Source organism: Streptomyces sp. NPDC029151 (assembly GCF_055564315.1).
On the sequence record NZ_JBVHWQ010000007.1, the window covers coordinates 1 to 95866 of the forward strand.

Consider the following 95866-nt stretch of genomic DNA (forward strand, 5'->3'; position numbering starts at 1 on the left):
CTGGCGTTGACTTTTGGCACGCTGTTGAGTTCTCAAGGAACGGTCGCTTCCTTTGTACTCACCCTCTCGGGCTTTCCTCCGGGCGCTTCCCTTCGATGTTTCAAACTCTATCAGGGTTTTTCCGCCTCCCTGACCACTCCCCTGCGAGCATGCAGAAGGAGATCCAGAGATAGGATCTGATGAGTTTGGGTGCTGCCAGAGCAAGGACGCTTTCGCACACCTCACTGCCCCCGGCAGGACTACGACTGTACAGCCAGCCGTGAAGGCGGTGCAAATCTGTCGAGCTGGTGGTCTAGACCACTACCTGGTAGCTTCCATCCGGAACCGCCACTTCACATGACATACGCTGCTGCTCAGTGCGTCGTCCGGGACAGCCAGTGACGGCCCCTGAACAGCTCCACTCCTTGGGAGGCTTCCCATGACCACCGTGACGTCCCCTGTTGCCGGGCGTGCCATCGGACTGGCCGCCGTGCCGGATCCGGTCTTCTCCGGGGCCATGGTCGGCCCGGGTACCGCCATCGACCCCGTGCGTGAGCCCTCCCAGGCCGTGGCGCCCGTGGACGGCGTCATCGTCTCCCTTCACCCGCACGCGTTCGTCGTCGTCGACGACAGTGGTCACGGTGTACTCACCCACCTCGGCATCGACACCGTTCAGCTCAACGGCGAGGGCTTCGAGCTGCTCGTCAACAAGGGCGACACCGTGACCCGGGGCCAGGCGGTCGTGCGCTGGGACCCCGCCGCCGTCGAGGCCGCCGGCAAGTCCCCGGTGTGCCCGATCGTCGCGCTGGAAGCCACGGCCGAGTCCCTCTCCGATCTCCGTGACAGCGGTGACGTGAAGACCGGCGACAGCCTCTTCTCCTGGAACTGACAGCAGGGCCGCCGTAGAGCGGCGGACAGGACAACCATCGCGGCGGCGGGACCCGCCGCACTATCGGAGACGGGTGAGATGGAGACAACGCTGCGAGGCGTCGGCGTGAGCCATGGTGTGGCGATCGGCGAGGTTCGGCACATGGGCACGGCGGTGCTGGAGCCGCCGGCGAAGCAGATCCCCGCGGAGGACGCGGAGCGGGAGCAGGGGCGCGCCCGCCAGGCGGTGGATGCGGTGGCCGCCGACCTGATGGCGCGCGGCAACCTGGCCGGGGGCGAGGCCCAGGCGGTGCTCGAGGCGCAGGCCATGATGGCCCAGGACCCCGAGCTGATGGCGGACGTGGACCGGCGGATCGCCGTCGGCAGCACGGCCGAGCGTGCCGTGTACGACGCCTTCGCGGCGTACCGGGAGCTGCTGGCCGGTGCCGGGGAGTACCTCGCCGGGCGCGTGGCCGACCTCGATGACGTGCGGAATCGTATCGTCGCCCGGCTGCTGGGCGTCCCGATGCCGGGTGTCCCGGACAGCGACGAGCCCTATGTACTGGTGGCCCGGGATCTGGCTCCCGCCGACACGGCTCTGCTGGACCCGTCTCTGGTGCTCGGTTTCGTGACCGAGGAAGGCGGCCCCACCAGCCACAGCGCCATCCTGGCGCGGGCGCTGGGGGTGCCGGCCGTGGTGGCTCTGCCGGGTGCCGGTGAGCTGGCCGAGGGCACGGTGATCGCTGTCGACGGCAGCACCGGTGATGTCTTCGTGAATCCCAGCGAGGAGAAGAAGGCGGAGCTGGAGGCCGCGGCCGCCGAGCGCAAGGCCGCGCTGGCCGCTTCGACGGGTCCCGGTGCGACCGCGGACGGGCACAAGGTGCCGCTGCTGGCCAACGTGGGCGGGCCCGCGGACGTCCCGGCGGCCGTGGAGGCCGGGGCCGAGGGCGTCGGTCTGTTCCGTACCGAGTTCCTGTTCCTGGACGACAGCAAGAACGCTCCTTCCGAGGAGAAGCAGGTGGAGGCCTACCGGCAGGTGCTGGAGGCGTTCCCCGAGGGTCGTGTGGTCGTGCGTGTGCTGGACGCGGGCGCGGACAAGCCGCTGGACTTCCTGACGCCGGCGGACGAGCCGAACCCGGCGCTGGGCGTGCGGGGGCTGCGGACGCTGCTCGACCACCCCGAGGTTCTGCGCACGCAGCTGACGGCGCTGGCGAGGGCTGCCGAGGGCCTGCCCGTCTACCTTGAGGTCATGGCGCCGATGGTGGCGGACCGCAGGGATGCGAAGGCCTTCGCCGATGCCTGCCGTGAGGCGGGTCTGCAGGCCAAGTTCGGCGCGATGGTGGAGATCCCCTCGGCCGCGCTGCGGGCGCGTTCGATCCTGCAGGAGGTGGAGTTCCTGTCGCTGGGGACCAACGACCTCGCGCAGTACACGTTCGCGGCGGACCGGCAGGTGGGTGCGGTGTCGCGCCTGCAGGACCCGTGGCAGCCGGCGCTGCTCGACCTGGTGGCGCTGTCCGCCGAGGCGGCCAAGGCCGAGGGCAAGAGCTGCGGGGTGTGCGGTGAGGCCGCGTCCGATCCGCTGCTGGCCTGTGTGCTGACCGGTCTGGGTGTCACCTCCTTGTCCATGGGTTCGGCGTCGATTCCGTACGTCCGTGCCACGCTGGCGAAGTACACGCTGGCGCAGTGCGAGCGGGCCGCGGCCGCGGCGCGTGCGGCGGACAGCGCCGAGGAGGCGCGCAGCGCGGCGCAGGCGGTGCTGTCCGGCGAGTAGGCCGTACCGGCGCCCGCGGAGCGCCGGGTTCCAGGGGCGTCCCGCCTTCGCGCGGGGCGCCCCTGCTGCTTTCCTGCCGTGCTCCTGCCGCTCAGTGGCGGTGGTGCGGTGCCGTGCTGTCCTCTCCCAGGGCGGGGGGTTCGCGGTAGTCGACGCCGGATTCCGGAGGGATGAGGTCGCCGGACTCGACATCGGTGCAGTAGGCGTCGAAGACCTCGGATGCCGTCAGTGGTTCCAGGGCGCCGCCGCGCAGCCGCCAGCCGTAGACGCGGTCGGCCGTGTCGGGGGCGCTGGTGCGCATGACGAGTCCGCCGGGGCTGCGGGTCGCGAGGCCCAGGGCGAGGACGCTGGTGAATTCCAGGACCTCGGCCTCGTCCAGGCGGGTCGCGCCCTGAGGGTCCTGGTCCGCGTGCAGGACGGAGACCAGGGTGTCCGGTGGTCCGGAGACGCTGCAGACGAGGTGCCGGTCGCCGGGTGGGGCGGTGTCGAGGATGCGCACCAGGATCTCGGAGGCGCGGGTGAAGGCCGCCCTGCCGATGTCCTCGCCGCAGGTCGGGCAGGGGCCGAGGCGGGTGAGGAGGGTGGTGGAGTACTCCCAGGTGGCCTGGCGGACGGCTTCGTCGACGAGCGCGGGCAGGAGGTCGGCGAGCGGGCGGCCGTCGTAGGGGACGGTGGGGCCGGTGGCCGCGAGTTCCGCGGTGTACCGCGTCCGGCTGGCCGGGGCTTCCGGGTCGAGGCCGGTGTCCGCGCAGTAGGCGGCGTAGTCCTCCGGGTCGAACAGGGCGAGTGTGGTGTGGGTGCCCTGTGCGGCGCGGGCCCTGAGGACGGCCTCCAGCTGCCGGAGGTAGGTGGTGTGGTCGTCGAAGGTGAAGCTCCGGTAGCGCCGCATGGCGCGGAAGTCGTGGTCGTCGGTGAGTACGCCGATGGTGCCGGCGATCTCGCGGCGCAGGATGCGTCGCATGGTCTGGTGGTCGGTGTGCGCCATGATTTCCCCCAATGCGCAGTCGATCAATGCTCACTCACCGTAACCGGCGGCACTGACAATGGCAGTGCCGCCGGCGCACGGGGGGTGGGTCGACGGGGAATCCACGCAGGTCACACAGGTGGTGACGGGAAAGTAAGGCGGATACGGAAGGTAGTGCTCCGGTGCGATCAGGCGCGCTTGCGGGCGAGTTCCTCGTAGAAGCCGAGCAGGGCCAGGTTGTCGATGGAGCCGGGGTTGACCGCCTTGTCCAGGGGGGTGCCCTGGAGCAGGCGTTTGACGGGGACCTCGATGCGCTTGCCGGTGAGGGTGTGCGGGATGCCGGGCACCTCGATGATCTCGTCGGGGACGTGGCGGGGTGAGAGCTGTTCCCTGATGGCCCGCTTGACGCGGTCGAGGAGTGCCTCGTCCAGTACGGCACCCGGTGCGAGGTGTACGAACAGGGGCATCCAGTAGCCGCCGTCGGGCTGTTCGATGCCGATGACGAGGGATTCCCTGATCTCGGGCAGGCGCTCGACGACCTCGTAGATGTCGGCCGAGCCCATACGCACCCCCTGCCGGTTGAGGGTGGAGTCGGAGCGGCCGTGGATGATCACGCTTCCGCGGGAGGTGACGGTGATCCAGTCGCCGTGGCGCCAGGCCCCGGGGTAGGTGTCGAAGTAGCTGTCGTGGTAGCGGCTGCCGTCGGGGTCGTTCCAGAAGTGGATCGGCATGGAGGGCATGGGCTGGGTGACGACGAGCTCGCCGACCTCGTCCACGAGGGGTTTGCCGCTCGGGTCCCAGGACTGGAGGTCGGTGCCGAGGCCGGGGGCCTGGAGCTCGCCGGTGTGGACCGGAAGGGTGGGTACGGCGCCGGCGAAGCAGGAGCAGACGTCCGTACCGCCGCTGACGGAGGCGATCCACAGGTCGGCCCCGGCCTCGGCGAACTCGTCGTGCAGCCAGCGGAAGCCGTCGGGCGGCAGCGGGGAGCCGGTGGTGGCGACGCACTTCACCAGGGACAGGTCGTGGTCGCGGGCGGGGTGGACGCCGGCCTTGCGGCAGGCCATGACGTAGGCGGCGGAGGTCCCGTAGAGGGTGGCTCCGGTCCGCTCGGCGACCCGCCACTGGGCTCCGGTGTCCGGGTAGCCGGGGCTGCCGTCGTAGAGGACGATCGTGGTGCCCGTGAGCAGGCCGGAGACGAGGAAGTTCCACATCATCCAGCCGGTCGAGGTGTACCAGAAGAAACGGTCCTCGGGGCCCAGGTCGCAGTGCAGGCCGAGTTGTTTGAGGTGCTCGACCAGGATGCCGCCCTGGGACTGGACGATGGCCTTGGGCAGGCCGGTCGTGCCGGAGGAGTACAGCACCCACAGCGGGTGGTCGAACGGGACCTGTTCGAAGACCGGCTCGGTGTCCCCCGCTGTCAGCGCCGACCACTCCAGGGCGCCCTCGGGGGCCTCGGTGCCCAGCAGGGGGACGTGGACGACGGCACGCAGGGTGGGCAGCTCGCGGCGCAGCTCGGCGACGGTCTCGCGTCGGTCGTGCTGTTTGCCGCCGTAGCGGTAGCCGTCGACGGTGAACAGGACGACGGGTTCCACCTGCTGGAAGCGGTCGAGGACGCTGCGGGCGCCGAAGTCGGGGGCGCACGAGGTCCAGACCGCGCCCACGGCGGCCGTGGCCAGGAGGGCGACGACGGCCTGGGGGATGTTGGGGAGGTAGCCGCTGACGCGGTCGCCGGGGCGTACACCGAGGTCGCGTAGTCCGGCGGCGAGGGAGGCCACCTGGCGGCGCAGCTCGGACCAGGTCACCGGGCGTGGTTGGTGCGTCTCGTCCACGGAGAGGAGGGCGGGTTCGTCGGCTCGGTCGGCCGCGGCGCGCAGGGCGTGTTCGGCGTAGTTGAGGGTGGCTCCCCGGAACCACTCGGCGCCGGGCATGGCGCGGTCGCCGAGCACGCGCGTGTAGGGGGTCGAGAACCGTACGTCGAACCACTCCGTGACGGCTTTCCAGAAGGTGTCCAGCTCGTCGATGGACCACTGGTGCAGGGCCGGGTACCCGCCCTCGGCCGGGGCGCCGTGGTGTTCGGCGGCCCATGCCTGGAACCGGGTGATGCGGGCCTGGGCGATCCGCTGGGGATCGGGCTGCCAGAGCGGCTGGGGGTTCGCGGTCGACATTGAAGCGGCTCCCGGGCTGTGCGCGTCGTGTGCGTCGGTCCGCGCACGGGCTGGGGTGTGCGCGTGACGCGGCTGACAGGGACGATGCCATGTGATCGACTTCTACACCAGGGTGTGCCCCACATAGTCCTCGCCGTGAAGATGTGGCCTGGGCACGGGTGAACGGCAGTTGAACGACACGCGCGCGTGGGGCGCTCAGTGGCAGGGTGAGCAGCATGGACGGTCGTGACCTGGTGCGTTCGGTGAGTGTGGTCGGTTCGGGGCGGGCGGCTCTGGGGTTGCGTACCGTGCGTGCCTCGTGGCGCAGGAGGCGTCTCGACGCCGCCGGGCTGCCGAGGCGGGGGCCCGAGCGGGCTCGGGTACCGGGGCAGGTGCAGGGGGTGGAGCCGGGTCCGGGAGGTGGTGTGATCCGGTTCAGCCGCTCGGAGCTGCGGATCGTCGTGGCGGTGAACGGGGCGGTCTTCTGGGGGTGGGACGGGGCGGGGGCGCAGCCGTCGTACGCGCTGGCGGGAAGTGGTCCCGAGCCGGATCCGCGGGCGGTGCTGGAACCGGACAAGGACGGCGGCTGGCGGGTGGTGGCCGAGCGGATGACGGTCGCCGTGTCGCGGCACGGCGCGGTGCAGGTGTGCACGCCGGGCGGGGTGGTGCTGCGGCGGGACCTGCCGCCGCGCTGGTGGGAGCCGGTCGACGGGGGCGCGGGCCGGTGGATGCAGCGGTCGGAGGTGGCGGCGGACGCCCGGTTCTTCGGTCTGGGCGGGCGCGCATCGGGGCCCCGGTTGCGCGACGGCAGGTACCGGTTGTGGAACACCGATCCCGGCCGTGCGTTCGGGCCGGGTGACGATCCGCTGTATCTGACGATGCCGGTGCAGCTGGTGGTGGCGGACGCCGGTACGCATGTGGTGTTCCATGACACCACCTGGGACGGCACGGTGGTCCTGCGGGAGGGCGAGGAAGGTGCCGGGTCCGGGCACGACCGGCCGGGTCACTGCGAGGTGCGGATGGACGGCGGTCCGCTGCGCTGCTGGGTGGCGGTGGGGACCCCCGCGCGCGTGTTGCACACGTGGGCCGCGCTGACCGGGGCGCCGGCGCTGCCGCCCGCGTGGGCGCTGGGCCATCACCACGCGCGCCGGGGCTTCGGCAGCGAGCAGGAGGTGCGCCGGATCGTGGCGGGCTACCAGGAACGCGGGCTGCCGCTCGACGCCGTGCACCTCGGCGTCGACCACTACGACGAGCACCGGGTGTTCACGGTCGACCAGGAGCGTTTCCCGAAGCTGCCGGTGCTGGCCGACGAGCTGCGCCGGGACGGTGTCCGGCTGGTGTCGGTCGTCGGTCCGGCGGTACGGGCGGAGTCGGGCAACGCCGTGTACGAGAGCGGTTCTGCGGTGGACGCGTTCGTGCGGGACGGGCAGGGCCGGGCGGTGCGGGGTGTCGGGTGGGCGGGCGAGTCGGTGTTCCCTGATTTCACGCACGCGCGCGTGCGTGCGTGGTGGGGCGGTCTCTACGAGGAGCGGCTGGGGCAGGGCTTCGCGGGGTTCTGGCACGACCTGAACGAACCGACGTCGTTCAGCGCCTTCGGCGAGCCGACCCTGCCGCGTTCGGCGCGGCACGCCCTGGAAGGGCGCGGCGGCGACCACCGGGAAGCGCACAACGTGTACGCGCTGTGCATGGCCCGGGCCGCCTACGAGGGGCTGCGCGAGATGGTGCCCGGGGAGCGGCCCTTCCTGTTCTCCCGTTCGGGATGGGCGGGGCTGCAGCGGTACGGCGGTACGTGGTCGGGGGACGTGGCGACGGGCTGGCCGGGGCTGCGGGCCTCGCTGTCGCTCGTGCTGGGACTGGGGCTGTGCGGGGTGCCGTACTCGGGTCCGGACGTGGGCGGTTTCGACGGCAGTCCGTCGCCGGAGCTGTATCTGCGGTGGTTCCAGCTGGGCGCCTACCTGCCGCTGTTCCGTACCCACGCGAGCCTGCGGGCCGGGCGCAGGGAGCCGTGGGAGTTCGGCGCCGAGGTGCTGGAGCACGCGCGCGCGGCGCTGCTGGAGCGCCGGAGGCTGCTGCCGTACTTCGTCACGCTCGCGCATCTGGCCCGGCGGACGGGCGCGCCCTACGTCCGGCCGCTGTGGTGGGGGGCGCCGGAGGACCGGGCGCTGCGCGACTGCGAGGACGCGTTCCTGCTGGGCGACGGCCTCCTGGTGGCTCCGGTGCTGGAACGCGGTGTCGGCCGGCGCGCGGTGCGGCTGCCGCGGGGCCGTTGGTACGACACGGTGACGGAGGAGGTCTACGAGGGCCCGGGGCAGGTCATGGTGGAGGCACCGCTGTCCCGGATACCGGTGCTCGCGCGCGCGGGGGCGGTCCTGCCCGTGCGCGGCGCCGACGGCGCGCTGGAGCTGGAGGTGTGGGCGCCCGCGCGGGGACGTACCGGGTCCGGGCTGGTGGTGGCGGACGCGGGCGACGGCTGGGACGAACCGGAGATCGAGCGTTACGTAGCCCGCCGGCAGGGCGGACGGGTGGTGGTCACCCGGGACCGGGAGGACGGCGTGGCCGGACCGCCCTACCCGGTGCGCCTGCGGGGGCTCGGCTGAACGGCCCGGCTCACACGTAACGGCCCTCGAACCACGCCCTGACGGCCACCGTGTGCAGCGGGAAGGCGAGTTCCTCGGGCCTGCGCAGCAGGTGCCAGCCCTCGGTCTCGTCCGTGGGTGCGGAGGGCGGCAGCCCGTCGGCCGGGCGTTCCGGCAGCAGTCCGAACAGCAGCAGGTGGCCGTCGGGTGAGCTCATGGCGTCCACGAGCCGCACGTCGCGGGCGGCCGCGTCGATGCCGGTCTCTTCCTTGAGTTCGCGTACGACGGCCTGTTTCCAGTCCTCGCGGTCGTCGACGTAACCACCGGGCAGGGCCGTGCCCCCGCGCGCGGGGGCGACGGTGCGGGTGATGACGACCAGGGCCGTTCCCCTGGTGTCGTACACGGGCTGAAGTGCGACCGCGACCGGCAGCGGGTTGCGGTAGGCGACGGTTCCGCAGGACGGGCAGGTGCGGGGCCAGCCGGAGACGCCTTCTCCAAAGGGCGCACCGCAGCTCGAACAGTGGGAGTCCGGCGCGGAATTGGCGGTTGGGTGCTGAGTTTCGGACACGCGCGGACTGTATCCGATCAGGGGAGGGACGTGTTCCGGCAGCGACGCGTCAGGAACGGGCGCAACGGGAAGGGGCGGCCGGAATCACCCCCGTCGGTCCCGGCCGCCCCTCGTGTACCACGACGCCGTGGGGTGCCGTTCGGTTCACAGAAACGGCCTGCCCATTTCCGGTCGCCCGTGACACACTCCTGACGCTCCGTCAGATAACGTCACCGGGAGGAACGTTGCCGCACACACACAAGCCCGCGGTCGTCGGCTGGTTCACCGGCGAGGGTGACGCCTTCCGGCTCCTGGGCACCCGCTGCACGGCCTGCACCTCGGTCTTCTTCCCGCGCGAGGACGTCCACTGCCGCAACCCGCACTGCGCGGGCGGCCGGCTGGAAGAGGTGCCGCTGTCACGGAAGGGACGCATCTGGTCGTACACCGACAGCCGGTACCGCCCGCCGTCACCCTATGTGAGCAATCCGGAACTTCCGTGGGAGCCGTACTCGTTGATCGCGGTGGAGCTGGACGCCGAGCGGATCGTGGTGCTGGGGCAGGCGGCTCCCGGCGTCACCGTCGCCGGTCTGACGGTGGGCATGGAGGTGGAGGTCGTCCCCGGTGTGCTCCGACAGGACGCGGAGACGACCTGGACGATCTGGCACTGGCGGCCGACGGGGGTGGCGGCATGACGGACGACGTGGCGGTGCTCGGTGCGGGTATGCACCCGTGGGGCAAGTGGGGCCGAGGCTTCGTGGAGTACGGGACGGCGGCGGCCCGCGCGGCACTCGTGGACGCCGGTCTGGACTGGCGGGACATCGGCTCCGTGGTGGGCGCGGACACGGTGCGCGGCGGATATCCGGGGTATGTCGCGGGGGCCACGTTCGCCCGGGCCCTCGGCTGGCAGGGCGCGAGGGTGACCAGCGTGTACGCGGCGTGCGCGTCCGGGGCCCAGGCCATCGCCGCCGCGCGGTCCCAGATCCTCGCCGGCCTCGCGGACGTCGTCCTCGTGGTGGGCGCGGACGCGGCGCCGAAGGGATTCTTCCGGCCCGCGGACGGGGACCGCCCCGACGACCCGGACTGGCTGCGCTTCCGTCTGCTGGGCGCGACGAACCCGGTGTACTTCGGGCTGTACGCGCGGCGGCGAATGGCGGTGCACGGGGACACCCCGGAGGACTTCGCCCTGGTCAAGGTGAAGAACGCCGCGCTCGGAGCGCTCAACCCGTACGCCCGGTACCGCAAGCGGGTCACCGCCGAGGAGGTGGCCGCCTCCGCGGTGGTCGCGGATCCGCTGCGGCTGCTGGACATCTGCGCCACGTCCGACGGCGGGGCCGCCCTGGTGCTCTCCAGCCTGGACTTCGCACAGCGGCACGGTGCCGTCCGGCCGGTGCGGATCCGGGCGGTGTCGACGGTGACGCCCCGCTACCCGAACACGGTGCTGGACCTGCCGGACATCGCCACGGACTCCGCTGTCGCGGTGGCACCCCCGGCGGAGGCGTTCCGCGCGTCCATCGCCGCGGCCGCCTACGAGGAGGCGGGCATCGGTCCGGAGGACCTGTCCCTGGCGGAGGTGTACGACCTGTCCACCGCGCTGGAGTTGCAGTGGTACGAGGACCTGGGCCTCTGCGGCGAGGGCGAGGGTGCGAAGCTGATCCGGGAGGGCGTGACCGCCCCGGGCGGTCCGATACCCGTGAACACCAGCGGCGGGCTGGCCTCCTTCGGCGAGGCGGTGCCGGCACAGGCCATCGCCCAGGTGTGCGAGCTGACCTGGCAGTTGAGGGGCACGGCGGGGGGCCGCCAGGTCGCCGGGGCACGGGTGGGCATCACCGCCAACCAGGGGTTGTTCGGGCACGGCTCCTCGGTGGTCGCCGTGCGGTGAGCGGGCCGGGCGGCGTCCCGTGCGCCGCTCGGGAGGACGGGAGGGAACGTCCACGCTCTGTGATCAGCCCGGAATCCTGCGTGAACGTCTCATGAACTGCGCCTGGGCGCGCGCGGGCAGCGCCATCATGCTCCCGTGCACTCCTGGACGGATAATCTCCGCTTCGCCTTCCAGCCGGTCGTGAACCTGAGGACGGGCGCGGTCGCCGCACTGGAGACACTCGCCCGCCCGGAGACCGGCGACGTCCTGGCCGAGGCCCGCCGGAATCCGGAACTGGACGGCAGGCTGACCGTGCTGGCCCTCCGCGCGGCGGCCCGCAAAGAGACGCTGCTGCCGCTGCACCTGAACGTCTTCGCGGCCACGCTCGCCGACCTCGGCGGCCTGACACCACTGCGCGACGCCGTGCGCGCGGCGGGGCGCATGACCTGGGAGGTGACGCTCGACATCGTCCCGCCCTACACGCACGTGCCTCAGCGGGCCCTGCTGGAGGCGGTGGCGGCGCTGCGCGAGCAGGGTTTCCGGATCAGCGCGGACGGCATCGGCGACGGCGACGTACCGCTCAGACTGCTCACCGACCTCTCCCCCGACCTGGTCAAACTCGACGCCTCGCTGCTCACCCGGCCGGCCGCGGTCCGGGCGATGCGGACGCTGTGCGAGGAACTGGGGGCTCTGGTGGCGGTGGAGGGCGTGGAGACCGAGCTCCAGTGCGCGGCTGCCCTGTCGTCCGGTGCCCAGTTGGCCCAGGGCGAGTTGTTCGCACCGCCGGCCCGGATCCCCGCGGCGGACGTATACGTCCCGCCGCTGCCCCCCGGCGCCGTGGACGCGCCCCGCTCCGGGCCGTCGGTGCGGGAGTTCGTGCGGCCCGCCGCCGTACTGCCGCTGACGGCCTCGGCGGGGCAGGTGCGGGCGCTTCTGACCGGCTCCCCGGACGTCTCGGGGGTGCTGCTGGTGGACCCGGCCGGCCGGCCCGTCCGCTCGGTCCACCGTTCACGCTTCCTGCTGTCGATGTCCGGCCGCTACGGACACGCCCTGTACGCCGACCGGCCGGCCTTCAAGCTGGGTGACGCGCCCCGCACCGTCGGCGTCGACGCGACGGCGTGGCAGGTGCTGGACGTGGTGGCGGTCGGCGGGCGGGACCGGACGTCCGACGACGTGGCGGTCGTCGACGCAGGGGGCCGGTGCGTGGGGGTCGTACGGCTTGCGGACCTGGTGCGGGCGCTGGCCGAGAGCCGGGTCGAGGAGGCCGCCGGGCTCAACCCGCTGACCCGGCTGCCCGGTTCGGACGCGATCGTCGGCGAGGTGGACCGGCGGATCTCCGACGGGCGGGCGTTCGCGCTCAGCTGGCTGGACATCGACGACTTCAAGCAGGTCAACGACGGTGCCGGGTTCGCCGCGGGCGACGAGCTGATCCGCGCGGTGGGCCGCGCCCTCCAGCAGGCGGTCACGGGGCACGCGCGCGTGGGGCACATCGGCGGAGACGACTTCCTGGTGCTGGCCGACGAGGAGGCGCTCGACCCGCTGGTGACGGCCGTGCTGGACGCCCCCTGGGCGGCGGGCGGACGGCCGGTCACCCTCTCCCTGGCGACCGTCGTCTGCGGCCCCGGCAGCGTCGGTGACCATCACCAGGCCGCCGCTCGTCTCGCCCCCCTGAAGAAGGCCGCCAAGGCGCTGGACGGCGCCAGCTGGGTGCTCGGGCGCGCCGGGCTGCCCGGCCACGAGGTCCGGCGCGGCGGCCCGGGGCCCGCCCCGACGCCGGCCGGATACGCGGCCGCCGAGCCGGGCTGGTGAGACGGCCTTCCGTACGTGTCCGCTGCCGTGAAGCGCTACGGCCGCCCCCTGGAGAAGGCCGGTGCCACCGCAGCTGCCGGCGACCTTGACGCCCTGATCCGGCCTCGCGTGTCGGAGACGAGCTGTCCGGGTGGCGCGTACGCGGAGTGGAGACCGGCGCAGGACGGGAGGCAGGCAGGCGCGCGGCAGCCTGCGCACGCGCGCGTGGGCGCTTGGCACAGGGCCACGGCCCGTCCCCCGGACGGCGGGTGCGGGCCGTGCCTGCCGGTCAGCCGGGTACGGCCTGGCGGTGGCCGGCCGCGTACTCCATCGCGTGCCGGACGAGTCCGATGAGCACCTCCTTGACCGACTCCCGGTCGCGCGCGTCGCACAGCAGGACGGGCACGTCGTCGTCCAGGTCGAGCGCCTGGCGCACGGACTCGGCGGGGTACCGGGCGGCTCCCTCGAAGCAGTTGACGGCGACGAGGAAGGGGATGGACCGGCGCTCGAAGTAGTCGACGGCGGCGAAGCAGTCCTCCAGGCGCCGCGTGTCGGCGAGGACGACGGCACCGAGCGCTCCCTCGGACAGTTCGTCCCACATGAACCAGAACCGCTCCTGCCCGGGCGTCCCGAAGAGGTAGAGCACCAGGTCCTCGCGGACGGTGATGCGGCCGAAGTCCATGGCCACCGTGGTGGTGTGCTTGCCCTCCACACCGCTGGTGTCGTCGACGGGCCGCCCGGCCTCGGTGAGCAGTTCCTCGGTGCGCAGCGGCCTGATCTCGCTGACCGCGCCGACGAGGGTGGTCTTGCCCACGCCGAAACCACCGGCCACGAGGATCTTGAGCGTGACGGGCTCGACCGGGGGCTTGCCGCGTTCAGAGCGCCCGAGGATCATCGGATTCTTCTCCTGCTTGACGGGGGTCGGGCGACGGTCGGCCGTAGCCGCCGCCACCAGGGGTTTCGATGACGAGTACGTCGCCGGGGCCGACGTCGGCCGAGCCGCTGCCGCCGAGGTCGGTGACCGTGCCGTCGGCCCGCTCCACCCGGTTGGCGCCGAGCGCTCCGGGGGCGCCGCCGGCCATGCCGTACGGGGGCACGCGGCGGTGCTGGGAGAGCGTGGAGACGGTCATCGGTTCGAGGAACCGGATGCGGCGGACGGCACCGTCGCCGCCGCGCCACCGTCCGGCACCGCCGCTGCCGCGGCGGACGGCGAACTCCTCCAGGCGGACCGGCAACCGCCACTCCAGGACCTCCGGGTCGGTGAGCCGGGAGTTGGTCATGTGGGTCTGGACCACGTCGGCGCCGGGGAAACCGTCTCCGGCGCCGGACCCGGAGGCGACGGTTTCGTAGTACTGGTGCCGGTCGTTGCCGAAGGTGACGTTGTTCATGGTGCCGGAGCCTTCGGCCTGGACGCCCAGGGCGGCGTAGAGGGCGCCGGTGATGGCCTGCGAGGTCTCCACGTTGCCCGCCACGACGGCGGCGGGCGGTTCGGGAGCGAGCAGGGAGCCGGGCGGCACGGTGATGTCCAGGGGGCGCAGGCATCCGTCGTTGAGCGGGATGTCGTCGGCGACCAGGGTGCGGAAGACGTACAGGACGGCCGCGTCGACGACCGCGAGGGGCGCGTTGAAGTTGGTGGCGAGCTGCGCGGAGGTGCCGGTGAAGTCGATGGTCGCCCGGCGTTCTGCGCGGTCGACGCGGACCCGGACCCGGATGACGGCACCGGAGTCGGTCTCGTAGGCGTACTCGCCGTCGTCGAGGGCGTCGATGACGCGGCGTACGGCCTCCTCGGCGTTGTCCTGGACGTGCCGCATGTAGGCCTGGACGACGTCGAGGCCGAACTCCCCGATCATGCGGCGGACCTCGTCCACGCCCTTCTGGTTGGCGGCGATCTGGGCGCGCAGGTCGGCCAGGTTGGTGCGCGGGTTGCGGGACGGGTACGGCGCCTCGGTGAGCAGGCGGTGGGTCTCCTCCTCACGGAAGCGGCCGTTCTCGGCGAGGAGCCAGTTGTCGAAGAGGACGCCCTCCTCCTCGATGGTGCGGCTGTGGGCCGGCATGGAGCCCGGGGCGATACCGCCGATCTCCGCGTGGTGGCCGCGTGAGGCGACGTGGAAGAGGATCCGCGGCTCACTCCGCGTGTCCGTGACCCGGTCGGTGTCGAAGACGGGGGTGATGACGGTGACGTCCGGCAGATGCGTGCCGCCGTGGTACGGGTCGTTGACGGCGTAGGTGTCGCCGGGGCGCATGGCGGAGCCGCGGCGACGGACGATCTCTTTGACGCTCGTGCCCATGGAGCCCAGGTGGACGGGGATGTGGGGGGCGTTGGCCACCAGGTTCCCGTCCGGGTCGAAGAGGGCGCAGGAGAAGTCCAGCCGCTCCTTGATGTTGACGGACTGGGCCGTGGACTCCAGCCGGGCGCCCATCTGCTCGGCGATCGACATGAAGAGGTTGTTGAAGACCTCAAGGAGAACCGGATCGGATTTTGTGTCCAGATCGGAACTCTCCGTGATCGCCGTGCGTTCCACGAGCAGATGCCCGGCCTCCGTCGCGGCGGCCCGCCAGCCGTCGTCGACGACGGTCGTGGCGCCGGCCTCCGCGATGATCGCGGGTCCGGTGACGGTCTCGCCGGGAGGGAGGGCCTCCCGGCGGTGGAGGGGTACGTCGCGCCAGGCGCCGCCGGTGTGGAGACGGACGGTGCCGGGCGCTCGGGAACGGCCCTCGTACGGGGCGAGGGCGGAGAGATCGGGGGGTGCGGTGAGGCCGGTGGTTTCGACGGAGAGGGCTTCCACGACGACCGGGCGGTCGAGGGAGAAGGAGTACGTGGCGCGATGACGTTCCTCGAAGGCGTGCCTCATGGCGTCGGGCCCGGCCAGCTCGACGGTGAGGGTGGTGTCGGTGCCGTCGTAGCGGAGCTGGGCGCGGCGGGTGACCCGGATGCGGTCCTCCGGGACGTCCTCGGTGACGAGTTCGGCGCGTGCGGCGGCCTCCAGGGCGTCGGCCGTCCGGCGGATGCCGGGCATGGCGGCGGCTTCCAGGCGCGCTTCGACGGACTGTTCGCGCATGGCCGTGGTGTCGGCGAGGCCGATACCGAGTGCGGAGAGCAGACCGGCCATGGGGGGTACGAGAACGGTGCGGATGCCGAGCGACTCGGCGACCCGGCACGCGTGCTGGCCGCCCGCGCCGCCGAACGTGGTGAGGGCGTAGCGGGTGACGTCGTGGCCCTTCTGGACGGAGATCCGCTTCACGGCGTTGGCGATGTTGGCGACGGCGATCCGCAGGTAGCCCTCGGCCACCTGCTCAGGGGTACGGTCGTCGCCGGTGCTTTCGTGGATCCGGCGCGCGAGGGCGGTGAACCGGTCACGGACGAGGGCGGCGTCCAGTGGCTGGTCGCCGTCGGGTCCGAACACGGCGGGGAAGTGGGCGGCCTGGATGCGGCCGAGCATCACGTTGGCGTCGGTGACGGTGAGCGGGCCGCCGGCGCGGTAGCAGGCGGGGCCGGGGTCGGCGCCGGCCGAGTCGGGGCCGACCCGGTAGCGGGAGCCGTCGAAGTGCAGGACGGAGCCTCCGCCCGCGGCGACGGTGTGGATGTCGAGCATGGGGGCGCGCAGCCGGACGCCCGCGATCTGTGTGGTGAAGACCCGCTCGTACTCGCCGGCGAAGTGGGAGACGTCGGTGGAGGTGCCGCCCATGTCGAAGCCGATGACGCGGTCGAAACCGGCCCGCTGCGACATGCGGGCCATGCCGACGATGCCGCCGGCCGGTCCGGAGAGGACAGCGTCCTTGCCGCGGAACTGCCCGGCCTCCGTCAGCCCGCCGTTGGACTGCATGAACATCAGCCGTACGCCCTGCAGTTCGTCGGCGATGTGCCGCACGTAGCGGCGCAGCACGGGCGAGAGGTAGGCGTCCACGACGGCGGTGTCCCCGCGCGGGACCAGCTTCATCAGCGGGCTGACCTCGCTGGACAGCGAGATCTGCGGGAAGCCGACGCGGGCGGCGAGTTCGCCGATGGCGCGTTCGTGGCCGGGGTGGAGGTGGCTGTGCAGGCAGACGACGGCGATGGCGCGGATCCCGTCGGCGTAGGCCTCGCCGAGCGGGCCGGCCAGTGCGTCCAGGTCGGGGGCGCGCAGGACGGTGCCGTCGGCGGCGACGCGCTCGTCCACCTCCACGACCCGTTCGTGGAGCAGCTCGGGCAGCTCGATGCGGCGGGCGAAGATGCGGGGGCGGTTCTGGTAGGCGATGCGCAGGGCGTCGCGGAAGCCTCGGGTGACGACGAGGAGGGTGCGTTCGCCCGTGCGTTCCAGCAGGGCGTTGGTGGCGACCGTGGTGCCCATGCGGACGGTTTCGACCGGCTCCGGGGAGTCGCCGAGGAGCGCCCGCACGCCGGCCACGGCCGCGTCGGCGTACCGGGCCGGGTTGTCGGACAGCAGTTTGTGCGTGAGCAGGCGGCCGTCCGGGCGACGCGCGACGATGTCGGTGAAGGTGCCGCCCCGGTCGACCCAGAACTGCCAGCCAGTCACGTCGCTACCCCGCTTCCGCGCTGGTCACAGCGCCCGGAGGCCGTTGATCACGTCGCGCAGAATACTCTCGTCCGGCAGCTCGGCCGGGGGGACCGGGCGGTTCACATGGACGAGTTCCGCGTGCACCAGGTCGCCGACGAGGACGCGGACGACACCGATGGGCAGATCGAGTCCCGCGGCGAGTTCGGCGACCGACTGCGGTGTCTCCCGGCAGAGTCCGACGATCTCCACGTGTTCGGGGGACAGCGTGGGGTCCGACTCCGGGTCGCCGGTGTCGGGCTCCGCGACCACCACCGCTATCAGGTCGAGGCGGTGCTGGGCCGCACTGGTGGTGCGGCCGCGCGTCATGGCGTACGGACGGACGACCGGCCCGGCCTCGTCGTCGAACCAGTGGCTTCTTCCCTGACCGTCTGCGCTCATGCCATCCCACTACCCGTCTGCGGGCAGATCGGTGCGCGGGGCCGTGCCCAGATGCACGCCGACCCGCTTGACCAGGAGCGTCATCTCGTAGGCGACCTGTCCGATGTCCGAGTCCGCGTCCGACAGGACGGCGAGGCAGCTGCCGTCGCCGGCAGCGGTGACGAAGAGAAAGGCGTCGTCCAGCTCGACCACCGTCTGCCGGACGCTGCCCGCGTCGAAGTGGCGGCCCACGCCCTTGGCGAGGCTGTGGAAGCCGGACGCCACAGCGGCCAGATGCTCGCTGTCCTCCCTGGTCAGGTCCCTGGAGACCCCGGTCGGCAGTCCGTCGCCGGACAGAATTACGGCCTTGCGGATGCTGGCGACCCGGTCGACCAGATCGTCCAGGAGCCAGTTCAGCTCCCCCTTGCCGGTTGCCGTGTGGCCGGTCGCCTTCGGTGCGGTCATCGACCGTCCCCCTTAGTCGTTCCTCGTGCTGTGCCGTTCCGGGCCCCGTCGCCCGTGGCGTTCTCCTCCCGGCCACGCTGCCAGCCCCGCTGGAGCGAGGCCATCCGGCTGCGGACCTCGTCGGCGTCGCGGTCGGCGGGCGGCGCCGCGTTCTCGGCGCGCCGCTCGGTGTCGTGCTTGAGCTGGGGGGCCAGGCTCGCCTGGCGTACGCGGCGGGGCAGTGCTCCCGCGCCGGGTTCGACGCCCGGTCCGGGGCCCGTGTCGCCGGCGGGTGCGGCCGAGCCGCCGCGGGGCGGTGCCGTGTCCACCGGGCCGCCGGTGCCGGGCGTCCCGGTCCGGGTGCGCCGGGGCAGTGCCGGGGCCTCGGACGTCGTACCCGTGCCCTCGGCCGGGGTCGCGGAGCTGTCCTCCGCCCGGTCGGCGGGTCTGGCGGGGCGCCGGGAGGCGGTACCGCGGCGGCGGGCGGGCAGTGGGGCCAGTCCGCCGGTGTCGGAGCGGCGCGGACCGGCGGAGGGCCCGGGGTCCGGTTCACCACGGCGGGGCCGCTGGTCGCCGACGGGCTTGCCGTGCGAGCTGACGAGCTTGGGGGTCTGCCGTCGGGGCAGGGGTACGGGCCCGGGGTCGCCGGTCCCGTCGTGGGAGGGCCGGTCGGTCTGCGGGGCGGCCTGCTGCTCGTCGCCGCCCGGGCGGGACCGCCGGGGGCGGAACAGGCCGCCGCGCTCGCTGTCCTCGTCCGGGAGGGCGCCGGGGAAGTCGTCCAGCGCGTCGAGATCGACGGGCGCCTCCAGCTCGACCGGTCCGTCCAGCAGGGAGGTCGGCAGGCCGGGCAGTGGCAACGGTGCCGGGGGCCGCCCGGCGGTACGGCCCAGCGCCTGCTCGGCACCCTTCGCCGGGCGGTCCCGGTCGAGCCGGAAGCCGATGCCGTTGGTGTCCGGGACGTCGTCGCTCAGCAGGGCGTCGGGGATGAACACCACCGCGGTGGTGCCGCCGTACGGCGACGGCTGGAGGGAGACCCGGACGTTCTGGCGCTGGGCGAGGCGGCTGACCACGAACAGGCCGAGCCGGTCGGTGTCGGAGAGTTCGAACTCGGGGGTCTCGGCGAGGCGCAGATTGGCGTCCAGGAGGGCCTCGGCCGTCATACCGAGGCCCCGGTCGTGGATCTCCAGGGTGAAGCCGTTGGCGACCCGCTCGCCGACGACCTGGACGGCGGTGTGCGGGGGTGAGAAGACGGTGGCGTTCTCCAGCAGTTCGGCCACGAGGTGGGTGAGGTCGGCGACGGCGGGGCCGGTGACGGCGACCCTCGGCAGGCGCCGGACCTCGATGCGCTCGTAGTCCTCGACCTCGGCGACCGCGGCGCGGACGACGTCCATCAGCTGCACGGGCCGGCGCCACTGACGGGAGGGCGCCGCACCGGAGAGGATCACCAGACCCTCGGCGTGCCGGCGCATCCGGGTGGTCAGGTGGTCCAGGCGGAAGAGATCGGCGAGTTCGTCGGTGTCCTCGGTGCGGCGCTCCATGCTGTCGAGGAGGGTCAGCTGCTTGTGCAGCAGCACCTGGCTGCGGCGGGCGAGATTGACGAAGACCTCCGAGACACCGGCCCGCAGCTCGGCCTGTTTCACGGCGGCCTCGACCGCCGCGCGCTGCAGGGTGTTGAGGGCCTGCCCGACCTCGCCGATCTCGGTCTTGTCGTACTCCAGGCGGGGCACCTCGGTCTCGACGTCGACCTGTTCCCCCACGGACAGCCGGCGCATGACGCCGGGCAGCCGGACACCGGACGCCTCGTGCGCCTCCAGGCGCAGTTGGCGCAGGTCGCGGACGAGGGTGCGGCCGACCCGTATCGACAGGAAGACGGAGAACAGGAGCGCGACGAGTCCGAGGACGCCCGCGATGGCCGCCTCCACGATGACCTTCACGGCGACGGGGCGCATACGCTCCTGGAAACGGTCGCCCACCCCGTCGTCCAGGGCGCCCAGTTCCTTCAGGACGGTTGCCGCGGTGGAGTCCCAGCTCTTCGCCGTGACACCGCCGGGGGGGCCGGAGTCCGTACCGACGACGGCCCGTTCGGCCACGCGCAGCGGGGCTGTGGTGGCGTTGCTCCAGAAGCGTTCGTAGCGTTCGCGCTCGGCGGCGGGCAGCAGCGGCAGGCTGATGTCGTACAGGAGGGTGCGCTGGGCGACGAGGTCGGAGATCTCACGGGACTCGTCGTGGGTGAGCCGGCCGACGACCAGGGAGGAGCCGAGCAGGGCGTCCTCGCGGGAGAGCAGCTCGCGGGCGCGGGTGATGTTGACCAGGGCGCGGGCCTGCTTGTCGACCTCGACGTCGTCGATGCCGTCGAGGGACGCGAGGAGCGCGTAGCAGGGATCGACGAGGCGGTTGTAGAGCGTGAGCGCCTGGGCGCGGGTGACGGTTCCGTCCTCGACGCCGCGGCGCAGCGAGCCGAGACCTTTGAGAGCGTCCAGGAGGGCGGTGAGCTGCTCGCCGTCGTCCGTGTCCAGGCCGTCCCTCAGCTCATGGTCCTTGGCGTTCTCGCGCAAGATGCCGATCGTCCGGTCGGTGGCCGCGCGGGTGCGGCGCAGTCCCGACAGCGCGTCGGAGGCACGGGGGTCGGCGAGGTAGACGAGGGTCTGACGACGCTCCTGCTGCAGGACGCGGGCGGTGTCCTCGGCGGGGTAGCCGATCTGCTCGACGACGTCGGTCACATGGAACAGCCGGGCGACTTCGCGCCCCGTGAGCACCGTGGCGAAGCCCCAGATGGCGGTCAGGGACACCAGCGGCACGAGAAGCAGCGCCACGATCTTCCGGCGGATCGACTTCCCGCGAAAGCGCATGGCCTCCCCCAGCTCGACCCCCGCCGGCCGGGGGTGCTCATGTCTGTCTACAAACGGCGCGAGCCTACTACCGCCTCACAGTTAACTCGAAGACATGTCCGGAGGACGAAGTTCCGTAACCGGTGCGGGAGATGACGAGTTGTCCGGGCATTGGGGGAGATTGTCACCGCGATCCCACACCCCTGTTCGGCCCGACGGCGGGCTCACGGACAGGTGGTTGGCCGGAATTCTTCGCCGATCGGGAATCTTCGCGGCGTCTTGTTCGTCCATCTCTATGGGAGATGGGGGCGGAATGGGTCACAGGAGGCGTATCCCGCACCCCGGCGGCGTAGAACAGCGCAAGCCGGGCAGCCACTGGAGAGTCGGGGTCTTCGGATGCCGGGGGCGAGCGGTCTGCTGGCGGTGGGGAGTGACACGGTGATGGGCACGGCGGAGCGGCGCAAGGCGCCCGAAGAGAGCGTGGCGGAGCGCTCGCAGGCGGGGCGGGGCCAGGGGGCTCCGGATCGCGGGACACCGGCGCGAGTGCGTGCCGCGGACTCCGTCGGCGGCGAACGATCTCAGGGGGACCGGACGTTGTGGGTGGAGGAGCCCGCACGCCGGCACCCGATGCCCGATCCGGTGCGCACGGCGGCGGTGCGGGCGGTCCTTGTCATAGCGGTGACGCTGGTCCAGGCGATGGTGGCGTTCCTGTGCACGCTGGCGGGATCCTGGCTGGCGTTCCCCATGGTGATCAGCAGCGTGGCGAGCACGGTGGCGGCCACCTGGGCCGTGGTCGACGTGTGGGTGACCCGCCAGGTGTGGAGCCAGCGGTACGGCGTCGTCTCCGAGCCGAGCAGCACGGCCAGGTCCCTCCGGCGTGAGCGCCGGGCCCACCGGCGCCAGGAGCGGGTGAGCCTGCGGGAGCAGGAGCGGATACGTCGCAGGGGCGGCGCCGGACAGCTGTCGCACCCCTGATCCTCTCGGCAGGGGCTCGTGTCCCCGACGGCCGGTACTCACATCACCGTGGGGCGGCGCTCGTGTCCCGCACAGCCGGCGCTGGTGCTCCCGACGGTCGCTGCTCGAATCACCGTCGGCCGGGCCCAGGGCGCGGCACAGCGCAGTCGGCGCGATCGGATCCGTGGACGCGCCGAAAACCGGCGACGCCACCGGATCCGCCGACACCACCGGATCCCCGACGAGACGAGGTCCGCCTGCACCACTGGGCCCTCCTGCGTCACCGCATCCCTCGGCACCGCTGTCCGCCCGTCGTCCCGCTGTCCGTCCGCCCGCGGGAGCTCACCAGGAGTACGGCACCGTGCGGGCGATGGCGCGGACAGGCCGATGCCGCACCGGGTGGGCGGTCGGTGCCGGCAGGGGCGGGACGGCTGTGCCCGGTGGTGGTCATGCGGCCGTGCCCTCCCCGGCGCCGAGGTGGACGTGCACGACACCGTCCTCCACGGTGACGCGGTGGGTGCGCACGGGGCGCCGGGCCGGCAGGCAGACCGGTTCGCCGGTGCGCAGGTCGAAGGAGGCCGCGTGCAGCGGGCACTCGACCAGGCAGCCCTCCAGCCAGCCCTCGGAGAGGGAGGCGTCCTGGTGGGTGCAGGTGTCGTCGATGGCGTAGAACTCGCCGTCCTCGATGTGGAACACGGCGATCGGCGGCGTGGTCGCGACGCGGACGGACTCGCCCTCGGGGAGGTCTTCGAGGCGGCAGACGGGAATCACAAGCCCCCCTCTCGGTCCGGGACACGCGGTCCGGGACCTGCTCGGTGCAGGCGTCAGGGATGCCGCCGGGAGCCCGGCCCACGTCGGGCCGGCGCGGGGAAGCGGCAAGGTGAGTGACGGACCGTCACTGGTCCGGGTGGTCCGGCACCCTTCCGGGATCAGGACCCTTCGATAACATGATGTTTCGCATGGCGCACGATCCAGCGCTATGCGCAACAGAATCCGTGCGGGACGACCGTCGCGTCAAGGGCTTCCCGCGGATGCGGCCCGAACCGGGCCGACAGGTGGTGGGAGTTGAGCCATGACCCGCACGCACAAGCAGGCTGACCGCGGCGAGGGGACCACGGCGGACCCGGCGGCCCCGGAGAGACAGGGCGGTCGCGGAACGGCCAGTGCGGTGCAGTCGGTGGACCGCGCCGTGAGCGTGCTGGAGATCCTCGCCCGGCACGGCGAGGCGGGCGTCACCGAGATCGCCGAGGAGCTGGACGTACACAAGTCCACGGCTTTCCGGCTCCTCGGCGTCCTGGAGAACCGCGGCCTGGTGGCACAGGCCAAGGACCGCGGGAAGTACTACCTGGGGGCCGGCGTGTTGCGCCTGGCGGGGGCGGCGGCAGTGCGTCTGGACATCTCCCAGGAGGGCGTCCCGGTCTGCCGGGAGGTCGCCGACGAGCTGGGTGAGACGGTCAACATCGCCGTGCTCGACGACGACGCGGCGGTCAACATCATGCAGGCCCGCGGCACCGCGTCCGTGACCGCGCAGAACTGGCTGGGCAGACGCACCCCGCTGCACGCCACCTCCAGCGGAAAGGTGCTCCTCGCGCACATGCCGCCGACCCTGCGCGAGGGTCTGCTGGCGCGGCCGTTGCCGCGGTTCACCGACCGTACGATCACCGGCGCGGCGATGCTGCGCGCCGAACTGGAGGCCGTGGTCGGGCAGGGTTACGGCGTCACGATGGAGGAACTGGAGCTGGGGCTCGCGGCCGTCGCCGCGCCGGTGCGCGCGCACGACGGCAAGGTGATCGCGGCGATCAGCGTCTCCGGACCGGTGTACCGGCTCAACGCGGACCGGCTTCCGGAGGTGGCCAAGCGCACGGTCGCGGCGGGCGCCGAGCTGTCCCGGCGGATGGGGTACGGCTTCTGACCGAGGCTCCGGCCGGAAGGATCAGGCCAGTCACGCGCGCCACCGCCGCCCACAGGAGATGCGAGCGCCCGAACGGCGCGGAACACGGCACGCAACGCCGTGCGCAACAGCGGTGGCACGCCGGGGAGTTCACGGTCTTGTATCGCCATGTGTCCGACACGTTTCGCCCCGCGGGTTCCTTTTGCCGAGGGTTGGCGCGCACCCCTTGACGGGCCCGTGACGCCGTTCTCAGTATGTTCCTCATCGCGCAACCGATCGTGCAATGCGCAACAGCAGAGGAGCCTGTGGTGCCACACGAGGTCCGTGCCGTAGTCGCTGCGAAGAAGGGCGCACCCGTGGAGGTGCGGACGATCGTCGTCCCCGACCCGGGCCCCGGTGAGGTGCTCGTCCAGGTGCAGGCCTGCGGGGTGTGCCACACGGATCTCCACTACCGCGAGGGCGCGATCACCGACGACTTCCCGTTCCTGCTGGGCCACGAGGCGGCCGGCACGGTGGAGGCGGTCGGTCCGGGAGTCACCGGTCTGAAGGCCGGCGACTACGTCGTACTGGCCTGGCGGGCGCCGTGCGGCAGCTGCCGTTCCTGCCGACGCGGCCGCCCCTGGTACTGCTTCGACTCCCGCAACGCCGCGCAGCCCATGACACTGCTGGACGGCACCCCGCTCACCAACGCCCTCGGCATCGGCGCCTTCGCCGAGAAGACGCTGGTCGCGGCCGGTCAGGCGGTGAAGGTCGACCCGGCCGCGCGACCCGAGGCGGCCGGTCTCATCGGCTGCGGGGTGATGGCCGGTTACGGAGCGGCGGTCAACACCGGCAACGTCGGCCGCGGCGACTCGGTCGCCGTGATCGGCTGCGGCGGCGTCGGCAGCGCGGCCATCGCGGGCGCCTGTCTGAACGGCGCCATGACGGTGATCGCCGTCGACATCGACGACAGGAAGCTGGACCAGGCGGAGAGGTTCGGCGCCACGCACACCGTCAACTCCCGGGGCACCGACCCCGTCGAGGCGGTCCGCGCGCTCACCGACGGTCACGGCGTGGACATCGCGATCGACGCGGTCGGCCGCCCAGAAACGTTCCTGCAAGCCTTCTACATGCGCGACCACGCCGGTCTGCTGGTCCAGGTGGGTGTCCCCGCGCCCGAGATGAAGGTGGAACTCCCGCTGATCGACGTCTTCTCGCGCGGCGGTGCCGTCAAGTCCTCCTGGTACGGCGACTGCCTGCCGAGCCGGGACTTCCCGTTCCTCATCGACCAGTACCTCTACGGCCTGCTCGACCTCAACGCGTTCGTGTCCGAGACCATCGCCCTGGACCGCGTGGAAGAGGCGTTCGCCAGGATGCACCGAGGTGAGGTACTGCGCTCGGTGGTGGTCATGTGAGCGTGAGCGGGGCCGTACGCGTGGGGCGGGTGGTCACCTCGGGCACGTTCAGCCTGGACGGTGAGACGTGCGACGTGGACGGCAACGTCTGGCCGGCCGACGACGAGGAGGTGCTGGTGGTCGGCGCCGCCCACGACGCCGAGGCGCTCCGCCGCGCCACCGACGGCCGCCGGCTCCCCGCCCTCCTCCGCGCCCACGCCCACGACGACCACATCGACGCGGCGCCCGTGCACCCCGCCCTGACCGGCGCCCCCGGACTCCTGCACCCCGACGACACCGAGCCGTGGTCGCTCACGCACCCCCGGCCGCGAACCGGACGGCGAGCTGATTGGCGGCCGTGTCCTCAGGGTGGCCGGCATCGAACTCCACGCGATCCACACCCCGGGGCGCACAGGGGGCAGCTACTCGCTCCGCGCGCCCCTCCTGAACACCGTCTTCACCGGCGCCACCGCCTCCACACCGAGCCCGCCGCAACCGGCCGCGACTCCTCCACCCCCCGGCCAACGCCGTCTCCACCCGGCGCCACCCTCCCCCACGACGGACCCACCGCCACCGGACGCCTTTCCTCCACCCCCGGCCAACGCCGCCTTCACCGGCACCACCTCCCTCCCCGCCGGACCCACCGCCACCAGCCACTCCTCCTCCACCCCCCTCCCCCCGTCCACCGGGCCCTTGCCCCACGCCCGGCCGCCGGCCCCGCAGGGTGTCACCGACGTCCACACCGGTCACGGTCCCCGCACGACGATCGACGCCGGGCGGCCGAACGTCCCCGCCTGAGCGCGCCGGGTCTCCCGCCCGACGCGGCTACCCCGCACCCGCTCTCCCCGCCACCACAAGCGCGCCCGCCGTTCCCCGCTTCCACAAGCGCACCCGGCCTCCGAGCCCCCACAAGCGCACCCGCCGTCCCCACCTCCACAAGCGCACCCGGCCTCCGAGCCACCACAAGCGCACCCGCCGTCCCCACCTCCACAAGCGCACCCGGCCTCCGAGCCTCCGCAAGCGCACCCGCCACCCCCGCCACCACAAGGAGGGGCATGTCCAGCACACCCGAAGGGCCGTCCCAGGGACCCCGTGTCGTCATCGTCGGCGCCGGCATCGTCGGCTGCTCCCTCGCCGACGAGCTGACCGCCCGGGGCTGGACGGACGTCACCGTCCTGGAGCAGGGCCCCCTGCCCGCCCCGGGCGGCTCCACCTCGCACGCTCCCGGGCTCGTCTTCCAGACCAACCCGTCCAGGACGCTCACCGTGTTCGCCCGGTACACCGTCGAGAAGTTCCGCGCCCTGGAGGTCGACGGCGTCTCCTGCTTCCTCCAGGTGGGCGGCCTCGAACTGGCCACGACCCCCGAACGGCTGGCGGACCTGCACCGCCGGGCCGGTTACGCCGCCTCCTGGGGCGTCCGCGGCGAGGTCGTGAGCACGGCCCGGTGCAAGGAGCTGTGGCCCCTGCTGGACGAGTCGGTGGTCCTCGGCGGCTTCCACACCCCGGACGACGGGCTGGCCCGGGCCCTCCTCGCGGCCCGCGCCCAGACGGACCGCGCCACCGCGCGCGGGGCCCGTTTCCTCGACCGGCACACGGTCACCGGTATCGAGCAGCGTGGCGGCCGGGTCACCGCTGTCGTCACCGACCGGGGTGCCTTCCCGGCCGACCACGTGGTCTCGGCGGCCGGTTTCTGGGGTCCGGTGATCGGCCGCATGGCGGGCGTCGACGTACCGCTGCAGCCCCTCGCGCACCAGTACGCGAAGACCGGGCCGCTGCCCGAGCTGAGCGGTGCCACGGCCGAGGCCACGCGGCCCGTCCTCCGTTTCCAGGACCGCGACCTGTACTTCCGCGAGCACGCCGACCGCATCGGGATCGGCTCGTACGCGCACCGGCCGATGCCGGTGGACCCGTTCGCGGTGCCGGCGTACGACGAGGCACGCGCCCGGGACATGGAGATGCCGTCCTCGTACCCCTTCACCGCCGAGGACTGGGGCCCGAGCTGGGAGGACTGCCGGCGGCTGCTGCCCGCGCTGCGGGCGTCCGGGATCGAGAGCGGGTTCAACGGGGTCTTCTCCTTCACGCCGGACGGTATGCCGGTGCTCGGGGAGGCACGGCGGCTGCGGGGGTTCTGGCTGGCGGAGGCGGTCTGGGTGACCCATTCCGCGGGTGTCGCCAGGGCGGTGGCCGAATGGATGGTGCACGGGCGGCCGTCCGTCGACGTGCACGAGTGCGACGTCACGCGGTTCGAGGAAGCACAGCGTTCACCGTCGTACGTCCGTGAACGGGGTGCACAGCAGTTCGTGGAGGTGTACGACGTCCTCCACCCGCTGCAGCCGATGGAGCGGCCCCGCCCGCTCCGCGTGAGCCCGTTCCATGCCCGCCAGCAGCAGCTCGGCGCCTTCTTCCTGGAGGGCGCCGGCTGGGAGCGCCCGCACTGGTACGAGGCGAACGCCCCGCTCGTGGACGCCCTCGGTGACCTCCCCGGACGCGACGCCTGGTCGGCCCGTTACTGGTCCCCCGTCGCCGCAGCCGAGGCCAGCGCCACCCGCGAGAAGGTCGCCCTGTACGACATGACCCCGCTGCGCCGCCTGGAGGTGACCGGCCCCGGCGCCCTCGCCTTCCTCGACCGCATGACCAGCAACAACCTCCGCAAGAAGCCCGGCGCGGTCACCTACACGCTGCTGCTGGACGAGACCGGAGGCATTCGTTCCGATCTCACCGTCGCCCGTCTCGCCCCCGACCGCTTCCAGGTCGGCGCCAACTCCCCCGCCGACCTCGATTGGCTCCTCCGCCACGCGCCCGGGGGCGTCCAGATCCGCGACACCACCTCCGGCACCTGCTGCATCGGCGTCTGGGGCCCCCTCGCCCGTGCCCTCGTCCAGCCCCTGACCGGCGACGACTTCTCCCACGAGGGCTTCGGCTACTTCCGGGCCAGGCAGACGTACCTCGGCCATGTGCCCGTGACGGCGCTGCGTCTGAGCTACGTCGGCGAACTGGGCTGGGAGCTGTACACCACGGCCGACCTGGGCCTCAGGCTCTGGGACACGCTGTGGGAGGCCGGGCGGGAACTGGGCGTGGTCGCCGCGGGCCGGTCCGCCTTCGACTCCCTGCGGCTGGAGAAGGGCTACCGGGCCTGGGGCACGGACATGACCGACGAGCACACCCCGTTCGAGGCGGGCCTCGGCTTCGCCGTCCGCATGGACAAGGAGGACTTCGTCGGCAAGGAGGCGCTCCGGCGGGCCGGGCAGCCCACGCGCCGGCTCACCCCGCTGCTCCTGGACGACCCCGCCGCCGTGGTCCTCGGCAAGGAGCCCGTGTACGTCGACGGCACGCCGGCCGGTTACGTGACCAGCGCGTCGTACGGCTACACGCTGGGCCGCTGTGTCGCCTACGCCTGGCTGCCGGCCGGCCTCGCCACCGGTACCGGCGTGCACATCGAGTACCTCGGCGAGAAGGTTCCGGCGACCGTCGCCGACGAGCCGCTGTTCGACCCGGAGATGACCCGTATCCGCCGCTAGGAGGCCCCCGTGTCACCGTCTTACGACGTCGTCGTCATCGGACTCGGCGGCATGGGCAGCGCCGCCGCCCACCACCTTTCCGCGCGCGGCGCCCGCGTCCTCGGCCTGGAGAGGTTCGGCCCGGTCCACAGCCGCGGCTCCAGCCACGGCGGTTCACGCGTCACCCGGCAGTCGTACTTCGAGGATCCGGCGTACGTACCGCTGCTGCTGCGCGCCTACGAACTGTACGAGGACCTGGAACGGGCCACCGGCCGGGACATCGCGATCCTGTCGGGCGGTGTGATGGTCGGCCCCCCGGAGTCGCGGACCGTCTCCGGCGCGCTGCGCTCGGCCACCGAGTGGGACCTGCCGCACGAGATGCTGGACGCGAAGGAGATCCGCCGCCGTTTCCCGACCCTCGACCCCCACGACGACGAGGTCGCCCTGTACGAGGCGAAGGCAGGCCTGGTCCGGCCCGAGAACATGGTCGCCGCGCACCTCCAGCTGGCCACCCGGCAGGGCGCCGACCTGCATTTCGAGGAGCCGATGCTGCGCTGGGAGCCGTACCGGGACGGGGTGCGCGTCCATACGGCGGAGAACACCTACACGGCCGGCCGGCTGGTGGTCTGCCCGGGCGCCTGGGCACCGCGGCTGCTCACCGACCTGGGGGTGCCGTTCACCATCGAGCGGCAGGTCATGTACTGGTTCCAGCCGAAGGGCGGCACCGGGCCGTTCCGGCCGGAGAACCATCCGGTCTACGTCTGGGAGGACGCGGCCGGCGTCCAGGTCTACGGTTTCCCGGCCATCGACGGGCCGGAGCGGGGCGCCAAGGTCGCCTTCTTCCGCAAGGGGCAGGTGACGACTCCGGAGACCATCGACCGGACGGTGCACGCCGACGAGATCCGGGCCATGGCCGACCACGTGTCCCGCTGTGTACCGGACCTGCCCGGCACCTTCCTCAAGGCCGCGACCTGCATGTACTCCAACACCCCGGACGAGCACTTCGTGATCGCCCGGCACCCCGCGCATCCCGAGTCGGTGACCGTGGCCTGCGGTTTCTCCGGGCACGGGTTCAAGTTCGTGCCGGTCGTCGGCGAGATCCTGGCCGACCTGGCGCTGACCGGTTCCACACCGCACCCGATCGGCCTGTTCGACCCCGCCCGCCTCACCGCCTCGCCCGCCCGAGGAGTCCGCCCGTGACGACGACCCCGGCCTCCCGGGCCCCTGGCTCCCGGACCCCGATCTCCCCGAGCCTCGTCGCGACCCTTCCGGGCCGCTACTACACCGACCCGGAGGTGTTCCGGCGGGAGCAGGAGAGGATCTTCGAGTCCTTGTGGTTCTGCGCCGTGCGCAGCGCCGACCTGGACGGGCCGGGTGCCTTCCGCACGGTCCAGGTGGGCCGCGAGAGCGTCGTCGTCACCCGGAACCGCGCCGGCGAGCCGCGCGCCTTCCTCAACGTGTGCCGGCACCGGGGAGCGCGGCTGTGCACCGAGCAGGCCGGCGAGGTGCGCCGCACGCTCCAGTGCCCGTACCACGCGTGGACGTACGACCTGGACGGCACATTGATCGCCGCGCCCAACTTGATCAAGATGCCCGACGTCGACCGCGTCCAGTACGGGTTGATCAAGGTGGCTCTGCGCGAGTGGCTCGGCTACGTCTGGGTGTGCCTCGCCGACGAACCGCCCTCCTTCGAGGACACGGTGGTGCACGCGGCCGTGGAACGGCTCGGGGACGCCGCCGCCATCGGGCACTACGGCACCGAGCGGCTGGCGCTCGGCAAGCGGGTCACCTACGAGGTGCGGGCCAACTGGAAGCTGATCGTCGAGAACTTCATGGAGTGCTACCACTGCGCGACGATCCACCCCGAGCTCACCGAGGTGCTCCCGGAGTTCGCGGACGGTTACGCGGCCCAGTACTACGTCGGCCACGGTGCGGAGTTCGGCGCGGACATCGAGGGCTTCACGGTGGACGGCAGCGCGGGCTTCGGCAGGCTCCCGGAGGTGACGGCCGACCAGGACCGCCGTTACTACGCCATCACGGTCAAGCCGACCGTGTTCGTCAGCCTCGTTCCCGATCACGTGATCCTGCACCGCATGTTCCCGCTGGCCGAGGACCGCACGGTGGTGGAGTGCGACTGGCTGTACGCGCCGGAGGTGGTGGCCTCGGGCGCGGACGTGTCGAAGTCGGTGGAGTTGTTCCACCGGGTCAACGTCCAGGACTTCGAGGCCTGCGAGCGCACCCAGCCGGCGATGTCCTCGCGCGCGTACCGCCGCGGCGGGGTACTGGTGCCGAACGAGCACCACATCGGCGTCTTCCACGACTGGCTGCTGGACCGGCTGGGGGACGCCCGTGCCTGACCTGTTCATCGACGGTGAGTGGCGGGGCGCCCTGGACGGGCGCACCCGGGAGATCCGCTGTCCCGCCGACGGCTCACTGGTCGGGATCGTGGACGAGGCCGGTGGGAAGGACACCGTGGAGGCCGTCGCGGCGGCCCGGCGCGCCTTCGACACCGGCCCCTGGCCGGGCGCGCCGGCCGCCGAGCGCGGTGACCTGCTGCTGCGGGTCGCCGTCCTCCTCGCCCGTGACAAGGACGCCCTGGCCCGCGCGGAGTCATTGGACACGGGCAAGCGGCTGGTGGAGAGCGCGTACGACATCGATGACGTCGTCAGCTGCTTCCGCTACTTCGGGCGGCTGGCCGCGAGCGAGTCCGGCCGGGTGATCGACACCGGGCGGGCGGACGTCGACAGCCGGGTGGTGTACGAGCCGGTCGGCGTCTGCGCGCTGATCACGCCCTGGAACTACCCGCTGCTGCAGGCCGCGTGGAAGGTCGCCCCGGCGCTCGCGGCCGGCAACACCTTCGTCCTGAAACCCAGCGAGCTGACCCCGCACACCGCGATCCACCTGGTCCGGCTGCTGGCCGAGGCGGGGCTGCCGCCGGGCGTGGCCAACCTGGTGCCGGGTGCCGGGCCGGAGGCGGGCGCCCCGCTCGCCGACCACCCGGACGTCGACCTGGTCTCCTTCACCGGCGGTCTGCGGACCGGCCGCCGGCTGATGGCCGCGGCGGCCGGCACGGTGAAGAGGGTCGCGCTGGAACTGGGCGGCAAGAATCCCAACATCGTCTTCGCGGACGCCGGCTTCGAGGCGGCCGTCGACATGGCGCTGACCGCCGTCTTCCTGCACTCCGGGCAGGTCTGCTCGGCCGGGGCCCGGCTGCTGGTCGAGGACGCGCTGCACGACCGGTTCGTGGACGAGGTCGTCCGGCGGGCCCGGCGGATCCGGCTCGGCGGGCCGTTCGACGAGCGGGCGCAGGCCGGGCCGCTGATCTCGGCGGCCCACCGGGCCGAGGTCGAGGCGTACGTGGCTCGGGGGCTCGCCGAGGGAGCGGTGCTGCGCTGCGGCGGCGCCCGGCCCTCGGGGCCCGGCCACGACGCGGGCTTCTACTACCTGCCGACCGTCCTGGACGAGTGTACGAACGGCATGTCCGTCGTCCGGGAGGAGTCCTTCGGGCCGGTGCTGACCGTCGAGCGGTTCACCACCGAGGAGGAGGCCGTCCGGCTCGCCAACGACACGGTCTACGGTCTCGCGGGCGCCGTCTGGACCGGCGACGAGGCGAGGGCCGCGCGGGTCGCCGCGGGACTGCGGCTCGGCACGGTCTGGATCAACGACTACCACCCGTACGTGCCGCAGGCCGAGTGGGGTGGTTACAAGCAGTCCGGTTCCGGGCGCGAACTCGGCCCGGCGGGGCTCGCCGAGTACCGCGAGACCAAGCACGTCTGGCGCAACACCGCGCCGGCACCGCAGGGCTGGTTCGACTGACCGCCAGAGGAGTCCGCTCATGACGTCCACCGAGCAACCGCCAGGCCCCCACCACGACGACGCCGAACTCGCCGAGTTCGGCTACCGGCCCGAACTCAGGCGCACCCTGGGCAACTTCCACACCTTCGCGGCCGGGATCAGCTACATCTCCATCCTGACCGGCACCTTCCAGCTCTTCTACTTCGGCTACGGCAGCGGCGGCCCTGCCTACTGGTGGTCGTGGCCGATGGTGTTCGCCGGCCAGTTCACGGTGGCCCTGTGCTTCGCCGAACTGGCCGCCCGCTACCCGGTGGCCGGCTCGGTCTACAACTGGTCGAAGAAGGTCGGCAATCCGCATGTCGGCTGGCTCACCGGGTGGCTGATGCTGATCGCGTCCGTCGTGTCCATCTCGGCTGTCGCGCTGGCCTACCAGCTGACGCTGCCGCAGATCTCGTCGGTGTTCCAGTTCGTGGGGGACGGCACGGGCACGTACGACGTGGCGAGCAACGCGGTCCTCCTGGCGACCGTGTTGATCCTCTTCACCACGTTGATCAATGCGTTCGGCGTCAAGGTGATAGCCATGATCAACACGGCGGGCGTCTTCATCGAGTTGATCGCGACCGTTGTATTGATCACCCTCTTCGCCGTCCACATCACCCGGGGCCCTCACGTCGTCATGCAGACGAACCACACGGGATCGGGGTACTCAACGGGTTATCTCGGCGCCTTCCTGGTGGCCTCGCTGGCGTCGGCGTACGTCATGTACGGCTTCGACACCGCCTCCTCCCTGGGCGAGGAGTGCCTGGACCCGTCCCGGAACGCCCCGCGGGCGATCATCCGCGCGATCGTCGCCTCGTTCGTCCTGGGCGGCCTGGTGCTGTTGCTGGCGCTCATGAGCGTCTCCACTCTCCAGGGCGACAGGCTGTCCACCGACGGCCTGCAGTACGTCGTGCTCGACGTGCTCGGTCCGACGGCCGGCAAGGCGATGCTGTGGTGCGTGCTGATCGCGGTCACGGTGTGCGCGCTCGCCGTGCACACGGCGGCGATCCGACTGGCTTTCGCGATGGCCCGGGACAACAACCTGCCCGCGTCCTCGCTGCTGGCCCGGGTCAGCCCCCGGTTCCGGACCCCGGTGCTGCCGGCCGTGATCATCGGCGTGCTGGCGCTGGCGATCCTCGTGGTCAACATCCGCCAGCCGCAGATCTTCACGGTCGTCACCAGCATCGGCGTCATCATGATCTACCTCGCCTACCTGGGTGTCACCGTGCCGATGCTGGTGGCCCGGCTGCGCGGGAGGTGGCGGTCCGCCGGCGAGGGCAGGTTCTCGCTGGGCCGCTTGGGGCTGCCCGTCAACCTCGTCGCGGTGGTGTGGGGCGCGGCGATGACGGTCAACCTGATCTGGCCGCGCCCCTCGGTCTACAACGCGTCCGCGCCGTACCACTGGTACCTGCGCTGGGGCGCGGTCCTCTTCGTCGCGGTCATCGCGGGCGGCGGCTTCGCGTACTACTGGTGCGTCCAGCGGCACCGCACCGGCGTGCTCGCCGAACACCGTCTGGACACCGCGGCCGCACCGGCCGCTCCCCTCGCCGCCCCGGCGGCGGAGTGACTCCGCAACCGGCCACGACCGCACCCGTCGAACCCGCCCGAAACCGACCGGACACGGCCGGCCCGCCCTGCTCATCTCGATGCATACCGATGGATCCGACCGGCCAGGAGGTCGCATGAGCTTCGATGAGTTCGACTACGTCGTGGTCGGCGGCGGCACCGCGGGCAACGTCGTGGCCGCACGGCTCTCCGAGGACCCCTCGGTGACGGTGTGCGTGCTGGAGGCGGGCCCCAGCGACGTCGGCGACGACGACGTCCTGAGACTGGAGCGCTGGATGGGGCTCCTGGAGTCCGGCTACGACTGGGACTACCCGGTCGAGCCGCAGGCGAGCGGCAACAGTTTCATGCGGCACGCGCGCGCGAAGGTGCTGGGCGGCTGTTCGTCGCACAACTCCTGTATCGCCTTCTGGGCGCCCGCGGAGGACCTGGACGACTGGGCGGCCCAGGGCTGCACGGGCTGGAGCGCGGCCGACCTGTTCCCGCTCTTCCGGCGGCTGGAGAACAACGACGCGCCCGGCGACCACCACGGCCGCACCGGCCCGGTGAGGCTGCGCACGCTGAAGGGCGGGGACCCGTGCGGCGCCGCCCTGCTGGAGGCGTGTGCGCAGGCCGGCATACCGACGGTCCCGTTCAACACCGGGAGGACGGTGGTGCGCGGGGCCAACTGGTTCCAGATCAACTCCGACGAGAACAACATCCGCCAGTCCTCCTCCGTGGCCTATCTCCACCCGGTCCTGGGCAGACGCCCGAATCTCGACGTCCGGACCGGGGTGCGGGCCAAGAAGCTGGTGCTGGAGGGGCGGCGGTGCGTGGGGGCCCGGTACCTGGACCCCGACCTGGTGCACACGCGCACGGTACGGGCCCGCCGCGAGGTGATCGTCTCGTGCGGCTCGATCGACTCCCCGAAGCTGCTGATGCTCTCCGGCATCGGCCCGGCCGGGCACCTGCGCGAGGTCGGCGTCGAGGTGGTCGTGGACTCGCCCGGCGTCGGCGAGAACCTCCAGGACCACCCCGAGGGCCTGATCATGTGGGAGGCCCGGCAGCCGATGACCACCACGTCCAGCCAGTGGTGGGAGGCGGGCGTCTTCTACGACACCGAGCCCGGACTGGACCGGCCCGACCTGATGTTCCACTACGGCTCGGTGCCGTTCGACATGAACACCGCGCGCTGGGGCTACCCGACCTCGGAGAACGCCTTCTGCCTGACCCCCAACGTGACGAAGGCGAAGTCGCGCGGCACGGTACGGCTGCGGACGCGGGACTACCGCGACAAGCCGAGGGTGGATCCGCGGTACTTCACGCACGAGCACGACGTGCGGGTGATGACGTACGGGCTGAGGCTGGCCCGGCGGATCGCCGCCCAGCCGGCGCTGAGCGGCTGGGCCGGGGCCGAGCTGGCGCCGGGCCCGGGCGTGCGGACGGACGACGAGTTGCTGGACTACGTCCACAAGACGCACAACACCGTCTACCACCCGTCCTGCACCGTGAAGATGGGCGCCGACGGCGACCGCTCGGCCCCGCTCGACGCGCGGCTGCGGGTCAAGGGGGTCGAGGGGCTGCGGGTCGCCGACGGGTCGGTGATGCCGGAGCTGATCGCGGTCAATCCGTGCATCACGACGATGGTGATCGGAGAGAAGTGCGCGGACCTCCTGAAGGAGGACGCCTAGACCGGCCCGGCGGCGCGGGGAACCGCGCGGCCGTCACGGACGGCCCGCACGTCCCCACGGTCCCGGCCCTACGAGGCGCTCGGCGCCGGCTTCCTGAACATCCGCGTCGCCGTGATCTCGCTGTGCACCGCCTCCCCGGCCTGGGGAGGCTGGGGCAGCCCCGGCCGGAGGTGCTCCTCCACGCTGATGTACTTCAGGCCCGCCCTGAGGTCGGCGTCGTTGCGCAGACGGATGACCAGCGGGAACTCGGCGAGGGCGGTGGTGTCGAACAGGCCGGTGGTGTACAGCAGCTGGACGCCCAGCGCGTCGGAGACGGCCCGCTGGAGCTCCAGCAGGTAGGTGGCGTTGGCGCGGCCGATCGGGTTGTCCAGGAACAGCGTGCCGGCGTGCCGGTGCTTGTCCCGCCCCCGGTCGTTGGAGCGCAGCGCGGCCATCGTGCAGTACAGGGCGATGGCCGCGGTGAGCAGCTGGCCGCCCGAGAACACGTCGCCCATCTGGCCGACCGGGACGCGCTCGGCGCGCAGGACAGCGTCGGGCTTGAGGATCTCGACGGCCACGCCCTTCGGCTGGAGGGCCGCCGCGACGCCCCGCAGCAGCAGCGACATGCCGTCGCGGCGCAGGTCGGAGTTCTTCTTGACGGCCGCGCGCGTGGCCTCGTCGACGACCTCGCCCAGGCGTTCGGTGAGCGTGGCCTGGTCGGGCTCCTCGAAGCGGATGCGCAGGAACTCCTGCCCGGACCACTCGCCGAGCCCCTCGGGCAGCCGGGACAGCCGCTGGGCGGACCGCAGGGTCGCGAGGGCCGACTCCACGAGACCGCGCAGCCGGTCCACGATCGAGTCGCGGTTGCGTTCCAGCTGGGCCAGCTCGTCGGTCAGGACGCGCAGCCGGGGCGCGAACGCGTCCGCCCACTTCTGGGCGTGCTCGGGCAGCGCGGAGGCGGGCAGTTCGCGGATCTGCTGCCGGGCCGGGGTGCGCACCTGCTCGTAGCGCGTGGAGTTGGCGTGCCGGACCAGGACGTCACTCGCCTCGCGGACGGCCGTCTCGGCGGCGGACAGGTCGGCGGCGCAGCCCCGCAGCGAGCGGCGGGCCTCGGCGGCGGAGTGCCGGGCCTCCTCCAGGGTGCCCGGGTACGGCTCCGGCTCCTCCTGCTCCTCCTCCACGGTGTGTTCGCGCAGCAGGTCGCGGAGCATCGCCGCGATCTCGTCGAAGCCGCCTGCCGCGTCCTCGGCGGCGCGGTGGGCGTCCAGCAGCTCCGCGTGCGCCTCGCGGGCCTCGGCCAGTGCCTCGGTGCGGGCGGCGAGTTCGGCCGTGGCGGTGCGCAGCAGCGACTGGGCGTGCTCGGCGTCGCGCGGGACGAGTTCCCCGGGCAGCTCGGTGTGCGCCTCGCCGTCCTCCGGCGCGAGCCGTTCGGCCTCGCCGCGCAGCCGGCCGAGCTGCTCGCTCGCCGTCGACATACGGGTCTCCAGCAGCTGTACCAGCTCCTCCGCGCGCGCGGCGGCGGCCTGGCGGGAGGGCCCGTCGGAGCCGTCGGGCGACTGGAGCAGCTGCTCGGCGCGGGTGCGGACCTTGTTGCTGAGCCGGTCCAGTTCGGCGCGGGCGGCGCTCTCGTCGCTCTCCGCGCGGGCCTGCTCGGCGCGCAGGTCGGCGCCGACGCCGACCTTCTCGTACACCTGGGAGGCGGCACGGTAGGCCTCGCGGAGCGCGGGCAGGGACGCCTTCGGTGCGTCCTCGTCGGCGACGGGTACGTCGTCGGGGGCGCCGGCGATCTCGGAGCGCTCGGCGCGCAGGGCGCGCGCGGTGCGGCGGGCGTCGTCGGCGGCGCGCTGGGCGGCACGGCGGTCCTCGTCGGCGGCGCGGGCGCGCTCCAGGCAGGTCTGGGCGCGGGCCTCGGACTCGGCGGCCTCGTCGGCGAGTTCGCGGAGTTTCGCCTGCCAGCCGGCGCGCTCGCGGAGCCGGAAGGCCAGTCCGGCGAGGGCGTCGGCGGCGCGCCGGGCCTTCTGCGCGGCCTCCTGCCGTTCGTCGCGCATCTGTACGGCCTCGGCGGCGGTCTCCTCGGCCTCCGCGCGCGCGGTGCGTGCCTCGGCGAGTTCGGCCTCGGCCTCCTCGGCGAAGGTGCGGGCCTCCTCGGCGGCCCGGGCCAGCTCGGTGAGGCGCCCGGCGGGGCAGCCGGTGCGCCAGGAGGCGAGCCGTGCGGCCAGTTCGCGGTCCTTGCCGAGGCGAGCGGCGAGGGCGCGGATCTCGTCGTCGCGCTCGGTGGCCCGGGCGCGCAGCGCCTGGCGTTCCTCGTCGGCCGCGTGCTCGTCGTGCATGGCCGGGTTCGGCGGCACGAGGAAGACGTCGCCCGGGGCGGCGTCGTCGGCGGGGGCCGGGGCGAGCAGGGCGGCCGCCGTACCGACGGCGACGGCGGAACGGGGCAGCAGGGCGGCGTCGCCGAGCACCTCGCGGGCACGCGCGTGCGTGTCGGGGTCGGTGATGATCACACCATCGACCAGTTCGGGGCGGGCGGCGAGCACGCGCGCGTGGTCGGCGGGGTCGACGGCCTGCGCCAGGTAGCGCCAGCCGGGCAGTGCCGGGATGCCCTGCTCGCCGAGGAACTCGACGGTGGCCAGCACGTCGGGGCCGGGCGGCAGCAGTCCGCCGTCGCCGAGGGCGCCGAGGATGCGGGCGTCGTCGGCGGCGGCCGTGCGCAGGTCGAACAGGTGCCGTTCGGCGGTCGAGACGGCGTCGTCGAGGAGTTCGCGCAACTCGTCGGCGAAGCGGTCGAGTTCCTCCGGGCTGAGCGTCCCCTCGCCGACGGCGCGGGAGGCCGGGACGGCGTCGTCCGCTCCGCTGCGGGGGGCGGGTACGGCCGCGCGTGCCGCCGTCGGCGCGCCCGGCAGGCTCAGCAGCTCCGCGAGCCGCTCCTCGGCGGCCAGCGACTCGGCGAGGCGGCGCTCGGCCTCGTGGGCCCGCGCGGCGGCGGTCGCAGCGTCCGAGGCACGGGCCGCGGTCAGTTCCGCGCGGGACTCGGCGGAGGCCGCCTCGCGCGCGTGCTCGGTGGCCTTGCGGGCGGCCTCGCGGGCCGCGTCCCAGGCTGCGACGGCCGTCTTCTCGGCGTCGCTGGCGGCGAGCGCGGCCCGCGCCGGGTCGGCGTCCGGGGCGCTGTCGTCCAGCCAGCCCGCGCGGACGGCCTCGGCGGTCTCCTGCTCGACCTCGGTGAGCCGCTGGCGCAGGTGCCCGGCCTCGCTGCGGGCGCGCTGGGCCTCGGTGGCGGCGGCGGTGGAGTCGCGGTAGGCGGAGTCGCCGGCCTCCTGGAGGGCGGCGGACCGCTCCTCCTCCTCGTTGGCCAGGGACTCGGCGCTCTCGGCGGCGGCGTGCAGGGCCCGTACGAGGTCGACGGCGGCCCTGGCGCGGGCGGCGAGGGCGGGGGCCGCGTCCCGTTCGGCCTCCTGGATGGCGGCGGACACGCGCGCGACGCGGTCGGCGGCGGCTCGGTGGCGCAGCACGGCCTCGGCGGCCTGCCAGGCGGAGTGCAGGGTGCGGGCGTCGGCCAGTTCGCGCTTCTGCGCGGCGGCGGACTTCTCGGCGGCGGCCAGCGCCAGGGAGGCGTGCCGGTAGGCGAGTTCGGCGGCGATCAGGGCGCTGCGTTCGCGGGCGCCCTCGGAGTGCGTGACGGCGTACGCGGCGGCGGTGACCCGCTGGGCGAGGTCGGCGGCCCGGACCCGCTCCCGCACGGCCCGCGCGGACAGCCGCCGGGCCAGCGTGCGGGTGCGGCGCTCGGCTCCCGTGTGGATGTCACGCGCGCGTGAGCGCGCCTCGGAGGCCTCCACGATGCGGCCGAGCAGGTCGACGGAGCCGGCGGTGAAGTCCCGTTCGGCGATCAGCTCGGAGCGCCGGCCGAGCTTGTTGCCGAAGCCGCTGACGAGGTCGGCGAGGCCGTCGGTGTCGCGGGTGTCGGTGACCGCGCGCAGCAGCAGGTCGGTGAAGTCGGAGTCCTTCTTGACCGCGAAGAGGCCGGCTGCCTCGCCTTCGTCGGCGTTCATCTCGCGCTGGTAGCGGAAGAGTTCGGGGTCGAGGCCGAGCTCGCCCAGGTGCTCGATCCAGCGGTCGTGGATCTCCTCCCAGTGCACCTCCAGGTGCGGGTAGGCCTTGCCGGCCTCCATGAGGGCGTCGCGGAAACCCTTCATGGTACGGCGCCGGCCCTGGGCTCCGGACGTGCCCTCGGCGGACGGCCGTACGGCGGTGGACTCGGCGACGGGCAGGTTGTCCAGGCTGAGGCCGGGGCCGGGCCGGAAGGAGTACCAGGCCTCGGCGAACTTGCGCGGGTCGTTGGAGACCTGCCGCCCGCGCCACTCGCTGACCTTGCCGACGACCACGCACTCGCCGGTCAGCACGTGCTGCCACTCCAGGGCCACGTGACCGCAGTCGTCGGCGAGCAGGAACTTGCGGAGCACGCCGGAGCTGGCGCCGCCCAGGGTGTTGCGGTGGCCCGGCAGCATCACCGAGAAGATCAGCTTGAGCAGGACGGACTTGCCGCCGCCGTTCTCCAGGAAGAGCACGCCCGCGGGCGCGGGCCGGCGCGGCGGGCCGGACGGCTCGTCCGCGAAGAACTCCGCCTGCGTGGGCGCCGGGTCGGGCACGGGCTCGCCGACGCCCCGCAGGTCCAGCACGGTGTCGGCGTAGCGCGCACCGGCGGGACCGATGGAGTAGAGGCGGACCCGGGACAGCTCGTACATGGCGGACTCTCGTAAGTCTGGTGACAGGTGCGGTGGTTCGGGGTTCCTGGAGCTGCGGGAGCTTCAGGGCGTCAGGAGTGGAACGGCAGTCCGGCGTCGGCCACCAGGTCCAGGTCGTCGCTGTCCTCGGCGGGCAGCAGCGTGGCCGTGCCGTCGGTGACCGGGACGACGCCCAGCTCCAGCAGTTCGCCCAGGGCGGCGGTGCCGGCCATGTCGCGGACCTGGAGCTGGTAGCGGGCGGTGGTGCGGTAGGTGCCGCCGTTGTCGTCGCCGGTGCGCTGCAGGAAACCCGAGTCGGTGAGGAAGGCCAGGGCCTTGGCCACGATGCCGGTGGTGGAGGCGGCCGGCCGGCGGGCGTCCTTGGTGGCGCCGGTGGCGCTTCGTCTGGCCCAGATCCGCCAGGCGGCCTCCAGGCCGGGTGCGCCGGTGGCCGGGTCGGTGTTCTCGCCCCGTTCCTCGGCGCGCTCCTCCAGGCGGCGGCAGGCCTGCCGTACGAAGGCGTCGACACCGTTGACGGTGACCCGGCCGATGTAGGAATCGTCGGACAGGTCCTCGGGCCGTGGGAACGCCAGTGCGGCGACCGCGAGATGGGCGAGTCCGTGCAGGAAGCGGTCGCCGGAGTCGGCGGCGGTGCGACGCGCGTAGTCGCCCATGCGGACGGCGAAGACGGAGTCCTCGGCGGCGGTCACGGCCATGCCCGCGCGCGGGGACACCTCCAGCACGACGAGGCCCAGGCCGGCGGCGACGGCGTCCGCGAGCCGGGCGAACGCCGGGTCCTCGCGGTAGCGGCGCAGCAGTTCGGTGTACTCCTGGTCGCGCGCGGGCGCCAGCTTGGGCTGGAGGCCGAAGGCGACGAGCCGCGCCGCGTCGGCGGCGTCGGCGGGGGTGACGGCGGAGCCCGCCGGCGCGGCGGCAGGCTCGGGTTCACTCCGGTCGACGTGCTCGGTCACGGGTTCGACTCCTTGTCGTGCTCTTGTTCACTCATGCCGCTCATGCCGCTTCCGTCCGGTCCGCGGCCATCCCGGCCGCGTCCAGCAGGGCGGTTCCCACGATCAGGTCCGCCCCGCCGAACTCGGGATCGTCCAGTTCCGTCCCGTCGTCCACGGCGAACAGCAGCTTCTCCTCGCCCTGCCGGTAGGCGGTGCCGACGGCCGGGCTGGCCGCGTGGACCGCCAGCAGCGCCACCAGGTACGCCAGGTCCGGGTCGCCGGTCCGGCGGGCCTCGGCGAGCAGTCCGGAGAGCCGGCGCGGCGCGTCGGCCGGCAGGTCCAGCAGCTCCGTCGCGGCGGCCAGCTGCTCCTCGCTGAACCGGCTGTCGTCCGGCGTCGCGATCAGGTCGGGTTCGGGCATCTCCGCGCCCAGGTGCTCCCGTTCCACCGGCGGGGTCAGCAGGATGTCGACGAGGTCGGCGACCCGGACGGACACCGGCGTGCGCAGTCCGGTGCCGCGGGCGAAGAACGCGTCCGTGACCCGGATCGCCCGCTCCAGGGGCAACGGCAGCACGGGGGCGACGAGATGGCCGTAGAGGTCTATCCCGGACGTGGTCGCCGGCGCGGCGAAGGCCTGCCGGTCCTGTTCGGCGCGGAACAGCGGCCCGGCCTCCAGCAGGCGCGACTGGAGCTGGGTGTGGCGCCGGATGCAGTCCTTGACGATGTCGACGAGTTCGGCGGCGCGGCGCTTCTGCTCGGGCTCCTCGGTCTCGTCGCGGGCCTTGCGGATGTTGGTGAGGATGGCGTTCTCGTGGCGGTAGCGCTCGGCCACGTGGTCCAGGGCCTCGGCGATCATGTCGGGCACGGTGTTGAGCCAGTCGACCGCGCGGACGTTGCGGCGGGTGGCCTCCAGGGCGCGGCGGAGCGACTCGGAGTACTGCACCGTGCGGTAGCGGGCCTGCTCGGCGGCGAGCTGGGCGTCGGCGAGGCGGCCGCGGTTGATCAGCACCTCCAGCTTGACCTCGGCGGCGATCTGGGCGCTGGTGACGTCGGTGTCGAGGGCGCCGACCAGGACGTTGACCGCCTCGTCCGTGGTGCGCAGGTAGACCGTGCCGCCGGGGCCCGGGACCTCCTCGATCAGCTTGAAGTCGTAGTCCCGGCGGACGTACGTGCCGTCCGGCGCGAAGGTGCCGTACACCGCGCGGAAGCCGCGGTCCACGCTTCCGACGTTGATCAGGTTCTCCAGGACCCAGCGGGCCACGCGCTCGTGTTCGGCGGCGGGCCGGTGCGGGGCCTGGGCGGCGATGCGCGGGATCATCCGGGCGACGATCTGCTCGTGGTCGGCGCCGGTGTCGAAGTCCATGTTCAGCGTGACCAGGTCGATGGCGGCCAGCGCCACCTCGGCCATCCCGTACAGCGAGTACTCGCCGGCCAGGTTGGCCTTGCGCGCGTCCAGGTCGTGCAGTGGCGCGGTGCAGGCGAGCGCGCGCAGCCGACGCGCCAGCCCCTCGTCGGCGGCCGGACCCGGAGCCGGGCGCGGCCCCGCGCTGAGCTGGGGCGGAACACGGTCCGTCGATGCAGGCGAAGTCACGGTGCACAGACTAGGTCCTGGGTCTGACATCGTCCCAAACGACCCAGAAGCGACGGCCGTCACAGACGCTCGAGAGACGGCCGTCACAGCAGTCGGAGGGGTGCCGCAGCGGGCCGCCACGGCAGCAGGAGGAGCGGCCGCAGGAGGGGCTCAGGCGGAGCCGGCCGGATCCTCGCCCACCCGCCGCCGGTAGACCTCGACCACCCGCGCCAGGGAGTCCGCGAGATACGTCTCCAGCATCCGTTCCGCGCCGCGCCGGTTCCCGCCTTGCAGTTCCCGCAGGATCTGGGCGTTGCGGGTGAGGTACGGCTCGTGCAGGCGGCGCGGGTCGTCCACGACGTGGAAGGCCAGGCGCAGCTCGGCGAAGACGCTGCGCATCAGTTCGTCGGTGCGCTCGCTGCCGGCGAGCGAGACCAGTTCCCGGTGGAAGTGGATGTTGGCCGTGCCCAGCCCTTTCCAGTCGTTCTCCGCGGCCGCCGTCCGCCCTTCCTCGACCGCCGCGACCAGTCCGCCCAGCCGGTACGGCGGTGCGCCCAGGCCGCGCACGACGGCGCACTCGACGAGGGAGCGCGTGCGGTAGATGTCCTCCACGTCCTCGACGGTCAGGACCCGCACGAACACACCGCGGTTGAGTTCGTGGACCAGCAGGCGCTCATGGGTGAGCAGCCGGAACGCCTCGCGCAGGGTGTTGCGGGAGACGCCGAGCGCCCCGCCGATGCCGTCCTCCGACAACCGGGTGCCGGGCGGGAAGTAGCCCTCGGCGATGCGGCTCCTGAGGATGTCCGACACCCGTTCCGCCGTGCTGGTACGCCCCAGGAGGGCCCGGTCGCCGGCCAGTCCCGTCAGCTGCTCTGCCATGCCCGGAATTCAATCGCAGACACCAGGACGAAACAACGCGGGTATTGAAGGATCGTTGAACGATCCTCTACGGTGCTCCGCACGGCTCACTTCCCAGCACCCTCCGTCCCCCTCCTGCGAGGTGCCCATGAGCACGACTCCACCGCCCCGCTCCGCCCCCTCCGCCGGCGTACGCCCGGCTCCGGCCGAACCCGGCGCCGAGGACGGCGCGTTCGGCTGGCTGCAGGCCCTCGGCCCGCGCGGCCGGCGCGCGTTCGCCGGTGCTTTCGGCGGATATGCCCTGGATTCCTACGACTACTTCACCCTGCCCCTGAGCATGGTGGCGCTCTCGGCGTACTTCGGCCTCGACAGCGGCCAGACCGGCCTGTTCACCACCGTCACGCTGGTGGTGTCGGCGGTCGGCGGCGCCGTGGCGGGCGTGGTCGCGGACCGGGTGGGCCGGGTCCGGGCCCTGATGATCACGGTGATCACCTACGCCGTCTTCACCGTGGCCTGCGGCTTCGCGCCCACCTACGAGACGCTTCTGGTCTTCCGCGCCCTCCAGGGCCTGGGCTTCGGCGGCGAGTGGGCGGTCGGCGCGATCCTGGTCGCCGAGTACGCGAGCGCGCGACACCGCGGCCGTACGCTCGGCGCGGTCCAGAGCTCCTGGGCGGTCGGCTGGGGACTGGCGGCGATCGTCTACACGCTGGTCTTCTCCTTCGCCGGCGACGACCTGGCCTGGCGGGTGATGTTCTGGACCGGTGCGCTGCCGGCGCTGCTCGTGGTGTGGCTGCGCCGCCGGGTGCACGACGCTCCCACGGCGACGGCGGCCCGCGAACAGGACCCGTCACGGGGCTCGTTCGCGGCGATCTTCCGGCCGGGCCGGGACGGCGCCCCGGGGCTGCTGCGCACGACGGTCTTCGCGGGCCTGCTGTCCACCGGCGTGCAGGGCGGCTACTACACGCTGGCGACCTGGGTGCCGACGTACCTGAAGTCCGAGCGCGGTCTGTCGGTCGTCGGCACCGGCGGCTATCTGGCCTTCCTGATCTCCGGCGCCTTCCTCGGCTACCTGACCGGTGGCCACCTGACCGACCGGCTCGGCCGGCGCAACAACATCTGGCTGTTCGCCCTGCTGTCGGCGCTGTGCATCCTGCTGTACGCGAACATCCCGCACGGAGCCGACACCCTGCTGCTGGTGCTCGGATTCCCGCTCGGCTTCTGCATGTCGGCCATCTTCAGCGGCTTCGGCTCCTACCTGAGCGAGCTGTACCCGACGGCGGTGCGCGGTACCGGCCAGGGCTTCACGTACAACACGGGCCGCGCGGTGGGCGCGGTGTTCCCGACCCTCGTGGGCTTCCTGGCGGACAGCTGGGGCGTCGGCGGCGCGCTGGTCTTCGGCGCGGTCGGCTACGGCCTCGCCGCGCTGGCGCTGCTGGGGCTGCCGGAGACGCGCGGGAAGGAGCTGGCATGACGCGGGTGCGCCGTACCGAGGACCGCCCCGTCACCGCGGTCGACCCGCACGCGCGTGCGTGGACCCCGGCCACCGCGCGGGCCCGCTTCCGCGAGGGGCTGGCCGGACCGACCGCCGGAGTCTCGGCGGGGCACACCCAGGCCAACCTGGTCGCGGTGCCCGCCGACTGGGCCTACGACATGCTGCTGTTCTGCCAGCGCAACCCCAGGCCCTGCCCCGTGCTGGACGTCACGGACGCGGGCTCCCCGGCGACCGTCCTCGCCGAGGGCGCCGATCTCCGGACCGACCTGCCCCGCTACCGGGTGTGGCAGGACGGTGAACTGGTGGACGAGCCCACGGACGCGCGCGCGTACTGGCGCGACGACCTGGTCGCGTTCCTCCTCGGGTGCAGCTTCACCTTCGAGTGGGCGCTGGCCCGGGCGGGGGTGCCGATCCGGCACGTCGAGGAGGGCCGGAACGTGCCGATGTACGTGACCGGCCGGGAGTGCCGGGCGGCGGGCCGGCTGCGCGGGCCGATGGTGGTGTCCATGCGGCCGGTGCCGCCGGAGCACCTGCGGGCGGCGATCCGGGAGAGCAGCCTGCTGCCGGCCGTGCACGGCGGCCCGGTGCACTGCGGCGACCCGGCGGCCCTCGGCGTCGAGGACCTCGCCCGGCCCGACTTCGGCGACGCGGTGACCGTCGCCGACGGCGAGATCCCGGTGTTCTGGGCCTGCGGGGTGACCCCGCAGGCGGCCGTGATGGCCTCCCGCCCGCCGTTCGCGATCACGCACGCGCCGGGCCAGATGTTCCTGACCGACGCCCGCGACGAGCAGTACCGGCTGGCCGGCGTCGACTGACGCCGACGCACCGGAACGCGGACGCGCCGTACCGGAACGCGCCGACCCCCGTACGCACCGGAACCCGCGTGCCCGCACCAGAACCCGCGTGCGCCGGTACCGGAGTGCGCGTACGAGGAAGCTCCACGAGAACGGAGACACGAGAACACCATGACCGCGATCGATCTGAACGCCGACCTCGGCGAGGGCTTCGGCCGCTGGCGGCTGACCGACGACGAACAGCTGCTGTCCGTCGTCACCAGTGCCAACGTGGCCTGCGGCTTCCACGCCGGGGACGCGGCCACCATGCGCCGGGTGTGCGAACGGGCGGCCGAGCGCGGGGTGACGATCGGCGCGCAGGTCTCCTACCGGGACCTGGCGGGTTTCGGGCGGCGCGCGATGGACGTGCCGCCCGCCGAGCTGGCGGCCGAGGTGGCCTACCAGATCGGCGCCCTGGAGGTGTTCGCCCGGGCCGCCGGGGCGCGCGTCGCCTACGTCAAACCGCACGGCGCGCTCTACAACCGGGTCGTGCGCGACGAGGAGCAGGCCCGCGCGGTGGTCGAGGGCGTACGGCTGGCGGACGCCTCCCTGCCCGTGCTGGGCCTGCCCGGCTCACGCCTGCTGGCGCTGGCCGCCGAGGCGGGCCTGCCGGCCGTCACCGAGGCCTTCGCCGACCGCGCGTACACCGACGAGGGGACACTGGTGCCGCGCGACCGGGACGGCGCCGTCGTCACCGACCCGGACGCCGTCGTGGAGCGTTCCGTGAGCCTCGCGCGCTCCGGTGAGGTGATCGCGCACTCCGGCGCGCGGATCCGGGTGCGCGCCAGGTCGTTGTGCCTGCACGGCGACACGCCGGGCGCGGTCGGCCTGGCCCGTCGGGTGCGCGAGCGGCTCGTGGCGGCCGGTGTGCGAGTGGAGGCGTTCGCGTGAGGGCGCTTCCCGTCGGTGACGACGCGCTGCTCGTCGAGGTGGCCACCGGGGAGGAGGCGCAGGCCCTGCACGCGGAGCTGCTCCGGCGCCGCGCGAAGGGGGACCTGACGGTCCGTGAGATCGTCCCGGCGGCCCGTACGGTCCTGCTCGACGGGCTGGCCGACCCGGCCCGCTGGGCGGCGAAGCTGACCACCGCGCGGGTGCCGGTGCCGCCCTCCCCCGCACGCGAGCTGATCGAACTGCCCGTACGGTACGACGGCCCGGACCTCGCGGCGGTCGCCGAGCGCTGGGGGGTGTCCGAGCGGGAGGCGGCCCGGATCCACGCCGGCACCGAGTTCACGGTGGCGTTCTGCGGTTTCGCGCCCGGCTTCGGCTATCTCACCGGGCTCCCGGACCGCTGCCACGTCCCGCGCCGCGCCACCCCGCGCACGTCCGTCCCCGCCGGTGCGGTGGCCCTGGCCGGGCCGTACACGGGCGTGTACCCGCGCTCCTCACCGGGCGGCTGGCAGCTGATCGGTACGACGGACGCGGTGCTGTGGGACCACACGCGCGTGCCGGCCGCGCTGCTGGCGCCGGGAACGCGCGTCCGGTTCGTCCCGCTGGAGGGCGCATGAGGGCCTCCTGCGCGCGCGTGGGCGCCGTACCGGCCGGGAGCGCGGTGGCCGGGGTGGGCGCATGACCGATCGTGCGCTCGTCGTGGTGCGCGCCGGGGCGCTGACCACCGTGCAGGACCGCGGGCGGCCGGGATACGCGCACCTCGGCGTGCCCCGGTCCGGCGCGCTGGACGCGCCCGCGGCCGCGCTGGTGAACCGGCTCGTCGGCAACCCTCCGGACGCCGCCGTGCTGGAGACCACGCTCGACGGCTGTGCGGTGCGCCCGCGTTCGACGGTGACCGTCGCGGTCGGAGGTGCGCCGTGCCCGGTGACGGTGGACGGCCGGCCGGTCGCGTGGGGTGCGCCGGTCCTGGTGCGGGCGGGCGAACTGCTGGAGGTGGGTGCGGCGACGGCCGGCGTACGCGGCTACCTGGCGGTCGGCGGCGGCGTCGCCGTCGAGCCGGTCCTCGGCAGCCGCGCCACCGACCTGCTGTCCGGCCTGGGCCCGGCCCCGCTGGCGAACGGCGTGGTGCTGCCGCTGGGCTCCCCGGCCGGTCCTCCCGCGCGCGTGGACGGCGCACCGCAGCCGCGTCCGCCGGCCGAGCTCGTGCTCCGGGTGGTCCCGGGCCCGCGCGACGACTGGTTCACGGCGCGGGCGGTGCGGGAGCTCGCCACGCGCGCGTACCGGGTGTCCACGGCGAGCAACCGCATCGGCCTGCGCACCGAGGGGCCCGCGCTGGAGCGGGCCCGGTCCGGTGAACTGCCCAGTGAGGGCATGGTCCTCGGCGCGGTGCAGGTCCCGCCGGACGGGCGCCCGGTGGTCTTCCTCGCGGACCATCCGACCACCGGCGGCTACCCGGTGATCGCGGTGGTCCGCGCCGCCGACCTGCCGGCCGCCGCACAGGCACTCCCGGGAACCCCCGTCCGTTTCGTACCGGTACGGCGACGCTGAGCCTCGCCGGCCGGGGTCACCCCGGCGGGGTTCACGGCCTCGCCGGGGACCCCGCCGGCCGTGCCGGCCCCGGCCGCACCCACTGCCTCGAAGGTCCGGAAGAGCCCGGGCACCGCCCACCGCCGTCCCAGCAGGAGCCACCGCTTCGATGGCCGGCAGTGCCCCGCCACGGCCCAACTGGGCTCCAGCAGAACCCGGCACCTCGATGACCGGTAGCGCCCCGCCACCGCCCACCAGACCCCAGAAGACCCCAGCACCTCGATGACCGGCACCGCCCCGCCACGGCCCACCAGACCCCAGCAGAACCCGGCACCTCGCAGAACCTAGAACCCAGAACCCAGCGCCCAGCAGCCAGCACCCAGCGCCCAGCAGCCAGCACCCAGCACCCAGCACCCAGCACCCAGCACCCAGCAGCTCAACGGTCGCCGGAGACGCCGGGGCCGAGGAGACCGCCGCCGACGCGCGCCGGCCCAGGCGGGCGCCGGCGCCGCGCGCGGTGGTGGGTGCGTCGGCGGCCGGGCGCAGCGGCTGCGGCAGCAGGTCGTCGCGGTGGCACGGCACCCGGCCGGTGCCGGCCGTCGCCGGCCACCGGAGGCTCGCCGTGCGGCGGCGCGGGGGACTCCGGCTCGGGCGAGGGCGGCCGGCCGGTGGCGTGGGCGGGAGCGTCGGCTGCCCACCCGAGCGGGTCGGACGGCCGTCATCGCCGCCTGACCCGCGGGTCATCCGGTGTTCACCCGGCGGGCGCTCGTCCACCGGGGGGCCGGGAAACGGGAGGGAGTGGGACGGTGCGGCTCAGCCGAGGGCGGCGTCGGGCCCGAAGCGGCTGCGGACCGCGGTCTGTACCTCGTCCTCCTCGGCCGGATCGGCGGCCAGGCGGCGCAGGCGCTCCACGACCCGGGCGTCACCGGTCTCGGCGTGCCGGGCGGCGAGTTCGCGGGTGGTCTCCTCGCAGTCCCACAGGCACTCGACGGCGAAGCCGGTGGCGAAGGAGGGGTCGGTCGCGGCCAGCGCACGGGCGGCACGGCCGCGGAGGTGGGAGGAGGCCGTCTCGCGGTAGACGTGGCGCAGCACGGGGGCCGCGCAGGCGATGCCGAGGCGTCCGGCGCCGTCGACGAGGGTCCAGAGGGTGGGGGCGTCCGGCCCCTCGCCGCGTACGGCCTCGCGGAGGGCGTCGAGGACGAGATCGCGGTCCTGTGCGCCGCCGCGGCAGGCGAGCATGCGGCCGGCCGCGGCACCGAGCGCGTCGGGACGCTGGGCCCAGCCGCGCGCGCGGTCGACGGCGGCGACGCTCCGCATCCGTTCGAAGGCGTCGACGGCGGCCTCCACGACGGGCGCCGTCCCGTCGGCGACCGCGGCCTCGATCAGGTCGAGTGCGTCCCGGTCGTTGCTGTCGGCGAGGTAGCGCAGGGCGGTGCAGCGGGCCCCGTCGGTGCCGGCCCGGGCGGCCCGGAGGATCTCGGGCCGGTCCTCGGCACCGGCCACGGCGGCCAGGCAGCGGGCGGCGGGCACGTGGAGGGCGGCACCGCGCTCCATGCCCTGCTGGGCCCACTCGAAGACGGCGCCCACACTCCACCCCGGCCGGGGGCCGGTCGGTCGCAGCTGCCGCTGCCACCGGTCGAAGCAGCCGGTCTCGTGGGCGGCACGCACACGCGTGGCGATCGATTCGCGCGGATCCTCGGCCCACAGCCGCCACGGCCGTGGCTCGAAGGCGTCGCGTACGGCGGCGGCCAGCTCGGCCTCGCCCTCGGGATCGGTGCCGAAGCGGGCCAGGACGGGGGCGGCGAGGGCGCGCAGGCCCGCGTCGTCGTCCCTGAGGGCCAGCTCGTCCAGGGCCCAGGCCCAGTTGGAGCCGTGCGCGGCGTACCTGCGCAGCAGTTCCAGGGCGTCCCGCCGGCCGTAGGAGGCGAGGTGGCCGAGGACGGCCAGGGCCAGCCCGGTGCGGGACTCGTCGGTGTCGAGGATGTCCTCGGGGTCGAAGAGGTGTGCCTCCACGGCGTCCAGCTCGCCGTTCAGGTCGAGGTAGAGCCGGGCGTAGTACAGGGAGCGGTTCTCCACCTGCCAGTCGTGGCGGGGGTCGTGCAGCACACAGTGGCCGAGGGCCGCGAGCGCTTCGGCGCGCGGGGCGGTGAGCGCGTGCAGCGTGCCGTCGCCGCGGCCCCTCTGCAGGAGGCCGAGCAGCGTACCGCTGGGCGCTATGACCGGATCGAACATGGGAAACAGCCTCACATCAAGCGTCGACGCAACCGGGGAACACGCATTACCTGGCCGCGTGACACAACGTCGGAGCGCCCGCCGTCTCTTGCTTGCTGTAGACCATCTCTCTCTGCCTCTCGTCGGTGGCCCATGCGGACCGCATCACGGCCCGCGCGGTGCGGCAACACCTGCCCAGCCATCGCGTCCGTGAATCACGACGTCATGATGACCCGCGGTGTGTGCTGCCGCGACCGTATTTCCGGCGGCCCCGTACCGCCTCCCCCGTTTTCCGTGTCGTACCTGGTCAGCGCGTCTACGTCAGTGGACGCCGAACAGTTCCAGAAGCTCCTTCTTGCCGAACATACGGGCCGTTTCGACGGCCGACGGCATGCCCGCGGAAGGGTCGGCTCCGCCCTCCAGGAGGGCCTTGATCACGTCCGTCTCACCCTTGAAGACGGCACCCGCGAGCGGGGTCTGACCCCGGTCGTTGACCTGGTCCGCCGCCGCGCCCCGGGCGAGCAGCGCGCGCACCGCGTCGGCGTGGCCGTGATAGGCGGCGAGCATCACCAGGGAGTCGCCGCGGTCGTTGGTGAGGTTGGCCGGAACACCCGCGTCGACATACGCCACGAGCGCCTCGGTCTGCCCCTGCCGGGCCAGATCGAAGATCTTGGTCGCCAGCTCCACGACCTCGGGGTCGGGGGCTTCGCTCATCGGCCGGACCGCCTCTCCATGCTGATTCGGGGACTGCTTCGTACGAGTGAATCGCCAGCGTACTGGCTCGCGTGGCACATGACCCGATGTGCCCGAGGTAAGGATCAGCAGCACCCCCAGCCCTGGACACCCCAGCCGGTCAACCGGGCCGTGACTCGCTCCTCCGTACGAGGGAAATCAGCCGGTTTCCACCCAGTTGCACCTTTAATCGTATGGATACATCCTGTGATCCTGGAAGAACTCATGGTGACTGTCCCCCACCTTCGACACCAGGAGGCCCGAAATGATCCTCTCCCTCTCAGGCGTGCTGTTTCTCGGCGTCGTCGTTTTCCTGTTCTTCCGCAAGGACGGGCTGAAGGGCTCGCACGCCACGGTGTCGGCCCTGTTCGGCTTCTACCTGTCGACCACAGGCATCGCCCCGAGCATCAAAGCCGGCGGGGAGAGTCTGGCCAGCCTCCTGGGCGGCATCAAGTTCTGACCGTCCCGCCCACACGCACCGACAGGAGTCAGCAGTGGCCCGGCGCCCTCTCCCCCGCATTCTGAGCAAGGACAGCGCCCAGATCGCCCGGATGCAGCTCGCCCGGAGCAGGGAACTGGCACGGACGGCGGCCGACAGCGCCACCGACGTCCTCCACCCGCTGATCACCGTCACGCGCGGGCTGCGCCTGCTGGCCTCGGCCGGCCGGCGCAGGTGGGCGGACACCCCCAAGGACAGGCGCGGGCCACTGCTGTTCTTCGTGGCCGCCCTGTTCCTGCTCGTGGCCCTGATGCCGTACGGGCCGCTGCTCGCCGTCGTCACCGTGATGGCGGCAGCGGCCTGGCAGGGCCGTGACCGCACCCCTCCGGCACCCGAAGGGCCCGACGAGTCCCAGACCGAACGGCTCCAGGCCCTGTACGAGGCCCTGGTGCCGTACTTCTCCGGCGCCGACGACCCGGCGCCGCTGTACGCGCACGGCGGCGCCTGGGAGAAGGCCTTCACCACGCACGAGTTCGACGACGCCGGGCGCATCGGGCATCTCGTGATCCGCTACCCCGCGTACTTCCCGGACGGCGAGGCCGAGGCCCGCCAGCGGATCGAGCAGCTGCTCACCGCGAAGGCCGGGCGCACCCGCGAGTACCACTTCGCGTGGGACGAGGCGGGCAACCAGCTGACCGTCACCGTCCTGCCCCCGCTGCCCGCCGACATCCCCGCACAGCGCTTCGTCACCGCGCCCGGTGAGACCGTGCTGGGCTTCACCGACCCCAGCGAGGTCCCGCGCACGCTCCCCCTCTCCTACGGCGAGGAACGGATCGACGTCCCGCCGGTCGTCTGGCGCACCGGCATCCGCTCCACCGAGCCGCACCTGCTGGTCATGGGCCACCCCGGCAGCGGCACGTCCACCCTGCTGCGGTCCATCGCCCTGCAGACCCTCCAGTACGGCGATGTGCTGATCGTCGACGGCGGCGGCACCGGCGAGTACGCCTGCCTGACCGGCCGGGCCGGCGTCCTGGGCGTGGAGTGCGCCCTGGCCGGGGCGCTGGCCAGCCTGGAGTGGGCCGCGCAGGAGACCGAGCGGCGGCTCATCGCGATCAACCTGGCGCGGCAGGCGGGCGACCCGCCGCCCGAGGACACCCGGCGCCCGCTGTGGATCCTGGTGGACCGCCCCGGCGTCTTCGCGCACCTCGCCGCGGCGGAAGGCCGCAAGGACCCGCAGGCGCTGCTCCAGGTGCCGCTGCGGCACGGGCGCGCGGCGAACGTGACCGTGGTCGTGGCCGAGCAGTTCGACGGCGCGGAGGTGTTGAGCGACGCGGTACGCCAGCACACGCGCGCGCGTGTCGTGCTCGGGACGGCGGCGCCGCAGCAGGTGGAGGCGGTGCTGGGCGTACCGCCGCACACGACACCGATGGCCCATGTGCCACCCGGGCGGGGGTACGCGCGGCTGGGTTCCGGTCAGGTGCACCGCTTGCAGGTGCCCCGCACGCCCGACCCCTACGACGACGCCACGAGCGACGCCGACCGGCAGGCGGTGCTGGAGCTGCTGCCGGCCCGCGCGGGCGCCGGGGCCGTGGAGCCGACGGACCTGACGAAGCCGGCGGCGGACATGACCCCGGTGGCCGCGGAGGCGATGGCGGCCGAGAGCTGACCGGGCCGCACCGTGGGCCGCGGCTGGGCCGGGCCCGTCGAGCCGGGGCCCCAACGCCCCGCACGCCCCCACCCTGACGGCACGACCACCCGCGGCCACCAGCGCGTCCCTGCAGGGACGCAAGGCACCGCGCGGCCGCCCACGACGCCCCCCACACCCACGAACGCGCCGAACCCGCACCCGCCCAAGCCACAAAGCCCCCGCCCAGGCCACGAACGCCCCCGCCCACACCTCAAGCCCCCGGGCCCCTACCCCGCCTGCCACACCTGGCAGCACGACCACCCGCGGCCACCAGCGCGCCCCCGAAGGGACGCAAGCCACCGCGCGACCGCCCACGACGCCCCCCACACCCCCGAACGCGCCGAACCCGCACCCGCCCAAGCCACAAAGCCCCCGCCCAGGCCACGAACGCCCCCGCCCACACCTCAAGCCCCCCGGGCCCCTACCCCGCCTACGCCACGAACGTCCGTGGTGCCTCGCCACCCCCCGTCGCACCGGACTCCACCAACCGGGCCGCGGCGGCCAGCCGTCCCGCGGCCTCCTCCGCCACCGCTCCCCCGACGGTGAACGGAAGGCGGACGTAGCCCTCGAAGGCGCCGTCGACGCCGAAGCGGGGGCCGGACGGGACGCGGACGCCGGTCCGCTCTCCCGCCTCCGCGAGGCGGGAGCCGGAGAGGCCGCCGGCCCGGACCCACAGGGTCAGGCCGCCCTGCGGCACCTCGAACTCCCAGTCCGGCAGCTCCCGCCGGATCGCGGTCACCAGCGCGTCCCGGTTCTCCCGCGCCTGCGCCCGGCGCAGCTCGACCGCCTGCTCCCAGCCCCCGGTGCTGAAGAGCCAGTTCACGGCCAGCTGCTCCAGCACCGGCGTGCCCAGGTCGGCGTAGGCCCGTGCGGCGACCAGGCTGCGGATGACGTCCGGTGCCGCCCGCACCCAGCCGATCCGCATCCCCGCCCAGAACGCCTTGCTGGCCGAGCCGACGGTGATCACCGTGGAGCCGGCCGGGTCGAAGGCGCACACCGGCCGGGGCATGCCACCGTCGCGGAACTCCTCGTCCAGCCACAGTTCGGTCATCGTCTCGTCGGCGACGAGCACCGTCCCGGCCGAGCGGGCCGCGTCCACCAGCCGGCGCCGCTGGTCCTCGCCGGCGAGCGCCCCGGTGGGGTTGTGGAAGTCGGCGACGACGTAGGCGATCCGTGGCGCGGCCTCGCGCAGCACCTGGCGCCAGCGCTCCATGTCCCAGCCGGACAGGCCCTCGGCCATCGCGACCGGGATCAGCCGGGCACCCGTCTCCCGCATCAGCTGGAGGATGTTGGCGTAGGACGGGGACTCCACGGCGATCCGCTCGCCGCGGCCCGCGAAGAGGTGGCAGATGGCGTCGATGGCGCCCATCGCCCCGGTCGTCACCATGATCTGCTCCGGCATGGTGGGGATCCCGCGCGCGGTGTAACGCTCGGCAATCATCGAGCGCAGGGCGGGCAGCCCGGCCGGGTAGTCCCCGTGGGTGTGGGCGTACGGCGGCAGTTCCTCCAGCGCGCCCTGCACGGCCCGGGTCAGCCACGGCTCGGGCGCCGGGAGTGAGGCGCAGCCCAGGTCGATCACCGAGCCGAGGGCCTCCGGGGGCAGGGGCTCCAGGCCCCGTGCCGGGATCGGGTTGCCGGCCGGTACGGCGGTCCAGCTGCCGGCTCCGCGCCGGGACTCCAGGAAGCCCTCGCCGCGCAGCGCCTCGTAGGCCGCCGCGACGGTGGTGCGGCTGACGGACAGCGCCAGGGCCAGTTCGCGTTCCGCGGGCAGACGCGCGGCCACCGGGACGCGGCCCTCCAGCACGAGCAGCCGGATGCCGTCGGCGAGGGCGCGGTAGGCGGGGGGACGGCGGGTGCCGGGGCCGGCCGGGCGGTCCTGCTGGGAGTTGAGGAGCCGGGCGAGCTGCGCGGCCCCCACGGCCGAGGTCCACTGCGCCATGAAGATCAGTCCACCTTCCCCGAATTGGCCATGGATGGCGATTCATTCCAAGCCACAGAGTGTCATGCGTCAGGCCACCGTCACCACCCAGGGGGGAATTCCCGTGTCCACTGCCGATCCCGCCACGCCCGGCGCCTCCCCTCCCGGCCGCCGTCTCCCCCGCCGGCTGGTCCAGCTGTACACCGGCCTCACCCTCTACGGCGCGAGTTCCGCGCTGCTCGTGGCGGCGGGGCTCGGTCTGGAGCCGTGGAACGTGCTGCACCAGGGGCTCGCGGAGCTGACCGGGCTGAGCATCGGGGTCGTGTCGATCATCGTGGGGGCGGCGGTGCTGCTGCTGTGGGTCCCGCTGCGCCAGCGGCCCGGGCTCGGCACGGTCTCCAACGTCTTCGTGGTCGGCCTCGCCATGGACGGCACGCTCGCGCTGCTCCCGGACGCCCGTTCCTTCGCCGTGCGGGTTCCGCTGCTGCTGGCGGGCATCGTGCTGAACGGGGCGGCGACGGGTCTGTACATCGCGGCTCGCTTCGGGCCGGGTCCGCGTGACGGGCTGATGACGGGGCTGCACCGGCGCACCGGCCGGTCGATCCGGCTGATGCGGACGGCGGTCGAGGTGGCGGTGGTCGTCACCGGGTTCCTCCTCGGCGGCACCATCGGGGTGGGCACCGTGCTGTACGCGCTGTCCATCGGCCCGCTCGCGCAGGCCTTCCTGCGGGTGTTCGCCGTCCCGGCGGCATCGACGGGCAGCACGGTCGTTGCCGGCGGGACACCGGAACGAGCCATACTGCGTCCGTGACCCTCACGACACCGCCCCCGCGCCACCCCTATCTGGACCACCCGGGGCCGATCGCCTTCGCCCACCGGGGCGGGGCGGCCGACGGCCTGGAGAACACCGTGGCGCAGTTCCGGCGCGCGGTGGAGCTGGGCTACCGGTACATCGAGACGGATGTGCACGCCTCGGCGGACGGTCGCCTGGTGGCCTTCCACGACGAGACCCTGGACCGGGTCACCGACGGCGCGGGCCGGATCGCGGACCTGCCGTGGGCGGAGATACGGCACGCGCGCGTGGGCGGCCGGGAACCGGTGCCGCTGTTCGAGGAGCTGCTGGAGACGTTCCCCGGCATCCGCTGGAACGTCGACGTCAAGGCGGAGCCCGCGCTGCGCCCCCTGCTGGAGCTGATCGAGCGCGCGAACGCCTGGGACCGGGTCTGCGTGGGCTCCTTCTCCGAGGCGCGGGTGCTGCGGGCGCAGCGGCTGGCCGGACCGCGGCTGGCCACCTCGTTCGGCACGCGCGGGGTCCTGAACCTGCGGCTGCGCTCCTGGGGGCTGCCGGCCGCGGTGCGCCGCTCGGCGGTGGCCGCGCAGGTGCCCGAGGCCCAGTCGGGCGTGCCCGTGGTCGACCACCGCTTCGTCCGCGCCGCCCACGCGCGCGGACTGCAGGTGCACGTGTGGACGATCAACGAACCGGCACGCATGCACCGGCTCCTCGACCTCGGCGTTGATGGCATCATGACCGATCACATCGACACGTTGCGCAAGGTCATGGAGGAGCGCGGCGTCTGGGTCTGACCGCCCGGCCGCCCGGCCGAGCCTTCGCAGGAGCAGGGGAAGCGAGGGCACGGGTGAGCACCGACACCGTGCGGACCGGAGCGGCGGACGAGGCCGCCGTCCTCCGGCGCGAGCAGCGCGGCTGGTACGCCTACGACTGGGCGTGCTCGGTCTACTCGACGAGCGTCCTCACGGTGTTCCTCGGCCCGTACCTCACCTCGGTCGCCGAGCGCGCGGCGGACGGCGACGGCTATGTGCACCCGCTGGGGATCCCGGTCCGTGCGGGCTCCTTCTTCGCCTACTCGGTGTCCCTGTCGGTGATCGTGGCGGTCGTCCTGATGCCGCTGGCGGGCAGCGCGGCCGACCGCACGGGCCGCAGGAAGCCGCTGCTCGCCGCGGCGGCCTACACCGGCGCGGCGGCGACCACCGGGATGTTCTTCCTGGACGGCGACCGGTATCTGCTCGGCGGGGTGCTGCTCGTCGTGGCCAACGCGGCGCAGTCGGTCGGGATGATGCTCTACAACTCCTACCTGCCGCAGATCGCCCCGCCCGAGCAGCGTGACGCCGTCTCCTCCCGGGGCTGGGCGTTCGGCTACGCGGCGGGCTCCCTGGTGCTCGTCGCCGACCTGGTGCTGTACTCGGGGCACGCCTCCTTCGGCCTCTCCGAGACGGCGGCGGTCCGCATCTGCCTGGCCTCGGCCGGACTGTGGTGGGGCGCCTTCACCCTCGTACCGCTGCGCAGGCTGCGCGATCGCCGCACGCGCGCGGCGCACGCGACGGCGCCGGGGCTGCGGCAGCTGGCGGCGACGGCCCGGGACATGCGCCGTCATCCGCTGACGCTGGCGTTCCTGCTGGCGTACCTCGTCTACAACGACGGCATCCAGACGGTGATCACCCAGGCCTCGGTCTACGGCTCCGAGGAGCTGGGACTCGGGCAGTCGACGCTCATCGGGGCCGTGCTGCTGGTGCAGGTGCTGGCCGTCGCGGGCGCGCTGGCGATGGGCCGGCTGGCGCGGACGTACGGGGCCCGGCGCACGATCCTCGGCTCGCTGGTGGCGTGGACGCTCACACTGGCGGCGGGCTGGTTCCTGCCGGCGCGGGCGCCGATGTGGTTCTTCGCGCTGGCCGCCGGGATCGGCCTGGTCCTCGGCGGCAGCCAGGCGCTGTCGAGATCGCTGTTCTCGCACCTCGTGCCGCCGGGCAAGGAGGCCGAGTACTTCGCCGCGTACGAGATGAGCGACCGCGGGATGAGCTGGCTCGGCCCGCTGCTGTTCGGCGTGACGTACCAGCTGACCGGGAGCTACCGGTCCGCGATCTTCTCCCTGGTGGCCTTCTTCGTCCTGGGGTTCGCGCTGCTGGCGCGGGTCCCGGTGCGGCGTGCGATCGCCGAGGCGGGGAACCCGGTTCCGGAAAGGATCTAGCGTCGATTTCGCACTCGGCGTGAAAGGGCGGTAGTGTACGCGTTTGGCCTGCCAGGCGTACCGTTACTGCGCGTCAAAGATGCCGAAACGCTGGGTGACATCTGCTAGCAGATGTGACAAACCGGGCGCCTGTGGGTAGAACAAGGGGCGGCTACGACGGCGACGCATGACCCGGAACGGGACTCGGAACGGGAATCTTTACCGCCGACCGGACGTTGACCGGATGACGACGACAGCGACACCTGTCCTGTGGGCGACAAGCCCGGGAGGCACGATTCATGAGTGAGCGAGCTCTTCGCGGTACGCGCCTCGTGGTGACCAGCTACGAGACGGACCGCGGTATCGACCTGGCCCCGCGCCAGGCCGTGGAGTACGCATGTGAGAAGGGGCACCGTTTTGAGATGCCCTTCTCTGTCGAGGCGGAGATCCCGCCGGAGTGGGAGTGCAAGGTCTGCGGTGCCCAGGCACTCCTGGTGGACGGCGACGGCCCTGAGGAGAAGAAGGCCAAGCCCGCGCGTACCCATTGGGACATGCTGATGGAGCGGCGTACCCGCGAGGAACTCGAAGAGGTCCTCGAGGAGCGTCTGGCGGTTCTGCGTTCGGGGGCGATGAACATCGCGGTCCATCCCCGGGACAGCCGCAAGAGCGCCTAGTCCCAGCGGGACTTCGGCCGGTCTTACAGCGCAACGCATCCGACTGCGGGCGCCGTACGTGGATTCCACGTACGGCGCCCGCAGTCTTTGTCTTCCTACTTCATCGGCTCCGCGCGCGTGGGCTGAGCGTCCGGGGCGGCTCGCGGGTCAGCGCGTCAGCGGCGGGCGGGGGGCCTGCGGGGCGCCGTGCGGCTGGTCGTCCCGGATGACCTCGCCCTGCACCACCCTGCCGTCGGGCCGGTGCATGCGGGCCTGCTGGAAGGCGTCGCCGAGGCTGCCGGGGGCGGCCTTGCGCAGGCTGCGCTCCAGGGCGTTCTCGGTGAAGCGGCCGACCGCCTTCTGGACGGGCGGGAGCAGCAGGAGCAGGCCGGCCGCGTCCGAGACGAGGCCGGGGATCATCAGCAGCAGACCGCCGAGCATCGTCAGGCCGTTGCCGCCGCCGCGCGCCGGCGAGCCGCCCTGCCGCAGTGCCTCGTTGAGGTTCCGGAAGGCGCGGCGGCCGGCCCGCTTGATGACCACGGAGCCGGCCACGACTCCCGCGACGAGCAGCAGGAACACGGTGGGGCCGCCCGCCGCGCCCGCGACCACGGTCAGCAGCCAGATCTCCAGCACCAGCCACACGGCGAGGCCCAGCGGCAGGTACCTGCGCAGCCGGGAGGGCCGACGGGGGGCGGTGTAGGGGGAGGTCGGAGCGCCAGTCGTCATGCTCCCAGTGTGCCTGGGCGCGCCTCAGCACGGGATAAGGGGTGCGATCAGCCGGCGCCGGATCCCGCGCGGCCGGACGGTCGGATCCCGCTCCGCCAGGCGTGGCTAGGCGTGCTTGTCCTTGCCGGTGATCTTGCCCAGGCGGTCCCCGACGCCCCAGGCGGTGACCCGCCACAGTGCCTCGACCACGATGTCCCGGCTCATCTTGGAGTCGCCCAGTTCGCGCTCCACGAAGGTGATGGGCACCTCGACCACGTGGTAGCCGGCCTTGACCGCGCGGCGGGCCAGGTCGACCTGGAAGCAGTAGCCCTGCGAGGCGACCTCGCCGAGGCCGAGTCCCTCCAGGGTCTCCCGGCGGAAGGCCCGGAAGCCTCCGGTCACGTCGCGGATCGGCACGTCGAGCATGAGGCGCGAGTAGGTGGAGCCGCCGCGCGAGAGGAACTCACGGGACTTGGGCCAGTTCACGACCCGGCCGCCGGGCACCCAGCGGGAGCCGAGGACCAGGTCTGCGCCCTTGAGCGCGGTGAGCAGCCGGGGCAACTCCTCCGGCTGGTGGGAGCCGTCGGCGTCCATCTCGATCAGCACGCCGTAGCCCTGTTCGAGGCCCCAGCGGAAGCCCGCGAGGTAGGCGGCGCCGAGGCCCTCCTTGCCCTTGCGGTGCAGCACCTTGACCTGGTCGTCCTCGGCGGCCAACTCGTCGGCGAGCTTGCCGGTGCCGTCGGGACTGTTGTCGTCCGCGATCAGTACGTGCGCCTCGGGGACGGCCTTGCGTACCCGGCCGACGATGGCCTTGATGTTCTCCGCCTCGTTGTAGGTCGGGATGATCACCAAGGCCGTGCCGAGCGGACCGAACTGCCTCCCCTGGGCCTTGGCCTCGAGGGTCCCGTCGCCGTCGTTCACTGCTGCCCCTTCATGTCGTACGCAGGGTCCACCATAGTGGCCGCCGCCTGGGAAGACGTGACAGTGCGCGCGTATCGTGGTGTCGATTCCCCAAGAGCGGGGTAAGAGCGTTGCTTTTCGGCACCTTCCGGCCGCGTCCGAGCTCTTTCCGGCCGCCTGCGGGATCGGCCCGGTCGCTTGCGGGATCGTTCCGGTCGCCTGCGGCCGCCTTCGTACCGCGGCGGATGGGGGCCCGGCGCCCTTCGGGCCGACCTGGGACCCGCTGGCTGCGGGTCGACCGAAAGCCGTTGTCTACTGAGCGCCCGGGCCCCACCCGGGTCACACCTGGCCGACCAGCCTGGACGTCCCCTCGTCGGCGCGGGCGCTGAGCCTGGCTCCCAGTGGCGGTGCCCCGGTGCGGCACACCGTCCCTGACCCAGCGGCGCCGCGACGAGTCGGCTGAACGTCCCCCGGTCGGACGTCCGGTGGTGGACTCGGACGAACCTACCGGCCCCTGGCCGGAGACTGTCAAACACCCCTCCGACCAGGGCTGACGGCACCTGTGTCCCGGTCGGCGCGGAGGATCCGCAGGTCGGGCGGCGGTGCCCCGGCGGCCGGCGGCCGGTGCGCCACCCCGGGAGATCACTCGCCCGGCCGTACGAACACCGTCCGTCCGCCCACCACGGTGCGCAGGCAGACCGGCAGGTCACGGCCGGGGGTGAGGTCGGGCAGGCCGGGGGTGCCGGAGCGCGGGTCGGTGGACCAGCGGGCGACCCGGTCGTCGGGGGCCTGGACGACCAGTTCGTCGGTCCGCCAGACGGCGTAGTCGGCGGGTGCGCCCGGGACCAGGACGCCCGCGTCGTCGCGGCCGACGGCCCGCCAGCCGCCGCGGGTGTGCGCGGTGAACGCGGCGCGGACGGAGACCCGGTGCTCGGCGGTCCGGTGGAAGGCGGCGGCGCGGACCGTGCCCCACGGGTCGAGCGGGGTGACCGGGCTGTCCGAGCCGAACGCGAGCGGGACGCCGGCGCGCAGCAGCGCGGCGTAGGGGTTGAGGGTGCGGGCCCGCGCGGCGCCCAGGCGCCGGGCGTACATGCCGTCCTCGCCGCCCCACAGCGCGTCGAAGGCGGGCTGGACGGAGGCGATCAGACCCAGCTCGGCGAAGCCGGCGATGGTCTCGGGGGTGAGCATCTCGGCGTGCTCGACGCGGTGCCGGGCGGCGCGGATCCGGGCGAGGCCCACCTTCTCGGCGGCGGTGCGCACGCCCTCGACCACGGCGGCGACGGCGGCGTCGCCGATGGCGTGGAAGCCGGCCTGCAGGCCCGCCTCGGTGCAGGCCACCACGTGGGCGGCGACGGCGTCGGCGTCCAGGTAGGCGGTGCCGGTGTGTCCGGCGTCGGCGTACGGCTCGTGCAGGCAGGCGGTGTGCGAGCCCAGGGCGCCGTCGGCGAACAGGTCGCCCGCCGCGCCGGCCGCGCCCAGCTCGCGGGCCCTGGCCACTCCTTCCTCGCCCCGCTCGGCCCAGTAGCCGACCACGCGGGGGCCCGGCAGTTCGGCGGCGAGCCGCAGCAGGCCGGTGAAATCGTCCTCGGCGGAGATCTGCGGGCCGCCGCACTCGTGCACGGTGCCGATGCCGAGGGAGGCGGCGTGGGCCAGCGCGGCACGCTGGGCCTCCTCGCGCTGGGCGGGGGTGACGGCGGCGAGGGCGGCCGCGCGGACGGCGTGGTGGGCGTCCTTGGTGAGCGGGGCATCCTCGCGGGGCACGTCGGCGGCGACCAGGTCCAGCAGGGCGGTGCTGACGACCGCCGAGTGCACGTCGATGCGGGACAGGTACAGGGGGCGTCCGCCGGTGGCCTCGTCCAGCTCCGCGCGGGCCGGCGGCCGGCCGCCGGGCCAGCGGGCGGCGTCCCAGCCGTGGCCCAGCAGCACCCGGTCGCCGGGGCGGGCGGCGGCGAACTCGCGGATCCGGGCGAGGGCCGCCTCCAGGGAGGGGGCGCCGGACAGGTCGAGGCCGGTCAGGGCGAGACCGGTGGCGGTGGTGTGCACATGGGCGTCGGTGAAGGCCGGGGTGACCAGGGCGCCGTCGAGGTCGACCACCTCGTCCACGCCGTCGGCGAAGGCATCGGCGGCCCCCTCGCTGCCGACCCAGGCGACGTGGCCGCGCTCCACCACCATCGCGGTGGCGAAGGGGTCGGCGGGGCTGTGCACCTCGCCGCGGCGGAGCAGGACGGTCTTGGGGGGCTCGGCGGTGCGGTTGCTCATAGCCGACAGTTTCCCGCCTCCGCCGTCCCGGGCCGCACCCGGGGCACCCGCACGGCGCCCGGGCGCCGTCAGATCCTCGGCGGCCGGGCCTCGTACGGGGTCGAGAGGACCACCGTGGTCCGCGTCGACACCCCGGCCAGCGAGCGCAGCCGGGCCAGGAGCTCCTCGAGTTCGTGCGGGGTGGAGACGCGTACCTTCAGGATGTAGTTCTCGTCGCCGGCCACGCTGTGGCAGGCCTCGATCTCGGGCACGCCGGCGAGGCGGTCCGCGATGTCGTCGGGGGCGCTGGGATCGAACGGTTTCACCGAGATGAACGCGGTGAGCGGCAGCCCGACGGCCTCGGGGTCGACCACCGCGGCGTAACCGCGGATGACGCCACGCTGTTCGAGCCGGCGCACCCGCTGGTGCACGGCCGACGTGGACAGGCCCGTGGCCTTGCCCAGGTCTGTGTAGCTCATCCGCCCGTCCTTGACGAGCAGCTGCACGATCTGACGGTCCAGCTCCTCCATGGCGCCTCAACCTACAGTGCGCTTGATCTCCACGGATACCTGAGAGGCGCAGGTCATTCCCTGTTCCGCGGAAAAAGCACCGGGACGGGCACCTGCGCACGGTGTGTGACGAACACCACACGCCTCCGGCGGGCTCCGTGATGTTCTCGTGATTACCGCCGAGACCGGACGGGAAGTGCTTGCTGTGGTCGAGGCCGCAGTGCCTTCACGGCCCAGCCTTAGGGGGAGAATCCCATGCAGAGTGTCCATCGCCCTGGTCGTTCCGCGTCCGCGCACCGGCAGCCGGTCGCCGAGCCCGAGCCGGAGGGCGTCGAACCCGACCCCTTCGACGAGGAACTGGACGCCTACGACACCTTCGAGATGTACCGGGTGATCTGCCCGGACTGCGCGCAGCCCATCGCGCTGCTGGCGGACGAGGAGTTCCTGCCGGAGCACGCGCTGTGCGCCTCGCCGTGGAACCCGTTCGGGCTCACGGTGTGCGCGGGTACGGGCCGTGCGGCGGCCGACGCCCGCCCGGCGGACGAGTCCGTCGAGCCGCAGGAGCAGGACACGGCCCTGCTGCTGACGCTCCCCCAGGGTCTTGACTGGCGGACGCAGCCCTTCTCGCACGTCGGCGGCCCGGGCTCGCGCCCGATGCGCGTGCCGGTGATGCGCCGCCAGGCCGCCTGAGCCGGCTCACCCCACCCCGTAGGTGCCCTGCACCATGGCGCGCAGGCTGTCGTGGTGCAGGATCAGCGTGTCCGGGTCCGCCGGGACGGCGGCCTCCCCGAAGTACACCCGCCGGTAGGCGACGCGCAGCATGACGATCGCGTGCCGCAGGGCGGCGTAGAGGGTGTGGAAGTCCATGTCCCGCGGGGTGTGTCCGGTCAGGCGCGCGTAGCGGGCCTCGACGCGGTCGCGGCGCAGGAAGTCCGGCAGGCCGCGCTGCCCGGAGCCGGTCGCGAGGTCCTGGAAGAACCGGTGCAGGTAGATCGTCCAGCCGAGGTCGACCTCGCGCGGGGCGAGCGCCGCCATCTCCCAGTCCAGTACGGCGACGGGCTCGAAGCCGTCGTGGACGACGTTCCCGATGCGTGCATCCCCCCAGGTCAGGACGGGTTCGCCGGGGTCGGGCGGCCACAGCTGCTCCAGCCGGTCGAACGCGGCCTCGATGAGGGGCGAGCGGGCCAGTCCGTCGATCACCCAGGCGTAGTAGGCGCGCTGGGCCGTCACGTGCCGGCGCAGCGCGTCCCCCGGGCCCGGCAGGGCGAGGAACCCGGCTTCCGTCGGGGGGACCTGGTCGTGCAGCCGGGCCAGCAGCCCGACCATGGCCGCTTCCAGGTGCTCGCGTTCGGCGTCCTTCGCCGCGTGCAGCCAGTTGCCCTCGTAGGTGTACGGCATGACGTCCGGGGGGACCCGCCCGGGCACCCGTGCCATGACGAGGAACGGCGCCCCGAGCGGGCCGGGGTCCTCCTCCAGCCACAGCACCCGGGGCACCGGCACGTCCGTACGCTCGGCGACGAGCTTCAGGGTGCGGTACTGGCGGGCCATGTCGTACTCCGGGAAGACGGTGTACGCCGACGGGTCGGCCGCCAGCCGCAGCACGCAGGAGCGGACCGGCGGCCGCGGATGGTCGATCTCGAACAGCAGGGTCTCGCTGGACATGCCGTTGGAGGCCGGGACGGTCACGCCGGCCGCCTTGGCGCCGGGCAGGCGGGCGCCCAGCCAGGCGGTGAGGCGGCGGGTCAGTTCCCCGGGGTCCCGGGTGGTGGTGCGGGGACGCGGTGCCGTGGCCATGACGACGAACAACCTCCTTACGGCGCGGTGGAGTGGAAGCCGGTGAAGCCGCTGGGGTCGTGCCGGCCGAAGCAGCCGTGCTCGAAGACGCCGTACCCGGTCCGGCCGTCCATGCGGAAGCGTGCGGAGTGGTCGGTGACGCCGTAGGCGGCGCGCGGGTGCGGCGCGGACAGGTCGTAGCTGCGGCGGTCCACCCAGCCCCTGCCCTGCCAGGTCCCGTGCTGCCAGTCGTCGGCCGGCGGGTAGCCCGCGCCGATCGCGAGCGGGGAGGAGGCCAGGATCTCCACCTCCAGTTCCTGCGGCGTGCGCGGGTCACCGAGGTGGATGACGGCGCGTTCGGGGTGCCGGGTGCCGGAGCGGTAGCCGATCTCGGCCCGCGGCCAGCCGAGTTGGCGGTCGCGGTGGCCGGGGCGGACGAGGGTGGCGTCGTTCAGGGAGCGGTAGCCGTCGGCGTCCTCCTGGGTGATGACCATCAGGAAGCGGTCCTCGAAGACGACCGGGCACCAGATCCAGTGGAAGCCCTCGGTGGGGTGGTCGGCGGCGAGCCGGCCGCCGTCCTCGCCGGGGACCGGGCGCACGCCCCAGCTGCGGTCCCGGGTACCGGTCCAGCCCTCCGCCGCGACGGCGAACTCCGTGCCGGCCGCCCGGATCACGCCCGTGACCCGCCCGGCCTGGACGAAGCGGCGGCCCTCCAGGGTCAGCCGGTCGCCCCGGCGCTGGAGGTGGTGCGGCTCCCACAGGGCCGGGAAGGCGGCGGTCCAGGTGAGGTCGTACGACAGCCGCGCGTCGGTGCAGACCAGGCGCAGGCGCTGGAGCGGTCGTAGCACCTCGATGCGCAGGGGGCCGACGGCGAGCCGCATCCGGTCCTCGCCGAGGGCGTCGGAGGCGCGCACGGCGTGCAGGGTGTCCCCGGTGCGCAGGGTGGCGTAGGCGTCGATCACGCCCAGGTTGGGGTAGACGCCGAGGCCGAGGATGAGCAGGGCGCGGCCGGTGTGGTCGAAGACGTGGAAGATGCAGCGGTCGTAGGCGTTCCGGTCGCCGGTGGCCAGGTGCTTCATGGAGAGCGGCACCTGGTGCACCGGGTACTCGTCGAGCGGTACGGGACGGTCGTCGGCCACGGGCACCCCCTGGACGATGGTCAGCTGACGGTACGTCAGCCGACCGGAGGTGGCCAGAGCGGTGACCGGACGGGGGTGGACTGACGCACGATTCCGCCAGGGGGTGACCTGTCCCCCGGTCTCCGCGTTGCCCGGGTATGACCCCCACGTACTCGGTGACCGGGCGTCAGCGCCGGATCTTCGTCCCGCGCCCGGCAGAATCGGTTCCGCCGGCCGCGCCGGCGCAGGACCCGCCCATCTACCGCGATCTGATGCGGACCTGGGCCGACCGGGGCCGCACCCTGCCGGGCCGCCACGACCCGGAGTGGGTCAGGCTGGCGGCCCCGACGGTCCGCACGGGCCAGTTCAGCGACCTTCTGGCCCCGCCAGGTGACGGGCGATGACCATCCGCTGGATCTGATTGGTGCCCTCGACGATCTGCAGGACCTTGGCCTCGCGCATGTAGCGCTCGGCCGGGAAGTCGGCGGTGTAGCCGTAGCCGCCGAGTATCTGCACCGCGTCTGTGGTGACCTTCATCGCCGCGTCGGTGCAGTGCAGCTTGGCCATGGCGGCCTGCTTGGCGAAGGGCCGGCCGGCGTCGCGCAGCCGGGCCGCGGCGAGGTAGAGCGCGCGGCCCGCCTCGATCTGGGTGGCCATGTCGGCGAGCATGAAGCGCAGGCCCTGGAAGTCGGCGATGGGCCGGCCGAACTGGCGGCGCTGGGTGGCGTAGCGGACCGCCTCGTCCAGGGCGGCCTGGGCGAGGCCGACGGCACAGGCGGCGATGCCGAGCCGGCCGGAGTCGAGCGCGGAGAGGGCGATGGAGAAGCCCTGGCCCTCCTCGCCGATGCGCCGGTCGTCCGGGACGCGGACGCCGTCGAAGTGCACCTGCGCGGTGGGCGAGCCCTTCATGCCCATCTTCTTCTCGGGCGCCGCGCCGCTCACACCGGGCGCGTCGCCGGGCACGAGGAAGGCGGTGATCCCGCGCGGCCCGTCCTCGCCGGTGCGGGCCATCACGGTGTAGAAGTCGGCGATCCCGCCGTGCGTGATCCAGGCCTTGGTGCCGTCGATCACCCAGCCGTCGCCTTCCCGCACCGCCTTGGTGCGCAGGGAGGCGGCGTCGGAGCCGGAGGACGGCTCGGACAGGCAGTACGCGCCGAGCAGGCCGCCGCCGAGCATGGCGGGCAGGTGCTCGACCTTCTGCTGCTTGGTGCCGTAGGAGGCGAGCGCGTAGGACGCGAGCGTGTGGACGCTGACGCCGAGGCCGACGGTGAGGCGGGCGGAGGCCAGCTCCTCCAGGACCTGGAGGTAGACCTCGTAGGGCTGCTCGCCGCCGCCGTAGTCCACGGAGTACGGCAGGCCCAGCAGGCCCGATTCGGAGAGCAGGGTGAAGATCTCGCGTGGGAAGCGTCCCGCGTCCTCCTCCTCCGCGGCCTTCGGCGCGATCTCGCGCTGGGCTATGTCCCGGACGAGGGCGAGCAGGTCTCTCGCCTCTTCCGTGGGCAGTTGACGCTCCACCGGCTGCGGGTCGCGGTCGGACATGGCGTCGGGCTCCTCCCTGTTCGGGCACCGGCGGTCCGGCCCGGGGTGGGGGCGGCTCCGCCTGGTCGTTGCGCTGGACCCCAGGCGCCCGCTCCCGGGTCTCGGAAGCTGCTGACCTGCGGCATGCGCAGTGAGTATGCCCGATCAGCGACCTCCCGTCACCAGTTAACGACCGCTTACTTCAGGAGTCCAGTCAGGGCCTCGCGCGCGGCTTCCCGCCGGGCGTCCCGCGGCTGCGCCGGGCTCGATATTGGTCCGAACCATTGACCTAGTGGTCTAGTCCTCCTACTGTGCATGACCCACGCTTTACCGCGTTCATGCCAATCGGCGCGCGATCCCCTCTCCCCCACGAGGAGACACCGATGCACGCTCCCCGCCCCTCCCGCGTCCGCGCACTCGTCTCGGCCGCCTGTACCGCCGCCCTCGGCGCCGGCCTGCTGGCCGGCACGGGCACGGCGACCGCCGCGGCGCCCGGCGCCCCGCGGCTGTCGGCCGGCTCCAAGGTCGTCGGCTACTTCACCGAATGGGGCACCTACGACCGCAAGTACTACGTCAAGAACATCGAGACCTCCGGCTCCGGGGCCAAGCTGACCCACATCAACTACGCCTTCGGCAACGTCACCGGCGGCAAGTGCGCCATGGGCGACTCCTACGCGGCCACCGACCGGGCCTACACCGCGGCCGAGTCCGTCGACGGCGTCGCCGACACCTGGGACCAGCCGCTGCGCGGCAACTTCAACCAGCTGCTGAAGCTGAAGAAGAAGCACCCGGGCCTCAAGATCCTGTGGTCCTTCGGCGGCTGGACCTGGTCCGGCGGCTTCGGCGAGGCCGCGAAGAACCCGGCCGCCTTCGCCCAGTCCTGCTACGACCTGGTGAAGAACTCGAAGTGGGCGGGTGTCTTCGACGGCATCGACATCGACTGGGAGTACCCGAACGCCTGCGGCAACACCTGCGACACCAGCGGGCGCGAGGCCTTCAAGAACCTGATGGGCGCCCTGCGCTCGAAGTTCGGCTCCGGGAACCTGGTGACCGCGGCGATCACCGCGGACGCCACCGGCGGCGGCAAGATCGACGCGGCGGACTACGCCGGGGCCGCCCAGTACGTCGACTGGTACAACCCGATGACGTACGACTACTTCGGCGCCTGGGACTCGACCGGCCCGACCGCCCCGCACTCCCCGCTGAACTCCTACGCGGGCATCCCCAAGGCGAACTACTACACCTCGGCCACCATCGCCAAGCTCAAGGGCCTCGGCGTCCCGGCCTCGAAGCTGCTGCTCGGCATCGGTTTCTACGGCCGCGGCTGGACCGGCGTCACCCAGACGGCCCCCGGCGGCACGGCCACCGGTCCGGCCGCCGGAACGTACGAGCAGGGCATCGAGGACTACAAGGTGCTCAAGACCAAGTGCCCGGCGAACGGCACCGTCGGCGGCACCGCCTACGCCAAGTGCGGCAGCGACTGGTGGAGTTACGACACCCCGGCCACCATCGCCACCAAGATGTCGTACAAGAACCAGCAGGGTCTCGGCGGCACCTTCTTCTGGGAGCTGAGCGGCGACACCGCGAACGGTGAGCTGATCAGGGCGATCAACTGACGGTTGCCCCCGGGTCAGCCGTCCCGGCGGGCGGGCGGCGGGGCGGGGTGGGCGGGGTCCAGCTCCTCGATGGCGCGCAGGGCCCCGCCGAGCGCCTTGACCAGCAGTTCGCGCATCGTGTCGCGGGACAGGCGGGGACGGTCGATCCAGTCCAGGGTGGCGCCCTCCACGCCGCACACCCAGGACAGCAGGCCCGTCCGGGCCAGCGGCGAGATGTCGGCGCGGCCGTAGGCGCCCTCGGCGATCGTGGCGACGATCGCCTCGCGCACGCCGTCCCGGATCGCGTGCACCTCGGCGTCGAATCCGACGCCGCCGCTGACGATGGTGCGGTAGGCGGCCTGGTGCTGTTCGGCGTAGCGCAGGTAGCCGTCGATCGTGCGGTGCACGCGGTCCACGGCGGGCAGCCGCAGGCCGCCCGCGGCGGAGGTGACCAGGTCGGAGACGGAGTCCTGGACGATCGCCAGGTAGTAGCCGCGCTTGGACCCGAAGTAGTAGTAGATCAGCCCCTTGGCGACCTGCGCCTGGCGGGCGATGTCGTCCATGGACAGCGCGTCGTAGGACGTGTCGGCGAACAACTTCCGCCCGATGGCGATGAGTTCGGCGCGCCGCGCCGCGGAGCGCTCGGTGCCGCGCACCGGGGTGGCGGCACGCTGCTGCGGCATGTTCAAGATCGACCCTGGTCTAGGCGCGACGGGACGCCCGCAGTATGTCAGAACAAGCCTCGCGCGCGAGGGGTCGGCTCGGAGCAGCGCGAGCGGCCGGTTCAGAGCAGTCCGAGCTGCGTCACGAGCATCGCCAGCACCGCGACGAGGACCCAGCCCATGATGTGCTCGACGATCTTCGGACCGTCTTCCTGGGGGCCGCCGGTGCGGACGCGGGGGGCGGTGGCGGGGTGTGCGGTCATGCTGTCACTCGCAGAGATCGGTCCGACAGGGACGGACTCCCCCGTCCGTCCCTCCACCTTGCCACCCCCGCGGGCGCGTGCGGCGATGAGCTTGGTCACAGGCGTCCGCCGACCCGCGCCGCACACCTCCGTCACACGCCCGCGGTGCGCACTCCCCGCGTGTGCCCTCAGTACACGCCCACCGCCGCGAGCGCCCTGCGCTGGTGCGGGGTCGGGTGGGCCGGGAAGTACAGGTAGCAGACCCCACCGGTGCCGGAGACGACCTTGCCGGAGGCGTTGTACCGCTTGGTCCTGAGCCAGATGTTCTCCCACTCGCGCCGCTTGTAGACGCGCCGCACCGCCTCGTCGCTCGGCGAGGCCGGGTCGTTGGCGATCACGTCCCCGTCCGCGGTGAAGCCGATGACCGTCATCAGGTGGCCGGAGGTGCCGTAACCGGCGCCCGTCAGCTCGTCCTTGAGGAACGACTGGGACGTTATGGCCGGGATGCCGGCCGCGATCAGCGTCTCCAGGTCGGCGAGGGAGGCGAGCCGGGTGACCACGCCCTGCAGACCCTCGAAAGTCGCCGCGTAGGCGGCGTTGAAGGGCCAGTTGCCGCACCCCTGGTACTGGTGGTCGTAGGTGGAGCGGGCCGCGTGGCACACCTGCGGGTCGGCGTAGGACGGGTCCACCCAGGACAGCTGCTCGGGGGTGAGCCGGCCGCCCCAGTACTCGATGATCATCTGCGAGGAGGTGGGGCTGCACCAGGCCTCGCCGCCGTTGTCGTACTCGGGGTACTGGCCCTTGTGGATCTCCTGGGAGTAGCGCGGTACGGCCAGTTCCTGGGCGAGGCCGGGAGCGGAGGCCGGGACGGTGAACCGGTCGGGGATGTCGGAGCCCATCGCGCCGAGCCGCCAGACGGTCGGGGTGAGCCGCGTACCGGGCCGGCGGTAGAGGGTGAGGCGCAGCCGGTACGAGGTCAGGCGCAGGCCGGTGGCCGGGTCGTCGACGGCGAAGGTGTCCGTCCAGATCGTGCTCCTGCCGTCGGTCTGGTCGTCCACCGAGGTCCGCTTGATGTCCTGGTCGCCGGCGGCCCAGCGGCCCATCACGTACCAGGGCGTGTCGGTGCCGTCGGAGTACGTGCCCCGCAGCTCGACCTGGAGCCAGGTGCCGTCGGGGGTGTGCGCGTTCCAGGAGGCGACGGCCTCGGTCGCGGGCACGGTGAGCCGGTGCACCGGGGAGGTCCAGGTGGCGTACTCCCACGTGGCGGTGGTGCCGGTGTGCGGGTCCGTGTAGTCGGTACGGCCGGCGGGGGCGCCGATCAGGAGGCCGGGGCGCCGTCCGGACACCGCCCGGGTGCCCTGGGCGGTGCCGCAGCGCCAGTCGCGGTACGTCGTCCAGGCGTGGTAGTCGATCGGGCGGGCCTGCGCCTGGCCGGGGCCGTCGGCGGCGGAGCGCGGCGCGGCGGCGGCCGCGGGGGCCGCGGTGCCGGTCACCGCCGCGGCGACGGCCACGGCCAGAACGGTTCTGCGGGACGGCTCTTGGGCTCTGCTCATGGGCGCGATGACCCCCAGGGTGTCCGAGGCGGGCTGGTCCGGTGCGGTAACTATGGAGCAGGCCGGATTCCGCTGCCAGCACTTCGGCGCATGCCGCGGCACGAATATTGGTCTCGGCCAATGGCGAGGGGTGGGGGTACGCGCCCGGACGCGGTCAGACGAGATCCATCGCGGCCACCTCGTCGGGGCGTCCGTAGCTCACCGGTCCCTGGAAGCGGCGGCGGGCCGTGGCCAACCACCACACCGTGGCCACCAGCAGGACGACGGCGAGGGCGATCGGCGCGTAGTTGAAGGAGTCGACGGTGATGGGCGAGGCCTGCGGCAGCATGAAGAGGACGCTGCTGAGGAGGATCCAGGTCACCGCCAGCCACCCGATCGGCCTGCCCCAGCGGCCCAGGTGCCAGGGGCCCGGCTGGAACGCGTCACCGAGCCGCAGCCGCAGAAAGATCGGCACGGCGTAGGCCAGGAAGAGCCCGACCACGTTGACGCTGACGATCGCGGTGAAGGCCGTGTGCGACCACCAGCCCGGCACGACCAGAGCCACTGAGCAGGCGACCGCGAGCCACACCGCCTTCACCGGCGTACGGGTGCGCAGCGAGACCGAGTGCCACCAGCGGGAGCCGGGCATGGCGCCGTCCCGGGAGAAGGCGAAGATCTGCCGGGTGTTGCTGGTGAGGTTGGCCAGACCGCAGAAGAGCATGGCGCCGATGACGATGAGGAGCATCACCTTGGCCACGCGCAGGCCGAGGCCGTCGATGAGGATCTGGACGGGCGGCGCCGCGGCACCGGCCACCTCGGCGTAGTTTCCGATGCTGTAGACCAGTGCCAGCATCAGCACCAGGCCGGCGACCGCCGAATAGCCGATGGCCCGGGTGATCCCCCTCGGTGCGCTGACCGTGGCGCGGACCGTTTCCTCGGACATGTGGAAGCTGCCGTCGAACCCGGTGAACGTCCAGCTGGTGACCAGCAGGCCGAGCATGCCGCCGTAAAGTCCGCTCCTGAAGCCGGTGTTGTTCTCGAAATGCGTCACGAAGGACGCGGACTGGTGATGATCGGGCATCACTACGAGTGCGCCCACGATCACGACGAGTCCGATCAGCAGCCACCACACGGAAATGCGGTTCAGTACGGCGACGAGCTGCACGGTGTAGGTGTTGGCGAGTCCCTGCAGGGCGATGACGAGCACCGTGATGAGGACCGTCTGGTGGGCGGTCGGCCGGTAGGACGGCCACTGCAACTGCACGAACACCTGGATGAAGGTGGCCGCGGCGTACCCGGTGGCGGCGGTCCCGCCGATCTGGCCCACGAAGTTGAGCCAGCCCGTGAACCAGGACCAGGCGCCCTTGTGCCGCTTGGCGAGTTTACCGGCGGAGAAATACAGGGCACCGCTCGTCGGATAGGCGGAGGCGACTTCCGCCATGGCCGCACCGATGAGCAGCACCATGAGCGAGACACCGATCCAGCCGAACACGAGAATGCGCGGGCCGCCCGCGTTCATACCGAATCCGAAGGACGAGAAAATACCCGAGAGGATATTGATGATGGTGAAGGAGATCGCGAAGTTGTCGAACGCCTGGAAGCGCCGGGTCAGTTTCCGCGGATAACCCATCGCGTGCAGGGTGGCGTCGTCGTCGAGCACGACGGAGTCCGCCGCGCGGGCGTGGGCCCGGGGGGTCGACATCCGTTCCGACACAGATCGGCCTTTCTCTCGATGGGGGGGCAGGGGACGAACGGGTCAGGCGGGTCCCGGGACGGGCAGTCCGCAGGCGCGCCGGGCCCGGGAGAGCTGGTCGGCGGGGTCGCCGAAGGCGCTCCAGGGCATGCGGGACGCGTACGGGCCCATCGCGGTGAAGACCGCCCGGGCCTCGAACTCGCGCCGGCCCATGACCAGCGCGTGTCCGAGGTAGGCCAGGTCGAGCACGGGGGTGAAGCGGTATCCGGCCACCGTGGGCAGCCAGTTCTGGTAGATCGCCAGCGCGGTGGAGCGCCACTGGGGCTGCTCCCAGACCCGGTCGGCGAGCAGCTGGGTGGGGTTGTAGCTCTCCACCAGGGCGACCAGGGGCAGCAGCCGCAGGGCGGAGTCGGCGGGCGCCCGCTGGCTGAGGAAGGCGGCGACGTCCCAGGCCGCGGTGACCGAGCCGCCGTGCCGCGTGAAGAAGCAGGACAGGAAGCGGTGGTGGGCCTCGCGGTGCCAGGGGTCCAGGGACAGGATGTGCGCGAACAGGCGCCAGGGGCCGGGCGGGGCGGTGAGCAGGCCCTGCGGGGCGGGGTCGCGCAGCCGGTGCAGCCGGGCCATGGCGAGCCGGGCGACCCAGGGGGTGGGGTCGGCGGGGGCCGCTTCGGCGGCCCGGTCACAGGCGGTCAGCGCGATCCGCTCCAGCGCCTCGGCGCGGTCGTCGCGGGCGTCGGCGGCCCGCAGGGCGCGCTGTACGGCGACCCGGGCCCACATCAGCGCGGCCTCCGGCGTGGGCTCCTCGGCGAGCCAGCGTTCCACCAGGTCGGTGCCGGCCGCCTCGGAGGCGAGCACCAGGGAGCGGTGGGCGCGCAGGGCGAAGTCGGAACGCGTCTCGGCGAGCGCCTCGTGGGCGTACCGATAACGCCCGGCCCGTACGTCGACGCATACGCTCGCCAGGACGCGGTCGTCGGCCGCCGGATGCCATACGTACTGCCCGTCGAATAACTCCGCGGCCATGTCCCCCTGCCCACTCCCCGTTCGACGCATCACGTTGCGCAGGAGGCACCTTACTCAGCGTGGGGCACACCTGGAACGCCGAATTCGACATATCGGTCAGGGGATTCGGAATGTTTATTCGGTATCATTGACTGGCCGCCAGCCGGTGGTTCAAAAGGCGACTACTGCAGGACTGTTTCACGGAAAAACCACACCGGACCACGACTCGCCCCGGCAGGACCCGCAGCACCCCACCCCCCAGCAGCACCCCAGCACCACACCCCGGGAAACACCATTCACGACCTCGCCGCCCGGCTGCACGGGCTCCCTCCCTCACTGGGACCGGTCCGGCTGATCGCCGTCGACGGGCACGCCGGCTCCGGGAAGTCGACCTTCGCCGGACGGCTGGCGCGCGCCCTGGGCGGGGCTCCGGTGCTCCACCTCGACGACATCGCCAGCCACGAGCGGCTCTTCGCCTGGACCGGCCGGCTCATGACCCAGGTGATCGAACCCCTGGCGCGCGGCGAGGACGCGCACTACACCCCGTACGACTGGCGGGCCCGCGCCTTCGGCGACCCGGTCCCGCTGCCGCCCGCGCCCGTCGTCCTGATCGAGGGCGTCGGCGCCGGCCGCCGGGCCCTGCGGCCGCATCTGGCCCGGCTGCTGTGGATGGAGCTGCCCCGGGAGGAGTCCTGGGCGCGCGGCCGGCGGCGGGACGGCGTGGAACAGCGCGCGTTCTGGGAGGGCTGGGTCGCGGCGGAGCGAGCGCACTTCGCCGCCGACCCCTCACGCCCCCATGCCGATCTGCTGGTGCTGCAGCGACAGGAGGGGTACGAGGTGCTGCCGGGACCCGGGGCGACGCCGGACTCCGAAGAGGACGTCACCCAGCGTGACGGACCGTCCCCGATGTGGTGAAGCCGTGAAGAGCCTTGTGGGGGAAGTTCCCCGAGTGCCCCAACTTCGCTTGACCCGGGGGGCGTACAGGTCTTACGTTCTCAATGTGCGGCTTTCGGAGCCGCCCACCCACGCGAAGCCCCCGGTTGTTCCCCCGTGACCGGGGGCTTCGTTCTGCCCCGGGGCCCGGTTTTCCGGGCGCTCCGCGCGCCGGCCTTCTCACCCTCGGTCACGAAACGCCATGCGCCCCGTCTGCTCCCACCTCGCCGAACGGCCCGTGCGGCACCCTACGGCGCGTGCGTTCACGCGGGTACGATGCCCTCGGTGCGACCTTCGAGCGGCTGCCTCGCGCACCTGCAACTCCGGTCCGCGGCACAGCGGTTCGACCGCGGCGACCGTCGGGCGACTGCCCGGCGGTGAACCACGGGGGCACGGTTCGTGGGGGGACGTGATGGACTTCGGCACGCAGGGCCCCGAGGCCCCGGCCGACCTCGCCTGGCTGCGGGGCGTGGACGCCTACACGGTGGGCGCCTACCCGCAGGCGGAGGAGGAGTTCCGCACCGCGGTGCGGATCGACCCGGGCATGGCCGACGGCTGGCTCGGGCTGCACGCACTGCGGGTCGACACGACCACCGCGCTGCTGCGGATGTTCCGCCACCGCGACCGCTTCGGCGAACAGCGCACCCGGCACCGCCGCGCCCTCAACTCCTGGTACTGGCTGGGCTGGTGGGTGCAACCGGTGCTGGAGAGCCCGCGCGACCTGCTGCTGGCGCACGCCTCCCACTGGCTGGACGGACGGCACGTCCCGGAGCTGGACCGCGCGCTCGCCGGGCTGCCCCCGGTCGACGCCGACCCGCAGGTCCGCTTCCTGCACGCCTGCCGCGCCTATCTGGTCAAGGACTGGGAGCAGTTGGTCCGGCACACCGACCCGCTGCTGGACGACGCCCTGCTCGGCATCGAGGCCGGACTGTTCGGCGGCATGGCCCGGGTCCGGCTGGAGATGTACGGCCAGGCCGAGCCGCTGCTGGCGGCGGCACTGATGCGGTGCCGCAGCGAACAGCCGCAGCGCAAGGAACTGCGGTACTGGCTGGCGAGGGCGCACGAGGGCACGGGCCGGTCGGCCGCCGCGCTCCCCCTGTACCGGGCGGTACACCGGGTCGACCCGGCCTTCATGGACACCTCCGCCCGGCTGGCCGCGATCGCCGAGGGCGACGGGTACGACGAGACGGCCGACCTCGCCTCGATCACGCTGACCGGCGCGGGACAGGACACGGTGGACGGGCCGGACGGGTTCGATCCGCTGTTCGGCACGGAGGGGCGGGACCTGCGGCTGCCGGAGCCCGATCTGCCGACCGGACCGCTGCCGTCGGTGACCGATCCCTCGGTACGCACGAAGACGGGTGTGCCGGGGGTGCCCGGGATGTCCTCCTCGCCGATCCCGACCGGGCCGACGGACCCCGCCTTACTCGAACAGGCGCTGGCGGAGCTGGAGCGCATGGTGGGGCTGGAACCGGTCAAACGCCAGGTCAAGGCGTTGTCCGCGCAGTTGAACATGGCGCGGCTGCGGGCCGGGCAGGGGCTGCCGGTGCAGCCGCCCAAACGGCACTTCGTCTTCTCCGGGCCGTCGGGGACGGGCAAGACCACGGTCGCGCGGATCCTCGGACGCGTCTTCTACGCGCTGGGGCTCCTGGGCGGTGACCACCTGGTGGAGGCCCAGCGGGCCGACCTGGTCGGCGAGTACCTGGGGCAGACGGCCGTGAAGGCCAACGAGCTGATCGACTCCGCGATCGGCGGGGTGCTCTTCGTGGACGAGGCGTACTCGCTGTCCAACTCCGGGTACGGCAAGGGGGACGCGTACGGCGACGAGGCGCTGCAGGTGCTGCTGAAGCGGGCCGAGGACAACCGGGACCACCTGGTGGTGATCCTCGCCGGCTACCCCGAGGGCATGGACCGCCTGCTCGCCGCCAACCCCGGACTGTCCTCGCGGTTCACCACCCGGGTGGACTTCCCCTCCTACCGGCCGCCGGAGCTGACCGAGATCGGCAAGGTGCTGGCGGCGGACAACGGCGACCTGTGGGACGCCGAGGCGCTGGAGGAACTGCGGTCCATCGCCGGGCACGTGGTCGACCAGGGGTGGATCGACGAGCTGGGCAACGGGCGGTTCCTGCGCACGCTGTACGAGAAGAGCTGTGCGTACCGGGACCTGCGGCTGTCGACGTATCCGGGGTCGCTGACCCGGCAGGACCTGGCGACCCTGCGGCTTCCCGACCTGATGCAGGCCTACGGGGAGGTGCTGTCGGGGCGGGGGCCGCAGGATCCGTCGTCCTACACCTAGGGCCTCTCTGCCGGATCCTGCCGGGGTCGCGGGGCGGGACAGCCCTAGGCCATCGCGCCGGCCTCCTCCGGCTCCCCGCTGGCCCTCGGTTCGGTCACCCTCATCCCGGGATCCTCACGGTGCGCGGGGTCCCGGACCTCGCCCACCAGCATCTCCAGGACGTCCTCCAGGGCCACCAGGCCCAGCACCCTGCCGGTCGCGTCGGCGACCTGGGCGAGATGCGTGGCCGCCCGGCGCATGACCGTCAGGGCGTCGTCCAGGGGCAGCTCGGCACGGAGGGTGGCCATGGGGCGCCACACCTGCTGGGGGACGGCCCGGTCGGAGTCCTCCAGGTCGAGGACGTCCTTGACGTGCACGTACCCCATGAAGGGGCCCTTCTCGGTGGCCGCGACCGGGAAGCGGGAGTAGCCGGTGCGGGCGGTCAGCTCCACGATCTGCCCCGGGGTGACCGAGGGCTCCACCGTGACCAGGGACTCCCGCCGCAGCAGGACGTCCGTCACCGGGCGGGAGCCCAGTTCCAGGGCGTCCTCCAGGCGCTCGCGCTCTTCCGGGTCCAGGAGCCCCGCCTGGCCGGAGTCCTCCAGCAGGCGGTTGAGCTGCTCGGTGGTGACGACCGCCTCCACCTCGTCCTTCGGCTCGACCCGGAACAGCCGCAGGATGCCCTGGGCGCAGGCGCCGAGGGACACCGTGATCGGCCTGCACAGGCGGGCGAACCAGACCAGGCCCGGGCTGAGCCACAGCGCGGCCTTCTCCGGAGCGGCCATGGCGAGGTTCTTCGGCACCATCTCGCCGATGACCAGGTGGAAGAAGACCACGGCGGCCAGGGCGATGACGTAGCCGAGGGGGTGGATCGCGCCGTGCGGCAGGTGGATCCACTCGAACACCGGCTCCAGCAGGTGCGCCACCGTCGGCTCGGCGACCGCGCCGAGCGTCAGGGAGCAGACGGTGATGCCGAACTGGGCGGCGGCCATCATCTGCGGCAGCCGTTCGAGGCCGTACAGCACCTGGCGGGCCCGGGCGGTGCCGAGCGGTTCGATCTGGCTGCGGCGGACGGAGACGAGCGCGAACTCGGCGCCGACGAAGAAACCGTTGGCGAGCACGAGCAGCGCGGCGAAGACCAGTTGCAGGACGCTCACCGGGCGGCCTCCATCGCGTTCGCCACCGGGGCCGTCCTGACCAGGCGGACCCGTTCGGCGCGGTAGTGGCCGACCTGGCGGACCGAGAGCCGCCAGCCGGGCAGCTCGGCCCGGTCGCCGGGGGCCGGGATCCGCCCCAGCAGGTCGGCGACCAGCCCGGCGACGGTCTCGTACGGCCCCTCGGGCACGTCGAGGCCTATCCGCTGGAGGATGTCGACGCGGCAGCTGCCGTCCGCGTCCCAGGCGGGCCTGCCGTCCTCGGGCGGGGCCGGGGCCAGCTCGGGCATGTCCTTGGCGTCGTGCTCGTCGCGGACCTCCCCGATCAGTTCCTCGACGATGTCCTCCAGGGTGACCACGCCGGCCGTGCCGCCGTACTCGTCGACGACGACCGCGATGGGCTGCTCGGAGCGGAGCCGGGTGAGCAGCGGCTGGACCGGCAGGGTCTCCGGGACCAGCAGTGCCTTGCGGGCGATGCGGGTCACCGGGGTGCGCAGACGGTCGTGCACGGGGACCGCCAGCGCGTCCTTCAGATGGGCCATGCCGACCACGTCGTCGATCTTCTCCCGGTAGACGGGGAAGCGGGACAGGCCGGTCGCGCGGGTGAGGTTGACGACGTCCTCGGCGGTGGCCGAGTCCTGCAGGGCGCTCACCTTCACGCGCGGGGTCATGACGTGCTGCGCGGTCAGCTCGCCCAGGGACAGGGTGCGGACGAACAGGTCGGCCGTGTCCTGCTCCAGGGCGCCGGCCTGGGCGGAGTGCCGGGCCAGGGAGACGAGCTCGCCGGGGGTGCGGGCGGAGGCCAGCTCCTCGGCGGGTTCGACGCCGAGGGCGCGGACCAGCCGGTTGGCGACCGTGTTCAGCGCGGAGATCACCGGGCGGAACAGGCGGGAGAAGTGGGCTTGCGGGCCGGCGACGAACCGCGCGACCTGCAGCGGCCGGGACACCGCCCAGTTCTTGGGTACGAGTTCGCCGATCACCATCTGGATCGCGGACGCGAGCAGCATGCCGACGACCACGGCGATGCCGGAGGCGGCACCCCGGGGGACGCCGAGAGCGGCGAACGGGCCGCGCAGCAGCCCGGCCAGGGCCGGTTCGGCGAGCATGCCGACGACCAGGGAGGTGATGGTGATGCCGAGCTGGGTGCCGGAGAGCTGGAAGGACAGCTCCTTCAGCGACTCCACGACCCGGTGGGCGCGGCCGTCGCCGTCGGCGGCGGCCTGCTCGGCCTCCGGTCGCTCGACCGTCACCAGGCCGAACTCCGCCGCCACGAAGAATCCGTTGGCGAGGATCAGCAGGAACGCCGCTCCGAGGAGCAGCAGGGGGATGGTCACGCTGCCACCGCCTTCCCGTGGTGCCGGGCAGGGGTGGCGCAGGTACTACAGGACGATCCGTCCATCGCTGGAGGGAGTCACTCCTCGGGTAGCAGGAGCCCCTGGGCACCGGGCGGCGCGCAGGGGCGGAGGCACAGCGAGAAGGCCTCCGCCCACCAGATTAATCAAGATCTGGGCTCGTGCGGCAGGGCGGACGACGCCGAGTGGGCCTCGGCGAGCGCGCGCAGGGCCTTGGCGTCGGCGATGGCCCGCTGTCTGGCGAGGCCCGGCTGGATGCCGAGCGCGGGCAGGCTGGTGCCGTCGCTGAGGTCGAGGAAGACCCACGGGTCGCCCGGCCGGAGGTTCACCCGGAGGATCTCCGCCCAGGCCAGACGCCGCTTGCCGGCGATGTTGACGACGGTGACGCCGGAGTCGTCGGCGACCACCCTCACCCGGGACAGCTGGGCCAGCGCCCAGAAGATCAGGGCCCCCGTGACGACGAAGGTCACCCGTGAGCCCGGGCCGATGTCGAGCAGCAGCGCGATCCCGGAGATCACCACGAAGATCGCGACTCCGGCGGTGAGCAGGATCACCCGGGTGTGACCGGGCCGGAAGGTGACGGGGAGAGCGGGAAGCGGGGTCGGGTCGGGCATCGGTGGGCGTACCCCTCTACAGGCGGCAGGCGTGGATGGCCGTGGTCAGGATGGCGCGGGCGCCGATGGCGTAGAGGTCGTCCATGATCCGCTGGGCCTCCTTGGCGGGGACCATGGCGCGGACCGCGACCCAGCCCTCGTTGTGCAGCGGGGAGACGGTCGGGGACTCCAGGCCGGGGGTGAGCGCGACGGCCTTCTCGAGCTGCTCGACCCGGCAGTCGTAGTCCATCATCACGTACGTCCGGGCGACCAGGACGCCCTGGAGGCGGCGCAGGAACTGCTGGACCTTCGGCTCGTCGGCGTCGGCGCCGGTGCGGCGGACGACGATCGCCTCGGACTTCATGATCGGCTCGCCGAAGACCTCCAGGCCCGCGTTGCGCAGGCTGGTGCCGGTCTCCACGACGTCGGCGATGACCTCGGCTACGCCCAGCTCGATCGCGGTCTCGACGGCGCCGTCGAGGTGGACGACGGAGGCGTCGACGCCGCTGTCGGCGAGGTGGCCCGCGACGATGCCCTCGTAGGAGGTGGCGACCGTCCTGCCCTTGAGGTCCTCGATGCCGTTCGCGGTGCCGGGCTTGGCGGCGAAGCGGAAGGTGGAGCGGGCGAAGCCGAGCGGCAGGATCTCCTCGGCGTCGGCGCCGGAGTCGATCAGCAGGTCACGGCCGGTGATGCCGATGTCGAGGCGGCCGGAGGAGACGTAGATCGCGATGTCGCGGGGGCGGAGGTAGAAGAACTCGACCTCGTTCTCCGGGTCGACGATCCGCAGCTCTTTGGACTCGCGCCGCTGCTGGTAGCCGGCCTCATGCAGCATCTCCGCCGCAGGGCCGGACAGTGAACCCTTGTTGGGGACGGCGATGCGCAGCATGAGGTCGGCTTCCTTTGCTCGTTCTCTACGGGATCGGGTGCGGGGGTGCGGCTTACAGGTGGGCGTAGACGTCGTCCAGGGAGATGCCGCGGGCGACCATCATCACCTGGACGTGGTACAGCAGCTGCGAGATCTCCTCGGCGGCCGCCTCCTTGCCCTCGTACTCGGCGGCCATCCAGACCTCGGCGGCCTCCTCGACGACCTTCTTGCCGATGGCATGGACGCCCTTGCCGACCAGCTCTGCGGTGCGGGAGGTGGCGGGATCGCCGTGGGCGGCCTTCTGCTGCAGCTCGGTGAAGAGCTGCTCGAACGTCTTCTTGGACATGGTGAGCCCCACCCTACGCGGTTCGGGCGACTCCCTAGTGCCAGGGTTCGGATACCGAGCGGAGCGTGGCCGCCGTCGACACGGCGGCGGTCACCGCCTCGTGGCCCTTGTCCTCGTTCGACCCCTCCAGGCCGGCCCGGTCCAGGGCCTGCTCCTCGGTGTCGCAGGTGAGCACGCCGAAGCCGACGGGGACGCCGGTCTCGACGGAGACCTGGGTGAGGCCCTGGGTGACGCCCTGGCACACGTAGTCGAAGTGGGGGGTGCCGCCCCGGATGACGACGCCGAGGGCGACCACGGCGTCGTAGCCGCGGCCCGCGAGGACCTTGGCGGCGACCGGCAGCTCGAAGCTGCCGGGGACCCGGATCAGGGTCGGCTCGTCGATGCCCAGGTCGTGCAGGGCGCGCAGGGCGCCGTTCACCAGACCGTCCATCACCTTCTCGTGCCACTGCGCCGCGATGACCGCGACCCGCAGGTCGCTCACGTTGCGTACGGACAGCTCCGGTGCACCCTTGCCGCTCACGTCTCTCCTCAGTGCTTTCTTGCCTACTGGTTGCCGCAGGTGGACGCGGCCGCCGGTACGGCGGGCGTGTCCAGCCAGGGCAGGTCGTGCCCCATCCGGTCCCGCTTGGTGCGCAGGTACCGGAGGTTGTGCTCGCCGGCCTGGACGGGCATCGGCTCCCGGCCGGTGACCTTCAGGCCGTGGCGCAGCAGCGCGTCGGTCTTGTCGGGGTTGTTGGTCATCAGCCGGACCCCGCGCACGCCGAGGTCGGCGAGGATCTGCGCGCCGGCGCCGTAGTCGCGGGCGTCGGCGGGCAGACCGAGTTCGAGGTTGGCGTCCAGGGTGTCGTGGCCCTGCTCCTGGAGCTCGTAGGCGCGCAGCTTGGACAGCAGGCCGATGCCGCGCCCCTCGTGTCCGCGCAGGTAGACGACGACGCCCCGGCCCTCGGCCTGGATGCGTTCCAGGGCGGCGTCCAGCTGGGGGCCGCAGTCGCAGCGCAGGGAGCCGAAGACGTCGCCGGTGAGGCATTCGGAGTGGACGCGGACCAGGACGTCCTCGCCTTCGCCGATCTCGCCGTGGACGAGGGCGACGTGTTCGACGCCGTCGACGGTGGACCGGTAGCCGTAGGCGGTGAAGGTGCCGTGCCGGGTGGGCAGCCGGGTCTCGGCCTCGCGGCGGATGGTGGGCTCGCTGCCGCGGCGGTAGGCGATCAGGTCCTCGATGGAGATGATCGTCAGGCCGTGCTTGCGGGCGAACGGGATCAGCTCGGGCAGCCGGAGCATCCGGCCGTCCTCGCCGGCGATCTCCACGATGGCGCCGGCCGGGCGGAGCCCCGCGAGCCGGGCGAGGTCGACGGCGGCCTCGGTGTGGCCGTTGCGGGTGAGGACGCCGCCGGAGCGGGCGCGCAGCGGGAAGACGTGGCCGGGGCGGACCAGGTCGGCCGGCTCGGCCGTGCCGCTCGCGAGCAGCCGCAGCGTGGTGGCGCGGTCGCCGGCCGAGATGCCCGTGCTCACACCGTGAGCGGCGGAGGCGTCCACGGAGACGGTGAACGCGGTCTTCATCGACTCGGTGTTGTCCTCGACCATCTGCGGCAGCCGCAGCCGGTCCAGTTCGTCGCCCTCCATGGGAGCGCAGATCAGCCCGCGGCACTCGCTCATCATGAAGGCCACGATCTCGGGGGTCGCCTTCTCGGCGGCGATGACGAGGTCGCCCTCGTTCTCCCGGTCCTCGTCGTCCACGACGACCACCGGGCGGCCCGCGGCGATGTCGGCGATGGCCTGCTCGACCGGGTCGAGCGCGAAGTCCTCGATGTCGGCGGGGTCGTACAGCAGCGGTGCCGAGGTCATGCCGGCGCTCCTTCCAGTGCGGGCTGCGAGCCCCGGCGGGAGCGCAGCCACCAGTCGCGCATGCCCCACAGGACGAGTGCGCCGTAGATGACGTAGACGAAGCCGGAGAAGGCGTAGCCGTTGGCGAAGTTGAGGGGGACGCCGACGAGGTCGACGAGCAGCCAGGCGAACCAGAACTCGACCATGCCCTTGGCCTGGGCGTACATCGCGACGATGGTGCCGACGAAGATGTAGGCGTCGGGCCAGGGGTCCCAGGACAGCTTCGGGTAGGCGGTGAACAGGAGGGCGACGGCGACCGTGCCGACGGCGGCCGCGGCGAGCATGAGGCCGCGCTCGCGCCAGCCGGCGAAGCGTACGGTGATCCGGCCGTCGTCGGCCGTGCCCTGGCCGCGCCGCCACTGCCACCAGCCGTACAGCGCGACGGCCATGACGACGGCCTGCTTGCCGGCGCTGCCGGTCAGATGGCCGTAGAAGGCGGCGAAGAGGACGAGGCCGGAGAGGAACTGGAGGGGCCAGGTCCACAGGGAGCGGCGCCAGCCGAGGGCGAGGGTGATGAGGCCCAGGATGTTGCCGATCATGTCCGACCAGATGATGTGCTGGCCGAAGAGGGTGAACGCCTCGGAGTTCATCCAGGTCACTTGCCGGCCCCCTGCCCGGCCGCGAGCAGCCGCTCCACGTACTTGGCGATGACGTCCACTTCGAGGTTGACCGGGTCGCCGGGCTGCTTCACGCCGAGCGTGGTGAGGGCGAGGGTGGTCGGGATCAGGCTGACGGTGAAGTGGTCGGGGCCGGCGTCCACGACGGTGAGGCTGATGCCGTCGACGGTGATGGAGCCCTTCTCCACGACGTACCGGGAGAGCTGCGCGGGGAGGGAGATCTTCACGATCTCCCAGTTCTCGGAGGGCGTGCGCGCCAGGATCTCGCCGGTGCCGTCCACGTGTCCCTGCACGATGTGTCCGCCGAGGCGGGCGCCGACGGCGGTGGGGCGTTCCAGGTTGACGCGGGAGCCCACGGCGAGTGCGCCGAGGCTGGAGCGGTTCAGGGTCTCGGCCATGACGTCGGCGGTGAACTCGTCACCCTCGTGCTCGACGACCGTGAGACAGACCCCGTTCACGGCGATGGAGTCGCCGTGCTGCGCGCCCTCGGTCACGACGGGGCCGCGGAGCCGGAAGCGGGAGGCGTCGCCGAGGTTCTCGACGGCGGTGACCTCGCCCAGCTCTTCGACGATTCCGGTGAACACTTCCCGGGTCCTCCTGCCTCTTGGGGCACGGACTCCGGGGCCTGTCGATGACGACAGAATCTACGGGTGAGCACACACCGGGGCGTCGCCGGAACGGACGCGTCCGCACACGGACACGTCCCGATACGGCGGCGCGCACACGGATACGCGTGCCCGCCCGCCGCGCACTGCCTCCCATCCGGACTTTAACCGTCGGTCCAGGAATTTCACCTGGTCAACCGGCCGCTGGAAGCGACCGGGTCGCGGACTGTAACCGCCGGTTCGGACTTTCACCGACCCCGGAGTGCGCTGCTTCTGGTACAGGGCCAGTGTGCCACGACCGCTACTCGTCCAGGCGGGTGACCGGTGTGGGCTCGCTCACAGCGCGTGCCGTCGAATGCGCGCCACGCGGTCGCGCCGCCCAACTGGGCCGCGCTCCAGAGGGGTTGGGCATGGTCCGGACCATTGACCGCACTGGTCTAGTCCTCTTAGGGTGCGGGCGGGCCCGGTGGCGGTGACGACGGCCCTTGCCCGCCGCCGGGCCGCCAAGGCGGCCTCCGGGAAGGAATCCGCCGCGGGATGTCACGTTTCCGGGGCTCCGTCCGGTCCCAGTGGACGAAGGGCGCTCCAGCGGGGAGCGCCCGGTGTCCGAAGGGACGGGGAACGGCATGACCACCATCCTGGTGACCGGCGGAACCGGCACGCTCGGCCGGCTCGTCGTGGAACGGCTGCGGGCGGACGGGCACGAGGTCCGGGTGCTCAGCCGGCGCACGCCGCCGTACGCCGTCGACCTGCGCACGGGCGGTGCCGGCCTGGACGCGGCGCTGGCCGGCGCGGAGACGGTCGTGCACTGCGCCAGCTCGCCCAGGGGCGGCGACGAGCAGGCGGCCCGGAACCTGCTCGCGGCGGCCCGGCGGGCCGGGGTGGGCCATCTGCTGTACATCTCGATCGTCGGAGTCGACCGGGTGCCCTTCCCCTACTACCGGTCCAAGCTCGCCGTGGAGCGGATGGTCGAGGAGTCCGGGCTCGGCTGGACCGTGCTGCGGGCGACGCAGTTCCACGACCTGGTGGTCACGCTCCTCGAGACACTGGCCAAGTCGCCGGTGCTGCCGGTCCCGGCGGGGGTGCCGGACCAGCCGGTCGAGGTCGCCGAGGTGGCCGAGCGGCTGGCGGAACTGGCGCTCGCGGCTCCGGCCGGGCGGGTGCCGGACCTGGCCGGCCCGGAGGTCCGTACGTTCGACTCGCTGGCCCGCGCCTATCTGCGGGCGACGGGCCGGCGCCGGCCGGTGGTGCGGGTGCCGCTGTTCGGGAAGGCGTACCGGGCCTTCCGCGCGGGCGGGCACACGGCGCCGGACCGGGCGGTGGGCAGGGGGACCTTCGAGGAGTACCTGGAGCGGAGGTTCGGGCAGGGGGCCCGATGAGGGGCGTGCCGACGCCGGTACAGTCACACCCATGACGGCACCGGTGATCCGCGCGATCGAGTGGGACGGGACGGCGTGGGACGACCCGTCCGCCGAGCGGATCCACGATCTGCTGGCGGACATGAGTCTGACCTGGCGGTTCGTCATCGTCGAGCGCCTGGACCGGGAACCGGCCGACCAGCACTACATCCAGGTGTACCTCAACGACGACCTGAGCTACCGGGTGGAGTACCGCGAGGGCGGCCCGGACCGGCACTTCCAGGCCCATGTGCCGCGCGAGAGCGAGGTTTTCGCCGTCGAGCCCGTGGCCGAGGTGGTGCAGGCCTGGGCCTTCGGGCTGCCGGGCTGGCGGGAGGCGCTCGCCTGGGTCCCCTGGCGGCCGGAGGAGCAGCTCCGCCCCTGACCTGCCGGCGGCTCATTCCCCGGATCGCCCCGGCGGCCCGAAGAGCTCGTCCTGCGCCCGGTCCCGGGCTGTCAGAAGCGCTCCGCGCAGGACGGCACTCCCGCCGAGACTGCTCGCGCGCACCTCGGTGACCAGCGGTGACATCCGGCGCAGCCGTTCCTCCACCAGCCCGGCGAGCACCGGACCCCCGGCCTGCCCGACCTCCCCGCCGAGCACCACACAGCCGGGGTCGAGCACGGCCACCACGGAGGCCACCCCGACGGCGACCCGGTCGGCGAGGGCCCGCAGGAAGCGGGCGGGGGCAGCACCGGCGTCGGCGGCCACGTCGGTCACCGCTCCGCCCACGGGGAGACCGGCCGCGGTCCCGTCCGCGGGGAGACCGGCCGCGGCTCCGCCCACGCGGACACCGGCCGCAGCCCCGTCCACCGGGACACCGGCCGCGGCTCCGTCCGCTGAGACGCCGGCCGCGGTCCCGTCCGCGGGGACACCGGCCGCAGCCCCGTCCACCGGGACACCGCCAGCGACTCCGCCCACGCGCACACCGCCCGCAGCCCCGTCCGCCGGGACACCGCCCGCGACTCCGCCCACGCGGACACCGCCCGCAGCCCCGTCCACCGGGACACCGCCTGCGGCTCCGCCCACGCGGACACCGGCCGCGGTCCCGCCCGCGGGGAGACCGGCCGCGGTCCCGTCCACGGGGACACCGGCCGCGGTCCCGTCCACCGCGACACCGCCCGCAGCTCCTCCCACGCGGACACCGGCCGCAGCTAGGTCCACCGGAAGAAGGCCGGCCACCGCTCCGCCCACGGGGGCACCGGCCGCCGTCCCGTCCGCGGGGACACCGGCCGCAGCCCCGTCCACCGGGACACCGCCCGCAGCTCCGTCCACCGGAACACCGCCTGCGGCTCCGCCCACGCGGACACCGCCCGCAGTCCCGCCCACGCGCACACCGCCCGCAGCCCCGTCCAAGGGGACACCGGCCGCGCCACCCGCGAGAAGGCCGGCCACCGCTCCGCCCACGGGAACGCCCGTCGCCCCTCCGCCCCCGGTGACGTCGGCCACGGCCGCCCGCACCACCTCGGCCGCCCCCGGTCCGTCCGCCGCCGCCGGGGCGGGCAGGCCGTGCTCCGCCGCCAGGGAGACGATCGCCGCGGCGCCGGTCAGGGAGTGGAAGCCGCCGCCGCAGTCGGCGGCCGAGGGCAGGGTGTCCGTGCCCGGGACCGGCAGGAAGCCGATCTCGCCGGTGCCGCCGGAGGCGCCGCGGCGCAGGGTGCCGTCCAGGACGACCGCGGCGCCGACGCCGTGGCCGAGCCAGAGCAGGACGAAGGTGTCCCGGTCCCGGGCGGCGCCCTCGCGCTGTTCGGCGAGGGCGGCCAGGTTGGTCTCGTTCTCCACGGTGACCCGGGCGCCGGGCAGCCGGTCCTGGAGGGTGGCGGCCAGGCTGCGGTGCCAGGCGGGCAGCCCGGCCGAGTCGCGGAGGTCTCCGGTGGCCGGGTCGATCAGGCCGGGCGCGCCGATGCCGACGGTGTGCAGCCGGTGGGCTCCGCCCTCCTTCACGGCGCTCTCCACCGCGGCCACGGCCTGCTCGACGGCGGGCCCGGTCCCGGTGTCACCGCCGATCGGCGCGGACGCCTCGGCGAGCACCCGTCCGAGCAGGTCGGAGACGAGGACGAGGACACCCTCGGTACGGACGTCGAGCGCGGCGAGGTGGGCGCGGTCGGCGACGAGGCCGTAGAGCCGGGCGTTCGGGCCACGGCGCTGCGCTCCGGATTCGCCGACCACGGTGATCAGTCCGGAGGCCGTGAGCCGGTCGACCAGGTCGGCGACGGTCGGCCGGGACAGTCCGGTCAGCTGCTTCAGCTGCCCTGCCGTGAGCGGGCCTTCCTGCTGCAACAGCCGCAGGGCCAGCCGGTCGTTGATGGCCCGGGCGGTGCTGGGTGATGCGGGCATGACGGGATCCTCCCAGATCGCCGACGCGATGGTCCCTATCTATCAGGCAGGGTTCCTGATAGTTTACGGCGCAGTCGCGAGGACCGGCGCCGGGCGCGCCCGGGGAGGGGACGGGACCATGAGAGACGTGACGCACGCGCCGGGCGGGGTCAGGCGCGCCCGGTACGCCGTGGCGGCCGTCTTCGCGGTGCACGGCGCCGTGACGGGTTCGTTCGCCACCCGGGTGCCGTGGATCCAGGACCATGCCTCGCTCGGCGCGGGCCAGTTGGGGTTCGCCCTGGCCTTCACGGCGTTCGGCGCCTCCTGCGCGATGCCGCTGGCGGGACGGATCAGCCACCGCTTCGGCAGCCGTGCGGCACTGCGCGGCCTGCTCGCGCTGTGGACGCTCTCCCTGGTGCTGCCGTCGGTCGCGCCGAACCTGGTCACCCTGTGCCTGGCGATGTTCGCCTACGGCGCGAGCGCGGGCATGGCCGACGTCGCGATGAACGCGCTCGGCGTGGAGGTGGAGCGGCTGCTCGGGAAGTCGATCATGTCGGGGCTGCACGGCATGTGGAGTGCGGGCGCGTTGGTCGGCTCGGCCGCCGGCACCCTGGCCGCGCATCTCGGCGCGGACGCGCGCCTGCACTTCGCGCTCGCGGCGGCCACGCTCACCGTGCTGGGGTTCGTGGCCTGCGCCTGGGTGCTGGACCTCCAGCCGGCCGAGGACGAGGAACCGCCGCCGCGGTTCGCGCTGCCGCCCCGCTCCGCCCTGCTGATCGGCGCGGTCGGGTTCTGCGCGGTGTTCGCGGAGGGCGCGAGCCTGGACTGGTCGGCGGTGTTCCTGCGGGACCGGCTGGAGAGTTCGGCCGGGCTGGCGGCGGCCTCCACGACCGGGTTCATGCTGACGATGGCGGTCGCCCGGATCGCCGGGGACGCGGTGGTGAACCGCTTCGGCGCGGTCCGCACCGTACGGGCCGGCGGTGTCCTCGCGGGACTGGGCGGGCTGCTGGTCGTGTGCGCCGGACACCCGGCGGTGGCGATGGCGGGGTTCGCGCTGATGGGACTCGGCATCGCGGTGGTCGTCCCGCTGTGCTTCGCGGCGGCCGGGCACGCCGGCCCCCACCCCAGCCAGGCCATCGCGGGCGTGGCGACCATCACCTACACGTCCGGGCTGGTCGCGCCGAGCCTGATCGGCGGGGTGGCCCAGGCCACCAGTCTGGTGGTGTCCTTCGGGGTGGTGACGGCGCTGGCGTGCGGGCTCGCGGTGTTCGCGGGCGTGCTGCGCACCGCCGAGCGGGGCCGCGGGGAGATCAGCCGGCGGGCCGCAGCAGTTCCCGACCCGCGGCCCTGAAGGTCTCGGTCCAGGGTGCGGGGCGCATGGTCGCCGGGTCCAGCCGGACCAGCACCCGGGTGCCCCGGGCGTAGGTCTCGGTGCCGTCGGCCGAGCAGAACCGGAAGCCGTAGGTGAGCCCGGTGGTGCCCAGCCGCTCCAGCCAGAGGTGGACGGCGTAGGTGCCGGGACGGGTGACGGGGGCCTCGTAGGTGATGCGGAGTTCCTTGACCGCGTTGCAGGCGTCGCCGGCCGCCGCCCAGTCGCCGTCGAAGCGGACGCCGTACTCGTTCCACAGCTCGGTCCAGGCGCGTTCGACCATGAGCGGGTAGCGGGCGTTGTGCAGCAGCCCGAGCGCGTCGAGGTCGTCGAAGTGGACGGTGACGGGCATCAGCCGGCCGTGGGAGACGGCGGGGGCGATCGGGGCTTCGGCGGTCACGGGAAGGGCTCCTGGGCGGTGCGGGAGGGGTGGTGACACCCCCGTACGCCACCATACTAAGCGACCGCTCAGGACCCGGGCCGGGAAGCCCCCCAGGTCAGCGGTGGGACCCGCGGTCGGGGACCGTGGCACGCGGAGCCGCCGGCCACCCCTGACAATGGTCCGGACCGTCTTCACGTACCTAGGAAAGCGAAACCCACCATGGACCTCGGCGTGCGCTGGAAACTGCACGGTGACGGGCGCACGCCCGCGCCCGGAGCGGTGGTACGCCCCGACGAACGGCTCTCCTGGCCCCGCACCGTGGGGCTGGGCGCCCAGCACGTGGTCGCCATGTTCGGCGCCTCCTTCGTGGCCCCCGTGCTCATGGGCCTGGACCCGAACCTGGCGATCATGATGTCGGGCGTGGCGACCATGATCTTCCTGCTCGCCACCCGCGGCCGGGTGCCGAGCTACCTCGGCTGCTCCCTGTCGTTCGTGGGTGTGGCCGCCGTGATCCGCGCCCAGGGCGGCACCAGCGCGACCGTGACCGGCGCGGTGCTGGTCGTCGGTGTGGTGCTCTTCCTGGTGGGCCTCGCCGTGCAGCGCTTCGGCGCGCGGATCATCCACGCCGCCATGCCGCCCGTCGTCACCGGCGCGGTCGTGATGCTGATCGGCTTCAACCTGGCCCCGGTCACCGCGTCCACGTACTGGCCGCAGGACCAGTGGACGGCCCTGCTCGTGATGCTGTTCACCGGTCTGGCCGTCGTCTGCCTGCGCGGCTTCTGGTCCCGGATCGCGATCTTCCTGGGGCTGGTCTTCGGGTACGGCATCTCCTGGGCCTTCGACCGGATCCTCGGCAGGATCCACTCGGCGGACCCGAGCGGCAAGCTCACCGACCACTGGCGCCTGGACCTCTCCGGCGTCTCCAAGGCCGACTGGATCGGTCTGCCCTCCTTCCACGGGCCGTCCTTCCAGTGGTCGGCGATCCTGGTCGCGCTGCCGGTGGTGATCGCCCTCGTCGCCGAGAACGCGGGCCACGTCAAGGCGGTCGGCGAGATGACCGGCGACCCGCTGGACGACCAGCTCGGTACGGCGATCTCCGCGGACGGCGTCGCCTCCGTGCTGTCGACGGCCGTCGGGGGACCGCCCAACACCACCTACTCCGAGAACATCGGCGTGATGGCGGCGACCCGCGTCTACTCCACCGCCGCCTACTGGGCCGCCGCCTGCTTCGCGCTGCTCTTCGGCGTGTGCCCGAAGTTCGGCGCGGTCGTGGCCGCGATCCCGGGCGGCGTCCTCGGCGGCATCACCGTCATCCTCTACGGCATGATCGGCCTGCTCGGCGCCCAGATCTGGCTGAACGCCAAGGTGGACCTGCGCAACCCGCTGAACCTGGTGCCGGCCGCCGCGGGCATCATCATCGGCGTCGGCAACGTCTCCATGAAGTTCACCGACACCTTCTCGCTCAGCGGCATCGCCCTCGGCACCCTGGTCGTCATCACCGGCTACCACGCGCTGCGCGCCTTCGCCCCGGCCCATCTCAAGCGGCAGGAGCCGCTGCTGGACGAGGGCACGTCCTCCTACGACGCGGAGGCGGACCCGGGCCCGACGGCGCCGCGCGCCGAGTCGTAGGCCGGCGTTCCCCCGTTCCGGCGAAGCAGCGGGCCGGTCGGCACTCCGGCCGGTCCCGGGCTGGGACCCTTCCCCCATGGTGCAGCCGGAACACCTCACCGCCCCCGTCGACGCCGTCGTGGCGCGGATGCGCGCGCTGGACGCGACGCTGCCCGCGCGGGACGGGGTCGCCGTGTTCAACCGCGTCTACCTGGCCGTCACCGAGGAGGTCGGCCGGCGCCTGGACGCCGGGGAGTTCCCGGACCCGCGTGCGGCGGCCGCGCTGGACGTGCGGTTCGCCGAGCGCTATCTCGCGGCGGTCGACGCGGCCGCCGCGGACCGCCGCCCGCCCGCCTGCTGGCGGCCGCTGTTCCAGCTCCGCCGCCATCCCGGGGTACGGCCGCTGCAGTTCGCGCTGGCCGGCGTCAACGCCCACATCGGGCACGACCTGGCGCTGGCCGTGGTCGACGCCTGTCGCACGCTCGGCTGCGAACCGGCCGACCTGGAGGACGAGTTCGACCGGGTCGGCGATCTCCTCGCGGCACTGGAGGAACGCGTCCGCGAGGAGCTCATGCCGGGTCCCGACCTGCTCCAGATCGCCGACCCGCTGACCCATCTGCTGGGCTGCTGGAGCCTGGAGCGGGCCCGCGACGCGACCTGGGCCGCGGCCCGGGCCCTGTGGGCGCTGCGGCACTGCGGCGAGGTCGCCGAGGAGTTCACCGAACGGCTGGACGCGGCGGTGGGGTTCGCGGGCCGGATGCTGCTGACGCCGTTCTCCGGCTGACGCCGCCGCTTCCCGGCCGGCACTCCGTCCCCTCGCGACCGGACGCGGGGTGGGAAAAGGCGCGGGCGGCCGGAGTCCGAGCCGGCCGCCCGCGCCTTCGTCCGTCTCCCGGGTCAGTCCTCGGGAAGCTCCACCGGTGCGATCTCGTCGTAGACGTCACCCGGGCCCGGGTTCGTCGCGTCGGTCTCGCCGCCGAAGTGGTGCATGACGCCCCAGACCGCGTTCAGCGCGGTCTGGATGGCTCCCTCGGCCCAGCCGGCCGTCCAGGAGATGTCGTCGCCGGCGAGGAAGATGCCCCGCTTGTCCTCGGGCAGCCGGTCCTGCATGAAGTGGGTGAACAGGCGCCGCTGGTAGCGGTAGTGCCCCGGCAGGTTGGCCTTGAACGCGCCCATGAAGTAGGGCTCGTTCTCCCAGGAGACCGTCACCGGGTTGCCGATGATGTGCTTCCTGATGTCGACCTTCGGGTAGATCTCGCCGAGCGACTTCAGCATGACCTCCATCCGCTCGTTCGCGGACAGCGGCAGCCACTTCAGGCTGTCGTCGCACCAGGTGTAGGAGAGGCAGATGACGGCGGGCTTGTCCGGGCCGTCGTCCAGCAGGTAGGTGCCGCGGGTCATGCGGTCGGTGAGCGTCATCGACATGACGTCCCGGCCGGTCTCCTCGTCCTTGTCCAGCCAGAAGGGCCGGTCCACGGGCACGAAGAGCTTGCTGGACTCCATGTAGTGGGTGCGCTCGATGGCGGTCCAGTGGTCGATCGGGAAGAGCGAGTCGTCGCAGGCGATCTTGGACAGCAGCATCCAGGACTGGGCGGTGAAGATCGCCGCCTGGTAGGTGCGGATGTCGCCGTTCGCGTCCGTCACGGTGATCCGGTTGCCGGCGGTACGGTGCAGGCGGGTCACGGCCGGGCGGGGCTCGCCGTTCTCGTGCAGCTTCGCCAGCGAGGTGCCGTGGGCCCAGTGGACGATCTTCTCCGGCTCGCGCTCCCACAGGCGCAGCGGCAGCTGCTGCGAGCCGCCGACGATGCCGCGGTGGTGGTCGTCGGCCTCGGTGTAGACGACGCGGAGGATCTCCAGGATGGAGTTCGGGAAGTCGGTGTCCCAGCCGCCGGTGCCGAAGCCGACCTGGCCGAAGATCTCGCGGTGCCGGAAGGACTTGAAGGCCTCGGAGTCGCAGAGGAAGCCGTAGAAGGTCTGGTTGTCGAGCTTCTCGACCAGCTTCGCCCAGATCTCGCGGATGCGCGGCACGTCCCGCTCGCGCATGGCGCGGTTCATGTCGGAGAAGTCGGCGCCCTCCTCCAGGCACTTGCCCCAGGCCTCGGCGACGTCCCGGTACACCTGGGGCAGGTCGTCGATCGTCTCGGCGTAGTGCGACTCGCCCTTGAGGTCGACCACGGTCGACGGGGTCGCCTCGGCGAGCGGGTTCGGGAACGGCCTGGTCTCCAGGCCGACCAGGTCGATGTAGTGCTGGAGCGCGGTGGAGGACGGCGGGAAGCGCATGGCGCCCATCTCGGCGGTCAGCGAGTCGTCGCAGCCCTCGAAGCCGACCGTGCGGAGCCGGCCGCCGATCTGGTCGGCCTCGTAGACGACGGGCTTGAGGCCCATCTTCATCAGCTCGTAGGCGGCCACGATGCCGGACAGACCGCCGCCGATGACCGCGACCTCGGTGCCGTGCTCGGTGGCCGGGATCTGGCCGAGGCCCGCCGGGTGGGCGAGGAAGTCGTCGTAGGCGTACGGGAAGTCCGGGCCGAACATGGTGATCGGCGGCTGCTGCTCGTCGGTGTGCTCGACGGCGTTGGGCACCGTGGACGTCATGGGGTACGGACTCCTTGCACGAGGTGGAACAGGGGGGAGGGCTGGGGGCGGCGGCTCAGACCAGGGAGCCGTACAGACCGGGGCGGCGGTCCTTCAGGTACGGGTTGTTCTCCCGGGAGGCGGCCAGGAAGGCGGGGTCGGCGTCGGCGAGCACCAGTTGTTCGGCGCGGCCGGCGCGGGTGCGGGCGACGCCGTCGGGACCGGCGAGGACGGAGAGGCCGACGAACTCGAACTCCCCTTCCTGGCCGACCCGGTTCACGTAGGCGACGTACATCTGGTTCTCGAAGGCGCGCACCGGGATCACCGACTCGGCGACGAACTGGAAGGGGTGCATCTGCGCGGTCGGGACGACGAGGAGGTCGGTGCCGGCCAGGGCGTGGGCGCGGACGTTCTCCGGGAACTCGACGTCGTAGCAGATCAGCAGGCCCACGGTGAGGCCGTTCAGCTCGGCCTGGACGACCTGCTGCTCGCCCGGCGTGAAGTGGTCGCGCTCGAAGCAGCCGAAGAGGTGGGTCTTGCGGTAGTTCGCGAGGCGGGTGCCGTCGGCGGAGATCAGCTGGGCGGAGTTGAAGACGGTCCCGCCCTCGCGCTCCGGGTACCCGTAGAGGACGGCCAGGCCGTGTCGGGTGGCGATCTCGGCGACCGCGTCGGCGGAGTCCCCGTCGGCGGCCTCGGCGAGGCGGGCGATGTCGTCGCCGATGGCGTACCCGGTGAGGAACATCTCCGGCGTGGCCAGCAGCCCGGCGCCCGCGGCGGCGGCCCGGCCCGCGGCCTCGTCGAGGACCTTGAGGTTCTCGGCGACGGAGCCGGGGCGGCCGGAGCTCTGGAGCAGGGCGGTGCGCATGCGTGATCCTCACCGGAACGGGGGGTTTAGGGGGGTCAGAAAGAAGGTACGGTCGGCGCGCGCGGCCGGACAAGAAGGAGCCGTTGCGCGCCGGTGCGCGGATCGTTGCGTGGAGCGGGGGGCGAACGGCGATTCGTTGCGCGGCCCGTGGGCGGACGGCCCCGGGACCCGGCTGGATCACGCTCCCGGCCTGCGGCGGACCACCTGGATGCGGTTCGCCGGCCCCGGGGCGGCCACCCCACGCGAACGGCGTCCGGGGGGGGGGGGGGGGGGGGGGGGGGAAGAAGGGAGGGAAGGGGGAAAAAGAAGAGGGGGGGGAGAAGGAGAGGGGGGAAAGGGAGAGAGTTCCCCAATTGATCACAGGGGGGAGGAA

76 protein-coding genes, 1 pseudogene and 1 riboswitch are annotated in these 95866 nt (G+C 73.0%); of the genes and pseudogenes, 35 read left to right on the forward strand and 42 right to left on the reverse strand.

The features are described from left to right. Positions 1-418: 418 nt before the first annotated feature. Together ACZ4VF_RS24930 and ptsP are read left to right on the forward strand one after the other, a co-directional pair. Entirely contained in the window at positions 419-868 is a 450-nt protein-coding gene (locus tag ACZ4VF_RS24930) for a PTS sugar transporter subunit IIA (RefSeq protein ID WP_467928655.1), read from the forward strand. 78 nt (positions 869-946) lie between these two features. Next, a complete protein-coding gene (ptsP, locus tag ACZ4VF_RS24935; protein ID WP_467928656.1) occupies positions 947-2617 on the forward strand; it encodes a phosphoenolpyruvate--protein phosphotransferase in 1671 nt (556 codons plus the stop codon). 91 nt (positions 2618-2708) lie between these two features. Here the strand turns inward: ptsP and ACZ4VF_RS24940 are convergent, their stop codons facing one another. Then, positions 2709-3602, reverse strand: coding sequence for a hypothetical protein (locus ACZ4VF_RS24940; RefSeq protein WP_467928657.1), 894 nt, complete (start codon positions 3600-3602; stop codon positions 2709-2711). A 167-nt stretch (positions 3603-3769) separates the two neighbouring features. Then, on the reverse strand, positions 3770-5746 hold the full coding sequence (locus ACZ4VF_RS24945) for an acetoacetate--CoA ligase (RefSeq protein WP_467928659.1): 1977 nt from the start codon (positions 5744-5746) through the stop codon (positions 3770-3772). A 215-nt stretch (positions 5747-5961) separates the two neighbouring features. Here ACZ4VF_RS24945 and ACZ4VF_RS24950 point away from each other — a divergent pair, with 215 nt between their 5' ends. Beyond that, positions 5962-8322, forward strand: a complete 2361-nt coding sequence (locus tag ACZ4VF_RS24950) for a glycoside hydrolase family 31 protein (protein ID WP_467928660.1) — start codon at positions 5962-5964, stop codon at positions 8320-8322. A 10-nt stretch (positions 8323-8332) separates the two neighbouring features. Here the strand turns inward: ACZ4VF_RS24950 and ACZ4VF_RS24955 are convergent, their stop codons facing one another. Further along, positions 8333-8869 (reverse strand): NUDIX domain-containing protein, encoded by a 537-nt coding sequence (locus ACZ4VF_RS24955; RefSeq protein ID WP_467928661.1) that lies wholly within the window; start codon positions 8867-8869, stop codon positions 8333-8335. Between the two features lie 224 nt (positions 8870-9093). Between ACZ4VF_RS24955 and ACZ4VF_RS24960 the strand changes: the two genes are divergently transcribed. The 3 genes from ACZ4VF_RS24960 to ACZ4VF_RS24970 all read left to right on the forward strand — a co-directional run bounded on the left by ACZ4VF_RS24960 (position 9094) and on the right by ACZ4VF_RS24970 (position 12515). Further along, entirely contained in the window at positions 9094-9540 is a 447-nt protein-coding gene (locus tag ACZ4VF_RS24960) for a Zn-ribbon domain-containing OB-fold protein (protein WP_467928663.1), read from the forward strand. Continuing rightward, the gene (locus ACZ4VF_RS24965) at positions 9537-10727 is read left to right on the forward strand and encodes a lipid-transfer protein (RefSeq protein ID WP_467928664.1); all 1191 of its coding nucleotides are present in this window, start codon (positions 9537-9539) and stop codon (positions 10725-10727) included. Before ACZ4VF_RS24960 ends, ACZ4VF_RS24965 begins: the two co-directional genes overlap by 4 nt. A 135-nt stretch (positions 10728-10862) precedes the next feature. Then, the gene (locus ACZ4VF_RS24970; RefSeq protein ID WP_467928665.1) at positions 10863-12515 is read left to right on the forward strand and encodes an EAL domain-containing protein; all 1653 of its coding nucleotides are present in this window, start codon (positions 10863-10865) and stop codon (positions 12513-12515) included. A 268-nt stretch (positions 12516-12783) separates the two neighbouring features. Here the strand turns inward: ACZ4VF_RS24970 and ACZ4VF_RS24975 are convergent, their stop codons facing one another. The 5 genes from ACZ4VF_RS24975 to ACZ4VF_RS24995 are packed head-to-tail and all read right to left on the reverse strand — an operon-like array spanning position 12784 to position 20700. Next, positions 12784-13389 carry a GTP-binding protein gene (locus ACZ4VF_RS24975; RefSeq protein ID WP_467928667.1) on the reverse strand — a complete coding sequence of 202 codons (606 nt, stop codon included), beginning with the start codon at positions 13387-13389 and terminating at the stop codon, positions 12784-12786. Continuing rightward, positions 13370-17008 carry a hydantoinase B/oxoprolinase family protein gene (locus tag ACZ4VF_RS24980; protein WP_467928668.1) on the reverse strand — a complete coding sequence of 1213 codons (3639 nt, stop codon included), beginning with the start codon at positions 17006-17008 and terminating at the stop codon, positions 13370-13372. The genes ACZ4VF_RS24975 and ACZ4VF_RS24980 overlap by 20 nt, the downstream gene beginning before the upstream one ends. A gap of 24 nt (positions 17009-17032) precedes the next feature. Beyond that, entirely contained in the window at positions 17033-17428 is a 396-nt protein-coding gene (locus ACZ4VF_RS24985) for a DUF742 domain-containing protein (RefSeq protein ID WP_467928669.1), read from the reverse strand. A 9-nt stretch (positions 17429-17437) separates the two neighbouring features. After that, entirely contained in the window at positions 17438-17872 is a 435-nt protein-coding gene (locus tag ACZ4VF_RS24990; RefSeq protein ID WP_467928670.1) for a roadblock/LC7 domain-containing protein, read from the reverse strand. Further along, positions 17869-20700 carry a nitrate- and nitrite sensing domain-containing protein gene (locus ACZ4VF_RS24995; RefSeq protein WP_467928672.1) on the reverse strand — a complete coding sequence of 944 codons (2832 nt, stop codon included), beginning with the start codon at positions 20698-20700 and terminating at the stop codon, positions 17869-17871. The genes ACZ4VF_RS24990 and ACZ4VF_RS24995 overlap by 4 nt, the downstream gene beginning before the upstream one ends. Positions 20701-21120: 420 nt before the next feature. On the opposite strand from ACZ4VF_RS24995, the gene ACZ4VF_RS25000 reads away from it, so the two are divergent. Further along, complete coding sequence (locus tag ACZ4VF_RS25000) at positions 21121-21654, forward strand: hypothetical protein (RefSeq protein WP_467929160.1); 534 nt, start codon at positions 21121-21123, stop codon at positions 21652-21654. Between the two features lie 426 nt (positions 21655-22080). Here the strand turns inward: ACZ4VF_RS25000 and ACZ4VF_RS25005 are convergent, their stop codons facing one another. Next, entirely contained in the window at positions 22081-22404 is a 324-nt protein-coding gene (locus ACZ4VF_RS25005) for a bifunctional 3-phenylpropionate/cinnamic acid dioxygenase ferredoxin subunit (RefSeq protein WP_467928673.1), read from the reverse strand. A gap of 301 nt (positions 22405-22705) precedes the next feature. Here ACZ4VF_RS25005 and ACZ4VF_RS25010 point away from each other — a divergent pair, with 301 nt between their 5' ends. The 8 genes from ACZ4VF_RS25010 (at position 22706) to ACZ4VF_RS25045 (ending at position 35461) form a co-directional block, all read left to right on the forward strand. After that, entirely contained in the window at positions 22706-23545 is an 840-nt protein-coding gene (locus tag ACZ4VF_RS25010; protein WP_467928674.1) for an IclR family transcriptional regulator, read from the forward strand. 287 nt (positions 23546-23832) lie between these two features. After that, on the forward strand, positions 23833-24918 hold the full coding sequence (locus tag ACZ4VF_RS25015; RefSeq protein ID WP_467928675.1) for an S-(hydroxymethyl)mycothiol dehydrogenase: 1086 nt from the start codon (positions 23833-23835) through the stop codon (positions 24916-24918). Positions 24919-25952: 1034 nt separating this feature from the next. Continuing rightward, positions 25953-28415 (forward strand): GcvT family protein, encoded by a 2463-nt coding sequence (locus ACZ4VF_RS25020; RefSeq protein WP_467928677.1) that lies wholly within the window; start codon positions 25953-25955, stop codon positions 28413-28415. A gap of 9 nt (positions 28416-28424) precedes the next feature. Beyond that, complete coding sequence (solA, locus tag ACZ4VF_RS25025; RefSeq protein WP_467928678.1) at positions 28425-29594, forward strand: N-methyl-L-tryptophan oxidase; 1170 nt, start codon at positions 28425-28427, stop codon at positions 29592-29594. Continuing rightward, positions 29591-30751: an aromatic ring-hydroxylating oxygenase subunit alpha gene (locus tag ACZ4VF_RS25030; protein ID WP_467928679.1), complete on the forward strand. Its 1161-nt coding sequence runs from the start codon at positions 29591-29593 to the stop codon at positions 30749-30751. Before solA ends, ACZ4VF_RS25030 begins: the two co-directional genes overlap by 4 nt. Beyond that, positions 30744-32210 carry an aldehyde dehydrogenase family protein gene (locus tag ACZ4VF_RS25035; protein WP_467928680.1) on the forward strand — a complete coding sequence of 489 codons (1467 nt, stop codon included), beginning with the start codon at positions 30744-30746 and terminating at the stop codon, positions 32208-32210. The genes ACZ4VF_RS25030 and ACZ4VF_RS25035 overlap by 8 nt, the downstream gene beginning before the upstream one ends. 19 nt (positions 32211-32229) lie before the next feature. After that, entirely contained in the window at positions 32230-33795 is a 1566-nt protein-coding gene (locus ACZ4VF_RS25040) for an APC family permease (protein WP_467928682.1), read from the forward strand. A 115-nt stretch (positions 33796-33910) separates the two neighbouring features. Next, a complete protein-coding gene (locus tag ACZ4VF_RS25045; protein WP_467928683.1) occupies positions 33911-35461 on the forward strand; it encodes a GMC family oxidoreductase in 1551 nt (516 codons plus the stop codon). A gap of 68 nt (positions 35462-35529) precedes the next feature. Here the strand turns inward: ACZ4VF_RS25045 and ACZ4VF_RS25050 are convergent, their stop codons facing one another. The 4 genes from ACZ4VF_RS25050 to ACZ4VF_RS25065 all read right to left on the reverse strand — a co-directional run bounded on the left by ACZ4VF_RS25050 (position 35530) and on the right by ACZ4VF_RS25065 (position 43554). Continuing rightward, positions 35530-40176, reverse strand: coding sequence for a hypothetical protein (locus ACZ4VF_RS25050; RefSeq protein ID WP_467928685.1), 4647 nt, complete (start codon positions 40174-40176; stop codon positions 35530-35532). Positions 40177-40247: 71 nt separating this feature from the next. Continuing rightward, positions 40248-41126, reverse strand: coding sequence for a hypothetical protein (locus tag ACZ4VF_RS25055; protein WP_467928686.1), 879 nt, complete (start codon positions 41124-41126; stop codon positions 40248-40250). A 40-nt stretch (positions 41127-41166) separates the two neighbouring features. Then, positions 41167-42696 (reverse strand): hypothetical protein, encoded by a 1530-nt coding sequence (locus ACZ4VF_RS25060; protein WP_467928687.1) that lies wholly within the window; start codon positions 42694-42696, stop codon positions 41167-41169. A gap of 150 nt (positions 42697-42846) precedes the next feature. Further along, positions 42847-43554 carry a GntR family transcriptional regulator gene (locus ACZ4VF_RS25065; RefSeq protein ID WP_467928688.1) on the reverse strand — a complete coding sequence of 236 codons (708 nt, stop codon included), beginning with the start codon at positions 43552-43554 and terminating at the stop codon, positions 42847-42849. 127 nt (positions 43555-43681) lie between these two features. Here ACZ4VF_RS25065 and ACZ4VF_RS25070 point away from each other — a divergent pair, with 127 nt between their 5' ends. The 5 genes from ACZ4VF_RS25070 (at position 43682) to ACZ4VF_RS25090 (ending at position 48294) form a co-directional block, all read left to right on the forward strand. Further along, positions 43682-45004, forward strand: a complete 1323-nt coding sequence (locus tag ACZ4VF_RS25070; protein ID WP_467928690.1) for an MFS transporter — start codon at positions 43682-43684, stop codon at positions 45002-45004. A 5-nt stretch (positions 45005-45009) separates the two neighbouring features. Then, positions 45010-45840, forward strand: a complete 831-nt coding sequence (locus ACZ4VF_RS25075) for a putative hydro-lyase (protein WP_467929162.1) — start codon at positions 45010-45012, stop codon at positions 45838-45840. A 150-nt stretch (positions 45841-45990) separates the two neighbouring features. After that, positions 45991-46749 carry a LamB/YcsF family protein gene (locus ACZ4VF_RS25080; RefSeq protein ID WP_467928691.1) on the forward strand — a complete coding sequence of 253 codons (759 nt, stop codon included), beginning with the start codon at positions 45991-45993 and terminating at the stop codon, positions 46747-46749. Continuing rightward, entirely contained in the window at positions 46746-47363 is a 618-nt protein-coding gene (locus ACZ4VF_RS25085; protein WP_467928692.1) for a 5-oxoprolinase subunit B family protein, read from the forward strand. Before ACZ4VF_RS25080 ends, ACZ4VF_RS25085 begins: the two co-directional genes overlap by 4 nt. 61 nt (positions 47364-47424) lie before the next feature. Beyond that, positions 47425-48294, forward strand: a complete 870-nt coding sequence (locus ACZ4VF_RS25090) for a 5-oxoprolinase subunit C family protein (RefSeq protein ID WP_467928694.1) — start codon at positions 47425-47427, stop codon at positions 48292-48294. Positions 48295-49086: 792 nt separating this feature from the next. On the opposite strand, the gene ACZ4VF_RS25095 is transcribed toward ACZ4VF_RS25090, so the two are convergent. Together ACZ4VF_RS25095 and ACZ4VF_RS25100 are read right to left on the reverse strand one after the other, a co-directional pair. Beyond that, positions 49087-50505, reverse strand: coding sequence for a HEAT repeat domain-containing protein (locus tag ACZ4VF_RS25095; protein WP_467928695.1), 1419 nt, complete (start codon positions 50503-50505; stop codon positions 49087-49089). Between the two features lie 300 nt (positions 50506-50805). Further along, positions 50806-51198, reverse strand: coding sequence for an ankyrin repeat domain-containing protein (locus ACZ4VF_RS25100; RefSeq protein WP_189306370.1), 393 nt, complete (start codon positions 51196-51198; stop codon positions 50806-50808). A gap of 283 nt (positions 51199-51481) precedes the next feature. Here ACZ4VF_RS25100 and ACZ4VF_RS25105 point away from each other — a divergent pair, with 283 nt between their 5' ends. Together ACZ4VF_RS25105 and ACZ4VF_RS25110 are read left to right on the forward strand one after the other, a co-directional pair. After that, complete coding sequence (locus tag ACZ4VF_RS25105; protein ID WP_189986629.1) at positions 51482-51676, forward strand: hypothetical protein; 195 nt, start codon at positions 51482-51484, stop codon at positions 51674-51676. Between the two features lie 34 nt (positions 51677-51710). After that, positions 51711-53321, forward strand: a complete 1611-nt coding sequence (locus ACZ4VF_RS25110; RefSeq protein ID WP_467928697.1) for a hypothetical protein — start codon at positions 51711-51713, stop codon at positions 53319-53321. 451 nt (positions 53322-53772) lie between these two features. Here ACZ4VF_RS25110 and ACZ4VF_RS25115 read toward each other — a convergent pair whose 3' ends face one another. Beyond that, positions 53773-55281: an SCO1417 family PLP biosynthesis transcription factor gene (locus ACZ4VF_RS25115; RefSeq protein ID WP_467928698.1), complete on the reverse strand. Its 1509-nt coding sequence runs from the start codon at positions 55279-55281 to the stop codon at positions 53773-53775. 64 nt (positions 55282-55345) lie between these two features. Here ACZ4VF_RS25115 and yczE point away from each other — a divergent pair, with 64 nt between their 5' ends. The 4 genes from yczE (at position 55346) to ACZ4VF_RS25135 (ending at position 58897) form a co-directional block, all read left to right on the forward strand. Continuing rightward, positions 55346-56071: a membrane protein YczE gene (gene yczE, locus ACZ4VF_RS25120; RefSeq protein WP_467928700.1), complete on the forward strand. Its 726-nt coding sequence runs from the start codon at positions 55346-55348 to the stop codon at positions 56069-56071. After that, positions 56068-56844: a glycerophosphodiester phosphodiesterase gene (locus ACZ4VF_RS25125; RefSeq protein WP_467928701.1), complete on the forward strand. Its 777-nt coding sequence runs from the start codon at positions 56068-56070 to the stop codon at positions 56842-56844. Before yczE ends, ACZ4VF_RS25125 begins: the two co-directional genes overlap by 4 nt. A gap of 53 nt (positions 56845-56897) precedes the next feature. Further along, positions 56898-58244 (forward strand): MFS transporter, encoded by a 1347-nt coding sequence (locus ACZ4VF_RS25130; RefSeq protein WP_467928702.1) that lies wholly within the window; start codon positions 56898-56900, stop codon positions 58242-58244. A gap of 278 nt (positions 58245-58522) precedes the next feature. Then, a complete protein-coding gene (locus ACZ4VF_RS25135; RefSeq protein ID WP_003977404.1) occupies positions 58523-58897 on the forward strand; it encodes an RNA polymerase-binding protein RbpA in 375 nt (124 codons plus the stop codon). A gap of 147 nt (positions 58898-59044) precedes the next feature. Here ACZ4VF_RS25135 and fxsA read toward each other — a convergent pair whose 3' ends face one another. From fxsA to ACZ4VF_RS25155, 4 genes are all read right to left on the reverse strand, one after another. Then, entirely contained in the window at positions 59045-59602 is a 558-nt protein-coding gene (gene fxsA, locus ACZ4VF_RS25140) for an FxsA family membrane protein (protein WP_467928704.1), read from the reverse strand. A 105-nt stretch (positions 59603-59707) separates the two neighbouring features. After that, the gene (locus ACZ4VF_RS25145) at positions 59708-60502 is read right to left on the reverse strand and encodes a polyprenol monophosphomannose synthase (protein WP_467928705.1); all 795 of its coding nucleotides are present in this window, start codon (positions 60500-60502) and stop codon (positions 59708-59710) included. Positions 60503-61123: 621 nt separating this feature from the next. Beyond that, the gene (locus tag ACZ4VF_RS25150; protein WP_467928706.1) at positions 61124-62740 is read right to left on the reverse strand and encodes an amidohydrolase; all 1617 of its coding nucleotides are present in this window, start codon (positions 62738-62740) and stop codon (positions 61124-61126) included. A gap of 68 nt (positions 62741-62808) precedes the next feature. After that, positions 62809-63249, reverse strand: a complete 441-nt coding sequence (locus ACZ4VF_RS25155) for an Lrp/AsnC family transcriptional regulator (protein ID WP_391844817.1) — start codon at positions 63247-63249, stop codon at positions 62809-62811. A gap of 234 nt (positions 63250-63483) precedes the next feature. Here ACZ4VF_RS25155 and ACZ4VF_RS25160 point away from each other — a divergent pair, with 234 nt between their 5' ends. Then, entirely contained in the window at positions 63484-63918 is a 435-nt protein-coding gene (locus ACZ4VF_RS25160; protein ID WP_467928708.1) for a hypothetical protein, read from the forward strand. Positions 63919-63924: 6 nt separating this feature from the next. Here the strand turns inward: ACZ4VF_RS25160 and ACZ4VF_RS25165 are convergent, their stop codons facing one another. From ACZ4VF_RS25165 to ACZ4VF_RS25175, 3 genes are all read right to left on the reverse strand, one after another. Continuing rightward, a complete protein-coding gene (locus ACZ4VF_RS25165) occupies positions 63925-65022 on the reverse strand; it encodes a phosphotransferase family protein (protein ID WP_467928709.1) in 1098 nt (365 codons plus the stop codon). 17 nt (positions 65023-65039) lie between these two features. After that, positions 65040-66140, reverse strand: coding sequence for an Rv3169 family protein (locus tag ACZ4VF_RS25170; protein WP_467928711.1), 1101 nt, complete (start codon positions 66138-66140; stop codon positions 65040-65042). Positions 66141-66485: 345 nt separating this feature from the next. Continuing rightward, a complete protein-coding gene (locus ACZ4VF_RS25175) occupies positions 66486-67658 on the reverse strand; it encodes an acyl-CoA dehydrogenase family protein (protein ID WP_467928712.1) in 1173 nt (390 codons plus the stop codon). 362 nt (positions 67659-68020) lie between these two features. Between ACZ4VF_RS25175 and ACZ4VF_RS25180 the strand changes: the two genes are divergently transcribed. Beyond that, positions 68021-69253 carry a glycoside hydrolase family 18 protein gene (locus ACZ4VF_RS25180; RefSeq protein ID WP_467928713.1) on the forward strand — a complete coding sequence of 411 codons (1233 nt, stop codon included), beginning with the start codon at positions 68021-68023 and terminating at the stop codon, positions 69251-69253. A 14-nt stretch (positions 69254-69267) separates the two neighbouring features. Here ACZ4VF_RS25180 and ACZ4VF_RS25185 read toward each other — a convergent pair whose 3' ends face one another. From ACZ4VF_RS25185 to ACZ4VF_RS25205, 5 genes are all read right to left on the reverse strand, one after another. Next, complete coding sequence (locus tag ACZ4VF_RS25185; RefSeq protein WP_467928714.1) at positions 69268-69915, reverse strand: TetR/AcrR family transcriptional regulator; 648 nt, start codon at positions 69913-69915, stop codon at positions 69268-69270. A 101-nt stretch (positions 69916-70016) separates the two neighbouring features. Further along, the gene (locus tag ACZ4VF_RS25190; RefSeq protein WP_467928716.1) at positions 70017-70157 is read right to left on the reverse strand and encodes an SCO1431 family membrane protein; all 141 of its coding nucleotides are present in this window, start codon (positions 70155-70157) and stop codon (positions 70017-70019) included. Between the two features lie 167 nt (positions 70158-70324). Next, positions 70325-71689 carry a peptidase C39 family protein gene (locus tag ACZ4VF_RS25195; RefSeq protein ID WP_467928717.1) on the reverse strand — a complete coding sequence of 455 codons (1365 nt, stop codon included), beginning with the start codon at positions 71687-71689 and terminating at the stop codon, positions 70325-70327. A 154-nt stretch (positions 71690-71843) separates the two neighbouring features. Continuing rightward, on the reverse strand, positions 71844-73370 hold the full coding sequence (locus ACZ4VF_RS25200) for an amino acid permease (protein ID WP_467928718.1): 1527 nt from the start codon (positions 73368-73370) through the stop codon (positions 71844-71846). A gap of 54 nt (positions 73371-73424) precedes the next feature. Next, a complete protein-coding gene (locus ACZ4VF_RS25205; protein WP_467928720.1) occupies positions 73425-74381 on the reverse strand; it encodes a hypothetical protein in 957 nt (318 codons plus the stop codon). 273 nt (positions 74382-74654) lie between these two features. Between ACZ4VF_RS25205 and ACZ4VF_RS25210 the strand changes: the two genes are divergently transcribed. Together ACZ4VF_RS25210 and ACZ4VF_RS25215 are read left to right on the forward strand one after the other, a co-directional pair. Further along, positions 74655-75275: a uridine kinase family protein gene (locus ACZ4VF_RS25210; protein ID WP_467929163.1), complete on the forward strand. Its 621-nt coding sequence runs from the start codon at positions 74655-74657 to the stop codon at positions 75273-75275. Between the two features lie 430 nt (positions 75276-75705). Continuing rightward, a complete protein-coding gene (locus ACZ4VF_RS25215) occupies positions 75706-77589 on the forward strand; it encodes an AAA family ATPase (protein ID WP_467928721.1) in 1884 nt (627 codons plus the stop codon). Positions 77590-77633: 44 nt separating this feature from the next. Here ACZ4VF_RS25215 and ACZ4VF_RS25220 read toward each other — a convergent pair whose 3' ends face one another. From ACZ4VF_RS25220 to ACZ4VF_RS25260, 9 genes are all read right to left on the reverse strand, one after another. After that, the gene (locus ACZ4VF_RS25220; protein ID WP_467928722.1) at positions 77634-78725 is read right to left on the reverse strand and encodes a hemolysin family protein; all 1092 of its coding nucleotides are present in this window, start codon (positions 78723-78725) and stop codon (positions 77634-77636) included. Next, the gene (locus ACZ4VF_RS25225; protein WP_467928724.1) at positions 78722-80056 is read right to left on the reverse strand and encodes a hemolysin family protein; all 1335 of its coding nucleotides are present in this window, start codon (positions 80054-80056) and stop codon (positions 78722-78724) included. Before ACZ4VF_RS25225 ends, ACZ4VF_RS25220 begins: the two co-directional genes overlap by 4 nt. Positions 80057-80220: 164 nt before the next feature. Continuing rightward, positions 80221-80688 (reverse strand): PH domain-containing protein, encoded by a 468-nt coding sequence (locus ACZ4VF_RS25230; protein WP_467928725.1) that lies wholly within the window; start codon positions 80686-80688, stop codon positions 80221-80223. Between the two features lie 16 nt (positions 80689-80704). Further along, a complete protein-coding gene (hisG, locus tag ACZ4VF_RS25235) occupies positions 80705-81553 on the reverse strand; it encodes an ATP phosphoribosyltransferase (protein ID WP_467928726.1) in 849 nt (282 codons plus the stop codon). A gap of 52 nt (positions 81554-81605) precedes the next feature. Next, on the reverse strand, positions 81606-81878 hold the full coding sequence (locus ACZ4VF_RS25240; RefSeq protein WP_189306322.1) for a phosphoribosyl-ATP diphosphatase: 273 nt from the start codon (positions 81876-81878) through the stop codon (positions 81606-81608). 34 nt (positions 81879-81912) lie between these two features. Continuing rightward, positions 81913-82398: a 6,7-dimethyl-8-ribityllumazine synthase gene (ribH, locus tag ACZ4VF_RS25245; RefSeq protein ID WP_358646555.1), complete on the reverse strand. Its 486-nt coding sequence runs from the start codon at positions 82396-82398 to the stop codon at positions 81913-81915. A 23-nt stretch (positions 82399-82421) separates the two neighbouring features. Then, on the reverse strand, positions 82422-83723 hold the full coding sequence (locus tag ACZ4VF_RS25250; protein ID WP_467928728.1) for a bifunctional 3,4-dihydroxy-2-butanone-4-phosphate synthase/GTP cyclohydrolase II: 1302 nt from the start codon (positions 83721-83723) through the stop codon (positions 82422-82424). After that, positions 83720-84361 (reverse strand): nicotinamide mononucleotide transporter family protein, encoded by a 642-nt coding sequence (locus tag ACZ4VF_RS25255; RefSeq protein WP_467928729.1) that lies wholly within the window; start codon positions 84359-84361, stop codon positions 83720-83722. The genes ACZ4VF_RS25250 and ACZ4VF_RS25255 overlap by 4 nt, the downstream gene beginning before the upstream one ends. After that, positions 84358-84963 (reverse strand): riboflavin synthase, encoded by a 606-nt coding sequence (locus ACZ4VF_RS25260; protein ID WP_467928731.1) that lies wholly within the window; start codon positions 84961-84963, stop codon positions 84358-84360. The genes ACZ4VF_RS25255 and ACZ4VF_RS25260 overlap by 4 nt, the downstream gene beginning before the upstream one ends. Before the next feature lie 160 nt (positions 84964-85123). Then, positions 85124-85254, reverse strand: a riboswitch (FMN riboswitch). 356 nt (positions 85255-85610) lie between these two features. On the opposite strand from ACZ4VF_RS25260, the gene ACZ4VF_RS25265 reads away from it, so the two are divergent. After that, positions 85611-86363: an SDR family oxidoreductase gene (locus ACZ4VF_RS25265; protein ID WP_467928732.1), complete on the forward strand. Its 753-nt coding sequence runs from the start codon at positions 85611-85613 to the stop codon at positions 86361-86363. A gap of 31 nt (positions 86364-86394) precedes the next feature. Further along, a complete protein-coding gene (locus ACZ4VF_RS25270) occupies positions 86395-86766 on the forward strand; it encodes a hypothetical protein (RefSeq protein ID WP_467928733.1) in 372 nt (123 codons plus the stop codon). Between the two features lie 12 nt (positions 86767-86778). Here the strand turns inward: ACZ4VF_RS25270 and ACZ4VF_RS25275 are convergent, their stop codons facing one another. Then, entirely contained in the window at positions 86779-87681 is a 903-nt protein-coding gene (locus tag ACZ4VF_RS25275) for an ROK family protein (protein ID WP_467929164.1), read from the reverse strand. Next, positions 87676-88716: pseudogene (locus ACZ4VF_RS25280) on the reverse strand (ROK family transcriptional regulator); the annotation flags it as partial. The pseudogene ACZ4VF_RS25280 and the gene ACZ4VF_RS25275, both read right to left, overlap by 6 nt. A gap of 118 nt (positions 88717-88834) precedes the next feature. On the opposite strand from ACZ4VF_RS25280, the gene ACZ4VF_RS25285 reads away from it, so the two are divergent. After that, positions 88835-90046 (forward strand): MFS transporter, encoded by a 1212-nt coding sequence (locus ACZ4VF_RS25285; protein WP_467928735.1) that lies wholly within the window; start codon positions 88835-88837, stop codon positions 90044-90046. Here the strand turns inward: ACZ4VF_RS25285 and ACZ4VF_RS25290 are convergent. After that, complete coding sequence (locus ACZ4VF_RS25290) at positions 90006-90464, reverse strand: acyl-CoA thioesterase (protein ID WP_467928736.1); 459 nt, start codon at positions 90462-90464, stop codon at positions 90006-90008. The two genes, ACZ4VF_RS25285 and ACZ4VF_RS25290, sit on opposite strands and share 41 nt — an antisense overlap. A 201-nt stretch (positions 90465-90665) precedes the next feature. Between ACZ4VF_RS25290 and ACZ4VF_RS25295 the strand changes: the two genes are divergently transcribed. Together ACZ4VF_RS25295 and ACZ4VF_RS25300 are read left to right on the forward strand one after the other, a co-directional pair. Further along, positions 90666-92075: a uracil-xanthine permease family protein gene (locus tag ACZ4VF_RS25295; RefSeq protein ID WP_467928737.1), complete on the forward strand. Its 1410-nt coding sequence runs from the start codon at positions 90666-90668 to the stop codon at positions 92073-92075. A 76-nt stretch (positions 92076-92151) separates the two neighbouring features. After that, complete coding sequence (locus tag ACZ4VF_RS25300) at positions 92152-92838, forward strand: DUF5995 family protein (RefSeq protein WP_467928738.1); 687 nt, start codon at positions 92152-92154, stop codon at positions 92836-92838. Positions 92839-92951: 113 nt separating this feature from the next. On the opposite strand, the gene ACZ4VF_RS25305 is transcribed toward ACZ4VF_RS25300, so the two are convergent. After that, positions 92952-94649, reverse strand: coding sequence for a flavin monoamine oxidase family protein (locus ACZ4VF_RS25305; protein ID WP_467928740.1), 1698 nt, complete (start codon positions 94647-94649; stop codon positions 92952-92954). A 55-nt stretch (positions 94650-94704) separates the two neighbouring features. Further along, positions 94705-95493: a carbon-nitrogen hydrolase family protein gene (locus ACZ4VF_RS25310; protein ID WP_467928741.1), complete on the reverse strand. Its 789-nt coding sequence runs from the start codon at positions 95491-95493 to the stop codon at positions 94705-94707. Between the last annotated feature and the right edge of the window lie 373 nt (positions 95494-95866).

Bases quoted from the DNA above. Each gene is read 5' to 3' on its own strand.
- ACZ4VF_RS25070 (WP_467928690.1), top strand. From the start codon at position 43,682: ATGAGCACGACTCCACCGCCCCGCTCCGCCCCCTCCGCCGGCGTACGC.
- ACZ4VF_RS25160 (WP_467928708.1), top strand. From the start codon at position 63,484: ATGCAGAGTGTCCATCGCCCTGGTCGTTCCGCGTCCGCGCACCGGCAG.
- ACZ4VF_RS25115 (WP_467928698.1), bottom strand. From the start codon at position 55,281: ATGGCGCAGTGGACCTCGGCCGTGGGGGCCGCGCAGCTCGCCCGGCTC.
- ACZ4VF_RS24995 (WP_467928672.1), bottom strand. From the start codon at position 20,700: ATGCGCTTTCGCGGGAAGTCGATCCGCCGGAAGATCGTGGCGCTGCTT.
- ACZ4VF_RS24930 (WP_467928655.1), top strand. From the start codon at position 419: ATGACCACCGTGACGTCCCCTGTTGCCGGGCGTGCCATCGGACTGGCC.
- ACZ4VF_RS25200 (WP_467928718.1), bottom strand. From the start codon at position 73,370: ATGTCGACCCCCCGGGCCCACGCCCGCGCGGCGGACTCCGTCGTGCTC.
- ACZ4VF_RS25175 (WP_467928712.1), bottom strand. From the start codon at position 67,658: ATGTCCGACCGCGACCCGCAGCCGGTGGAGCGTCAACTGCCCACGGAA.
- ACZ4VF_RS25295 (WP_467928737.1), top strand. From the start codon at position 90,666: ATGGACCTCGGCGTGCGCTGGAAACTGCACGGTGACGGGCGCACGCCC.
- ACZ4VF_RS25095 (WP_467928695.1), bottom strand. From the start codon at position 50,505: ATGTTCGATCCGGTCATAGCGCCCAGCGGTACGCTGCTCGGCCTCCTG.
- ACZ4VF_RS25265 (WP_467928732.1), top strand. From the start codon at position 85,611: ATGACCACCATCCTGGTGACCGGCGGAACCGGCACGCTCGGCCGGCTC.
- ACZ4VF_RS25230 (WP_467928725.1), bottom strand. From the start codon at position 80,688: ATGCCCGACCCGACCCCGCTTCCCGCTCTCCCCGTCACCTTCCGGCCC.
- ACZ4VF_RS25185 (WP_467928714.1), bottom strand. From the start codon at position 69,915: ATGCCGCAGCAGCGTGCCGCCACCCCGGTGCGCGGCACCGAGCGCTCC.
- ACZ4VF_RS25300 (WP_467928738.1), top strand. From the start codon at position 92,152: ATGGTGCAGCCGGAACACCTCACCGCCCCCGTCGACGCCGTCGTGGCG.
- ACZ4VF_RS24965 (WP_467928664.1), top strand. From the start codon at position 9,537: ATGACGGACGACGTGGCGGTGCTCGGTGCGGGTATGCACCCGTGGGGC.
- ACZ4VF_RS25000 (WP_467929160.1), top strand. From the start codon at position 21,121: ATGGGCACGGCGGAGCGGCGCAAGGCGCCCGAAGAGAGCGTGGCGGAG.
- ptsP (WP_467928656.1), top strand. From the start codon at position 947: ATGGAGACAACGCTGCGAGGCGTCGGCGTGAGCCATGGTGTGGCGATC.
- ACZ4VF_RS25155 (WP_391844817.1), bottom strand. From the start codon at position 63,249: ATGGAGGAGCTGGACCGTCAGATCGTGCAGCTGCTCGTCAAGGACGGG.
- fxsA (WP_467928704.1), bottom strand. From the start codon at position 59,602: ATGACGACTGGCGCTCCGACCTCCCCCTACACCGCCCCCCGTCGGCCC.
- ACZ4VF_RS25195 (WP_467928717.1), bottom strand. From the start codon at position 71,689: ATGAGCAGAGCCCAAGAGCCGTCCCGCAGAACCGTTCTGGCCGTGGCC.
- ACZ4VF_RS25215 (WP_467928721.1), top strand. From the start codon at position 75,706: ATGGACTTCGGCACGCAGGGCCCCGAGGCCCCGGCCGACCTCGCCTGG.
- ACZ4VF_RS25205 (WP_467928720.1), bottom strand. From the start codon at position 74,381: ATGGCCGCGGAGTTATTCGACGGGCAGTACGTATGGCATCCGGCGGCC.
- ACZ4VF_RS25045 (WP_467928683.1), top strand. From the start codon at position 33,911: ATGAGCTTCGATGAGTTCGACTACGTCGTGGTCGGCGGCGGCACCGCG.
- ACZ4VF_RS24950 (WP_467928660.1), top strand. From the start codon at position 5,962: ATGGACGGTCGTGACCTGGTGCGTTCGGTGAGTGTGGTCGGTTCGGGG.
- ACZ4VF_RS25190 (WP_467928716.1), bottom strand. From the start codon at position 70,157: ATGACCGCACACCCCGCCACCGCCCCCCGCGTCCGCACCGGCGGCCCC.
- ACZ4VF_RS25065 (WP_467928688.1), bottom strand. From the start codon at position 43,554: ATGGCAGAGCAGCTGACGGGACTGGCCGGCGACCGGGCCCTCCTGGGG.
- ACZ4VF_RS25100 (WP_189306370.1), bottom strand. From the start codon at position 51,198: ATGAGCGAAGCCCCCGACCCCGAGGTCGTGGAGCTGGCGACCAAGATC.
- ACZ4VF_RS25305 (WP_467928740.1), bottom strand. From the start codon at position 94,649: ATGACGTCCACGGTGCCCAACGCCGTCGAGCACACCGACGAGCAGCAG.
- ACZ4VF_RS25080 (WP_467928691.1), top strand. From the start codon at position 45,991: ATGACCGCGATCGATCTGAACGCCGACCTCGGCGAGGGCTTCGGCCGC.
- ACZ4VF_RS25105 (WP_189986629.1), top strand. From the start codon at position 51,482: ATGATCCTCTCCCTCTCAGGCGTGCTGTTTCTCGGCGTCGTCGTTTTC.
- ACZ4VF_RS24940 (WP_467928657.1), bottom strand. From the start codon at position 3,602: ATGGCGCACACCGACCACCAGACCATGCGACGCATCCTGCGCCGCGAG.
- ACZ4VF_RS24945 (WP_467928659.1), bottom strand. From the start codon at position 5,746: ATGTCGACCGCGAACCCCCAGCCGCTCTGGCAGCCCGATCCCCAGCGG.
- ACZ4VF_RS25240 (WP_189306322.1), bottom strand. From the start codon at position 81,878: ATGTCCAAGAAGACGTTCGAGCAGCTCTTCACCGAGCTGCAGCAGAAG.
- yczE (WP_467928700.1), top strand. From the start codon at position 55,346: ATGCGTCAGGCCACCGTCACCACCCAGGGGGGAATTCCCGTGTCCACT.
- ACZ4VF_RS25020 (WP_467928677.1), top strand. From the start codon at position 25,953: ATGTCCAGCACACCCGAAGGGCCGTCCCAGGGACCCCGTGTCGTCATC.
- ACZ4VF_RS25285 (WP_467928735.1), top strand. From the start codon at position 88,835: ATGAGAGACGTGACGCACGCGCCGGGCGGGGTCAGGCGCGCCCGGTAC.
- ACZ4VF_RS25050 (WP_467928685.1), bottom strand. From the start codon at position 40,176: ATGTACGAGCTGTCCCGGGTCCGCCTCTACTCCATCGGTCCCGCCGGT.
- ACZ4VF_RS24985 (WP_467928669.1), bottom strand. From the start codon at position 17,428: ATGAGCGCAGACGGTCAGGGAAGAAGCCACTGGTTCGACGACGAGGCC.
- ACZ4VF_RS25180 (WP_467928713.1), top strand. From the start codon at position 68,021: ATGCACGCTCCCCGCCCCTCCCGCGTCCGCGCACTCGTCTCGGCCGCC.
- ACZ4VF_RS25135 (WP_003977404.1), top strand. From the start codon at position 58,523: ATGAGTGAGCGAGCTCTTCGCGGTACGCGCCTCGTGGTGACCAGCTAC.
- hisG (WP_467928726.1), bottom strand. From the start codon at position 81,553: ATGCTGCGCATCGCCGTCCCCAACAAGGGTTCACTGTCCGGCCCTGCG.
- ACZ4VF_RS25270 (WP_467928733.1), top strand. From the start codon at position 86,395: ATGACGGCACCGGTGATCCGCGCGATCGAGTGGGACGGGACGGCGTGG.
- ACZ4VF_RS24990 (WP_467928670.1), bottom strand. From the start codon at position 17,872: ATGACCGCACCGAAGGCGACCGGCCACACGGCAACCGGCAAGGGGGAG.
- ACZ4VF_RS25165 (WP_467928709.1), bottom strand. From the start codon at position 65,022: ATGGCCACGGCACCGCGTCCCCGCACCACCACCCGGGACCCCGGGGAA.
- ACZ4VF_RS25150 (WP_467928706.1), bottom strand. From the start codon at position 62,740: ATGAGCAACCGCACCGCCGAGCCCCCCAAGACCGTCCTGCTCCGCCGC.
- ACZ4VF_RS25040 (WP_467928682.1), top strand. From the start codon at position 32,230: ATGACGTCCACCGAGCAACCGCCAGGCCCCCACCACGACGACGCCGAA.
- ACZ4VF_RS25250 (WP_467928728.1), bottom strand. From the start codon at position 83,723: ATGACCTCGGCACCGCTGCTGTACGACCCCGCCGACATCGAGGACTTC.
- ACZ4VF_RS25090 (WP_467928694.1), top strand. From the start codon at position 47,425: ATGACCGATCGTGCGCTCGTCGTGGTGCGCGCCGGGGCGCTGACCACC.
- ACZ4VF_RS25010 (WP_467928674.1), top strand. From the start codon at position 22,706: ATGACCCGCACGCACAAGCAGGCTGACCGCGGCGAGGGGACCACGGCG.
- ACZ4VF_RS25310 (WP_467928741.1), bottom strand. From the start codon at position 95,493: ATGCGCACCGCCCTGCTCCAGAGCTCCGGCCGCCCCGGCTCCGTCGCC.
- ACZ4VF_RS24975 (WP_467928667.1), bottom strand. From the start codon at position 13,389: ATGATCCTCGGGCGCTCTGAACGCGGCAAGCCCCCGGTCGAGCCCGTC.